Here is a 115,343-nt window from a genome sequence, read left to right as displayed (position 1 = left end):
ATCCGGAACGGAAATTTATCTTGCTGGGTGATGATTCACAGGAAGATCCGGCTATCTATGCGTCGGTAATTGCCCATTATCCGAATCAGATCCGGTCTGTGTATCTGCGGCAGATTAATGAGAAGAATCAGGAGCGTACGAAGCAGTTAATTGGCCAGATGGAACAGGCAGGGGTGTCGGTATGCTATTTCCGGCACAGCGCTAAAGCGATTGAGCATTCACAGCGCATCGGTCTGCTACCCTAACAAGCTGTTGACGGCCTGTACCGGCAGCAGTTCTCCGGCCTGCACCTGCGCTTCCGTCTCAGCGAGCCGTTCACGCATACCGGCCTGTGCATAAAACTGCTGCTCAAGCCGCTGGCGAAGGTAACTCCGGAACCAGTCGAGCTGCTGCGACTGCCGGCGTTGCCGGTGGCTGCCGTTCTGTGTCGTTAATGCCTGCTGTTCTTCAATTAAAGTCCAGATACCGGCAATACCGGCACCGGTGGTAGCCGAACACGTAACGACGGGCGGAAACCAGCCTGTACCGGTCGGCGGAAACAGATGTAGCGCATTCTGGTATTCGACACGGGCGCGTTTGGCATTGGCAACGTTATCGCCATCGGCTTTGGTGATCGCCAGTGCATCGGCCAGCTCCATAATCCCGCGCTTCATACCCTGCAATTCGTCACCGGCACCGGCCAGCATCAGGAGCAGAAAGAAATCGACCATGCCATGAACCAGCGTCTCCGACTGCCCGACCCCAACCGTTTCGATCAGAATTACGTCAAAGCCGGCGGCCTCGCACAGCAGCATTGTTTCGCGGGTACGGTGCGCGACCCCGCCCAGCGAATCGCCGGCGGGTGAAGGACGGATATACGCCAGCGGATCAACCGACAGCGTTTCCATCCGGGTTTTATCACCTAATAAACTCCCCCCCGACCGCTGACTGGTCGGATCAATCGCCAGCACGGCCAGTTTTTTACCCAGACCGGTCAGGTGTTTGCCAAATGATTCAATGAAGGTACTCTTGCCAACGCCGGGGACGCCCGTAATGCCAATCCGGACGGCCTTACCGGTATGCGGCAATACACCCGCCAATACGGTCTGTGCCAGCGCCTGATCAGACGCCAGCCGGCTTTCAGCCAGCGTAATGGCACGGCTCAGCAACAGCCGGTCACCGGCTAGTATGCCGTTGATGTACTGTTCGGGGGCCAGGCGGTTACGCATAGGCGGTTAGAAAATCCAGTTATACACCTGCTGCGAGAAGGAGGCTAACACCGGCGGATACACCGCAATCATAAAGAGGATACCAAACAACGCCCCGTAAGAGTGCGCATCGTGGTTGACATAACCAACGCCGCGGCGGGAGGCCCAGAACGAATAGCCCAGGTATAAAATGCCGAAAATAAAGGCCGGCATACACAGCGCGAAATACAGACAAATATCGCCCAGCGGGAAAAACATGATGGAGCCGAAGATAATCGCCGACACGCCACCCGATGCCCCCAACGAGTTGTAGCGGGAGTCGTTACGGTATTTGATCAGCGTCGGAATATCAGACACAACAATGGCCAGCAGATAAAACACCAGCAGGTAAACCGGTGCACTTCCGCCAAACAGGGCTGTAAAAACCTGTTCAATCTGATTGCCGAAAATGTAGAAGCTGAACATGTTAAAAAACAGGTGTCCCAGATCGGCGTGCAGAAAACCTGAGGTCAGCAGGCGGTAGTACTGCTTCTTTTTAACCGTTTTATATGGATTCAGTATCCAGTTGTCCAGCATGGATTCATCTCTCCATGCCCACAGACTGACAAGTACTGTGATGAGAATCAAAGCAAGCGTAATCGACATTAGTGAGTTGTTTTTAGCGGTCAGAAGACACCCGTACTACGTTCAGTAAACCGGTTTTAGTTCATTTCGGCCAGCACAGTCACACCACCTTTGGTTTTTTCGCCCATGCTGACGTTGATCTTAGCATCGAGCGGCACAAACACGTCAACGCGTGAACCAAACTTGATGAAGCCCATTTCGCCGGTTTGCTCAACCGCTTCGCCTTCGCGTACGTACCAGACAATCCGGCGGGCCATGGCGCCGGCGATTTGCCGGAAGAGTACATGCACTCCGTTTTTAGCCTCAATCACCACGGTAGTCCGCTCGTTTTCAGTACTCGACTTAGGGTGCCATGCCACCAGGTATTTGCCCGGGTAGTACCGAAAATAGCGTACAATACCGGAAACAGGATTACGGTTGACGTGCACGTTTATCGGCGACATGAAAATGGAAATCTGACGGCGTTTGTCGTGGAAATACTCCGTTTCTTCGGTTTCTTCAATTACGACAACCGTACCGTCGGCCGGGGCAACAATCTGCCGGTCATTGATGGTCAGCTGGCGGTTGGGAACGCGGAAGAACTGAACAACAAGCAGGAAAAGGATGAGGCTGATGCCTGCCGTAGCATAGATTGCCGTGGCATTGCCGGAGAAAAGATAGTTGTAAGACAGGAAGTTAACAGCCAGCAAAACAACGCTGGTTGTCAGAATGATGGTATTGCCTTCGCGGTGGAGACGCATGGAGAACGAAATGATTTACGATAATGTACGCAAGCGCGGTACGATTGACAACATACGAATAAAGTCAACAAAGATAGACATCGTACCTTGTAAATCGTACCGAACCTGACTTAAATCGTAAATCGATTAGTAGGCGCCGCGGAATTTGTAGGTACTCGCGACCTTATCGATGGCAACAATATACGCCGCTAAACGCATCGGCACCTGGTGCTTCTGCGATGTAGCAAACACGCGGTCAAAGGCGTCTTTCATGACCCGGTCGGCGCGGCGGTTAATCCGGTCGAGCGTCCATTTGTAGCCGATCCGGTTTTGTACCCATTCAAAGTAGGATACGGTTACCCCGCCCGCATTGGCCAGGATATCCGGCACGACCATAATGCCCTTGCTGTTGATAATCTCATCGGCGCTGGCTGATGTCGGGCCGTTCGCGCCCTCGACGATCATTTTCGCCTGAATGTACGGCGCATTTTCGTCGGTAATGACATCTTCCTTGGCAGCCGGTACCAGTACATCAACCGGGAGCGTCAGCAAATCTTCATTGGAGATTTTTTCGGCACCGGTAAAGCCTTCGAGCGTACCGCGGTTATTGTTGCGGTAAGCAATGGCAGCATTGATGTCGATGCCTTTCGGGTTGTAATAACCACCTGAAATATCGCTGACAGCGACCACGGTGACGCCCCGCTCGTGCAGCAGTTCAGCCGCATACGACCCTACGTTACCAAAGCCCTGGATCGCAGCGGTTGCACGGTACGGGTTCAGCCGGAGCTTATCCATCGCAGCCAGTGCGGCAATGGTAACCCCGCGGCCGGTTGCTTCCGTACGGCCCAGCGACCCTCCTAGTACCAGTGGTTTACCGGTCACGACGCTGTTAACCGTCATGCCTTTCGCTTTCGAGTATTCATCGACAATCCAGGCCATTTCGCGCGGACCGGTACCCATGTCGGGAGCCGGAATATCGCGGTCGGGGCCGATTACGTCCAGCATCGCCACGGTATACTGACGGATCAGCCGTTCAATTTCACCGGCCGACATCTCACGCGGGTTGCAGGCAATACCACCTTTGGCCCCGCCATACGGAATGTCTACAACAGCACATTTCCAGGTCATCCATGCAGCCAGGGCACGGACTTCGTCGAGGTGTACGCCCGGATCAAGGCGGATACCGCCTTTTGCAGGACCAAGAATGTTTGAGTGAATAACGCGGTACCCTTCAAATACGCGGATCTCCCCGTTGTCCATCGTAACAGGTAGGCCGACAATTACCTGACGGGCAGGTACTTTAAGAATATAGTACATTTCTTCGCTGATGCCCACCATGCGGGCCGCAGCGTCGAAACGCGACATCATGGATTCGAGAGGATTCTCTTTATCTTTTATTGGAGCGGGTTCTATATATCCCATAACCAGTTAAACTATAGCCTGTTGATGAAGTATAATCAGACACTATTGATGAAGTGTGCTGCAATATTAACAAATCAAAAACGATAATGTGAAAGGAATATTTTTTCCGGGAATTATCTAATCTAAAGGCGTACAAATAATCAGTTAATACTATAAACAATAGCCAAATTGTGTTACGTTGCTTTTCCCGTTATCAAAATATTAATTGGTATTTTTTCAGGATAGCAATTCGCTAATTTTTTTAAAAATATTTGCTTTAGCCGGATTTTATTGAAAAGAACCAATGATGTGAGTAATTTTGTTGCTTATACAACCTGAGTTGTTTTGTTACATTTTAGAGAGCCCACTTGCCCATGTTTCAGGAAGAGAAAAAGCGCTATTCAGACGACGACCTCAAAGAGTTCGAAACGCTGATTAGCAAGAAGTTGGAAGACACTCGTAACGAATTGAATTACATCAAAGAAACGTTGAGTAAACGGAACGACAGTGGTACTGATAATACGGCCGGCAACTCAAAGTTGTTAGAAGACGGCGCTGATGCCAGTGAGCGTGAAAACCTCAGCCAGCTGGCGGCCCGTTTGCAAAAATTCATTCAGCAGCTGGATGCAGCCATGGTCCGGATCAAAAACAAGACCTACGGCATCTGTAAGGACACCGGAAAACTGATTCCCAAAGAGCGTCTGCGGGCTGTACCACACACCCAGCAAACGATTGAAGCCAAACTTCGTCAATCAAATTAAGATTTTCAGCCGGCAGCACGCTGAGTGAGCGTGCTGCCGGCGTTTTCAGGGCTACACGCGGTTGTACTGATGGCGGGCAAACCGCAGAAACGTCTCCGCCAGCCCTTCATGGGCTCCCTGCGGCTGAATGGCGTAAAAATCGCGCCGGATCGTCAGCCCTGCCACATCTACGACCTGCAATGTACCGGCCTTCAGTTCATCACCAAGGGCATGAATCGACAGAAAGGCAATACAGCGCGAATGCAGCAGGTAGGTTTTGATGCTCTCCGAATTGCCCAGGTACATTTCCACCGTCAGATCGCTCATCCGGACATCTACACCCCGAAGGGCATACTCAATGACTTCCAGCGTTCCGGAACCGCGCTCCCTCAACAGTATCGGGGTCGCTTTCAGCTCAGCCAGACTGATTTCGTCGCGGCCCGATAAAGGGTGATCGGCCCGCATGACCAACACAATTTCGTCCTGTACAAACGGCGTATAGCGTATATCGCTGTGTCGGGTCCGGCCTTCGACCAAGCCCAGCTCAATGTCTTTTTTCAGCAATGCCTGTTCAATCTGAAGCGTGTTGCCACTCGCCAGCGACACGGCAACATCCGCGTACTGGGCGTGAAAACGGGCCAGAATCGGCGGAAGCAGGTACTGAGCAATCGTGCTGCTGCCGCCCAGCCGCAGGTTGCCCCCTACTTTATCTTTCAGGGCATTGAGATCAAACTCCATCTGCCGGTAAGTCGCGGCAATGGTTTCGGCGTGCTGCCGGACAATCTGCCCGGCCGGTGTCAGAAAAATCTGATTGCCCTTCCGCTCAAACAGGGCCGTCCCGAACTGCGTTTCGAGTTCGTGAATATGCTTGGTTACAGCCGGTTGCGAAATGTATAACTCCGCAGCGGCCTTGGTAAAACTCAGACGGCGGGCTACTGTATAAAAAACCTGTAAACGAAAATCCAGCATAAAACGAAATCCGGCGATTCACCTGCCCGTTGGTCGGCAAAGCGTGCTATTTTTGTCGAAAGATACTAAAACACCCATGTTTTCTACGAAAAAACACCTGCTTACGCTGCTGGTCGCTGCTCTGGCCCCGGCAACAGCCATCGCACAAAGCACATCAGCAGACACCGCCTTTGTGCGGCAGAACTACACCAAGCTCGACCGCCAACTGGTCATGCGCGACGGTACGAAGCTATACACCATCATTTATGTGCCTAAGGATGCCGGAGCCACCAACAAATACCCTTTTCTGATGGAGCGGACGCCGTATTCGGTTGATCCTTACGGGGAAAACAATTATCCGCGTACGGGTCCAGGTCCCGGCCGTGATCTGTCGCAGGAAAAATACATCTTTGTTTACCAGGATGTCCGCGGTCGTTATATGAGCGAAGGTGATTTCGAAGAAATGACACCCGGACACGGTGAGCCTAACGCGCATCTGAAAACGGCAAAACCGAAAAAAAGTAAGGCAGCAACGCCGGTAAAGGGTCCTGTCGACGAAAGCACGGATACCTACGATACTATTGAGTGGCTACTGAAAAACATACCAAATAATAACGGCCGCGTTGGCATGACGGGCATTTCGTACCCGGGCTTCTATGCTTCGGCGGCCCTGCCGGATGCCCACCCTGCCCTGAAAGCCGTTTCGCCCCAGGCACCGGTAACCGATGAATTTATGGGCGACGATGCGCGGCACAACGGCGCATTTTTCCTGCTCGACAATTTTTCGTTCATGAATTACTTTGATGCACCACGGACCGGTCCGGTACAGAACTACGCCCCGCTGTTTTCGATGCAGACGAAGGATGCCTATCAGTATTTCCTGAATCTGGGTCCGGTCAAAAATGCCAATGCAGCGAATCTGTACAACAACAAGGCTAAAATCTGGAACGAATACCTGGAGCACGACACCTACGATGACTACTGGAAATCGCGGAACATCCGGACACACCTGAAAAATATCAAACCGGCAACGCTGGTGGTCGGAGGCTGGTTTGATGCCGAAGATCTGTTCGGTGCGCTGCGTACCTACGAAGCCATTGAAAAGCAAAGCAGCGGCAATCAGAACCGGCTGGTGATGGGACCGTGGACACACGGCGCCTGGTCGCGCGACAACTGGTCGGAGTTCGGCCCGCTCAATTTCGGGCAGAATACGGCTAAATATTACCGCGACAATCTGGAGAACCAGTTTTTTGCCTTTTACCTGAAAGATAAAGGCACCTTTACGGCGGGCGAGGCAACTTTGTTCAATACGGGCACCAACGAATGGAAATCGTTCGATACATGGCCACCGGCCGCTGCACAGGCCCAGAGTTTTTATTTCGGGGACAACGGCGTGCTGACTAAAACCGCTCCGGCAACACCCGATGCCTTTGACGAATACGTCAGCGATCCGAAAAAGCCGGTGCCCTACACGGACGGCATTTTCCCGCGCCGCAACAACCAATACATGATCGAAGACCAGCGGTTTGCCGCCCGTCGTCCGGATGTACTGGTGTTCCAGACCGAACCGCTGACGGAAGACCTGACCTTGAGCGGTTCGGTTATGGCGAACCTCTTTGCCTCAACAACCGGTACGGATGCTGATTTTATCGTCAAAATCATTGATGTGCTGCCCGACAATACGCCGAATCCGAGCCCGAATCCCAAAGGACTGCAAATGGCAGGCTATCAGCGGCTGGTTCGGGCCGAGGTGATGCGGGGTCGTTTCCGGAACAGTTTTGAAACGCCGGAAGCCTTCACGCCGGGTCAGGCCAGTAAGGTAAGTTTTACACTGCCGGATGTCTTGCACACGTTTCAGAAAGGCCACCGGCTGATGGTACAGGTGCAGAGCAGCTGGTTCCCGCTGGTGGATATGAACCCGCAGACGTTTGTACGGATGAAGGACGCCGAAGCCAAAGACTTTCACAAGGCAACCATCCGTCTGTATCACGACGCCGCCCACCCATCGGGCATTACAGTTAATGTGTTGAAATAAAAAAATTACCACATAGCCACATAGAAAAACAAAGAGTTAATTCTCTTATGTGCTCTATGTAGCTATGTGGTAAAAATAGCTGAAGTGGTAACGCCACTAATCACCCTCTTCACTCCGCCTGCGGAGCACGCTTGATAAGCCGGTAAATCGGGTAGCTGATGACGATAAAGCCCAGCGCATAGACACTGCCCATCGGATCGCCGATGATGGCCCCGACCAGAAACAGGCAGGAAACAATCAATAAGGTCCAGGTAGAAAACGGATAGCCCCACGCCCGGAACGGACGTTTCAGGTCCGGTTCGGTATGCCGCAGCCGGATCAGCGAGGCAAAACCCGACGCATAACACATCACAAAAAAGAAGGTGGCAATGTCAGATAGCTTGGCGTAGGTATTCGTCAGAATCATCAGGATCGACATCGAAGCGGTAAAGATCATAGCGATACCCGGCGTTCCTCCCGCATTGATGGGCGTCATCCACCGGAAAAACAAGCCATCCCGCGCAATGGCGTAAATCACCCGCGGGTTGAACATGATCTGCGCATTGATGATACCCATGATCGAAATCATCAGCAGAAACGTCACCACCCGCGAACTACCCTCCCCGTAAATCAGCTGAATGGCGTCGGCAGCCGGCAGTTTCGATTGCTTCAGCTGGTCCAGCGGCAACACATACAGCAGTGCCAGATTAACCAGCACATAAATACCAATGATCAGCAGCACACCGCTTACCATTGATTTCGGCAGGTTTTTGTCCGGATTAACGTCTTCTTCGGTAAAATAGGCCGCCGTGTGCCAGCCGTCGTAAGTATAAAATACCGCCTGTAGCGCCGCTAGAATACCGACCCACATGCCGCCTTCGGCTAATGGTTCAATAGCCCGGGCAGTGACTGGTGTTTTATCGGGCGCATAGAAAAAACAGGCCCCGACCAGAATCAATAACCCGATGGCTTTCAGAAAGCTCATGACTTCCTGCGCTTTACTGGCCAGCCGGACACCTATCCAGTGAAAGGCCACAAACGCCGCCAGAATACCGATTGCCACGGCCTTGAGCGATGTACTCAGTGACGGAACCAGTAACCCGATGTATTCGCTCATTACCGACGCCGAAAATGCCATGGCCGAAATACTCCCCAGCCAGCTGCTGATACCGATCACAAAGCCGACATAATCGCCGAAGGCCCGCCGTGCATACACGTACCATGCGCCTGCTTTAGGCAACATAGTGCCCAGTTCGATCACGGAGAGTGACCCGACCAGCGCGTAAACGCCCACAATCAGCCAGATGGCAATAATCAGCGTCGGGCTGCCGAGGTCATTGGCAATGGTGCCGGGTTTGCGCAATATACCGGTGCCGATGGTCCCGCCGATGGTAACGGCAATTCCGAATCCGACGCCCAGCAACTTCAGGAGTTGGGTACGTTTGGCCATGTAGTCTGTTCAGGTTGTTATAGGGTAAGCGATACGTAAATCAGGGCTTCAGCACGACCTTGATCAGGCCTTTTTCTTTCTGGTAAAGCCGTTTAAACCAGTCAGGGCCTTCGGTCAGCGGTACCTCGGCGCTCAGAATAGCTCCGACATTCATCCGGCCCGACGAAATCAGGGCCAGGGCGGCTTCGTATTCCCCGTTGATAGCACAGGAGCCCTGTAGCCGCAGCTGACGGGTTACAACGGCCTGCAACGGGATTTCTACGTTCGGTGCCAGATTGCCCACCAGCGTAACGGTCGCCCCTTTACGGACACACTCAATCGCCGTCCGGACGGTTGGCCCCGCTCCGACTACTTCAAAGGCCACATCGGCACCACGCCCGTAGGTATGCGCCTGCACCTGTTTCACCACCTCATCCGTTCCGGCATTCAGCGTAACGGTTGCGCCCAGCGATTTGGCGAGGGCCAGCCGGTCGTTGTCCAGGTCAATGGCAATGATGGTACCGCAACCGGCCAGTTTCAGCGCCTGAATCACAAACAGGCCGATCATGCCCGCCCCGACCACTACGGCCGAATCGTTGATCTGAACCGGCGTCAGACTCAGCGCATGCAGCGCCACCGCAACCGGTTCGACAAGGGCAGCTTGTGTGAAGGAAACATTATCGGGAATAGCATACAGGATATGCTGCGGCACAACCACATATTCGGCGAAGGCCCCGTGGCGTTTGAAATCCGGTGTAGATACCCCTACCACTTCGCGGCCATCGCTCAGGTTATACTGTCCCCGCCGGCTATACCAGTCATCGAGTGCATATACCGTTGAATCGAACGTGACACGGTCACCGGTAGCCCAGTTCCGGACACCCTCCCCGACTTCGGCAATGATACCTGAGGCTTCATGGCCCATAATAATCGGCGGAATCCGGCGGCCGCTGCTGCCATCCATCCCATGTACGTCGCTCCCGCAAATACCGACCGCCTGCACACGCACCAGTACGTCGTTCGGGCCAGGCGCAGGTTTCGGGACATCCTGCACGTCAAAATGATTGTATTCTGTTAATACGAGTGCTTTCATAAAGCTGATAAGGGTCTTTATTGCTAAAGTAGAAAGAAACAATTTATAATTACCCCGAAAGCAGGAAACATACCACGAAGACGAAAAGACCGGAAGCAGCACGAAGTTTTCTTATCGGAAGACAAGACACGTAAACCATAAGGCTGCTCTGAGATAAAACCTTCGTGCTCCTTCTTTTCTTCGTGCCTTTGTGGTATTACGGCCGCTGGTAAATGTGGCTAAATGCCTCTTTGGGAACTTCGTCAAAAGCACCGCTTACCAGATGCGGGTTGATTTCGTAGGTCACTACCTCGTCGGCTACTTCGGGATCTTCGCCGAACAGGTCGCGGGTCATGGTTGGGGTGTACTGCTTTTTGACCCAGATCAGCCGTTGTTCCGGTGCTTTACCCCACGCCTTATGATCACCAAGTATCCACTGTATTTTCCGCCAGTCGCCATAAAAATATTCCTGTAGCAGCGGGATGATGCTGTCGCGGAACACGGCACAGAGCTCTATCACCGTTTCAATGCCCATCAGATAAGCGTGGCCAATCTGGTGGTCGCGGTCATACAGGTATTCAATCCGTTCGTTGATTACCCGCAACAACGCTGTCATATCAATCCCGTCAACGGGTGACAGCAACGCGGGGTTAGGCAGCACCTCCCGAAAGCTGAACCGGCGGCGCAACGCCAGATCAAGCAGGGCAATTGACCGGTCGGCGGTATTCATGGTGCCAACCACATACAGATTACCCGGAATCCCGAAGCGTTCCTGCGAGTAGGGCAGCGTCAGCCAGACCTCATCGGGTTGCCCCAGCCGTTTAGTGGTTTCGAGCAGGGTAATGAGTTCGCCAAGGACGCTGGCAATGTTGGCGCGGTTGATTTCGTCGATGATCAGGAAGTGCGGCGGGGCTTGCGCCAGTTTACGCTGCCGGTTGCCGGCGCTGTCGTTCAGGCAATCGGCCATGGTCGGATAACCGGCTTTTTGCAGGGCGTTCTGGCAGGCGCGGTAAAACAAGCCCTTCCGGACGCGGTACAGCACCTGATTGCCCATTGTCTCCGGCCGGATGCCTTCCACAAACTCTTCGTAGCTGAACGCCGGATGAAAGGTCACAAAATCGGCGGTTTCGTTGCTGAGCTCGTGGCGGGTCGCGTAGGTTTTGCCGGTACCAGGCGGGCCGTATAAGATCAGGTTCCGGGGTTGATCGGGCTGTAACGGTACCGGTGCGGTATAGGCGCCTGCTTCTTCCTGTACCTCAGCGGTCAGCCCCCGTTCGGCCAGTGTCGGGTCGTCTGCCAGCCGCAGCAGATCGCTCAGATAGGCTTCGTCTTCGGCCGCTTTATAGACGGCAGGGTTATGCAGCGCCGTATGCGGACCCCGTTTGCTGTTTTCGGCCAGTTCGAGCAGGCAGTCTTCCCAGCATTTCCGCAACACCGGATGGGTGAGCAGGTGCACATTGGCCTGACCAAACACCGCCGATACATAGTCTGATTTTTCCGTCAGCGGAATAAACTCAGCAATATCGAGGCGGCTTAGTTTTTCCTGACAATCGCGCTTAACCGTCAGCCAGTACTCGACCTCTCCGTAGCGGGGTTTGTGGAGTCGTAACGCCTGAAAAAAATTAACATTGGCCGCAATCGCTGTTTTATCTTTCCGGACCACAAACGCCAGCCGTGGATCGCCGTTCGGCAGATTCACAATATCGATCAGCTCTTTCAGTAACCCGAAGTAGCGCCGGATGGCTTCCGGATGGTCAATGGCCCGGATACGTTCGACGAGGTGTTGTTGCGGATTGTCGGCAATCATGCGGTATTTAATCTGAGACAAAGTCGGCTAAACTACAATTTTTCGGACAGTTTTTTGAGCAGTTCTGCAAGTCTCCGGTTGTCTTTCTTTTGACAGGATTACATGATTTTCGTTTTGTCCGTTCGTAAGGCGCAGTTCTGCAAGTCTCCGGCTGTCTTTCTTTTGACAGGATTACATGATTTCCGTTTTACCTGTTCGTTAGATGCAAGTCTCCTGTTCATCCCGTAATCCTGTCGGTTTTTAATTAACTTCCGGCACTGATAACCGTTTGCCTATGAAATCCTTTTTCTCCGGTCTGTTCCTTTTGCTGCAGGTTTCCGTGCTGGCCCAATCGACTGACCAGCCGTTTTTGCTGGTGCTGGGCGTGGCGCAGGACGGCGGTTATCCGCAGGCAGGGTGTGAAAAATCCTGCTGCGCACCGGTCTGGGCAAATCCGCCACTTGAGCGATACGTGTCGTGTCTGGGGCTGGTTGAACCGGCTTCCGGCAAGCGCTGGCTGTTCGACGCTACCCCCGACTTCCGGGAGCAGTTACGGTGGCTTCAGCAAACGTCCCCCGCACCGGCTACCAAACCGCTCGACGGCATTTTCATCACCCACGGCCATATCGGCCATTATTCCGGACTGATGCATCTGGGGCGGGAGGTCATGGGCGCACAACAGGTAAAGGTATATGCCATGCCACAGATGCAGGGCTTTGTGCGGCAATTCGGGCCCTGGAACCAGTTACTGAAGCTGTCGAATATTGCCCTGCAACCGCTTAAAGCCGATAGTACCCTGCAGATCAGTCAGGGGTTGCGGGTTACCCCGCTGCTGGTGCCGCACCGCGCGGAATACACCGAAACGGTCGGCTACCGGATTGAAGGGCCTAACCGGAAAGCGGTATTTATTCCCGACATCGACAAATGGGAACAGTGGGAACGGCCGATTGAAGCGATTATCCAGGCTAACGACTATGTGCTGATCGATGCGACGTTTTTTGCCGACGGTGAAATTCCGGGGCGGCCGATGAAAGAAATTCCGCACCCGTTTGTGCAGGAAACCATGGAGCGGCTCGCCAAATTACCACTGACCGAACGCGGGAAGGTATACTTCATCCATCTCAATCACACCAATCCGGCCTTACAGAAGGGCAGTCCGGCACAGCAGCTGATCGAAAAGAACGGCTTTCATCTGGCCGAGCAGGGTCAACGGCTGGGGTTGTGATACAATATTCTTATATTTATCTACAGATAGCATTTGTATCGTTTGTCATCCCGACCGCAGGAGGGATCTTACCGCATTCTTGTGGTCAGAGATCCCTCCTGCGGTCGGGATGACAAAAAACTATAATCCTTACACCAAAGCCTCAAACAAAATCTCGGCCGGATGCTGTGCTTTGCGGCCGGTGCCGTCTTTAATCTGATGGCGGCAGCTTGTGCCGGGCGCCGCAATCAACACGTCGGCGGGCTGCTGCCGGACGGTCGGGAATAAGACCAGCTCACCGATCTGCATCGATAAGTCATAGTGCTCCTTCTCATAGCCAAACGAACCCGCCATCCCGCAACATCCCGACGGAATCAGCTGAACCGTATAGTTTTTCGGCAACGACAACGCTTTTTTCACCGGTACCAGCGACGATAGCGCTTTCTGGTGACAGTGGCCGTGCACCTTAATCATCCGCGTGTCGGTACGGAACGCCTCGGTACGAATCCGTTTGGCATCCGCTTCATGGGCAAACCATTCTTCAAACAGATAGGTGTGGCGGGCAATGTGCTGCGCAGCCGCTTTCAGCTCATCGGGCACCAGATCCGGATATTCGTCGCGGAATGTCAGAATGGCCGACGGCTCCAGCCCGACCAACGGCCGGTCTTCGCTCACGAGGTTTTTGAACAGGGTTACGTTGCGGATTGCCAGTTCACGGGCATCGTCCACCAACCCTTTCGACAGATAGGTCCGGCCGCTTTCTCCGTGTTCCGGCAGCTGCACGGCATACCCCAACCGCTCCATCAGCTGAATGGCCTTCTGACCAACCTCCACATCGTTGAAGTTCGTAAACTCATCACAGAAGAAAAGTACCGTACCATTCACCGCCGGAGCAGCCGGTCTGGTACCTTTGCTCCATGCCCGCAGGGTTTTGGCACTCAGCCTCGGCATAGTCCGTTCAGGGTGAAAGCCCACGAGCTTGTTGGCTACCCGACGCAGGGCCGGCGCGTCATAAATGGCATTGTAGGCCCACGGCGCCAGACTGGCCAGCGACATCAGCCGTGTAAAGTTACCCACCAGCCGCGCCCGCAGCGGAACCCCTTTCGCGCGGTAGTGCTGCTGCGTAAACTCGGCCTTCATGCGGCCAATGTCCACACTCGACGGACACTCCGCTTTACAGCCCTTGCACGACAGACACAGGTCCAGTACCTCTTTCACCGCTTCATAATCGTGTTCGGCGGGTGAATCTGTTTCGGTATAAAAATGCCGGAGCATGTTGGCCCGGGCGCGGGTTGTATCCCGTTCACGGCGGGTTGCCATAAAGCTCGGACACATCGTTCCGCCCGTAATTTCGGTCTTGCGGCAATCGCCCGAACCCGAGCACTTTTCAGCCAGTTCGAGCATGCCGCCATGCGCCGAAAAGTCGAACACGGTTTTAGGCTGCGGAATGGCCTTGTCGGCTTCGTAGCGCAGAAACTGGTTCATCGGCGGCGTATCGACCACCTTGTTGGGATTGAAAATGCGCGGCTCATCCCAGAGCACCTTAATCTCCTGACACAGTTTGTAATTGGCCTCGCCCAGCATAAAGGCGATGAACTCGCCCCGTAACCGGCCGTCACCGTGTTCACCGGACAGCGAGCCGCCGTATTTTTTAACCAGCGCTGCTGTATCGGCCAGCAGATCACGGAATGTCTTCTGCCCCTCCGACGATTTCAGGTTAATCAGCGGCAGCACATGCAGTTCACCGGCACCGGCGTGTGCCGAGTATTCCAGCGCCAGTCCGTGCCGCTCCATGGCCATGTGCTCCAGTTCATCGATGTAATCCGGCAAATCAACCGGATCAACGGCACAGTCTTCAATCACGTTGGCGGGTTTAGCATCGCCCGGCACGTTGTACATAATACTCAGACCGGCTTTTCGCAGGTTCCACGGCTTTTTGGTTTCTTCACCATACAGCACCGGCCAGGCATAGCCCAGTTCTTTTTCCTGTAGGGCAGCCACAAAGTTTCCGGCTTTCGCCTCCACGCCCGCCAGTGTATCGTCGAAAAACTCAACCATCAGGATCGCTTTCGGGTCGCCGCCCTGCGAGTGACTTTCCACAAAGCCCCGGTTTTTGGCCTGTTCAATATTGGTTTTCGTCAGTTGCAGGATGTAGTCGTCTACCAGTTCCGAAGCCATGCACCGGTGCGCCAGCGCTACCAGATTGGCTTCCAGCGACTGGCGTAAGGTCAGGAAATGGGCACACACCAGCGCCACTTCCTTCGGCGGCAGCGGCAGCAGATTCAGCTTCGCTTCCGTGACAAAGCACAGCGTACCTTCCGAACCGGCAATCAGGCTGGCAAAGTTGAATACAGAAGCGGATTGCAGATCCGCACGTATTTCGTTCCGGATGGCTGACACATCCGCAACAGCGGGTTCGTCAAAAAACGGCAGCAGCGCATCCACGGCGTAGCCTGTGTTCCGGCGCGAAACGGTGGGTTTCGGATAGCCCGTCCGGATTGTCTCCCGCCGTTCGGGATCTGAAAGCCAGTCGCGGAACTGCTGGTACAGCCGCTGTTCGAGCGGACTGGCCACGTGCTCACCACGGCATTTTGCGTCAAACTCCGCGCGGGTCAAGGGCCCGAACGTTACTTCGGCTCCATCGCTAAGTACCGTTTTTACTTCCAGCAAATGGTCGCGGGTGGTTCCCCAGACAATCGAATGCAGGCCGCATGAATTATTACCGATCATTCCCCCGACCATTGCACGGCTCGCCGTTGACGTTTCGGGGCCGAACAGCAACCCGTATGGTTTCAGGTGCGCATTCAGATCGTCACGGATGACGCCCGGCTGTACGCGTACCCAACGCTCCTGCTGATTTACGGCCAGAATCTGCCCGAAGTATTTGGACATATCGACCACAATTCCACTACCCACCACCTGACCGGCCAGCGATGTACCGGCGGCTCGCGGAATCAGGCCGACCCGTTGTTCGCGGGCAAACGTGACCAGTCGTTTCAGGTCCTGTACAGATTTGGGCAGAGCCACAGCAACCGGCATCTCCTGATAAACAGACGCATCGGTGGCATACAACATCCGCTGCGCTCTGTGTTCAGGCGATTGGTCGAAATACAGGTCACCCTCAAAATCAGGACGCAGTCGGGCAAAAGGCAATTGGGCAGGTACGTAAAACATGCAGTTGAGTCAGGTCTGGCGACCAGCCGGAGCCGGTCGCGTAGGTTATTTCCCGGTCTGGGAGGTAAAGGTACTTTCGAAAATCTTATCGGCATTGCCCGTCTCGAAGCCCTCACGGCGGTGCGCGCGCGTAACGGATTCCGGCGACAGGTTCCGGAACTGCGGCAATACGAGCCGCTCGGCAAATTCGACGTAGGAACCGGCAATGCGGTAGGTGTCGCCACCGGCAAAGTCCGCATCAATCATCTGCGCCACCGTCGACGACTGCCGCAAATCACCGTCCGGACTGATTTTTACCTTGCCGCCGGCCGTGTTCAGCTTAAAGCCATGCTGCTCCAGGAAGGCCACGTACTCGCCAATGGTATTGTATCCGGCCTTCAGGTTGTGCACGCTGATGGTGAAGTGATTCAGGTAATAGCGGTTATAGATTACCCACGCCGCATACTCGCTCTCGGCCAGCAGGGTCTGGTAATCAGCCAGGGTCGGGGTTTCCCAAAGGGGTTGGTGCAGGAAGGCATCGACAGCCTGCGCATCGTCGAGGTCAAGGGCATCAACAGGGTCACTCGTGACCTGATCCGTGTAGTTGCGGATGATCTGCTGCGCCGTTTCCGACAGCTCATGCACCCGCAGTTCGCTCACGAAAATGCGCGGAAAACGCGGTTCCGGCGGACTGAACCAGTACGCGGTCAGTTTCTTTTCGATAAAATTGTACTCGTCGCGCTTCTGGTAGCCATAGTGCAGAAATATTTTCTCGAACGAAGCGATGCCCAGATTCGGCACGCCCATGGTCCGGAACGCAATATGGTCGTTTTCAATATCGCCGGCCGAGGCAATGACGCCGTCAGCAATCATGGCATCGATGATTCCGTTTACATCGGGCACACGTTCCCGATAGCGGCTCATCAGGCCGTTCATGACGCCGTCGAGGGTTTCTATGTTGTTTGATGAAGTGCTCATACTCGTCAAATTGGTAAGTGATATAGGAAATTACGCGATTGTTAACAAAGTTACTACTCACGCCGGTCTATTGCCACACGCTCCGGGCGATCAGCAGCTCTTTTCCCGAATCCGCTTGTTCGATGCGGTGCTGGTAATTCAGTCCCTCTTCAAGCCGCCGGGACCCGACCAGCAGCGTATCCTGCCAGTGGCTTTCGGCCCGGTAAAACAAGTCGAGTTCCGTCAGCCGGTGCTGCCGCAGTGTATCGGCCTCCACCGACTCCAGCAGCCACTGCACATAACAGACGTTGTTGGTGTGCTGATTCTGATCAAGGTGGTAAAACCGCACCGGCTGCTCCTGCGTCACACAACCGGCCATTGGCACCGAATCGAGCTTCAGCGATAATTTCTCCTGCGGTACGATACCGGCCGGCGGGTCAACGGCGCGGATAAAGGGCGGCAGCGGCACCATCGTCCGGCGCTCCATGCCAAATGTCAGCCAGACGCTGCTGGCCACGGCCAGTACAGAGCCATCGGCCGCCAGCACCTGAAAATCGCGGTAGATGAAAAACTTTTCTACAAACGTCGGATAGGTTTTTACCGTCACGATGTCATTGTAAACAGGATATTGCTTGATCTGCAACCGGAAGCGCATCAGTACCCAGCCGAACCCCTGCCGTGCCAGATCGGCCATGCCGATGCCATAGTCGAGGGCGTTGCGGTTGGCGGACTCCTGCATCCAGTTCATGAGCGTCGGCACACTAAGCCGTCCGCTGGCATCGGTTTCGTAGCTGCGGACCTGGTACGTATCTGTCTGAATAAAGCTCATCGTGCAAAAATAGCGGTTGGTTTCCCGAAACCTGCTGATGCCGGACATGAAAAAAGCAGCTGTCGTTGCCGGCAGCTGCTTTCTGTCAAAGAAATATCTCCTGAAGCTTACACGTTCATCAGCGACTCGCGGCGACGCATTTTGCCGGCCGGAATACCGAACATCATTTTGAAACGACGGCAGAAGTACGCCGTGTCTTTATAGCCTACCTCGGCACCAATTGCGCGGATGCTTTTCTTGGTTGTCCGCAACAGGCCAACCGCCGCTTCCATGCGCTGGTACTCAATATAATCCTGCGGGTTGATACCGGTCAGCATCTTGAAATACTGCCCTACGTAATCTTCCGATACGTTAGCCACGTTGGCCAGCACTTTATTGGAAAGGTCTCCGCCCAGGTTATCCTTGATGTACGCAAAGATGTCGATCAGACGAGGATCTTTGAAATACGTACTGTTAGTCACCAGCTGCTCAACAAACAACCGGTGTTTCAGGATGTAGCGGATGACCTCAATAACGATCTCTTCCGTTTTGATTTTGATAATCCGTCCCTTACCGGCCGTATCCAGCATGTCTTCAGCCAGAATCTGGTTGATGGTACGGGCCAGCGACTCATCATGTTTGATGATAAACGGCGGAATATCCAGTGAGTTGAAAAAGTTAACCGAGTCAAACACTTTTGCCTCAAACGAAATGTAGGCAAATGAGTTTGGCAGGTTGCCAATCCGCTCAGGGTGCCGGTTCGCTTCGAAATAAAGCTCCCGATGAGTCATGAACTCCTCGTTCGTCACGGTTTTCACCGATGTGCCTTCGCCATAGGTTACCGTTAAGTGCTTCCCCCCCGGGATAAAGAGCATATCACCAACCTCAACCTTCTGTTTTTCTTCCCCAAACGATACCTCACCGTTGTACAGAATAGTCAGGGTATTTTCAACATCATAGTAGTTGACGATTGTAATCGGCTGCAAAATCCGGATGTTTCGCGATTTGATGTACTTTACACCCAGCGATTCAATTATTTTATTGTAGTCTTCCATAGCCCGAAAGTTTTGCCCCCTTAGTTTGGTGCTTCAAATTTGCACAAAACTAATAATTTGTACAAAACTAATACAAGTATAATTATTTCCGAATAATAAAAAAAAATAGCGCGTATTTAAGAAAAATACGCGCTTAGCATTAAAATAGTTTAATTTCCCGTAGAAAGCCTTTATCGAATAAGCTCCCGGGCAATCACTAATTTTTGTATTTCAGATGTACCCTCATAGATCTGCGTGATTTTTGCATCGCGCATGAGGCGCTCTACGTGGAACTCTTTTACGTATCCGTAACCGCCGTGGACCTGGACGGCCTCGGTCGTTACCCACATGGCTACCTCGGAGGCATACAGCTTGGCCATCGCCGCTGCCTGTACATAATCCTTGTGCTCATCCTTCAGCCGGGCCGCTTTGAAAACCAGCAGCCGGGCCGCCTCAATTTTCGTCGCCATTTCGGCCAGTTTGAACTGAATTGCCTGATGATCAAAAATTTGACGGCCAAAGGCTTTGCGTTCCTGTGCGTATTTCAGCGCCAGTTCGTAGGCTCCCGACGCAATGCCCAGCGCCTGCGCGGCAATACCGATCCGGCCGCCGTTGAGCGTTGACATCGCGAATTTGAAGCCGAAACCATCGTCACCGATGCGGTTTTCTTTCGGCACCTTCACATCAGAGAACATCAGGGAGTGCGTATCAGAGGACCGGATACCCATCTTATCTTCCTTTTTACCGACCGTAAAGCCCGGCGTTCCTTTCTCCACAATCAGGCAGTTGATGCCCCGGTGCTTCTTCGCAACATCGGTTTGCGCAATGACCAGACACGTGCCCGACGAGTTGCCGTTGGTGATCCAGTTCTTTGTACCGTTCAATAAATAATAATCTCCCTTGTCCTCAGCCGTGGTGTGTTGTGAGGTCGCATCCGAACCGGCTTCGGGCTCCGACAGGCAGAATGCGCCGATCCGTTCGCCGGTAGCCAGCGGAACCAGGTACTTCTGTTTCTGCTCTTCCGTACCGAACGCTTCGAGGCCCCAGCACACCAGCGAGTTGTTGACCGACATAATCACCGACGCCGACGCATCGACTTTGGAAATCTCTTCCATGGCCAGCACATACGAAACGGTATCCATGCCGCCCCCGCCGTATTCGGGCGAGACCATCATGCCCAGGAAGCCTAATTCTCCCATTTTCCGGACCTGCTCCGCCGGAAACTTCGCTTCGTTGTCCCGCTCGATCACACCCGGCAACAGTTCGGTCTGCGCAAAATCGCGGGCGGCCTCCTGCACCGCCAGATGCTCTTCGGTTAAGTTAAAGTTCAATCCCTGCAGTTCGAGTGTTCCCGATGCCATAAGCACGTCTTTTGGTTTTTAATTGATATGAAGTGTCGTAAAAATAAGAAAAAACCGTATGCATGCATACGGTTTTAATTAAAATTAACTGGCTTGTCCGCCGTTGACCCCCAGCACCTGTCCGTTGACAAACGACGCCTCGTCGGAGGCCAGAAAAAGATAGGCCCAGGCAATGTCGTTCGGCTCGCCCATGCGCTTCACCGGAATGGTCTGGATTACCCCCTGCCGCGCTTCTTCGGGCATGGCATCGGTCATGTCGGTCCGGATAAAGCCGGGCGCAACGGCATTGGCCGTGATGCCTTTCGGGCCCAGTTCCTTCGCCCACGTACGGCACATGGCAACGACACCGGCTTTGGTCGCCGAATAGTTGGTTTGCCCGAAATTGCCGTGAATCCCGACCACCGAAGAGGTACAGATAATCCGGCCATAGCCCCGCTCAACCATGTACGGCACAATGGCCTTGGTGCAGTTGAAAACGCCGGTCAGGTTCACATCAATAACCTGTTGCCACTCCAGATGCGACATTTTCAGGAGCGTACGGTCACGCGTAATACCCGCATTGTTGATCAGGATATCAATCCGGCCATACCGCTCCACCACGTCGCGGGCGGCGGCTTCGAGGGCCGGCACATCCGTAACGCTGATTTTTACAAACTCAGCCTGAAAACCAGCCTCCCGAAGCGTTCCGGCCGTTTGTTCGCCCTCGTCGAGCATATCCCAGATAATGACCGTTGCCCCTTCGCGGGTAAATACTTCGGCAGCGGCCTTGCCAATCCCACGAGCCCCGCCCGTGATAATCGCTACTTTATTTTCAAGACGCATGTTATGATTTTCGTATTCGTTATTTGCTCATAAACCACGGAGTTTCACGAAGTCCGGCACGGAGTGACACGATATAGTAGCTCCGTGTTCTCTGTGCTATTCCTCTGTGTCCTCTGTGGTAACTCATTACTCAAAAAGCAACGTAATCCACTCGGCAACGCAGGCCGGTTTATCACTCCCTTCCAGCTGAAAGGCAATGTCGGTAATCACCCGAAGACCGGTTGTGCCGGCGCCGGCGGGTTGCGGCTCCACATGCTGCAGCACCGCCGATAAGCGCAGGCGGCTGCCAACGGGCACCGCCCCCGTAAACCGTACTTTGTTGGTCCCGTAATTAATACCCATTTTTACGGACTCAACGCGGTAGATGGTCTCCATAAGTTTGGGCGCCAGCGAAAGCGTCAGAAAGCCGTGAGCGATGGTGGTCCGGTAAGGCGATTCACGGGCTGCCCGTGCCGTATCGATGTGAATCCACTGGTGATCGCCGGTAGCATCGGCAAACTGGTTGACCATCTCCTGCGTAACGGTCAGGTAGTCGGATTCGCCGAGCGGTTTGCCAACGTGGGCCGCGAAATCCGTTAGTGTTGAAAATGTTAGCATAGGCATTGGGGTTTAGTATGAATGACGTACACACATTTACCGATCAGGGCAGCCGGCTTACCTACCAGCGGTTTGGTACGGGGCCGCGGGCATTGCTGGCGTTCCACGGTATGGGACAGCGCAGCACCTGCTTTGCCCCGCTCGACCGTGTGCTGCGTGATGAATTTACGATCTACAGCTTCGATTTATTTTACCACGGCGACAGTTCGTGTTTGTCTGGCGACGAATATACGGAGGGAGAAGTCCTGACCAAAGCACGCTGGCAAGAACTGATCATGACGTTTATCAACCAGCAGGGCATCGACCGGTTTTCGGTGGCGGGGTTCAGTCTGGGCGGCCGTTTTGCGCTGACGACCACCGAACTGTTTGCCGGCCGCATTGACGAGCTGTGGCTGTTTTCGCCCGATGGCATCACCATTTCGCCCTGGTACTGGATTGCCATTCATTCGCGGGCGGGGCGGTGGCTGTTCCGGTATTTTCTGGCCCACCTGGCCAATCTGCACCGCGCCGGTCTGCTGCTGACCCGGCTTGGCCTGCTCGACCGCAGCCTGCTGCGCTTCGCCGAAAGCACCCTGGCGACGCCCATTCAGCGGCAGCGCGTCTACCGGTCGTGGCTGGGCTTCCGCGAGATGCAGGTAGGGCTGAAGCCGCTGGCGGAGCGCCTCAACAAAGCCAACATACGAGTCCGGTTTTTCATGGGCTACTTCGACCGCGTATTGCCACCCTCCGCCATGCGCCCCCTTACCCGCTATCTACAGGCCTACGATGTCCGCGTCATCAAAGCCGGGCACAACCGGCTGGTGGAGCGGATTGCGGAGAGCTGGGGGAAGTAAACTCCCCCTACTCTCGCATCACCTTTACATTTCCGATATACACGCCGACCGCCTGACTGTCGTTGGTGACGTTGTTCCAGAGCAGGTTGCTGAACGACTGCGCCGGATCGACGCCGCATAGCTTACAGGCCCCTCCGTATGTCATCTTAAAGTCTGAAGGCTTGATTACTACGCTGTTATTCACCAGCACCGACACCGCTCCGTCTTTCACCTGAACGCTGATGTGAACGCTGGTTTTCCGGTTAGTAAACGCCTTGAGCGGATATTCGGCCGTGATGCCCTTGACAAAATTCTCCTCGTTTACGTCCGGTGTGTTGCTGATCTTCACCCGTAGCAAACCGCGGTAATTACTGGCATAATCGGCCTCATTGCCCGCCTCAACCCGCACGGTGATCAATGCATCTTTCGGTAAATTGCTTTTTGTTTCCGAATTGTTGGCCGACAGCGGGCGGCTGGTGATCATCAGCTCCACGGCTCCCCCCGTCCGGCCCGAAAACCCGTTATCGGTCGCCACGTCGTATTCCAGCGTAAAGTTCTTCGGCAACGGCGCTTTCAGATACATCGGTTTAATGCTGCGGCCCACGCCCATTTTCAACCAGTTGCCGCTGGTGCCGGGCAGGTTGGCCACCGCAAACGGGGTGCTGCCCGTCCGGTAATAATACCAGTCAGCAGGTTCGCTGCCGACGGCGTCCTTACTGAACGTTTCCTGAAAATGCACGTTGGCCGGTAAGGCGGCTGATGGAGCCGGCGCACTACCGGTATAGGCATTCCGCTTGCCATAAGCCTCAAGCCGGGCGTTCAGTTCAGCTTCGTTAGCGGGGGTGTAGGCAATGCCTTTCACCTTGTCCGGGGCAAAAAAGTAATTGTAGATGTACGCATAATTCAGGTTGCGGGTCATGGCGGCATACACCTCGTACTTTTTATTGCCGTCGTTTTTGGTGTGGTACGGGAAAATAGCGGCGACCCAGACCGGTTCCGCACCCCGCATCTTCGCAATGGTCTCTGCACCAATTTTATACACCGGATAATACGATGAATTGGGGGCGTTTGTAAATACATCCCAGCTGCCGGTCGTGATCTGCCGCCAGTCGAACTGCGCGTTGGTTACTTCGGCCGGTTCGTTCAGGCGACTGCGGTATTTATCTTGCAGACTCCGGATATTGGCCCGTACCTTATCGACTTCCTCCGTTTTCAGCTTCATCACCGAAGGCACGTTTTCGGGCCGGTCGCGCCAGCTTTCGGTTTCGTCTTTCCGTATTTTTTCCAGCACGCCATCCATCGACGCCAGCGCTTGGGCCAGAAACTCGCCCTTTGTTACCGGAATCAGGGGCATTTTATTGCCGGGCGTCAGGTAAACGGCGCAGGTGTATTCGTTGTACCATGTCAGGTACCGGGACACGTTCGGATCAATGTCCGGATTACGGCCCTTCATGGCATCCTGCCTGCCGAACGGGGCAAACCCCTTGGGCTCCATGGTAAAATACCACGCATCCGGTGACGTCATAAACGTGATATCCGAAGTTCCGGCCAGCAGATTGGCCCCGACCTGGAAGCGCGGGAAGCCCGTTTCTCCGATTGGTTTAAAGCCTTTCTGCGCATTCAGGTAGTTGTAATCGACATCCCAGACACTGAACAGCACCTGATAGTTGTATTCTCTGACGTAGCGCTGGTACTCCCCCAGGCCCGCTACGGGCGTGTAGCTTTTCTTCACCCACTCCGCGAATTTGTCCACATACCCTTCCCGCTGCCTATCAACCGGCAATGTTTTCGGCTTATAATTGCGGTCGTAGTAATTTGTCGGGTCCCAGCCGATGACGGTTGTTTCCAGCCGTTGTTCACGGGTAAGCTGCGCCCGGGTAAGGGCCGGAAGCAGAAAGGCAGTAGCAAGAAATACGAGTTTTTTCATGAGGGATGTGTGCATGAAACCGGTTTTAAAAATAACGTCAGCCATTCCGGCTCAGCCGGATGATTTAGAATACGGTATTAATTTCTACTACCACGCCCCACCTCCCGAAACTTTTGCATCTTTGGCAGCAAATGGATACGACAAAGCAACCAGTAAAATCACTCCGCGCCTTTGTGGGTGCGAAAGAATATGCCGTCTCACGGGCGTTCTACCGCGATCTGGGGTTTGACGAGCATATTATCTCGGAAAAAATGTCGCTCTTCACCCTTAATGACGTTAGCTTCTACCTGCAGGACTACTACGTCAAGGAATGGGTGGAAAACACCATGATCCTGATCGAGGTCGACAATGCCGACGACTACCTGGCCTACCTCCGGCAACTCGGTCTCGAAACCAAATACGAAAATATCCACCTCGTCCCGACTCAATACAACGACTGGGATAATGAATGCCTGCTGATTGATCCGGCAGGGGTACTCTGGCACTTCGCCCAGTTTTTCCGGTAACATTTTTCGCTATACGCTGTTTTAGAAAAAACACATACATTTGTATCGTGTACGATATAATCGTAAAAGATAAAAACATGCAGACAAACCAAACCACTACAATACAGAACATCTTCCGGGTTATTCTCGGATTATTGATGCTCATGGCCGGTATCGGTCATTTAACGTTTCAACGGGCAGAGTTTCAGGCGCAGGTACCAAACTGGATACCACTCAGTAAGGACGTGGTTGTTATTTTGTCGGGTGTCGTGGAAATACTGCTTGGAGCGAGTATGGCCTTTGGGGCCAAACAACGGATAAACGCCGGTTTAGCGCTGGCCGCCTTTTATATTCTGATTTTTCCGGGGAACATTGCGCAGTACCTCAACCATACCGATGCCTTCGGCCTTGACACCGACCAGAAGCGGCTGATCCGGTTATTTTTCCAGCCGGTACTGGTCCTGTGGGCACTCTGGTCGACAGGTGCCCTGCGCTACCTCATGGTGCAGTTTAGCGGCGCGGCAACCGTGGCGAAGCATTTTTATGATTTACAGGCGGAAGACATCAAAGGCCGCACAACGCCGATGGACACCTACCGTGGCAATGTGGTGATGGTGGTCAACACAGCCAGCAAATGCGGCCTGACGCCACAGTTTGAAGGGCTGGAAGCGCTGTACAAGCAATACCGCAGCGAAGGGCTGGTAATTCTGGGTTTTCCGTGCAACCAGTTTGCCGGCCAGGAGCCAGGCTCGGCCGATGATATTCAGGAATTTTGCCAGCTGAATTACGGGGTGAGTTTTCCGATGTTTGCCAAAGTTGATGTTAATGGTGCCGGTACGCATCCGGTTTTTGCCTATCTGAAGGCTAAACTGGGCGGTGTTTTGGGCAGTGCAGTCAAATGGAATTTCACGAAATTTGTGCTCGACAAAAACGGTAATCCGGTGAAGCGCTTCGGCCCGACCACCAAACCGGAAGACATGGAAGCCACGATTAAATCGCTTTTACAGCATGACAACCGATGAAATGCTCCGTCTGGAAAACCAGCTTTGCTTTCCGCTCTACGTGGCATCGCGGCTGACGACGCGCATGTATGGCCCGCTGCTGGAGGAACTCGACATTACTTATCCGCAGTATCTGGTGCTGCTGGCGCTCTGGCAAACCGATAACCAGCCGGTCGGTGAGCTTACCAAACGGCTGTATCTGGAAACCAGCACCCTGACACCCCTGCTGAAGCGGCTGGAACAAAAGCAGTACATCAGCCGGAAGCGGTCGGTGACCGACGAACGGAGCGTCTTGATTGCGTTGACCGAAAGCGGTCAGGCCCTCAAGGAAAAGGCAGTCTGTATTCCGGAGAAAATTACTGAACTGTTTCGTAGCTCAACTATTGATATGCAGGAGCTCACCGGTTTTTACCAGACGCTGCAAAAAATAATTCAGCATGCCGGATAGCCTCAGGCATGAGGCACTTCGCCGGGTTTGTAGCGGCCAAGCACCAGCCAGAACCCGATAATCGACGCCACGAACAGGCCAATGGTTGCCAGCTGCATACCGCTGGCCTGATTCGGGTGTTCCAGCAGCTGACGCAGCTCCTGCGCCTGCAAGCCTGCCCCTACGGCGAGGATTGTCCGCGGAATCATGCCCATGAAGCCGCCCAGCAGAATATTCCGCAGCCGGGCCCCCGACAAGGCAAACACCAGGTTGGTCAGCGCAAACGGCAGTACCGGCGACAGCTTGGCGAAGAAAATAAACCAAAGCTCCCGCTGGTGAATTCGGGCCAGCACCTGACGGGCATTTTTATTGTTTTCGAGATAGGTCAGCAGTTGGGGCTGGTTCAGGAAACGCACCAGCAGATTGACCAGCGCGATGGCCGCCATGTTCAGGAAAAACACCGGAAGCAGGGCCGGCCAGCCTAAAAAATAGCCGAATACCAGCGCCAGAAACGTCGGAGGGGTCAGCGCGAAGGTCGAGGTGACACAACACACCAGCGTGGCGATCAGCCATTCGGGGCCCGTCCAGGCCGCAAACACGGTCTCACGGGTAATTACTTCATACGTGATAAATGAACTGGTCAGCACGGGCATTACCGTGAGCAGCACACCTGCCACGGCCGGTATCACCGGCTTTTTTGTTGGGGTCATTCAGCCAATAATTTGTCGATCAGCCGGTTGTATTCTCCGATGTACTGATCGTAATACTTACCCGTTCCCGGACCGGAAAAGCCCGTATGGATATGCCGCACCTTGCCTTTCTTATCGATGAAAATCGTTGTCGGAAAGGCCACTACCCGATTCAGGGCAGGTAACGCTTTAGACGCCTCAGCCTTGTCGTTTGTACCCGCCAGCAACACCGGATAGTCAACGCCGAAGCGCTCTTTCATCCGCTGTATTTTCGGGCCGGACTCCGCCAGATCGGCCGTTTTTTCAAAGGCCAGGCCAACGATTTCGACGCCACGCTTCTGATTCCGCTTGTACCACGGAGCCAGAAAACGGGTCTCGTCCATACAGTTCGGGCACCATGTACCCAGAATCTGCACAACCGTCACTTTCCCTTCAAAACGGTCATCATTCAGTGATAATTGCTTTCCGTTTGGTTCCGGAAACGAAAAAGCGAACGATTGGCCTTCTTTGATGTACGTCAGTTTGGCCGGATCAGGCAATGCCGCTTTCGGGTCGGGCTTTGCGGTCCAGATTTCATGACCGGCCACGCCCGCCCAGAAATCGCCTTTCAGGGTGCGGTCAGCGTTTTGTTTTGCTTTGAACGTGAAGAGGTGGGAGCCATCGAAGCACGACAGCAGCAGGCTGTCGCCGTACACATTGCCGGCCAGATAACGGTAGTCGCCGGTTTCGGTCAGGAACGTACCGGTCACCTGATTGCCGGTTTGTTTAAAAATGCCCACCGCCGGATACGCACCGCTGCCATCCGGTTCGCTGAACGTGACAGCCCACGTACCTCCGAAATCAGCTTTTGCCTGATCGGTTGTGGTTGGCCTGAACCTTGCCGCGGCGCCGTATTGTGCCTCAAACGGCAGCGTCTGGTATTGCTGTGCTACGCGGCGGCGCTTCCAGTACCCTTTCATGGTATTTCCGGAAACATGCGCTACGATTTCCGAATCAAACAACGCCATCGGAATCCGCAGCGTATCGCCCTGCATACTGGCCGCATCCATCGGCAGGCGTTCGGCACCATTCACGGCGTAGACGGTGTACGTGTTTGCACCCTTAGCCGGATCGGCAGCCGGCTGAACATCGAGGCCGAACGGCAGCTCGCCGCCCGCGTTTTTGATTACGGCACGCCAGGTACCGGATTTAACCGCAGCCGCCGATTGTGCAGATACCAGAACCGGCATTCCCAGAAACGCAAGCAGACAGATGGTCAGGTTTTTCTTCATACCATTAAAAAATAACGCCGGTCAGGATTGCCGTTTACTACCGCACAATCGGGCGCGATTTGCTAAGTTTGTAACTGACAAAAGTTTCGGATTGGTTCCTTGCCGGCTCGGGCTTTGTCTGAAAACAACGACCCATACGTGTCTTTATGACTGAAAATAGCACTTACCATACCCCGGTCATGCTTCAGGAGTGCCTTGACGGCCTGAATCTGACCCCGGGCGGCATTTACGTTGACGTAACCTTCGGCGGGGGCGGCCACAGCCGGGCCATCCTCCAGCGGCTGGAAGGCGGCCGGCTGATTGCATTTGATCAGGACCCCGATGCCCGGAACCAGGCACAGCACATGGGCGACCCGCGCCTGACCTTTGTTGCGGCCAATTTCCGCTACCTGCAACGGTATCTGCGGCTATATGGCATCCGGAAAATCGACGGTATCCTGGCCGATCTCGGCATTTCGTCGCACCAGATCGATACCCCCGAACGAGGGTTTTCAACGCGCTACGATGCCGCGCTCGACATGCGTATGAACCAGCAGGGCGAGCAGACTGCCGCCGACGTGGTAAACAACTACCCTGAAGACCAGCTGCACCGTATCCTCGGTATATACGGCGAAATCACCAATGCCCGCACGGCAGCCGGCGCCATTGCCGCCAGCCGGCTGAACAGCCCGATCAAAACCGTTAACGATCTGAAAGCCGCCCTGCAACGGTATGCGCCGAGGGGTAAGGAAAATAAGTATTTCGCGCAGGTTTTTCAGGCCCTCCGCATTGAAGTGAACGAAGAGCTGAAGGTGCTTGAAGAATTTTTGCTCCAGGTCCCCGACGTACTCAATCCCGGCGGTCGTTTGGTCGTTATGTCCTATCATTCGCTGGAGGACCGGCTGGTGAAGAACTTTATCAACAAAGGCAAATTTCACGGTGAAGTGGAAAAGGATCTGTTTGGTAACGACCTCAAGCCCCTTCAGTCGGTAACCCGCAAACCGGTTGAAGCCAGCGAAGAAGAAATCAGCCGTAACCCCCGCGCCCGCAGCGCCAAGTTACGCATCGCCGAAAAACCGTAGGGGCGACCCCACGTGGTCGCCCAAAAATCATCCACGTGGGCGCCCAAAACCATCCACATGGGCGACAAAAAATCATCCACGGGGCGACCACACGGGGTCGCCCATACGACAAGCAACGTATGGCAAAGAATACATACCGTACCCCAAAAGTCAAAGCCGAAATCCGCCAGAAGCGGAAGAGCCGGCTGCGTATGGTCATTGACAATGTCATTGGCTTCGACCACCTGTTTGGTGAAGGTGATAACGCATGGCCCATCCGCAATATCGAACGCATTTTGTGGATTACGTTTCTGATGACGATTTACGTCGGGCTCAACCACAACGCCGAACGGCTGGTCCGGCAGATTCAGCAGACCAAAACCAGTGTCGATGAGCTTCGGGCAAAATACACTACGCTGGAAGCTGATTTCATGAAAAGCGGCAAACAATCTGAACTCAGTAAACGGGTGGCCCCGCTGGGCTTAACGGACGGCCAGACCCCACCCCGCAAAATAATTGTTAAATCCGATGAGTGAGAAGTCATCCAATATTAAGCAGGAATTTCTGTTGCGGGCAACGCTGGCCTTCATTGCCATCGCCCTGTTTGCGGTGGCCGTTGTGGGCAAACTTGTTTATGTGCAGTTTTTTCAGGTATACGAAGGCAAACGCTGGATTGAGCGGCTCGAAGGCGTTAAAATCCGGCAGGATACCCTTCGTGCCATGCGGGGAAACATTTACGCGGCCGACGGACGCAGTCTGCTGGCTACCTCGCTCCCCTCCTACGATGTCGGCCTTGACCCCACCGTAGCCGACTCCCTGTTTTTCGCCAGAAAAAAAGATTCGCTCGGTACGGTATTGCACAACGTGTTCCGCGACCGGACGAAGCAGGAATACATCCGGTTGGCCGAAGATGCACGGGAAGAAGGCCGGCAATACGTCCCACTGCCCCGGCGAATCAGCTTTTCGGAACGGGAATACATGCGGCGATGGCCTTTTTTCCGGAAGCGTGACCGGATTGTGACGCATCCCGATAAGAGTAACCTTAAACGCACCAGAATTTACCGTGGCGGTGGCGGGGTATTCCGGGCGTATTACGAACGCTACCACCCGTTCGGCACCATGGCAGAACGGACACTCGGTATGCTGAACCCCGAAAACGGCAAAGGTCTCCGCGGGCTCGAAGAAAGCTACCAGCCGGAACTGGCCGGCAAAAATGCCGTCGGACTGATTGAGATCCTGTCGGGCGGGGTAAAAAAACCGGTTGAAGACGGACCCGATATGCGTCCGGAACCGGGTATGGACCTGTACACAACTATCGACGTTAATTATCAGGACATTGCCGAATCGTCGCTGCGGAAGTACATGGAAAAATTTCAGGCCGACAAAGGCTGTGTGCTGGTCATGGAAGTGGCTACGGGCGAAATCAAAGCCATTGCTAACCTGACCCGCTCGGGCGAACGCTATTTCGAAAACTTCAACCACGCACTGGCTGGTCGCACAGACCCCGGCTCGACCTTCAAGCTGGTCACGATGATGGCTTTGCTGGAAGAAAACGCCATTACCCCCGGCAAAAAGATCCCTACCGGCGACGGTTCAACGACCTATCGGGGTGTTAAAATCACCGACTCCAAGCGGGGCGGTTATGGCACCATAACGGCGCAGCAGGTATTTGAGAAATCATCGAATGTCGGGATTCATCTGATGATGAAAGACTATTTCTACAGCCGGCCGGACCGCTACTGCCAATACCTGCACAAGTTTAAACTGACCCAGCCGACCGGCATTCACATGAAAGGGGAAGTTAAGCCCTTTATCCGCAATCCGCAGATGAAAGGCTGGAGCCGCACCTCGCTGACATTCATGTCGTACGGCTACGAAATGCTGATAACCCCGCTCCAGATGGCGACGTTCTACAATGCTGTTGCCAACGATGGTAAGTGGGTACGCCCGATGATTGTGAAACAGGTCCGGCTCGCCGACGAAGTGATTGTTGATAACCAGCCGTATGTTGCTCCTGAGCCGTTCTGCTCGGAACGAACCATTAAGCTGGCGAAAAAAATGCTGGAGGGAGTTGTCGAACACGGCACCGCCCGCAGTATTGCGTCCCCCTACTACCGCATGGCCGGTAAAACCGGAACGGCCCAGAAAAAAATGGGGCAGGCCGGTAGTTATTACTCGTCGTTTATCGGCTATTTCCCGGCCAATAAGCCGAAGTATACGGTCCTGGCCGCTATTGATAACCCACGCTTCAGCAATAACGATTCGTTATATGGCGGTAAGGTAGCCGCACCGGTGTTTAAGGAGGTGGCCGACCGGATTCATGCCTTTGACATTCATATGCACCCGCCGCTGGTGAAGCAGGCTAGCGGGCATTTACCGGACCTGAAAGCCGGTCTGGCCGAAGACCTGCATACCATCAGTACCGAACTGGCGCTGGCCGGCGAACCGGACACCGACGGCTGGGTACTCAAAACAACGAACGGCGGCTGGAAAAGCCAGTCATCGAATACAAAGCGTGTTCCTGATGTGCGGGGACTGACACTCCGCGATGCGCTGTATGTCCTCGAAAACAGAGGGATTCGTGTCAGTATAACCGGACAAGGGCGGGTAAAAGAACAGTCTGTTGAACCCGGCACACCGACAAAAGGTGTTAAGACCATTTCGCTGGTGCTTGAGTAAACACAACCAATCTATGCAACTAAAAGACATTGCCTATAAAGTATCGCTGCTTGCTACATCCGGCAGCATGGATACAGAGATTACCAACCTGACGATGGACTCGCGCAAGGCGGGTCCGGGCAGCCTGTTCATTGCGGTACGGGGTACCGTCACCGACGGGCATAAGTTTATCGGCAAAGCCATTGAACAAGGAGCATCTGCCATTTTGTGTGAGGAGTTTCCGCAAACGCTGAACCCATCGGTAGCCTATGTGCAGGTGCAGGACTCCGCAAAAGGAATGGGGCTGATGGCGGCCAACTTCTACGAACATCCGGCGAAAAAGCTGAAGTTAGTCGGCGTAACCGGCACCAACGGCAAAACCTCAACTGCCACCCTGCTCTTCCGTTTATTCCGGAAATTGGGCTATCGCTGCGGATTACTGTCGACGGTGCAGAACCAGATCGACGATGAGGTCATTCCATCGACACACACGACCCCGGATTCGATTTCGATCAATGTGTTACTGAACGATATGCTGCGGCACGGCTGTACGCATGTATTTATGGAGGTCAGCTCACACGCAGTCGTGCAGGAGCGGATTGCCGGACTCACATTTGCCGGCGGTATTTTCACCAACATCACCCACGACCACCTCGATTTCCATAAGACGTTTGATAACTACATTAAGGCCAAAAAAGGCTTTTTCGACCAGCTGCCGGCCTCGGCCTTTGCGCTGGTGAATGTGGATGACAAACGGGGAATGGTCATGCTGCAGAACACAGCTGCCCGCAAGGAAAGCTATTCGCTCCAGACCCTGGGTACGTTCAAGGGCAGGATCATCGCCGACGGGTTGTTCGGGCTGGAAATGGACATCGAAGGCCGTCAGGTGTGGTTTAAACTGATCGGTAAATTCAATGCCTATAACCTGCTGGCTGTGTATGGGGCGGCGGTATTGCTGGGCGAAGACCGTGATGAAGTGCTGACGCAGCTGTCGGGACTGATGCCACCGCCGGGCCGCTTCGAGCAGGTGATTTCCGGCAACCAGATCGTGGGCATTGTCGATTATGCTCACACGCCGGATGCCTTGCAGAACGTGCTGGAAACTATTGCCGGTCTCCGCAACGAAAACGAGCAGGTGATTACCATTGTCGGCTGCGGCGGCAACCGCGATGCGGCCAAGCGCCCGATCATGGCCGAAATCGCCTGTAAATTCAGTAATAAGGTGATTCTGACCTCCGACAACCCGCGCAACGAAGACCCGATGGCCATTCTGGAGCAGATGCAGTCAGGCGTGCCGCCGATTGATTTCAAAAAAACAATCACCATTGAAGACCGGAGAGACGCTATTCAGAAGGCGGTGTCGATGGCACAGCCCCGCGATATTATTCTGGTAGCCGGCAAAGGGCACGAAACTTATCAGGAAATCAACGGTGTAAAATACGATTTCGACGACCGGCAAGTGCTTCGCGAGGCCTTTGCCGCTAAAAATTAATCGGAGTTTTCTTACCTTTGATTGCTAATCGAAGAGCAAAAAGCCCAAAAGCGAAAGAGTGACGGCATTCTTTCGCTTTTTCGCTCATTCATCAATTACCTCCATGCTCTATTACCTGTTTACGTACCTCGACCGGCATTTTAACTTTCCGGGAGCTGGTGTATTCCAGTACATCTCGTTCCGGGCGCTCGGCACCGTTATTACGTCCTTACTGATTGCCGCCGTTTTCGGCCGGAAAATCATCGACACGCTTCGTAATCTCCAGATCGGTGAATCAATCCGGGATCTGGGTCTGGAAGGTCAGATGCAGAAACGCGGCACACCAACGATGGGCGGGTTCATTATCCTGGCCTCGCTCCTGATCCCGGTCCTGCTGTTTGCCAAGCTATCAAACGTTTACATTGTCCTGCTCATCATCTCGGCCATCTGGACGGGCCTGATCGGCTGGCTCGACGACTATATCAAGGTTTTCAAGAAAAATAAGGAAGGGCTTCACGGCCGGTTTAAAGTTGTCGGGCAGATCGGCCTCGGCCTGATCGTCGGGCTGACGTTGTCGTTCAATGACTACGTTAAAATCCGCGTGTATGACAAACCGGTCGTCAGCACCGATCTGGGCCGTCAGTTACAGCATTATACTGACGTAAAATCGACGCTGACAACGGTTCCGTTTCTGAAAAATAACGAGTTCGATTACAGCTCGCTGCTGTTCGGCTTCCTGCCCGATGAATACACCTGGATTGTCTATACCCTCGTTTGTATTTTCATCATCACGGCGGTCTCCAACGGTGCCAATATCACTGACGGTATCGACGGTCTGGCGGCGGGAACCTCGGTGATCATCGGGTTAACGCTCGGCGTACTGGCGTATTTGTCGGGTAACGCCCGGTTCTCGGAGTATCTGAACATCATGTATTTACCAAACTCCGGCGAGCTCGTAATTTTCTGTGCGGCCTTTGTCGGGGCATGCGTCGGCTTTTTGTGGTATAACTCTTACCCGGCGCAGGTATTCATGGGTGATACGGGCAGTCTGATGCTGGGTGGTGTCATTGCCGTTCTGTCGCTCTCGATCCGGAAGGAAATGCTGATTCCGGTAATGTGCGGGATTTTCCTGGCCGAAAACCTGTCAGTCATCATTCAGGTATCCTATTTCCGGTACACCAAGCGAAAATACGGCGAGGGCCGAAGGGTCTTCCTGATGTCGCCGCTGCACCACCACTTCCAGAAAAAAGGCTATCACGAGGCCAAAATCGTGACGCGCTTCTGGATTGTGGGCATTATTCTGGCCGTTCTGACGCTGGTGACGCTCAAACTGCGCTAATCGTTGTATTACCTTACCATCTTAAATATCATCAACTCAATGAATCGTAACTGGATTCTTTACGGGCTGCTGGCGGCACCACTCGCCCTGCAGGCTCAAACCCAGGACCCGACGCCGTATGCGAAGACCATCACGGCAGCTGATCTGGAAAAACACCTCCGCGTTTTAGCGTCTGACGAAATGGAAGGCCGCGAAACCGGAACCCGTGGCCAGAAAAAAGCGGCTGATTACATCGCGAAATACTTCAAAAGCGAAAAGCTGACGCCCATTATTAAAGACGACAAAGGCAAGGAGTCCTTCCTGCAATCGTTTAACCTGTACCGCAAAACATGGGGTGATTTCTATGTGAAAGCGGGCGGGCAGACGTTTGCCTACCAGAAAGATTTCACGAGCAATGGCTTGCTGAACCTGCCTTCGGAAACCTCGTACGAAACAGTTTTCATCGGCTACGGCATCAGCGACAACGCCTACGACGATTATGCCGGTGTTGATGTAAAAGGCAAAGCCGTTGTCTTCCTCGATGGCGAGCCCAAAAAAGCCGACGGCACATCAGTAATCAGCGGGACCAAAGATGCCTCGAAATGGGGCGCAGCCGACAGCTGGCGGAATAAAACCACATTGGCCAAGGAAAAGGGTGCGGCCCAGATTTTCATCGTTTCGGCAGAAACCGGCGAAGGCTTCAAACGCGTACTGGCGCAGCGGGGTGCCCTGGCTGGCCGCTTTAACCGGTTAATGCTGAAAAGCACAACCGAGAATGTCGGTTCGGTTGGCTCTTTCCTGATTTCAGCCCCTATGGCGGCGGCGCTATTAGGCACTCAGGCCGATCAGCTGACCAAAGCCGGTGAGCAGATCGGACAGGCCGGTAAGGCAACCGCTTCGTCACTGAAAGGTCAGGTAGCAGTTAAAGCCGAACGTAAGGAAGAAATTGTAAGTACCGAAAACGTACTGGGCTTCCTGGAAGGAACTGATAAGAAAGATGAAGTACTGGTTATTTCGTCGCACTATGACCACATCGGAATCAGTCCGGACGGTCAGATCAACAACGGCGCGAACGACGACGGATCAGGTACGATGTCGGTGCTGGAAATTGCGCAGGCATTCGCCAAAGCCAAAGCCGACGGCAAAGGCCCTCGCCGGTCAATTCTGTTCCTGACCGTAACGGGTGAAGAAAAAGGCCTGTTAGGGTCGGAATACTACGCTGATTTCAGCCCGGCGATTCCGCTCGAAAAAACGGTTGCTGACCTCAATATCGACATGGTAGGCCGCGTCGATGACCTGCACCTGGGTAAGTCCGACAATTACATTTACGTAATTGGTTCAGACAAGCTTTCGTCGGAACTGCACACAATCAGCGAAGCGACCAACACGAAGTACATCAACATGGAGCTGGACTATAAATACAATGATCCGAAAGATCCGCAGCGTATTTATTACCGCTCTGACCACTATAACTTCGCGAAGAAGAAAATACCTATTATCTTCTATTTCAACGGCCTCCACCCTGACTACCACCGCCCAACCGACGACGTTGACAAAATCGACTTCAAACTGGCCGAAAAATCAGCCCGTCTGGTATTCTACACGGCCTGGGAAATCGTTAACCGCGACGGCCGTCTGGTTGTAGATAGCAATAAGCCTTAAGTAAAGAGCGAAAGAGATAAAGAGTGAAAGAGCGAAGTGGTGGCTCTTTCACTTTTTAGCCTATTTTTTTGCCAAACATATTATAGCTATAATTATGCAAAAATCACGATCTAGGTTTATTTTCTTATTATTAACTATTTCCTTATTCTCTTGTAATCAACTATTTGATCGTCTACAAAAGCTGACTTCTCCTGAAATTGAAATCGTCAAAGAATACAAACCTTACAAATTATTAGGAAATAATACAAGTTTAAAAGAATTGCTTAGTAGATCGGCTGGCGCGAAAGGTAAAATCGAATGGAGTTCCTTTTCTTCTGAAGATTACAAAGAGAAACCAAACATCAAAATTGTTCAGGTTGATATCCATACACAACACAACAAAAAAAGAAATATTCTCATACAGTATCTTGTAAATTTAGATCATCAAGGAGTTGAGTTTTATGCAGCTGAGATTGATGGGAAACCTGTAAAAGAAGATGTTTTAAACTTTACGATTCTTTTAGACGCAAGTCTATAGTTAGTGGTAACACGACTATAGCCGCGCAGAAGCCGACAATCGTGCCACCACTTTCACCCCGCTCTTTCACTCTCTCACTCTTTCACTCTTTATTTTTTGACGCCCGGCTGGGTGATTTCGAAGTTTTCTTTCTTTTTGGCGTCAGATACGATTCGGCGCACATCGGACAGGAGTTGTTTGGCGTCGTATACAATGCCGTCTTTCACGGTGTACTTCACGCCGCCGATGCGTTCTACTTCATTTTTCTCGTTGAGATGGATCGCGCCGGTACCGTACAGTGTCTTCAGGTTCGCTAACGGATTTACCTCCGTAATCACAAAATCGGCCAGTTTACCGACCTCAACCGACCCGATCTGATCGGCCATCCCGAGGGCTTCAGCCCCTTTGATGGTGGCCGCACGAATGACTTCCAGCGGGTGAAAACCGGCCTCCCGCAGTAATTCCAGCTCACGGATGTAAGCAAAGCCATACAGCTGGTAAATAAAGCCCGAATCCGAGCCCGTCGTTACCCGTCCACCGCGGTTTTTGTATTCGTTGACGAACTGCATCCACAACTGATAATTCCGCTTCCAGGCCACCTCCTGCTCCGTACCCCAGTTGTGCCAGTAAGAACCGTGCGACATCCGGCTTGGCCCATAAAACCGCCACAGGCTCGGCAAGGTGTAGTCATCGTGCCACTCCGCCCGGCGCGCGAGCATCAGCTCGCGGTTCGCTTCGTAGATGTTAAACGTCGGGTCGATGGTAAAGTCCATGGCAATGAGTTCGTCCATGACTTTATTCCATTTTTCCGTACCGGGTTTAGCCGCCTGTAACCACAGCTTACCCGCTTCTTCAAACCGGTTCTGTTCGTTATTGTAGTTGTAATCGGCCGGATAGTTCTGTACGGTTTTGTCCTCAAAAAGCGCCTCCGGCAACCCATACCAGTGCTCCATTGAGGTCAGCCCCGCCTTTGCGGTCGCCAGTACATTCATCCGGGCCACTTCCAGCTGGGCATGGTGGCAGGCCGACCGTAGCCCCAGTTTTTTGTTTTCATCAAGGGCCGCACGGAACACATCCGGTTCGGCGCCGAAAAATTTAATGCCGTCAGCACCTTTCTTCGCGTTTTCCCGTACCCAGGCCCGTGCCTGCTCCGGCGTTGTGACCGGTTCCTTAGCACCCTGTCCGAAAGAAGTGTAGGCCTTAAGTCTCGGAGCCACAATCTCGTTTTTTTCGCTGCGTGCCCGCTGATCAAGTACCCAGTCAAGGCCGTTACCCGCCGACGGATCACGAACCGTAGTGATGCCATGCCCGAGCCACAGTTTAAACACATATTCGGCACTGGTGCCCTGCGCTTTCCCACCGATATGACCGTGCATGTCGATAAACCCCGGCATCAGGTACATGCCCTCGCAGTTGAGTTCCTTATCGCCCGGACCGGCCTGAGGCCGGCTTTTGGCATCAACCGGAACGCCCGGATACCCTACCTGCCGGATCTGGGCAATGCGGTTTTTCTCGACCACAATATCAACCGGGCCAACCGGCGGTGCTCCCGTACTGTTGATCAGTGTTACGCCACGGATGATCAGCCGGTTGTGCGGCCCGTCGCCTTCGGCTGTTTTCCGGACCGGTGCCTTTTCGATTTGTGCCGCCAGCTGATGGCCGGTAAGCAGAAGCATACCCAGGGTCAGGGCATAGGTAAACAGTTTTTTCATGATAAGTACGGAAGTTGAATGCCGATGAATACCTTGAAAAATACGCAGTTTCGGTAATTTTGGCAAAAACTCAGCCGGATTCTTCTGCGATACCGGCCTTGTCGCTCCCGATGAAAAAAGATACGGTCACTAAATACTTCCTGTTGGGCATTGTGCTGCTGGCCATTGTGTTCGCCATTGCCATGAAAGCCACCATCTTCCAGAAGGAGCCGACACCGCCGCCGGCCCCCGCCGTGGCCGAAAGTCAGGCGTTCCGCGACTATTGGTTTGGCGGTAAAGCCGAAATCAACAGCTATCAGCTGCAACAGGCTCAATATGGCAGCCTGATGCCCGGCAAGGCGGTTTTGATTTTTGTAACGGAAGATTTCCGCACCGATACACAGGTGAAATCCGAAAGCGAAGCCACCCGCGACCGCTCAGCACCGACGCTGAAGAGCAATATCATCCGTAAGTTTGTGACCGGTATTTACGACTATTCGCTGTTTACCTCAGTCTTCACGCCGATTAATAATCCGGTATTTCCGCGTACGCTCAAAGTGAGTACATCCGCGCAGGAATGGTGCGGCCACAGCTACATTCAGCTTAATCTGCGTAGTACCGGCTATGCGGTGTCGGGCCGGTCTTATTTTGAAAAAGAAGTAGCTGAAGACTATACGGTGGCCAAAGTAATGCTGGAAGACGAACTCTGGAACCGCATTCGCCTGGCACCCGACAAACTCCCGACCGGTTCGGTACAACTCATTCCCGGCACACAGGCTGCCCGCCTCCGGCATCAGCGCCTTGACCCGCAAACCGCCGAAGTCGCCCTCTCGGCGTATTCGGGCACTGCCTTTAAAGGGGACTCCCTGCAAACATACGACATTGATTATAAATCAGATAAGCGGAAGTTGTCGATCATTTTCGAGAACAAGTTCCCCTATCGGATCGTTGGATGGCAAGAGACCTACGCGACCAAAAACAAGGTATTAACCTCACGGGCGGTGCTTCAGCAAACGATTCAGTCGGATTACTGGAACCGGAACCAGCCGGCCGATTCTACCCTTCGCCGGTCACTGGCAATTCCGTAAGGGTCTCTCTCGTTAATGAAACGAATCAGCATGGTCTGGTTCGCCTGTAAATGCATATTCCGATGAAGCAACTACTAATGACCGGCCTGATCGGGCTGGCAATTTTCGGGTGTTCTTCTGAGAAAGAAAAACCCGTACAGACAGAAGAGCCGACATACACGCTTATTTTTATCGATAAATCTGTCAGTGTCAATGTTAATCAGGCATTTGTCAACCAGAAATACACGCAGGAGATCAGCAACCTGATTGAAGCAAACCTGCACACAAAAGGCGATAAGGTGGAGGTTTATTTCATTCACGATAATACCTCGAAAGCCCGTGCGCTGTCACAGAGCGTCCGTTCGGAGATGGATGACGTATCGAACGCCAGCCCGACCGACCGCGAAGCTGCCCGGGCGGCATTTGATCTGTCGCTCCAGCGGGAGAAAACCATGATCCGCCAGCGCGTTTTGCAACAGCTGACCAGACAAAACGGCTCGTTATCCAATCAGCGCACCGATATCTGGGCCAGTTTGCCGGTAATTGCCAAAGCCAATGAAAGCGGGATGCTGGTAAAGGTGTATTACCTGAGCGATATGCTCGAAAGCATGAAAGGGTCCGGCCGGCGCGATCTGCACGAGTCGCCGCCCCGCGACGATGCCCAGGCTGAAGAATGGGCAAAAGCGGATGCCGGAAAGCTAAAACAATATACGATCGGCAGTCCGGAGATTACGATGGTGCTGCCTTTCGAGCCAAACGCTTCTGCTAAAGTAAACAACCCAACGGTTACGCATTACTGGCAAACGCTCTTTAACGAGCTGGGTGTCAGCAGTATTGAGGAGCAATGAATTTAAAGAGTGAAAGCGCGGAAGAGTGAAAGAGTGGTGGCAGGGCTATCGGCTTACAGGCAATAATATAGCTTGAGGCTTTAGTCGTGCCACCACTTTCACTCTCTCATTCTTTCACTCTTTAAAACAAAAAAGTGGTGGCACGACATGAACCGTGCCACCACTAAAAACTATCGTTCAACAAAGACGATTAACGGACGGCGAAAGCGCCTGAACCGATCTTGAAGCCTTCTGAGTAGAGCTCAATTGTGTATTTACCTGGTTTGTAAGGAATACCACGGGTATAGAGCAATTCTACTTTCTGTGTATTGTTGGTGTAATTTACCGTTTGTTTTGTGGTATACACCGTTTCATTACCATCTACCTGGAATGTGCCTGAGCCGTTGGCCATGTCAGAAACAATGGCACCGTCAGGATCAAGAACGCGGACAAATACCTCTTTAGCTTCTTCGCGCGTCAGCGGGTTATCCAGCAGTGTATATTCCAGTTTTATTTTGTCCAGACGTTTTGCCTTGTAGGCATCGTCTTCTTTGACTTTACCCTTATTCGATACAGCGTATACCTTCACATTCTGTGCTTTCAACGCCGCCGCACGGGTCACTTTCGCTGTCAGGTCTTCATTCTGCGCAACGAATGTCCGCACCGAATCGCGGGCTACCTGCCGTTCAGTACGCAGGCTTGTATTCTCAGTATTAAGCGTTTCGTTGGTATTTTTCAACACGCCGTTTTCACGCTGCATCTGAGCGATCAGGGTGTCTCTTTCCATCAGGAAACCTTCGTATTCTTTGATTTTGGCATCGTATTTAGCCATCATTGCCCGTGTGTTGGCAGCATTGCCTTTACGCAGGGCAGCCTTATCATTCTCCAGCTGTGCCTTTACTTTCAACAGCTCGTCAACGTTACCACCCAGTTTCTTTACTTCAGCAATTTTAGCATCCAGAGCGGTCGAGATGGAGTCAAGCTTAACACGGGTGTTTGAGAGTTCTTCAACCCGCTCAGCAATCGTTACTTCCTGATTTTCCGAGACTTGTTTCTGATTAAAATAGAGGTAGCTTGATACACCTGCTAACCCTGTCATGATAATAAGGGCAGCGAGCAGGGCTCCACTTGTACGTGGCCGTTGTTGCGGATTATTTTCCATAGCTAGTTAGAATTAGTTGGTTAAAAAGTAGTTGAGTAATTAGACAACTAATGTTTCCAGTCCAATAAATTTGTCAGGAATGTAGAGTGTTTGCTATGGAGTCTATCGGTTTAGTGTTTGAGCGTTTGTACAAATCTATAAACGTATCCGGGCAAAAAATGTTTCATTAACAACTAAAATTATTAATAAACTATGCCTGAATTACCCGAAGTAGAAACAAGAAGACAGTATCTCGAGGCCTCTTCACTGCATCAGCCTATCGATCATATTCTGGTCGAGGACTACAAATTACTGACGGTTGACTATGAAACATTGACCGGAAAACTGACCGGCCGTTCCTTCACCGGTACCCGCCGCGTTGGCAAAAATTTATTTGTTCTGACCGACGAGCCGGCCGTAATTCTGCACCTTCATTTCGGCATGACGGGCGATCTGGAATATTATCACTCGTCGGTCGGCCGCCCTAAATATGCCCGGATCGTTTTTGCCTTTGAGAACGGGTTCAACCTCGGCTTCATTTGTCCGCGCAAATTTGAGCGCGTCGGGCTGGTCGATAATATAGATACGTACCTGGCCCGGAAAAAGATTGCGCCTGACGGTCTGGACATTTCCCTTTCTGAGCTAACGGCACGTGTCCGCCGGCGGAAATCACCCATAAAACCCGTCCTGCTGGACCAATCTGTCGTGGCTGGCCTTGGCAACTGGATTGTCGATGATGTACTGTTCCAGGCCGGCATTCACCCGCTGAAGCTTGCCGGCAGTTTGTCCGACGACGACATGAGCCGCCTTCATGCGGCGATCCGGCATGTACTGACCGTTGCGATTGAGCAAGAAGCCATTTACCGGAATTTCCCGAAATCGTTTCTGATTCATGCCCGTGAGTGGGACCATAGCCCGTATGACTCGCCGGACGCACACCGCTACTGCCCGGTATGCGGGACATCGGTTGCGCGTACGGTGGTCGGCGGAAGAACAACCCTGTACTGTCCGCATTGCCAGCCGGTGTAAGCACATTTCAGCATACGGTCGATTTACCTTAATTTTTTATCATTCGTGTCCGTCAGCAGGTGCGCAACCCTTTGCTGTTTCCGGCGAAATCGCGTATTTGCCATCTAAAATTCTGACACAAAGCCACTATGTTCTCTCAACAAGACCAGGAACAAATTCAGGGCCAGGGTGCCACCCTCGACCTCATTAATGAGCAGATTCAGCACTTCGTTAATGGGTTTCCTTTTCTGAAAGCGATTAAGGCCGCCACCATCGGCGACGGCATTGTGCGGGTATCCGACGAGCAGATCCTTGCTTATCTGCACCAGTACGATGACCTGACTGGTGACTACACCCTCATGAAATTTGTACCGGCCTCAGGAGCCGCAACACGGATGTTTAAATCGCTGTTTGCCGCCCTCGACGGGAAATCCGATAAAGCCACTGACGAATTCTTTGCCCGCCTTGCTGATTTTGCCTTTTACGAAGACCTGAAAGCCGTTATGGCCGCCAAAGGTGACAACATCGCTACGGCAGACCGGCAGACCGTACTCCGCTACCTGCTTACCGCCGACGGCCTTGATTACGGCAGTCTGCCTAAAGGACTGCTGAAATTCCACAGCTATACCGACGGACCGCGCACGCCGGTGGAGGAACACCTCGTGGAAGGCGCGGCCTATGCCAATGCCAATGGCCTGGTTCGCCTGCATTTTACGGTATCGCCGGAACACCACAGCCGCTTTGAACAACTGATTATCGAAGCAAAACCGGACTACGAAGCCTGGTTAGGTGTGGCGTTTGACGTAACGTTCTCCGAGCAGAAAAAAGCAACGGATACGATTTCGGTAAACCTTGACAATACGCCGTTCCGCAACAGCGACGACTCGCTGCTGTTCCGTCCTGCCGGCCACGGTGCGCTGATTGAAAATCTGAATGATATTGACTCCGACATCGTATTTATCAAAAACATTGACAACGTTGTTCCGGATGAACTGAAAGAAACGACTATCACCTATAAAAAGGTACTGGCTGCGCTGCTGATTGATACCCAGAAACAGGTATTCCGCCTGCTGGAACTGCTCGAACATGAGGAAGTCAGCGACGGTTATATTGCCGAGGCAGAAGAGCTGCTGCGTTCGACCTTGTATACGCTGCCGCCGGTTGGCTACGAAAGCTTCAGCCGTGAGGAAAAAATCGCTTATCTCCGCCAGAAACTTGACCGGCCGATCCGGGCGTGCGGTATGGTGAAAAACGTCGGTGAGCCGGGCGGCGGTCCGTTCTGGGCGCAAAACCCGGATGGCTCGGTATCACTTCAGGTGGTAGAATCAGCTCAGTTTGACATGGACGATGCCGAGCAGAAGGCCATTTTTGACACGGCGACACACTTCAACCCGGTTGATCTGATCTGCGCCCTGAAAGACCGTCATGGCAAAAAATACAACCTGCCGGACTTCCGTGATCCGCAGACGGGCTTTATTACCCAGAAGTCTAAAGACGGCAAAGATCTGAAAGCACAGGAGCTGCCGGGGCTGTGGAACGGGGCAATGGCCAACTGGAGTACCGTCTTTGTGGAAGTGCCGCTGATTACCTTCAACCCTGTGAAAACGGTAAACGATCTGCTGCGTAAAGAGCATCAGCCGGCAACTGAATAGAAACAACAAAGGAGGGCACTGCCCTCCTTTTCTTTATAACCAGTCAACCGCAGGCCGGTTAAGCCGATAGCAGGCCGGTAGTATCAGTAGCCTCTGGCTGTGGCTCGCCGATAGCGATTTCTTTTGTTTCCAGTAAGCCTGTGTTCTGAAACGTAAGAAGACTTGTGTTTTCGTAAACGCCCAGGTTTGCATCCCGAACACGCTCCATGATCGGACGCAGTGCACACGTCACTTCATCTTCACAGTCGTCACACTTTACGTAGAAATTTATGGATACACAAGGGGTTGGCGCAATCGGTCCGTCAATAACCCGAAGCACCTGTGCGAGATTCACACGGCCCGGATCAACGCGGAGCAGATACCCGCCGCCTTTTCCTTTCTGGCTTTGCAGGATTCCATGATTACGTAATTCAAGCAGAATCGCTTCCAGGAACTTCTTGGGAATATTCTCTTTCGCAGAAATGTACGAAATCAGCACCGGACCTTTGCCGTATTCTTCAGTAAGAACTTTGAGCGCCTTTATGGCATACTTTGCTTTTTTTGAGATCATCTCGTTACGGTTTACGGTGCCCAGGAATGATTGTTGAACATGATTAAAAATTATCTACACTCACAGACCGTTACAGTTCAGCAAGTTAATGATAGCTTTATTCTCCGCCAACTTTTTCCGGAATTTAGCCCTAAAAACTGATAAGAATCACTCCCTTTTGCACAATAAACCACTTCTTATTCCGTTTCCGGCGCTATCCACGAAAGATGCGTTCTTTCCTTAGTCACGAAGTTACCTATAGGATAGGTCAAATATATGGAAAATTATCGAATCGCATAGTACAGGTAACTCCTTCAACCGAATATTTACACACAATATCTACCTTCTAAATAGTCTATACAGCAAAAATAAAACCCCTTACGGGGTTCCATTCTGCTAATCAATTCCGTTGACTGGCGCGGAAGAGCTTTTGTTTCTCTTCCTTAGTCAGGCTTTCGTAGCCCGACCGTGATATTTTATCGAGTATGGAGTCAATCTCATCCTGATCCGGCATTGACACCGACGGTGAACCGCCCGCCATTGATGAATACGCTGTTGCGTGTGTACTGGCACTGCTGCGCTGCCGGTAAGACACCTTCACTGGTGGCTTCGGGCGAAACAGGTTCTGCCATCCTTCCATGATCCAGTATACCGGACGTCCGAGGTCAGTACCGTTCTGCAGCAGTTTAATGAAAAAGAAACCCATTGCTGCACCGCCCAGATGTGCCAGTTCTCCGCCGGCATTCGGGCCGGTTGACTGCGCCATTGACAGTACAATGAAAAAGAAAACAATGTATTTAATCCGGACCGGCCCGAAAAACAGCAGGTGAAACGTATAGTTCGGCAACAGGGTTGCTGCACCTACCGCCACCGAATACGCCGCCGCCGACGCTCCCAGCATGGTTGACGCACCTACTTCTGACTGAAACAAGGGTACCAGATTGTAAATAAGGATATAGGAAACACCGCCCGCAATAGCGCCCAGTATGTATAGACCAACCAGGCGGCGGTTGCCCAGGTATTCATCGATCAACCGGCCGAACCAGTACAGGAACAGCATATTGAAGAGAATATGGAATGGTTTTTCGTGAGTAAACGAATAGGTAATGAGTGTCCACGGCTTATGCAGAAACGCCTCGACCGATGCCGGAATCGCCAGCTGCTCTGTAACCAGTGAATAATAGCCCGTCCGGTTGGCCATCCACAGTGTCAGGTTTAACACCAGCAAGGCCAGAAACACCATTGTATTTACCAGTATTAACTGCACCAACGTATTATTGGGCTTATTAAACTCTGACCTGAAATCATCAAACAACCCGCTCATGTCTCAGTAAAATTTTTTGCGTTGAGAACCCCAGTATTTAACTAATATGAATGCGAACAACATTCCGCCAATGTGCGCAAAGTGCGCTACGTTGTCAGACTGTGCCCGGTATACTCCGGTATAAATTTCGTATGCTCCGTAAAAAAGAACCAGGTATTTGGCTTTCACCGGTATAGGTGGAAACAGCAAAAGCAGTTCAGTGTTTGGAAACAATAAGCCAAAAGCCATAATTATACCAAAAACCGCTCCTGAAGCCCCGACCATCGGTTCGTTTGCCTGAGCCAGCCAGTATGAATTAACAAACCCAAGGCTTTCCTGAATATATTGCGGATTCCGGGCATTGGCTTCAAAGCTAGTCACAAACGGTTCAATCCGGTCATAGGCAGAACCAGCATGGTCTGTGATAAACATCATAAAGTTTTCCGGCGTCGGTGCACTCCGGTAGGCATTCACCGCTTCCAGTAACTGACTCATTTCGTAATAATTCACCGCCAGATACAAACCGGCAGCGCCTAATCCGGTAAACAGATAAAAAAAGGCAAACCGGCGTGAGCCCCAGACCCCCTCCAGCATAGGACCAAAGAAAAACAGCCCCAGCATATTACTGAAAATATGACCCAGTCCGCCGTGTAAAAACATGTGGGTCAATAACTGAACCGGTCTGAAGTCGTCCGATAAAACTGAATGCAGGCCAAACTGCTTGATTACGGCTTCACTTGTTACTAGAAACGCCAGAACATTCAGTATAAGTATAATTCGAACAACAGGGCTTAAACTCATCATTTTTACAATTTACGTAATATAACCCATTTACGGTTTGAAAAAGCCAGCAATTTTATCCAACGTCAACACGCTTGTAATTGCCTCACCTTTCGGCGTATAGCCGGGATTCGACGACGCAAATAACTGATCGACCAGCGCTTTGCATTCTACCGGACTAAGCCGTGTCTGGTACCGCGACGCTGTACGCCGTGCGAGCGAACGGGCCAGCGCTTCGGAGCGTTCCAGTTTCAGCTTGCCGGTATCTTCGCGGAACTGTGCCAGCAAATTGCCGAACACATCTTCTTCGCTTTCCGTTGCCTGACCCAGCGTCGGCGATAACGCCGGAACACCACGGATCACCAGCGAATTCGATCCCAGCTCATCAAACTGAAAGCCCAGACTTGTCAATTCTTCGCGCAGTTCGAGTGCCAGCTGGTAATCGACCGGCATCAGCTTAACGGTTTTCGGAAACAGCAACTGCTGCGACGCACCGCTGTGCCGTGTGAGCGCATGCTGAAACTGATCGAACAGAATCCGCTCATACGCGCGCCGCTGGTCAATTACCAAAAGTCCAGACTTAACGGTTGCCAATAAGTAACGGTTCTGTACCTGAATAATATTGTCGGCCTGCACATCTTCACCTTCGCTCAGCTGGTTGGCTTTGCTGCCCAGGGTAAGTGCCGGTTTTTCCGGCAACGGGGATTCAGTTGGTGGCAGCCAGTCACTTACCGGCGGACCAGCCGGCGGGGTTCCGCCGGGTTCCGGCTTGGCAATGCCTTCAAATAAAGCCTGCCAGTTACGGGCTGAACTCTTCTTGAGGGCTTCGGTTTCCGCCCGGTCCGACGATGCCTTGTCAAAATTATAGTTCGACGGCAGCGGGCGGGGGCGGTCGCGGGGCATGTCCGCATCATTCGCCGAAGGGCGCTCCCCCGTAATCCACGACGGCACGGCCGGCCGTGGTACCGATGCATCACTCCGGCCCCGGTCGGCCAGGCTCCCCTGCCCCGACAGAAAATTCACATTCCCGTCGAAGTCAAGTGAAGGAGCCAGATTGTACACGCCCATCGCTTTCCGGACGGCTGCCATTACGATGGCATACACCGACCGCTCGTCATCAAATTTGATTTCGGTTTTGGTCGGGTGTATGTTGATATCAATATGGGACGGGTCAATATCAATAAAAAGCACATAAAACGGGTGACTGCCTTCAGGAAGCGTTCCTTCGTAGGCACCCGTTACGGCATGGTGGAGGTAATTATGTTTGATGTACCGCAGATTCACAAAAAAGAACTGCTCATTACGGGTTTTCTTCGCTGACTCCGGCTTACCGATATACCCGCGCACTTTTACGTAGGGCGTTTCTTCTTCGCAGTATGCCAGTTGTTCGCGGTAACTTTTCCCGAACATATCAATGATGCGCCGGCTAAGCTTCCCGCCCTGCAGGTTGTATACCTCACGATCATCCTGAAACAGCGTAAAACTGACTTCCGGATGCGCCAGCGCTACCCGCTGGAATTCATCCAGAATATGCCGCATTTCCACCGAATTCGATTTCAGGAAGTTGCGGCGGGCCGGCACATTAAAAAACAGGTTTTTGATCAGCAGGTTGGTGCCGGGCAAACACAAAATAGCCTCCTGCGCTTTCAGCTCAGAGCCTTCGATACGGATGAGCGTGCCCAGTTCTTCGGCAGCACGGCGGGTCCGCATCTCTACCTGGGCAACCGCCGCAATCGACGCCAGGGCCTCGCCGCGGAACCCCATCGTACGGATACGGAACAAATCATCTGATGTGCGGATTTTTGAGGTGGCATGCCGTTCAAAACTCATCCGGGCATCGGTCTCGGTCATTCCCGACCCATCGTCAATTACCTGAATCAGCGTACGTCCCGCATCACGCACAATCAGCTGCACCGATTTAGCGCCCGCATCAACGGAGTTTTCCAGCAATTCCTTTACTACCGAAGCCGGTCGCTGCACCACTTCCCCCGCCGCAATCTGATTGGCAATCGAGTCCGGTAATAGTTGAATGATATTCACGTACGTGTTGGTTTTACGGGTTGCCAGTTATGCTACCAGGTCAGGGCAATGATACAAAATCTGCCTTGTAAAAATAAATCGAAACCCGTAAAACGTCCACCTCAGCGGTATCTATGGTCTGGCTTTCGGCGCGAAGGTCAGTGGTACAACCACCTTCACACTTACGTTTCGTCCCATATTAAATACCCCCGCACGACCCGTTGCCGGATTAAGACCAAAATACTTCAGCCGATTCTGGTGACTCTGGTAGGCCCGGTCGAACACATTCTGCACTGTCAGATAGACGGAAAACAGGGTCCGGCCGCCGGAGTTGACGATATCGCCGCCACCCCCTATGTTACATAACGTAAAACCGGGCGTAGGCGTTTCCGTTCCGTAGGCTAATAATGCCTGATTTTGGGCCTGATTGTGCTCTATTTCGATTTGCGCGTATAAATTTCGCATACGGTCTCCCCATTCCGTCTTTGTCAGCTTCAGCTGGGCAATAAACCGCGGCGGCGGCAGGAACGGCAGATAACGGGCCGAATCGTTGCGGGCCGACAAATTACGGGAACGCACCAGCGAATACGATCCCATCAGGTTAAACCAGCGGGCATTGAGCGGATTCACGGTTGCCTGTAGTTCGGCACCGTACAACACCGCATTGCCCTGCACATACCGGTAGGTCAGAATCGGACGGGCCGGATCAACGATTGAATCACGGCCGAAGCGGTCGAGTACTTTTTCCGAGAAGGTATAGTTGCTGATCTGATTCCGGAACACATTCGCGATCACATGTACGCCTTTGGTCTCCAGTTCTACGCCCAGATCGCCCTGCCACGAGGTTTCGGAGCGCAGATCAGGGCTGCCGATTTCGTAGCGGAACGTACCGGCATGCTCGCCGTTGGCCGACAGCTCCGGTACCGACGGTGCCCGGAATACGCGGGCCACGTTGGCCTTCACCGTAAACTGTGGCGTCAGATTGTAGGTAGCCCCAAAACTTCCGGTAGGGTTCGAAAACGTTTTGTTGAGACCGGCAAAGCGGGTCTGGTTCTGCGGCGCGGCGGTTTCGGTAAAGGCACCGTCAGGCGTCACATACAGCCGGTTGACATTCATCTGCCGGACATCGAAGCGAACGCCTCCGCTCATGGTCAGCCGGTCGGTTTTCTTCTGGAAGAACGCCAGAATGCCATTGTCCCAGTACCGGTATCCCGGATACAGCACGTCCAGACCGCGGTTCTGATTCCACTGGTTCATACCGTTCCAGCCAACCGTTACATCCCAGCCTTTTCCGGCGTTCAGGTAATATTTCAGGTCGTAGAAAACATTCTGAAGCATGAAAAACAAGGCCGGTTCGCCGGGTGTCAGCGTGCTGGCATACTCCAGGCGCCGGTTCTGGTTATAGCTGATCACGGCCGACAGGTTTCCTGCCCCTAGTTTTGCAAACGTATTCCAGGAAAACTTCAGGTGGTTCAGGCTCTGATAGTTTGCCGGATTAATGGCCCGCCCGCGCAGTTCGTCGTCGGACACGGTTACAGGGCCTTCTGTTTCATTGCTGAGGCGTACCAGCTTCTGAAAGCGGCCCAGATTATCCCGCTCACCGGTAACGATATTGATGTCCTGATGAAAATTCGACACGTATACCTGCGAATAGCCCCAGCTCCGGTTCACGCCTACTGTTCCGTTCAGATCCAGTTCCCGGTAAGCTGAGCCATACACCCGCCCGTCGTATTGATTCCGGTAATTGCCGGCATTCTTGTAGCTTGTCCGGAAGCGGCCGAACACGCCGCCTTTAGTGGTCCCCTCGACCATACCCGACACGCCAAACATCTGGTTATTGCTCTGGTAGTTGGTCAGTACCTGCCCGCGCATCACGCCGGGCTCCGGTGGCCGCGCCGAAATCAGGCTCATGACACCCCCAAGGCCGTCGGAACCGTACAACAGACTGCCTGCTCCCTTGATAATTTCGTAACGGTCAATCGAATATTCATCGACCTGCAGGGCGTGTTCCTCGCCCCACTGGTTGTCTTCCTGCCGCACACCGTCGTGTACGGTAATGACCCGGTTAAAGCCCAGCCCCCGGATCACCGGCTTTGACAGGCCCACGCCCGTGGTAATCTGCGACATGCCCGGCAGCTTCACCACCGCATCGACCAGGTTAGTCGAACTACTTTGCATCCACTGTAACCGGGAATAGGTCATGATCGGAATCGGGCTCTGCTTCACGGTTGCGCCCGTTGTCAGCCCAGTCACCACAACTTCCTGAAGCTGCTTTGAATCGGTTTCGAGGGCAAAATTGCTGCTGCTATCGCCGCCAACCTTAACTTTCCGGAGAATCGTCTGATAACCGACCAGCCGCACCTCAACCGGTTGTATTCCGGCGGGCAGGTTGCCCAGCTGATACCGGCCGTTTACATCGGTAACAGCTCCTTTTTTAAGTTCACGCAGATAAACGGTTGCACCGATCAGCGGTTCACGGGTATTTTTATCGGTAACAATACCCGACAGTTGTGCCAGTACCAGCCCTGGCACCAGGCATAAAACGAGAAGAAGTTTATACATGGAGCGATTGTGTCTATGAGATGAAATACCGGGGCACGGTACATCACATACGCCCGTTGAACACATACCGGAAAGCCGTGAGGACATACCTATAGCCCACAGCTATCCCATGCGAACAAAGCGTAACGCCATGTACCAGCCATTAAATCAGCCTATAGACAGGGGGGCCGCGGTGCCGGAAAGCCGTATGACGCCGGCTGATTGTGCGGAAAAGAACCGGAAAAGCAGGGGTAGCCGTGAAGACGGCCGTAAACACAGCCAGCCAGAAAAATGGCTCCGGATTGGTATAGAGTGCGTTGGTAACAGCGTCCAGCCAGAGCAACTCCTGCTGCGTGTGGTTGTTGGGCTGGATCGGGTCTTTGCCTACGGGTTTGTAGGGGTGGGCGTGGGTGATAATCGTTCCGTCTGCCAGCCGGTGGGCGTGCAGAAACAAGATTCCGTTCACCAGCATTCCTGCATAGAGCAAGAGCAGAAAGCGGGCGGTCCGGGATCGGTATCGGTTCGAATTCAACACGTTAAGCAACAATTTTTTAAAGCAAATGTAGTTAATACATTAAAAATGTGGCCTCAAACATTAAAAATTACCGCTTTTTCTTCTTGCCGGAACAATTTTTGAAGTAGAAGAAACAAACAGTTTGCTTATGTCGTTAATAAAGTGAAATTTTTCTTTCGAATATTTCTATTTTCAATTTGCTGTTTTGTTTAAAAAGATTTAACTTTGGTGTACTTATTAACCCTACCTATAAAGTAGTTTAATACGAAAACCCAAACTAACCTTATTGAGAATCCGTAACTATTATCTGAGATGAGAAGACTCCGTTTATACATGATCCTGCAATGGGTATTCTTTTTGCCCATTATCTTGCCTCTGTGTATAGCCTTTGGTGCGTTACAGGGAGCAATTCAGATGGTTGAGCGCGTAATGCACCAGCTTCTGACCGATGTAGCCCCCTCAGATAATGCTACATCTCTGGAATAAATCCTGACCGAAAGACTTTTGCTGAAGGCAACCTGTTAAGTTTACAGGTTGCCTTCAGCTGTTCTTGGGCATAAAGGTTCAAATAGTGTACCTTTGGAATCATGTTGTTAAGTCCAAGAATCACCGCCCTGCTGCTGGCGGTCCTGATTTCAGCCCTGACCACTGTTTTCCTCGCATTTGTCGAAGGTGTCACCAACAGTATGCTCTTTGTGGCGGGCATATCGTCATTCGGCGTATCGTTTTTCCTGATTCTCTACGCCATCGAAATTCTGGTATACCGGGAGGTCGATAAAATGTATAAAACCATTCATAAGCTTAAGCTCAAGGACTTTACCATTAACCGCAAAACGATTTCCAAAAACAACCATCCGTTTAAAAAACTGAATGATGAGTTCTTTTTCTACGTCGCTAAAAAGCAGAAAGAGATTGAAGAGCTCCGGCGCATTGAGCAGTTCCGGCGGGAGTTTCTGGCCGATGTCTCACATGAGTTAAAGACACCGATCTTCGCCGCTCAGGGATTTATTCATACGCTTCTGGACGGCGCGATTGACGACGAAAAAGTACGTGGTAAGTTCCTCGCAAAAGCCGCCAAAAGTCTCGATGGGCTCGATATCCTGGTCAAGGATCTTGTAGCGTTATCCCAGCTGGAAACCGGCGAGGTAAAGATGCACTTTGAGCGGATTGACCTGCACGAAGTCGTTGGCGAAATATTTGATCAGCTCGAGAAAATCGCCCATAACAAAGGGGTGTCGCTCAAAGTGAAGACCGACAAGCCGAACGGCACCTGGGTTAAAGCCGATCCGCAGCGCATTATGCAGGTGATGACCAACCTGATCGAAAACGCCATTAAATACGGCAATGAAAACGGTAAGGTGCTCGTTTCGCTGGAAGAAGATAAAAAGAACATTCAGGTTTCGGTAAAGGACGACGGTCCGGGAATTCCGCCCGAACACCTGAGCCGCATCTTCGAACGGTTCTACCGCGTTGATAAAAGCCGCTCAAAGGAGCGCGGGGGAACGGGTTTAGGCCTTGCCATTGTTAAGCATATTCTGAATGCCCACAAATCCAGAATTACGGTAATGTCGAAAATAGACAAAGGCACTACCTTCAGCTTCAAGCTGGAAAAAATGGAGTAGGCACCAGCACATACATACAGATTCATTCAGCCCGTCTGTAACCCGGTGCCGGCCGTAAAGGCTGTGACCGGACATCCGTCGGGAGTTATCCGATTTTCATGAAAATCAATTTCGAAGACCTGATCGTTTTTGAGAACGAAGACTATATTGTTATTAACAAACCGCCCTACGTAGCCTCGCTGGACGAACGTACCTCCGACCGGTCGTCGAGTATTCTGCGGCTGGCAAAAGCCTACCATGCCGACGCCCAGCTCGGCCACCGGCTGGATAAGGAAACATCGGGCGTTCTGGCTATTGCCAAACATCCGGAAGCGTACCGCCATCTGGCCATGCAGTTTGAACACCGCGAGGTGACCAAACGCTACCATGCCGTTGTCAACGGTGTACATGATTTCGACAGCATTTCGGTTTTCCTGCCCATCGCGCCGATTAAGGACGGAACCGCCGTCCGGATTGACCGGCAGAAAGGGAAGGTGGCCGAAACGATCTTTAATACCATCAAGGCGTACCGGCAAGCCACACTGGTGGAATGTATTCCGATTACGGGCCGCATGCATCAGATCCGGGTGCACCTGATGTGCCTCAAAGCGCCGATTGTCAGCGACCCGACCTATGGCGGCGAGCCGCTTTTCCTGTCGCAGCTGAAGCGCAATTTCAACCTCAAGAAAGATACCGAGGAATTTCCGCTTATCCAGCGGGTAGCCCTGCATGCCCATTCCCTCACGTTTAATCTCCTGAACGGCGACCGCATGAAAATTGAAGCCCCGTATCCTAAGGATTTTGACGTGCTGGTCAAGCAACTGGAAAAATTTTCATAAACGCCCGGTAGCCCGTCTGGGTTAGTATGGTTGCATCCGTAATGTGGAATGAATACTGTAAAATGAATAGGATTAACTGATGCATTTTCCCTTGTTCATTCTACAGTATTCATTCCGTTAAACTTCTCCCTTAAATATGTTTGTACACACAGTATTTTTCTGGCTTAACAATCCTGAAAATCAGGCAGATCACGACGCCCTGCGGGCCGGACTGGAGACCTTAAAAAGCATAGATGCTATCCATGCTGCCTACATTGGTAAGCCGGCAGAAACCCGCCGCGCGGTGATTGACCACAGCTATGACTTTTCGATCACGTTTATTTTTACGGATAAAGCGGCTCAGGATGTGTACCAGGAACACCCGACGCATAAGAAATTTGTAGCCGACTGTGCACACCTGTGGTCGCGTGTACAAGTATATGATGCGGTTGAATAAGCCGATAAACTGTTATCTTTGTCTGATTCCCACCTGTTTTGCGGGCGATCTGCAATAGAACGATTTACCCTGCCGTTTCTGGATAATAATCGTTATATACTGATATTGCTATCTTTTACAACTGCGATGAACACACGTTGCTTAACAAAATACGTACTCGGGTGTCTGGTCTTTACGCTGCCGGCCACGTCGGTGCTGGCGCAAAAAAAAGCCGGTGAAAAACCACTGAGCACGACAGCGCCGGCCGCTGCCCAATCGGATCCGGTCCGGGCACGGCTCGAAGACGAATCGCAGTTCATGGAAGGCATGAAGTTTCTAATGACTGATGAGCCTTCCAAAGCCATTGCGCAGTTCGAAAAACTGGTTCAGAAATCACCCGACAACGCAGGCGCTCAGTATGCCATGGCGTCGGCGCTGATGAAAACCGGCAAAACGGCAGAAGCTATTCCGTATGCGGCCAAAGCCCACAGCGTCGATAAAACCAATAAATTTTACTCCCTCCTGCTGGCCGAACTGTATGTGAAGCAAAAGCGCTACAGCGATGCCGAGGAGTTGTACGAAAGCCTGCTCAAACAAAGTACCGACAACATGGAATACGGTGTTGAGCTGGCCGCGATCTACCTTTTCGACGATAAACCGGATAAAGCCCTCGACGCCTACAACCGTGTTGAACGCGCGCTGGGCATCAACGAGGAAATAACCCGCCAGAAGCAGCGGATTTATCTGAAGCAGAACAAGATTGATAAGGCCGTTGAAGAAGCCGAAAAGCTCGTAGCCTCAGAGCCGGGTGAACCGGAATACCTGGTAGAAGGCGCGGAACTCCTTATTGCCAACGACCGCAATGACCAGGCCATCGGCTGGCTGGATAAAGCCATTAAGCTGGATCCGGACATGGCACAGGCCCACGTCATGCTTGCCGATATTTACCGGAAAAAAGGCGATATGGCCCGCTGCAAGCAGGAACTGGACCATGTCTTCAATAACCCGAATCTGGAACCCAACCTGAAAGCCCGGATTCTGGCGAGTTATGCCGCCCTGAACGGCGATGATAAGGCAGGGCAGCAGGATGCGCTGAAAATGGCGCAGGATCTGGTAAAAACCCACCCGAATGATGCGAAGTCGCTGATCATGATGGCAGATCTGCTGGCACAGCAAAACAAATTTGCGGAGTCGCGCGATGCCTATGTGAAAGCCGCCAGGCTCGACGAATCATCGTATCAGGTCTGGGAAGCCATTCTACAGCTCGACGGACAGCTCAATCAGGTAGACAGTCTGCTGGTGCATTCAGAAAAAGCGCTGGAGATTTTTCCGACACAGGGGCTGTTCTGGTACTCAAACGGATCGGCGAATCTCTACAAACGAAAATACCAGGCAGCAGTTGATGCGCTGGAAGAAAGCCGGAAGCTGATTTCAGTCACGCAGAACCCTGATCTGGTTAAAGCCATTAACGCACAGCTGGGCGATGCCTACAACGGTGCCGGCGACAACGCTAAATCTGACGAAGCGTATGAACTGGTCCTCAAAACGGACCCGCTGAATGAGCACGTGCTGAATAACTTTGCCTATTTCCTGTCATTACGGAAGGATAAACTGCCGCAGGCCGTGCAGATGTCGCAGAAACTCGTGGATCGTTTCCCGACGAATGCGACCTATCTCGATACGCACGCCTGGGTGCTGTATGTCATGAAGGATTACGCCAAAGCCCGTACCTATCTTGAGAAAGCGGTTACCGGTGATCCGAACGTGAGCGGTACCATTCTGGAGCATTACGGCGATGTGTTGTATCAGTTAGGTGAGCGCGACAAAGCCGTTGAACAGTGGAAAAAAGCCAAACAAAAAGGCGAAGCAAGTAGTAACATTGACAAAAAGATTGCCACCGGAAAATTATATGAATAAAACGCAGATGTATGATTTGGGATGGTTTTCACTCCGTTTCAAGCAGATTATCCGGGGAAGTACCAAATCATACAGTCTCCCGCCCGTCCAGTGGACATGGCTGCTGGCACTGGTGCTGCTGACAGGCAGTGAAGGCTGTCGCCGGCACCGGCTTGACCGCACCGGGTCTTCGGAGCAGACGGCATCCGGTTCACCGGACACAACGCGCCTGAAACCGGTTATGCCGGGCGATTCCAGTGCTGCCGTTACCTCAACATCAGCCAATACTCCCGCAATGCCTCCGGTAACCACGCCGAAAACACCCCGTCCCGGCATTGAAGAGGCACGGGCCAACGTAGCCGAAATCGATTTTGACTATCTGACCGCCAAAGCTAAGGTCTCGTTTAAAAGCAAAGATCAGGATATCGATAATGCAACGGTGAATATCCGGGTAGCCAAAGACAGTCTGGTCTGGATCGCAATTTCCAAAATCGGGGTGGAAGCCGCCCGGGTGCTCGTCACCCGTGATTCGATCACGATTCTGGATAAAATCAACAACGAGTATACGCAGTACGATTTTCCGGGACTGAGCAAACGGTTCAACTTCGACATGAACTTTGAACTGCTCCAGGCCCTGATTGTCGGTAACCTGCCCCTGCCGAAACAACCCGCGCAGAAAATTAAAAACGAACGCGATTACCTGCTCCTGCGTCAGACGGAAGGGAAGGTACTGGTTGAGAATTATATCGGCGAAGAAAACCGGAAGCTGAAGAAACTGATGGTGGTGGAACAGCCGACCAAAAATACGCTCCGGCTCGACTATGCCGATTTTACTGCGCTGAACAACTTTTTATTCCCATATACCAGCCTGATCACCCTCGATTATAAATCGGGCGCTGACGGGCAGTTTTATCAGACCTTGTTGCGGATTCGGCATAGCAAAGTCGAATTGGTAGACAAAAACCCCGGTTTCCCGTTCAGCATTCCGGCCCGCTATACGCGCCGGCCCTGACCGGAACCCTGATTTCAGCTTATGTGTACAGTAACGTGGCAAGCTCATTTCCGGTTTACGTTTTTTCTCCTGACCGGTCTCTCACTGGTGAGCGGGCTGGCCTATGCCCAGCAACCCCGTAACCGGCAGGTACTGGAGAAGGAAAAAAAGCAGAACCTTGAAAAAATCACCGAAATCCGGTCGATTCTGAAACAGACATCGACGGAGAAGCAGGCCACCATGGGCAAGCTCAAAGCCCTGAATCAGCAGATTAAATCGCAGTCCGAGCAGATCAATCTGATGACCGAAGACCTGAAACTGATGGATTCGGAAGTGGTCGATCTACGGAATGCCAGCAATAAACTTAACGAGGAGCTTGGTCAGCTGAAAAAGCAATATGCCGAGATGGTGTATTCGGCCGATAAACGACGCCAGCAGCTTAATCCGCTGGGTTTCCTGTTTTCGTCAGACAATTTCAACCAGCTCGTTGCCCGCTACCGCTACCTGAAACAATACTCCGATGCCCGGCACAGTCAGGTGAAACAAATGGAGCGGGTAAAGGGTATGTTGCAGGAAAAACGGATAGCAACGGAGCAGAAACGTAGCCAGCAAAAAACGACACTGACAGCCAAAGTATCAGAGGGTAAAAAGCTGGAAGGACTTAAAGATGAGCAGAATAAAGTTGTTAAAGAGCTGAGTCAGCGTGAGGTGCAGCTTCGCGACGAACTGGTTGAAAGCCGCCGGGCAGTGACCAACCTCGAAAACATGATTACCCGCATTATTGCGCGGGAAGCGAAAGAGCGTGCAGAACGGGAAGCCCGCGAAAAAGCCGAACGCGAAGCACGGGAACGGGCCGAACGTGAGCGATTAGCCCGTCTGGAAGCCGAACGTAAGGCAGAAGAACGCCGGCGGGCGGAGGACCAGCGTAAAGCCGACGAACAGCGCCGGGCCGAAGCCCTGGCCAATGCCAATAAACCGGCCGATAATCCGGCCGAGCCGAAACCAGCCGAGCCTAAGCCGGCCGAACCAAAACCAGCGGAGCCCAAACCAGAGCCGAAAGCCGAAGCCCCAGTGGTGGTCTCACGCCCTGCCGAAGCACGGGAGAATAACCTGAACGAGGCCGAATATGCCCTGGCCTCCTCGTTTGCCGCTTCTAAAAACCGGCTGCCGTGGCCGGTGCAGCATGGCTTTGTTTCGGATAAATTCGGGGTCAAACCCCACCCTGTCCTGAAAGGTCTGATGGTTGAGAACATGGGCATCGACATTCAGACCAATGCCGGTGAATCCGTTCAGTCGGTCTATGACGGCGTTGTACAGGACGTGGCTTACATGCCTGGCATGAACAACGTCGTGGCTATTCAGCACGGAAACTACATGACGGTCTATGCTAAACTGAAAAGCGTTTCGGTTAAAATCGGTCAGCGGGTTAAGGCACGCGACATGATTGGCAGCGTGGCGACCGGCAAGGATGGTATTACCGAAATCCAGTTCCAGATCTGGAAAAACCTTACCAAAATGAACCCCGAATCGTGGCTTCGTCCACGCTAAGCATACCCCATTAAACTGCAATACCATGTCTGTACACAATCCGGATATAAAGCGGGTAACTACGCACGTTATTCAGGAACTGAAAAATAGAGGAGAAAAAATTACCGCCCTGACCGCCTACGACTTTTCGATGGCCAAAGTGGTCGATGCGGCAGGCGTTGAAATTATTCTGGTCGGCGATTCAGCATCGAATGTGATGGCGGGCCACGAAACGACCTTACCCATCACCCTCGACCAGATGATTTACCACGCCAGTTCAGTGGTACGGGCCGTAAAAAGGGCCCTGGTGGTCGTGGATCTGCCGTTTGGCTCTTATCAGGGCAACTCGTCGGAGGCCCTGCGGTCGGCCATCCGGATCATGAAGGAGTCGGGGGCCCATGCGGTTAAGCTCGAAGGTGGTGTCGAAATTAAAGAGTCTGTCACGCGGATTCTGAGCGCCGGTGTACCGGTAATGGGTCACCTTGGCCTTACCCCGCAATCGATCTATAAATTCGGCACGTATACCGTCCGGGCCAAAGAAGAAGCGGAGGCACGGAAACTAATTGAGGATGCACAGATGTTACAGGAAATCGGATGTTTTAGTGTCGTCCTCGAAAAAATTCCGGCTGCCCTGACAAAACAAGTCTCTCAAAATCTGAATATTCCGACGATTGGTATCGGTGCAGGTCCTGATGCCGACGGTCAGATTCTTGTGTTACACGACTTACTGGGCATTACCAAAGAGTTCAAACCCCGCTTTCTGCGCCGGTACGCCGACCTGAACGGAATCATGAACGAGGCCATCGCGCATTATGTCGACGATGTAAAAACACGCAGCTTCCCGAACGAAAGCGAAGCGTATTAGTATGAAAAAAAGAAAACCTTTTCAGGTCGTCTACGAAGACAATCACCTGCTGGTTGTGAACAAAGAGCCGGGTATTCTGGTGCAGGGCGACCGCACCGGCGATATTACTCTTACCGACATCCTGAGAGATTACATTAAAGAGAAATACAACAAACCCGGCGACGTATTTCTGCATCCTGTTCACCGGCTCGACCGGCCGGTGAGTGGTCTGGTGGTGTTTGCGCGCACGTCAAAGTCGCTGGAGCGCATGACCGAACTCTTCCGGAAACGGCAGATTCAGAAAACGTACTGGGCCGTTGTCCGCCAGAAGCCGCCGCAGAAGTCGGACAAACTGGTAAACTGGCTCGTGAAGGACGAAGCCAAAAACCAGGTTACGGTATACGACTACGAAGCTCCGAATTCGCAGAAAGCCGAATTGAAATACCGGCTGCTGGGTCTGATCAACGAGCACTATCTGCTGGAGGTTGAGCCGATTACAGGCCGTCCGCACCAGATACGGTCGCAGCTGGCCCACATGGGTTGCCCGATTCGCGGCGATATTAAATACGGATATGACCGCGTGGTAGCCGACAAGAAAATATACCTGCATGCCCGCCGGTTGTATTTTACGCATCCGGTGAAAAAAGAGCCGCTGATCTGCAAAGCCGGTCTGCCGGCCGATCCGTTCTGGGAAGAATTCCTCGAACTCGACTCGGAGGACTACAAAGACAAAAACCTGGATTTCATTTATTAACAATCCGGGCCATTCCTGAAGCCGGTGCACGCTGTGTACCGGCTTTTTTTGTCAGGAAATAATAGTATATTTAGTTCATATATATCACTACAATATCGTATGACAACACTGCATCAGCTCATGAACCAATACCGCGCCTATCTAGATCGCGGACTTGGCCCTCAGGACCGCCGTTTCTGGTGGATATTTGGCAGCTCCGTGCTGGTATCCTGCGCTGGTTATTATTTCTACCGTAATTACGTAGAGCCAGCCATCCACCCGAGCCATAGCTTTAACGATCTGATTACCCTGAGTTTTAGCTTACTTCCCGCCTTTATCCTGCGCCGCCTTCAGTACTTTATTCCAATGGTTGGGCTGGCAATCTATACAGAATATTGGTGGCTTTTAATGCTGTATGCCTTTTTACTCTACGACCGGAAAGCCAACCGGCCAGCCTGAAAACTTTTTCAATCGTTCGTAGGGGTCGTCTGCTGCACGGTTGTCATAGCGCTATACAACCTGCATGTGGACTGTTCCCTGTTTTTCCGGATTCATCCAGCCAATTCATCTTTTAAACCTTTTGGGCTGAAAACATATCCAACCGACACGGAACGTTGCTCCACCAATGCAATATCACAAACAACAACACGAACGAATACAGCAGTATGAAACGCGCTATTTTCCTTACTACCTGTCTGGCCCTTCTGGCTTCTTTTTCTGCCTGTAATTTTAACTACATCGACCGCGGCCCTTACGAAGAGGTCATTCAGACGTATGCCCTGACGGGCTTCGATCAGCTGTCGATGGGCAGTGCCTTTAACATTACCGTCCGGCAGGGGTCTGCTTACCGGATTGAGGTACGCGGTAACCGCAACGATGTTAACGATCTGGATGTGTATACGCGAAACGGCAAGTTATATGCGCGCTACCGGTCAGGCAGCAATCACAGCTATACGACCTATTTCACGATCACAATGCCAACCATCAGCGGTGTTGATTTTTCAGGAGCAACCCGGTCAAGTATCAGCGGGTTCGGCGGTCTGCGGAGTTTTGAAGCAATTCTTTCGGGTTATTCCCGCTCCGACATCGACTTGGATGCCGGCAGCGTCCGCGTTGATTTATCGGGTGCGTCAGAAGCAACTTTTTTTGGATCAGGCAATGTATTGGAAGGCGATCTGTCGGGAGCCTCAAGCCTGTATGCCTTTGATTATCCGGTCAATGAGGCAATTCTGGATGTCTCAGGCGCAAGCCGTGCACGGGTAGATGTGGGTAAAAACCTCGATGTAAGTGCATCCGGTGCCAGCAACGTACGCTATCAGGGCAACCCGTCTGTCCGCCAGAACGTATCGGGCGGCAGTTCGGTACAGCGGGATTGACATGCTTTTCCGGCCATATACGACAAGGGTGATATGGTAGGCCCATATCACCCTTGTCGTATATGACCAAAGCTTGTGCCCAAACATCCGTACCTTTGCGCCATGCCGCTTCGCAAAACTATCTCCGAATACGGGTGTATCCGCAATGCCGACGACTTTCCCGGCAACGCTGATTCGGTTTCGGAGGTTTTCCTGCCGGGGCCCGCTTTCCGCCAACTGCGTGAGCTGGCCGGTCAGGACGATGCCGATGCAATCCTCCAGCTGATTTGGCAAAAAGGCCGCGAAACCCTCCGTGTCAAAAATTACGTCGGCCTGCTCGAAACACCGCATGGTGTTCAGCTGGAAATTCTGCCTAAAATAACTGGCGACCAGCCGGAAACAGCCCGCCGGTCGCTGCTCAGGATGCTGCGGCGGCTGGCCAACAGTCCGTTCAGGAGCATTTCCAACGCCCACACCCGCAGCAGTCAGCTGCCGCTGTGGGAGATTTTTATCACAGTGTTTCTGGATGAAACCGAGCGCCTTGTCAGTCAGGGAGTCCAACAAACGTATCTGACCGTTGAGGGCAATGAGCCGTTCTGGAAAGGGAAATTCCTGCCGGGGCAGCACCTGCGCCATAACCTGCACCATGCCGGGCGCGTCGCCATCCGCTACGACAAGCGAACACCTGACACCCCGCCTAACCGCATCCTGAAAACAACCCTGGACCTGCTGCGGCCACGCACCGGCACCCTCCGGAATCAGGCCCGCATCCGGCAACTCCTCCAGGCATTCGACGAGGTATCGCTGTCGGAAAACCTGACAGTCGACTGGCAGCTTGTTCAGACCAATGGCCGGCAGGAGAGCCGCTATGCCACAGCCCTGCGCTGGGCCAAAGCCTTGCTGCAACAGGAGGCCTACGGCGTTCGGGCGGGAACGGCCCTGTCGCTTGCGCTGCTGTTTCCGATGGAACGGATTTTTGAGCAGTACGTCACCCATGGCTTCCGGCACTACTGGCCATCGGGCAGCATCAGTGCCCAGGAAAGCTCGATGCACCTGGTCGACGCCCATGTGGGAACACCTAAGTTTAAACTCCGCCCCGACCTTGTGATCCGGCAGGACACGCAGACAGTCGTGCTCGATACAAAATGGAAACAGGTCAATGGCGCTGACCGGAAAGGTAATTACGGTATTGACACCGGCGACCTTTATCAGCTGTATGCCTATGGCAAAAAATACAGCGCCCGCGACCTGATCTTACTCTATCCTGCCAATGCGAGTTTTCAGGAGCCACTTGATGTCTTCGGCTATGATCCGGACACGCGCCTGCACGTGATTCCATTTGACGTTACGCAGCCCCTCGTGCAGGAAGTAGAAAAGATACATGCCCTGACTTTGTCTTTCCGGACGAAGTGAGTAATATGCAGCTGCCGAAGCAACCGGAACCGCTTCGACCTATTCCGACAACCCACGTTACACATGCCTCTTCTCTTAACCCTGCTTGGTATTTTGGCCTTAGTGGCCCTGATTGCCTTTGTGCATCTGGACACCTTTATCTCATTTGTGCTGGTTTCGCTGGCCATTGGCTTAGCCTCCGGTATGGAGGTAACGGCCGTCGGCAAGTCGATCCAGACCGGTATCGGCGGAACCCTCGGCGATCTGGTATTGATCATTGGTTTCGGCGCCATGCTCGGCCGTCTCGTGGCCGAAAGCGGCGCCGCCCGACGCATTACAGATGTTATGATCGGCTGGTTCGGGATTAAAAACATTCACTGGGGGCTGGCACTGGCTGGTTTCGTCATTGGTATCCCGTTGTTTTACAATGCCGGTTTCATCATCGTTGTCCCGCTTATTTTTACCATCGCAGCCTCATCAAGGCTGCCGTTGCTGACGGTTGCCGTACCGATGTTATCGGCCTTATCAGTGGCACACGGATACCTGCCGCCCCACCCGTCACCGGCCGCTATCGCCGGACAGCTGAACGCCGATATTGGCAAAACGCTGCTTTATGGCCTGATTGTCGCCGTACCCGCTATCATCATCGCCGGCCCGATTTTCGGTAAAACCCTGTCAAAATACAACCCGCATATCGACCGTAGCCTGTTTAATATCAAGGATGTGCCTACGACAGATTTGCCGGGCGCCGGTATCAGTTTCTTTGTCGCTCTGTTGCCCGTAGCGTTGCTGACACTGCTCGGACCACTGAAAACGTACCTTAGCCATCAGGAGCAATCGGCCGGTATGGCTGCGCTGACCAATCTGTTCAAACTCTTGTCAGAACCTTATGTTGGCATGCTGGTGTCGGTGCTGGTTGCTGTTTATTTCCTCGGGCTTCAGCGCGGGCAATCGATGAAAGCCGTGATGAAAGACCTCGAAGAGGCGATTAAGGCCGCCGCCCCGATTCTGCTGGTTATTGCCGGCGCCGGCGCACTGAAACAGGTATTTATGGACAGCGGTACCAGCAAGTACATTGGCAGCCTGCTGACCGATGCCGCCATTCCGCCGCTGTTGCTCGGCTGGGGCATGGCCGCTGTAATCCGCGTATGTGTCGGCTCGGCTACGGTAGCGGGGCTGACCACCGTAGGCATTATTTTACCGCTGTTACAGGCCCAGACCATTCAGCCGGAGCTGATGGTGCTGGCCATCGGATCGGGCAGTCTGATGTTTTCACACATCAACGACGGCGGTTTCTGGTTATTTAAAGAATATTTCAACCTGAGCATCAAAGACACGATTAAAACCTGGTCGGTCATGGAAACCATTGTCTCCATTGTGGGTCTGATCGGCGTGCTGATTCTGGATCTGATTATATAAATTTGATTTACAGGTGCGTATAGATCAGTCATTTACTGGACTATGTAAACCAAACAGGCCTCGTCGGGTTACTTGTATACTACCAATCCGATGAAGTACCTTGAAACGGTCTGTTAAAATCCTGCTTGTTGTGGCAGGGCTGCTGGTTGTGGCCCGTCTGCTGCTACCTTATATTGTCTTACGGTATGTCAATAACCTTCTGGCCGACATGGGTAGCTATACCGGCCATATCGAAGACGTTGATATTTCGCTGATTCAGGGATCATACCAGATCAAGGAACTCCGCATCCGGAAAATAAACGGCAAGCTTCAGGAGCCGTTTATTTACATCCCCAAAAGCGATCTGTCGATTGAGTGGAAATCATTGCTCAAGGGTAAGCTGGTGAGTGAAATCGAATGCTATAGCCCGCAGCTGAACTTTTCCTTCAGTACGAACGAATCTGAACGGCAGACCGGCGCCGAAGTTGACTGGACTAAGGTGGTAAAAGACCTGATGCCGATTCAGATCAACCGCGTTGCCGTAACAGACGGACAGGTTAAGCTGCTGAAGTTGTTCAGTAAGGCAAATACCGATCTGTCGCTTCAAAAGTTTCAGGGCGAAATCCGGAATATCCGCAATGTCGATGAAAAGCCAGGGCGTTTGCCGTCGCCGATATGGGCAACGGGCGATGTACCGGGCTGGGGGGGTACCATGCGCTTCGACGCCAACATGTATGTGCTGAAGCAAACGCCTGATTTCGATTATAATTTGCGCTTCAACGACCTTCAACTCACAGAGCTCAACACGCTGGCGCGCGAATATGCGAAGATCGATTTTGAGCGCGGAACCATCAGCGTCTTCAGCGAAATGGCCATGAACGACGGCAAACTGAAAGGGTATCTGAAACCGTTGACCAAAAATATGCAGGTCTTCAAGCTTAAGGAACACGACGACCGCACCATCGGCAGTTTTTTCCGCGAGCTGCTTGCCGAAGCCGGATCGGAAGTACTGGAAAACCAGCGCAAAGACCAGGTAGCCACCAAAATCCCGCTGCAGGGCGATGTCAGTGATGTTTCCGTTGATATCTGGACAACCATTTTCGGCGTTCTGCGCAATGCCTACATTGAAGCGTTCGAAAAGAAGTTCGACAACGACGTTACGTTTCAGGATGCCGTTCAGACCATAAAAGACGATTTCAAAGCCAAACGCGAAGCCCGGAAAGCCGAACGCAGGGAGAAACGAGAAGCCCGGAAAAAAGCGCGGCAGGAGAAGCGAAAGGATTGACCTGTATTCATACCTAAGCAGAAACCTGTATTTTTGTAAACGTATCAGGTTTTGTATCACTTAGCGCTATACAATAATGTCTGCCATCCGTAACTTTTATACCAAGTATAAGCCATACATTTTCGTCGATGGCTGGTACTACATTTTTATTGTGATCTTCATCATCATTTTGTTTGTTTTTTTCGACTGATCCAGCACCTATAAATCCGTTTATAGGTTACATTTGTCAGTATGAAGCAGTTTCTCACCCTCTTTCTGGGGCTCTACCTGTCTGCCGTCAGCATTTTGCCGACGTCGGTATGGGAAGAGTGTGTAAAACTGCCGCAACTCTGGGAGCATTACGAACTGCACCGTGCAGCCGCACCTGATCTGTCGCTTATTGATTTTCTGAGCCTTCATTACGGCGCAGGCAGCGCGCAGCATCAGAACCAGCACGACCACTCGCAGATTCCGTTCAAAGCCTCTCATCATTGTCTGGGCCTTACCTGGCATATTGCGTTTGCACCGGTCAACTGGCTCCGTCCGTCCCTGCTGGACCGGCTCGTGTTTATCCTGGCACAACGCCCCAATTTTCACTACCACAGCCCGCTCCTGACCGAACGGACCTTCTCCTTCTTCCATCCGCCCAAGCTGTTCGTCCGTTAGGATGTATGGCAAATGATGGCCCTGCTGACGTCACTCAACACTGTTGAGCGATGCAGTACGTCTGTGTATTTCCGGCATACGTCCTCCCCTTTCCGGATACATTATCTACCATCATTTTTTCTTCTCCATGCTCAACAGCATCATCCGTTTTTCTATTCAGAATAAACTGATTATCGGACTGTTTTCTCTGGTACTGCTCATTTGGGGCGGGTGGTCGGCCGCCCGTCTGCCCATTGATGCCGTACCCGACATTACCAATAATCAGGTGCAGGTTATTACACCAAGCCCTTCGCTGGCGGCTCCCGAAATGGAACGGCTCGTTACGTTTCCGATCGAAGTCGGGCTGGCCAACATTCCCGGTCTTATCGAAATCCGGTCATTCTCGCGCTTCGGGCTTTCGCTCGTTACTGTTGTTTTTGAAGACGGGGTCGATGTATACTGGGCACGTCAGCAGATTGCCGAGCGCCTGCAAACCATTGTAACCCAGATTCCGCCCGGCATCGGCACACCGACAATGGCGCCCGTTACAACCGGTCTAGGCGAAATTTACCAGTATACCCTTATCCCGAAAAAAGGCTACGAAAACCGCTACCCGCCCCGTGAGCTCCGGTCCGTTCAGGACTGGATTATCCGGCGGCAGTTGCTGGGAACGCCCGGCGTGGCCGACATCAGCAGCTTTGGCGGGGAACTGAAGCAGTACGAGATCGCCGTTGACCCCGACCGGCTGCGCAGCTTCAACCTGAGCATTACCGACCTGTTTACAGCTCTCGAACAAAATAACCAGAATACCGGCGGGGCCTACATCGACAAGAAGCCGAATGCGTTCTTCATCCGCGCCGACGGGCTGATCGGCAGCGTCGACGACATCGAAAATGTGCTCGTCCGGCAGAATGCCAACGGCACACCGGTTCGTATCCGCGATGTAGCCACCGTACAGATCGGTTCAGCCGTGCGTTACGGGGCCGTCACGCGCAATGGTGACGGCGAGGTTGTCGGCGCCATCGTGATGATGCTGAAAGGGGAAAACTCCTCGGCAGTTATCAAACGTGTAAAAGCGAAAATCGCCGAAATTGAAAAAACGCTGCCGGAGGGCATTCAGCTCGTCCCGTTTCTGGACCGGACAAAAATGGTGGACAGTGCCATCGGTACCGTTACAAAAAACCTGAGCGAAGGGGCGCTGATCGTTATTTTCGTACTCGTCCTGCTCCTTGGCGAATGGCGGGCGGGCGTTGTTGTGGCATCGGTTATTCCGCTGGCGCTCTTGTTTGCCATTGGTATGATGAATGTCTTCGGCGTATCGGGTAACCTCATGAGCCTGGGTGCCATTGACTTCGGCCTTATTGTCGACGGCGCCGTGATTATTGTGGAGGCAACCCTGCATCACCTGATGCTGCGCAACCGCGATAAAACGCTCACACAGGAGCAAATGGACGACGAAGTATTTCATTCGGCGGCCCGCATCCGGAATTCGGCGGCTTTCGGAGAAATCATTATCCTGATCGTATACCTGCCGATTCTGGCCCTGAGCGGTGTCGAAGGCAAAATGTTCACCCCAATGGCGCTGACCGTTGCGTTCGCCATTCTGGGGGCATTTATCCTGTCGCTGACGTATGTACCGATGATGTCGGCCCTGCTGCTCAGTAAGAAAATCGAGCACCGTGAGACCTTTTCCGATAAGCTCATCCGTGCCGTACACCGCCGCTACGAACCGCTGCTGCTGTGGTCGCTGCGCCACCGGCTTATTGTCCTCGGAACGGCTATCCTCTTTCTGGGAGCCAGCGTAGTTGCGTTTATGCAAATGGGCGGCGAATTCCTGCCGACACTGGACGAAGGCGACTTTGCCGTTGATACCCGCGTGCTGACCGGCAGCTCCCTGTCCGAAACCGTCGATGCAACGCTTAAAGCCGAGAAACTGATTCTTAAAAACTTCCCCGAGGTGGAGCAGGTCGTCGGTAAAATCGGGGCGGGCGAAATTCCGACCGATCCGATGGCTATCGAAGCCAGTGACCTCATGGTTATTTTCAAACCCGTCAGTGAATGGACCTCGGCCAGCACACGCGACGAAATGGTGGAGAAAATGGCGGCCGTTGTTTCGCAGATTCCGGGCGTGACCTTCGGTTTTCAGCAACCGGTACAGATGCGGTTCAACGAACTCATGACCGGTTCGCGTCAGGACGTTGGTATCAAAATTTACGGCGACGACCTGAGTGAATTAACGCGTCAGGCCGACAAGGTGGCCAACATCATCAAGACCGTAGACGGTGCTCAGGACCTGTATGTTGAGCAGATAGAAGGCCAGCCGCAAATCCAGATTAAGCTCGACCGTAGCCGGCTGGCTCAGTTCGGGCTTACTGTAAACGACGTAAACCGCACCATCAACACCGCCTTTGCCGGTCAGGCAGCCGGGCTGGTATTTGAGGGCGAACGCCGGTTTGATCTCGTGGTGCGGCTTGCGCCGGAGAAACGACAGAGTATTCAGGATGTAAGTAATTTATACGTTATGACCCCGAAAGGTAACCAAATTCCGCTCTCGCAAATTGCGTCTGTTCAGCTCGTTCAGGCTCCTAACCAGATCCAGCGCGACAATACCCGCCGCCGGATTACACTCGGCTTCAACGTGCGTGGCCGCGATGTGGAGAGTATTATCAAGGAACTTCAGCAGAAGGTAGATACCAAAATCAAATTCCCGCCGGGTTATTCGATTGTCTACGGCGGTCAGTTCCAGAATCTGGTGGAGGCCAAGCAACGACTTTCGATTGCGGTCCCGGCCGCGCTGGCGCTGATTTTCATGCTGTTGTTTTTCACCTTCGGGTCTGTCAAGCAGTCGATTCTGATTTTTACGGCCATTCCGATGGCGGCCATTGGCGGGGTGGCGGCTCTGCTCCTGCGCGGTATGCCGTTCAGCATTTCGGCCGGGGTTGGCTTCATCGCCCTGTTCGGGGTATCGGTGCTCAACGGCATTGTGCTCATCGCCGAATTTAACCGGCTGCGCCACGAAGACGGCCTGACCGACCTGACCGAAATCATCCGCAAAGGCACCGATGTCCGGCTGCGTCCGGTGGTCATGACGGCCCTGGTGGCCTCACTGGGTTTCCTGCCCATGGCGCTTTCCACGTCCGGTGGTGCCGAAGTTCAGAAGCCGTTAGCCACCGTCGTCATTGGCGGGCTTATTACCGCTACCCTGCTGACACTGATTGTTTTACCGGTATTGTACACCTTTTTTGAAGGCGGTCCCGGAAAACTGGCCGGCAAGCAGGTTAAAACCTTGAGTCTGTTCTTAGGCGGACTTCTGTTCACCGGCCTGGTGCAGGCACAGTCACCGGTTCGTACGGTGACGCTCGACCAGGCACTACAGGAGGCTAATGCGCGGAACGGGCAGCTCAAAGTTGCTCAATATCAGGTTAATGCTCAGCAAGCCCTGCGGCGGTCGGCCTATGACATCGGTAAGCTGAATGTCAATGCCATGCTCGGCCAGTACAACAGCCGGAAGTTCGACAATAACATCACGGCGACGCAAACGCTGCCGAACCCAAGGCTCATCCGTGAATCTGTAGCGCTGAACGACGCCACAACGGCACAGCGGCAGCGGCAGGTCAGCGTTACGCAGCACGACCTGCGGTATCAGGTGAAATCGGCCTATTACGAAGTATGGTTCCAGCACGAACGGGAACGGCTGTTCCGCCAGCAGGACTCACTGCTGACCGAATTTGTGCAGGCCGCCGCCGTCCGGTTCCGCACGGGCGAAACCGGCTCGCTGGAAAAGGCCACCGCCGAAAGCCAGCTGGCCGAACAACGCGTGCGACTGGCTCAGACGGAGGCCGCGCTGACTACCGCCCGGACATCGCTCCAGAACCTGCTGTACAGCGCCGAACCGGTTGACGTGCCCGCCCAACGCCTGACCCGGCGTACCCTTACTCTGCCAACCGACACCGCCTCGGTCAATAATCACCCTGTGCTGGCGCTGCTGAAACAACAGATTGAGGTAAATCAGCGGACACGGCAGGTCGAGCAGGCACGGCTGCTGCCCGAATTTCAGCTGGGTATTTTCTCCCAGACGCTGATCGGTACCCAGAATTTCAACGGCAACGAGTTCGTGTATAATGCCGGCCACCGGTTCTTCGGTGGCCAGGTGGGTATTCTGTTCCCGCTGATCAGCCGGCCGCAGAAAGCCCGTGTTGAGTCGGCCCGCATTACCGAGCAGATCGCGCAGACCGAGCTGGAAATACAGCAACGTACTATCCGGAACCAGTATACGCAGGCCGTCCAGCAATACGACCGCTACCAGACCGCCGTGCAGTATTATGAACAAAGCGGTTTGCCCCAGGCCCGGCTCATTGCCGACAATGCCCGCAAAGCCTTCCGCAGCGGCGACATCGGCTACGTTGAATTCTCACTGGCCCTCCAGCAGGCACTCACCATCCGCCAGAATTATCTGGATGTACTTAACCAACTAAACCAGGCTGTCCTGTACCTCGAATTCCTGTCAGGGCTTGACTAATCGCTCCCATGAACCGAATCATTCCCGGTCTTTTACTGACCATGTTCCTATATCAGGCCTGCAACAGCCCGAAAAATGCCGGTGAAGATACACCGGCTAAAACCGACAGTACGGCTACCGCCGAAGCAGGCAACGACGGCTCTGTTGAGGTCACCTTTACGCAGGCTCAATACAACATAGCCGCGATAGAGCTCGGCCAGCCGGAGCGCCGCGACATCAGCAGCACGCTCAAGGTCAACGGCACCATTGATGTACCACCCAATCAGCGGGTAACGGTATCGGTACCCTACGGCGGCTACGTCCGTAACCTGAACCATGATCTGTTGCCGGGCCAGCGTGTCCGGAAGGGGCAGGTACTGGCCGTTCTGGAAAATCCGGAGTTTATCCAGCTCCAGCAGGATTACCTGGAAACCAAAGCCCGACTCGATTATACCGATCAGGAATACCAGCGCCAGCAGGAACTGAGCCGCGAAAATGTCAGCGCCCTCAAAGTATTTCAGCAAACGGCCTCTGAACGGCAGCGGCTCCAGGCACAGCTGGCCGGTCAGGCACAGCGGCTGACGATGCTGCGGATTAATCCGGCCTCGCTGCGGGCAGACAAACTGACGCGTACCATTCCGGTTCCGTCGCCGGTCGACGGCTACATTACGATGGTTAACATCAATCTGGGCAAATTCGTAAATCCGGCCGATGTGCTGGCCGAAATCACTGACATTAGTCATATCCATCTGGCCTTATCTGTTTTTGAGCGTAATATTGACCAGATTCGTGTTGGTCAGCGGCTCCGGTATGCGGTTGGTCAGGAAGGCCGCCCGGTACATCCGGCAACGGTCATTCTGATCGGGAAAGAAATCTCGCCGCAACGTACGATTGAGGTACACGCCCACCCGCAAACGGCGACCCCGTCAATCATCCCGGGAGCCTACGTATCGGCCGAGCTGGACGTTACCAGCCAGTCGGTGTCAGCGCTGCCGGAATCAGCCGTGGTTTCTTTCGGCGGGAAATCGTATGTTTATGTACTGATCAGTAAAGAAAAAGGCCAGTATCAGTTCCGGCAGGTTACGGTTCAGCCCGGTATCGCCGAGAATGGTTACGTAGCGGTCACCCTGCCGGCCGACATTGATCCGCAGAAAACGCCTGTTGTTGTTAAAGGCGCCTACAGCTTACTGTCAAAACTGAATAACCAGGAAGAATAACAGATCATGAGCAGCCATCCGGATACCCATTTACACCACGAAGAGCACCTGCAAAGCTCGGATTTTATCACTGACGTTGTTATCGGCATGTCTGATGGCCTGACCGTGCCGTTTGCCCTGGCAGCCGGCCTGAGCGGGGCCGTTTCGTCGTCTGATCTGGTCGTAACGGCAGGCATCGCCGAGATTGTGGCCGGGTCTATTGCAATGGGATTAGGCGGGTATCTGGCTGGCCGCACCGAAGCCGACCATTACCGGTCAGAGCTGAAACGGGAGTACGATGAAGTAGAGCGCGTACCCGAACGAGAAAAACAGGAAGTCCGTGACGTTTTCGCCGAATACGGCCTGAGTCCGGCATTACAGAACGCGATTGCCGACGAACTGGCAAAAGACAAGAAAAAGTGGGTCGATTTTATGATGCGCTTTGAGCTTGACCTGAGCGAACCGGACCCCAACCGTGCCACAAAAAGCGCACTGACCATCGGCTTGTCGTACGTAGCCGGTGGTTTACTGCCCCTGCTGCCTTACTTTTTTGTCGCAAGCCCGATCGACGGCCTGATGTGGTCGAGTGTGGTGACCCTGATCTGTCTGTTTGTCTTCGGTTATTTCAAGAGCAAAATCACCGGTCAGCCGCCGGTTTCCGGGGCGTTCAAAGTGATGCTGATCGGCGCGGCAGCGGCGGCGGCGGCCTTTAGCATTGCGAAATATACCGTTTAGTAAAAAGTTTATAATCAGGGGCTTGCAATTTCATTTACAGTAACATAGCTTGGCCTAAAATAACCGCCCAAGCCATGAAGCCTCAGTGCAATACACCACCACCTCTGAGCGACCGGGAAAAGCATTTCCTGCGGTTGGCCTGTAGTGACCTGACCTACTCTGAAATTGCTGACCGCATGTGTGTCAGCCCACGTACCGTTGATGGATACCGGGAAAGTTTATTTGGTAAGTTTGCTGTAAAAAGCAGGGTAACGATGGCCTTAACTGCCGTCCGGATGGGGTTTGTGACGCTCTGATCCGGCGGGGTACCGGCTACGGTTGCCCCGTGCGTTTCATCCATCTCTAAACCACTTGACCCTGTGATTAATTACCGGCAGGAGCAGGATATAGCTATCGTCGCATGGCACATGACCTCCGCTCCGATGAACGTCTTAAATGACGAATCAATACCGCAATTTGAAGCTGCTCTTGAGCGGGCTATCGCCGACCCGGCCGTTAAAGGGATCATTGTTACATCGGATAAACCCGAATTTGTTGTCGGGGCCGATCTGAAAATGATCCTGCGCGCCAACGGCAAAGACCCCGCTGAGATGCTTAAGGTCTCGACAGAACTAAACCGGGTTTTCCGCCGGATCGAAACATGTGGCAAAGCCGTCGTTGCCGCCATCAACGGCACCGCCCTGGGCGGAGGCTATGAAATCTGCCTGGCCTGCCACCACCGCATCGCTCTAAATCTACCTAAAACAGTGCTGGGACTCGTTGAGGTAACGATCGGTCTTCTGCCCGGAGCCGGCGGTACCCAACGATTACCCCGCATGATCGGTATGCAGGCGGCGCTGCAACTGATGCTGGAAGGCAAAAAGGCGGGTGTCCCGGAAGCCAAAGCCCTTGGTCTGATCGACGACATAGCACAGTCGCGGGAAGAGCTCCTCCAGAAAGCCAAAGACTGGATAAACGCCAACCCGGCACCCGTTAAACCCTGGGACACCATTGACCGGAAAACGGGTAAAATCATCGGCAAAGACAATTTTGCTGTTCCGGGCGGCAATGTCCAGAGCCCGGCCGGTGTCCAGGTGTTCAGCGCCGGTACGGCCATGATTATGGACAAAACGAAGGGCAACTACCCCGCCCCACTGGCTATTCTGTCGTGCGTCTATGAAGGTCTTCAGGTAAATATCGACCGCGCCTTACTGATCGAAGGCCGGTATTTTGTGCAGGTGGCAACCTCCGCCGTGGCCAAAAGCCTCATTCAAACCATGTTTCTGGGGATGAATGAAGCCAACAAAGGTGCCGGCCGCCCGAAAGACATTCCGAAAACAGACGTAAAAAAACTAGGCATTTTAGGGGCCGGACTCATGGGTGCCGGCATCGCCTATGTATCGGCGCAGGCCGGTATTGAGGTAGTTCTGAAAGATGTATCCGTCGAACAGGCCGAAAAAGGGAAAGACTACTCCCGTACCTTGCTGCAAAAAAGCGTTGAACGCGGTAAGCTGACGCCTGTCAAAGCGGAGGAGACGCTCCGGCTCATTACACCAACCGATCAGCCAGCGGACCTTGCGGGCTGCGACCTGATCATTGAAGCCGTTTTTGAGAACCGCGACCTGAAAGCACAGGTCACCGCCGAAGCCGAGCCGATGCTGGCCCCCGACGGCCTCCGCGTCTTCGGCTCCAACACCTCTACCCTGCCCATAACCGGACTGGCCGCCGCCTCGGCCCGGCCCGAAAACTTCATCGGCATTCACTTCTTTTCGCCGGTCGACAAAATGGCGCTGGTCGAGCTGATTGTCGGGCAGCAAACGTCGGATTATGCCCTGGCCGTAGCGATGGACTTTACCCGCAAAATCCGGAAAACCCCGATTGTTGTCAATGACGCCCGCGGGTTCTATACCTCGCGTTGTTTCGGGACCTATGCTTCCGAGGGCATGGAATTGCTCAGAGACGGCGTTTCGCCCATCCTGATCGAACATGCGGGCAAGGACGCCGGTATGCCGGTCGGGCCATTGGCCGTTACGGATGAAGTAGCGATTGATCTGGTGTATAAAATTGCCGCGCAGGGCATTCAGGATGGGGCACTCGATGAGTCAGACACCAGCTATCAGGTCGGCAGGCAGTTTGTTGCGCTCGGCCGGTCAGGGAAAAAAGCAAAAGCCGGCTTTTATGATTACCCTGCCGATAGCCCGAAAGTGCTTTGGCCAGGCCTGAGCGACCTATTCCCGGCAGCGGCTCAGCAACCGGTTATCGACGAAGTGAAAAAGCGGCTGCTTTACCGGCAGGCCATCGAAGCCGTACGTTGTCACGAAGAAGGGATCATCCGTACAAAACTTGATGCTGACCTTGGCTCGGTTCTGGGCTGGGGCTTTCCGGCCTATACCGGCGGTGCCTTGTCGTTTGTTGATTTTGTTGGTCCGGAAACGTTTGTGCGCGAATGTGACCGGCTGGCTGATACCTACGGCGAACGCTTCAGACCAACAGACGGATTACGAAGCCGGGTACGCTGAGTTTTATGCAGGCTGATGCGCTTTACTGCTCCACATACATCGATTCTACCGGATTAACCGGTATACAACGCAAAAGCGCGGCAATTGCCGCGCTTTTGCGTTATCAAACAAGTCTTTCTAGTAGCGGCCACCACCGATGTCGAAGCCAAGTTTCACACCGACATAACCATTAGAACTTTTAGCTGTCTGCCCCGTTGTCAAACTGATTTTAGTTGACGGAACATAGTTATATTCAACGCCCATGTTAAAATGACCGGCTTTGAAACCGGCACGGCCCATCAGACCAAGCTTACGTGCCCCCTCTACGGTATAATCGGTAGGCGTCGTTGCCATGTTATCTTTGTATTCAAAACTTGTTCCACCAACTGCATATAAGCCGGCGCCAATCCCGACATACGGGCGGAAGTTTGTTGTAGTCAGCAGATACGTTCCGGTCAGTACATACGATCCTGCTGCTTTTATTTGGCCGCTGGTTACATCGCCGTTGACCATAACAGCTTTTGCCATTAAGGCAATTTCAGCACGCAGGCCAATATCAATCTGGTCGTTCAGACCATACTTTGGTTCTGTCGATACCAGCAGCCCCCCACCGGCTCCGGCTCCCGTCGGCCGGGCATACCCTACTGACAGGTTCCACTTAAACGGTTTAAAATCCTGTGCCGATGCGGATGAAATGGCAGCACAAGTCAGCAATAAAGCAAATAGCTTTTTCATAGTAATGTTAATCGTTGTGTGTAGTTCAGTGCGCAAGTTAGACGATCCCGTTCACATAAAACACCCCTACCCTGGCGGTATTTTATCTACTTTTTCTTCTATTTAATATAGTATCTGTACTTCAGAGCATTATCATCATCCTGTAAACAGACAATTTTCGGTTACCTGTACCGCACCGTTGCAGAAGCTCAGGAAAAGACGGCTGCGCGCTGCACCGGTTAAATCGTTTATCTTTGCCGGCATCATGGGGAGCATTGCCATTATTCCTGCCCGCGGCGGCAGTAAGCGTATTCCGCGTAAAAACATCCGGCCTTTTCTGGGCAAACCAATCATTACCTACGTCATTGAGGCCGCCGTTCAGTCGGGGCTTTTTGAGGAGGTAATGGTATCAACAGACGATGCGGAGATTGCCGCCATTGCCGGCCAATACGGGGCTGTTGTTCCGTTTTTCCGGTCAGCAGAAAATGCGGATGACCATGCCTCAACCGTTGACGTGTTGCTGGAGGTGCTGGATCGCTACGCAGCGCATGGCCGCCGCTTCGACCACCTTTGCTGCCTTTATCCGACCGCTCCTTTTGTGACAGTTAATTTACTCAAACACGCTTTCCAGACGCTGACCGACAAACAGACCGATATTATGTATCCCCTGCAGCGGTTTGATTTCCCGATTCAGCGTGCGTTTTTTCTCCGCGACGGCCTGATTCAGTGGGCTGATCCGGATAATTACCCCAAACGCTCTCAGGACCTTGAGCCCGCTTACCATGATGCCGGGCAGTTTTACTGGTTTGATGCACAAGCGTTGATGACTCACCGTAGCCTGCAAAAGCTCCGGGCGGGCGGCATCGAAATTACCCAGATGCAGGCCCACGACATTGATACGGAAGACGACTGGCAAATGGCAGAGCTTAAGTACCAGCTGTTCCATAAACGCACTGGCAACCCTCTATGAGTGCTCCGAAAACGATTTTCTTCCGCATGGACGGCGGCCCGCAGATTGGCCTCGGGCACATCATGCGGTGTCTGGCACTGGCCGAGATGCTGATGCCGGGATTCACCTGTACCTTCTGCATCCATCAGCCAGCCGACGCGATTATCAGGTTGCTGACCCAAAAAGGGGTTTCGGTACTACCGCTTGCGACACAGGACGTCGCTGAGTTTCTGGTCCTGTTACCGGCCAACAGCCTGATTGTGCTCGACGGCTATCACTTCGGCGAAACCTGTCAGCGCCGGATCAAAGCGGCGGGGCATACGCTGGTGTTTATTGATGATCTGATGACCGGCCACCAGGTTGCCGATGTCATTATTAACCACACGCCCGGTATCACCGCCGACCGGTATCAGGCCGAATCCTATACCCGTTTCTGCTTCGGAACAGCCTACGCACTAGTAAACCCTGTGTTTCAGCCCCAACCGCTGCAACCCGACAGCCCGTATGTGCTTCTGAATCTGGGTGGTGCCGATCCGCAGAACATGTCCAGGCAGCTGGCTGAGTGGCTGTTGCAGCTCCCCAACCAGCTGGTGATCCGTGTGGTGCTTGGCAGCGCCAACGTTCACGTCCCCACATTTGCCGGTCTGCCGGCCGACAGGATGCTTATCCTCCAGAACCTGTCCGTTGAGGACATGGCCCGCGAAATGGAAGCGTGTCGTTATGCTATTCTGTCATGCAGCACCGTTTCTTATGAGCTGGCGACCATCGGCCGGCCGTTTATCGGTATGCAGACCGCCGGTAACCAGCACTATCTGGCCGACTTTTTTGCCAAAGAGAAACTGGCGGTACATATCTTTACAGAACTACCGGATGCGGCCTGCTTCCGGGAGGTACTGGCCACTATCCGGCCCGATCAGGGGGTAGCAGCCCAGCGCCGTTTTCTCGACGGCCGGTCTGCCGAACGGTTCAGGGCCTTATTTGATCACTTAACGGCTAACTAATACGCATGGACATAACACTGACCCCTCTCCAACACGACGATATTGACCTGGTGCGCACCTGGCGGAACTCACCCGACGTCAGCCAGTACATGTACACCGAGGCTGAGATCACTGCTGAACAGCAGGAAAACTGGTATCAGAAAATCAAGGATGATCCGTCGTCAAGATACTGGATCATTGAGTACAACGACCGGAAAATCGGGCTGGCCTCGCTGACCGGCATCAGTCAGACATTCAGCAGTTGTTACTGGGCATTTTATCTCGGCGATACGGCCATTCGCGGGGGTGGTATCGGCTCAAAAATTGAATACAATGTGCTGGAGTATGTCTTTCAGGAGCTCAAACTGAATAAGCTGCGGTGTGAGGTTTTTGTCTTCAACGATAAGGTCATCTCACTGCACGAAAAATTCGGATTCCGCCGGGAAGCTTACTACCGCCAGCACGTCCGGAAACAGGGCCGCTGGCAGGATGTCGTGGGGCTGGCCATGCTCCGCGACGAATGGGCAATTTACCGGGAGGCGATGCGGAAGAAGATTTACGGGGATTAGTCAGCTAATTATCAGGACTATTAAAACCTCATTAAAGGTCATTTTACCACATAGCCAGATAGAAAAACAAAGCTTTTTTAGTCTCTTTTGTGCCCTATGTGGCTATGTGGTATATTCATTTGAACACCGGTCAGCTTAAACGGCTATTTCCGGATTCACTCTCCAAATTTATTTACTTTAGCTGAAACACTTAAAAGCTTAGGTAAAGCCCGTGTGCTGACAGCAAACTAGTACATCTTCGCCAAACTTCGTAATTTTGCAGGCCGGACGGAACCCGGCGTTATGCTTTTTTGATTCTGAAAGGCACACGGTGCCTTTTTAGTTTTTTACGCTATGAATCAACCCATTCAGGTTGCCAATTATACCATCAGCTCCTCGGACCGGCCGTTTATTATCGCCGAGATGTCGGGCAATCACAACCAGTCGCTGGAACGTGCGCTGGCCATCGTCGATGCGGCGGCCGACGCCGGCGCCCATGCCATCAAACTCCAGACGTATACCCCTGATACCATCACCTTCAACGGACAGTCGGAGGAGTTTTATATCCGGGACAATCAATCGCTGTGGGCCGACAAAAACCTGTACAAACTCTATCAGGAAGCCTATACGCGCTGGGAATGGCACGCGCCGATTTTCGAACACGCCAAAAAGCGCGGCCTGATCGCCTTCAGCTCCCCGTTCGACACAACAGCCGTTGACTTTCTGGAATCGCTGGATGTACCGCTGTACAAAATCGCGTCGTTTGAGAACACCGACCACCTGTTGCTTAAAAAAGTAGCACAGACCGGTAAACCCGTCATCATGAGCACCGGCGTTGCTACGCTCGCGGACCTCTACGAATCGGTGAAGGTCCTGCGCGACAATGGCTGCAAGGACCTGATTCTGCTCAAGTGCACGAGTACCTATCCGGCCACGCCCGAAAGCACCAACTTGCTGACGATTCCGCACATGCGCGACCTGTTCAGCGTATACACCGGTTTGTCGGACCATACAATGGGCATTGGCGCGGCGGTAGCGGCCGTGGCGCTGGGCGCGGTCGTCATCGAAAAACACTTTACGCTCAGCCGCGCGGATGGCGGTGTCGACTCGGCTTTCTCCCTCGAACCTCACGAGCTGCAAAGTCTGGTGACGGAAACCGAACGGGCGTTTCTGGCCATGGGTCAGATTAACTATACCCCGACTCCGAAAGAACAGAAAAGCCTTCAGTTCAAACGGTCGCTGTATGTGGTCAAAGACATTAGGACCGGGGAGCCGTTTACGGCCGAAAACGTCCGGAGCATCCGGCCGGCCAACGGGCTGCACACCCGCTACTACGATCAGGTTCTTAACTCCGTCGCCACACAGGACATCCCCGCCGGCACCGCCCTGCGGTGGGACCTGCTTAATTAGTGATTGAGTAATTGAGTGATTGAGTGAATTTGGGACGTTCACTCAATCACTCAATTACTCAATCACCCACTTTCCATGGGTATCATCATTCGTCAGACGATCTGGAGTTCGGTTTTTGCGTATGCGGGGATTGCGGTTGGTTTTGTTACGACCGGCATCATCATTCCTAAGGTACTTGAAACCGATCAGGTTGGTCTTCTCGGCTTATTGCCGTCCATTGCCGTTGTATTGGCGCAGTTTGTGAACCTTGGCCTCAACGGGGCCGGTACGCGGTATTTCCCGTACTTCCGCGATGCCGAACGGCAGCACAACGGCTATCTGCTCATTGTATGCCTCTCGACCCTGATCGGTTTTGCGCTCTGTGCCCTCGGCCTTTTTCTGGCCCGCGACTGGGTCATTGAGCGCTATAGCAAAGAGTCGAAGCTGTTTGTGGATTACTACTATCTGCTGATTCCGCTGACGCTGCTGACTGTCTTTTTCAGCATTTTCGACAACTACGCGCGGCTGTTGTACGACTCCGTCTCCGGCACGTTTCTGCAACAGTTTTTTCAGCGGTTGCTGGTGCTGGGCGCCATTGGTCTCTACTACTTCGGAGTTGTCGGTTTCGTCGGTTTCATGTGGGTCTGGCTGGGGGCCTATTTTGTGCAGACAGCGCTGATGATCACCCGCGTGGTGCAACATCACGGGCTGGCGCTCAATCCGGCCTATGTGTCGGTTAACCCCGCCATGCGCAAAGAGCTGATCCGGTATGCCGGCCTGACGCTCATGACCGCCCTGTCATCAAGCATTATTCTGGCAATTGATAAAGTGATGGTCAACGACGGGGAGGGCCTTGCCGACACAGGTATCTACAGCACGATGTCCTACTTCGGGGTTGCCATTGCCTTGCCGGCCACCGCCCTGTCAAAGGTTGCCTATACGATCATTGCCGAAGCCTGGAAGCGCAACGACCTCGACCACATTGCCGATGTCTACAAGCGCAGCTGCCTCAACCAGCTGATAATCGGGTGTCTGGTCTACATGGGTGTGGTTGCCAACATGCCGAACCTGGTCCAGTTTATGAAACCAGGCTACGAAGCAGGCTTCTACGTCGTGGTCTGGATTGGGCTGGGCAAACTGGTCGATATGGCAACGGGCGTCAACGGCATCATCACCGCCACTTCCCGCTACTACGCTGTTGACTCTGTCCTGTTTCTGTTGCTGATCGGCGTAACCATTGGCCTGAACCTGATCCTGATGCCTTTGTATGGTATCAACGGCGTGGCCATTGCAGCTGCCCTGGCCACTACCCTCTGGAATCTGGCCCGGACAGTGTTTGTCTGGGCGAAATTCGGGATGCAGCCGTTTACCTGGCATAACCTGGCGGTGCTGGTTGTTGCCGGCGGCGTTTTTGCGCTGGCAGTGTGGTATCCCTACGGTACCGGTACAACCTACATCATTGCCGATATCCTTGTTCGTTCTTCCTTCATTACCATCCTGTTTGGTGGCCTGGTCTACGGGCTGCGGCTGTCGTCCGATGTAAATCAGATGGTACACGGGCTGTTGAAAAAGATTAACTTTGGCCGATTCCGCTGAGCCTGCTCTGCGGCTTTCTGCCTTACCAGATACATTATGTGGCTGATCCGATTTCTGTTTAAAGATTTATACCGCTCGCTGATTCATCCCGACGGACGCCGGTTTATGTGGCTGTTGTTCCGGTACGGGAGCTATCCGCGCAACCGCCCGACCACGATTTCCTTCCGGAATTACCGCTTCGATGTACCCGATGCATTTTCGTTTGTCTGGCAGATCAAGGAAATTTTTGCCGACGAGTTTTACGGCTTCAAGGCAACGACCCCGCAGCCGGTCATTCTGGATTGCGGGGCGAATATCGGCACAAGCATTACCTACTTCAAGCAGCTATATCCCGACGCCCGCATCATCGCGTTTGAGGCCGATGCCCATATCGGGCAGGTACTGGCCCAAAACCTGCGGCAGAATAATCTTCGCGGCGTTGAGATTGTGAATAAAGCGGTCTGGACGCATAACAACGGGGTTTCGTTTGGCAGCGGCGATGCAGATGCAGCCTCGATTTTCTCCGAAAGCGATAAAACGCTGGTGCCGTCGGTACGGCTGCGCGACTACCTGTTGCGGGAATCACGGATTGACATGCTGAAAATGGACATCGAAGGAGCCGAAACCGATGTCATCGCCGATTGTCATGATGCACTGGCTAATGTCCATAATGTCTTCATTGAATATCATTCGTACGTAGATCATCCGCAGGGGCTCGCTTCTATTATTAATACACTGGAAAAAAACGGTTTCCGTTACTACATCGATTCGAGCCAGAGCCGGACGCGCCCGCTGGTGAATCATCGGTATTCGTCAGGCAACAATATGGATTTACAACTGAATATATTTGGCTTTAATCCTAAACTTACGTCATGATTGAGAGCGTATTACGACATAGCGAGTTAGTAAACCAACCACCCGTCCTGATCGACATTGGTGCATCCGGAAAACTCCACGGCCGCTGGCGGTTGCTGGCTAAACATTCCATCTGCATTGCGTTTGACGCCGATGACCGTGATTTTGGCTATGTTGAGCAGGAGTCGAAAACGTTCAAAAAACTCTACACGTTCAATAATATCGTTACGGATACGGATGTTAAGGAAGCCGATTTTTACCTGACCGCTTCGCCGCACTGTTCCAGCCTCCTGCGCCCACGCCCGGACCTGATCACCGAGCACGCCTTTGCGCCGAAATTTGAGATTGAAAAAGTCGTTAAGCTGAAAACACGCAGCCTTAAATCAGTCCTGAACGAACTATCTGTCAATCAGGTCGACTGGATTAAGATCGACTCACAAGGGACCGACTGGCGTTTGTTCAACAACCTCGGCCCCGAGATTCAGCCCAATGTGCTGGCCGCCGAATTTGAGCCGGGCATTACGTCTGTGTACGACGGAGAAGACAAGCTCTATACCCTGATGCACGAGATGGAAAAATGCGGCTGCTTCTGGCTGGCCGAATTACTGCCTAAAGGCTCTCCCCGCATTACACCGGCGCTCATGGACAGCTTTTCGACCCATCCGTTCCTGAAGAAATTTGTCCTGTTCTCACTGAAAGACAACGCGATGTGGGCAGAGATGACCTACCTCAACACCTTTCAGTCGGGGGCTACCCAAAGTAAGCGCAACCTGCTGCTGGGCTGGGTAATTGCTACGATTCTGAAACAACACGGCTTTGCGCTGATTCTGGCCGAGAAAGGAAAAACCGCCTATAACGATCCGGTTTTCGGGGAAATGATCAGCCATTCACGGCGGCAAATCTGGAAACGTGTGCTCACAATCCGGTTCTGGCCCGAGATTGTCAAAAAGGTAAACCTGCTGTTCGGGAAATAATGTCCTGATTTATCTATGCGCGTTACATTACTCAATACGTTTCACCGCAGTGGCGGAGCAGCGGTAGCGGCTAACCGGCTTCATCAGGCTTTTTTGCAGCACGGCCTCGACAGCACACTGCTGACGGGTGCGCCAACGCAGCAGGAAAAGCGGCTCGAAGCCCCCGCCGTTGTTTCCCTGGCCGATTCGTTTTGGGGTGATCAGCTGGCTTTTGCCCGGTTTGTGGGTGAACGGCTGTATTTTCTGCCGTATGAGAAAAGCAAAGCCGTACGGTTTCATTTTTCACCGGCAACGTTCGGGGCAGACCTGGCCCGTCATCCGGCGGTTCAGCAGGCCGATGTGCTGCACCTGCACTGGATCAATTTCGGTTTTTTGTCGCTAAACGGCCTCGACGATCTTCTGCGGCTCGGTAAACCCGTCGTCTGGACCCTGCACGACACCTGGCCGTTTACCGGCGGATGCCATTATCCGCGTGGCTGCGAGCACTTTAAAACGCATTGCCACCAGTGCCCTTACCTCCGCAAACCCGGCGAACGCGATCTGGCATACCGTATTTTCCGGCGCAAAACAGCGTTGCTGAAAGGTGCCCGGATTCATTTTACGCCACCAAGCCGCTGGATGCAGAACGAGGCACAATCGGGGGCTCTGCTGCGTGATTTCCCGTTTACGGTCATCCCGAATCCGGTTGATCAGAGCGTGTTTGTACCACAGGCGCGTGAGGAGGTTACCAGGCAGCTGAATCTCGCAGCTGACCGGCCGAGGTTGTTATTTGGTAGCTTTAACACAACCGATCCACGCAAAGGATTCGCTTTTTTTGTGGAAGCCCTACGAATTTTAAAGCAGCACTATCAGGGTAAAGAGCCGGAAATTATACTATTTGGTAAAAGCAATCCCGCCGACCTCGAAGCGGTACCCTATCCGGTCCGTTCCTTGGGGGTCCTCCGTACCGAAGAAGCGGTAGCTATGGCCTATAATGCGGCCGATGCGCTCGTTGTCCCGTCACTGGAAGACAACCTGCCGAATACCGTTGCCGAAGCACTTTCGTGCGGTACGCCGGTCATCGGGTTCAAAACAGGCGGCATTCCGGAAATGATTGACCATCAGCAGAACGGATATCTGGCAACAGCCGGATCGGCGGCGGCGCTGGCCCAGGGACTGGCCTGGCTGCTGAACCATACCGACCGCACCAAACTGCGGCAGGAAGCCCGGTTATCGGCTGAACGCCGCTACTCGGGCGCCGTTATTACCCGGCAGTTCAACGAGTTATATCATTCACTTTTATAACCATGTACGGGCGACCCCACGTGGTCGCCCATATCAGCCCCCACGTGGTCGCCAATTTCAAACCTCAGGGGTCGCCCATATCAATCTTGTTTACTATATGCAACCAACGCTGACGATCATTAACCGCCACTACCCCCCGAATCCCGGCATTACGGGCGAAACGGCCTGGGATCTGGCCAAATACCTGATCGAGCAGCATGGCATTGACGTGCAGATTGTGCATATCGACCGTACTTACGACGGTGGCGGCGCCATCCGGCAGCCGGTTGGCCGGACGTTTGCCGTTCAGCCCGTCTACAAGGGTAACAACGGCCTGCTGAAACTGGTGACCGGCCTGATCGACGGCCTGCTGCTGATCAGGAAAGGCTTTCAGGTACGCAAAGGCCCGCTATTGGTCATGACCAGTCCGCCGCTGCTGCCTTTCTGGGCTTCCCGCCTGCTGACACGCCGGGGCATTCCGTACTGGCTCTGGTCGATGGATTTATTTCCCGAAGGCTTTGCCGCAGAGGGTAAAATCAGCGCCCGGAATCCCCTGTACCGGTGGGTGATGCGGCAAACTTACCGCAACCCGCCTGACCTGTTGGTTGCTCTCGGCCCGGGCCAGGCAGAGCACCTGCGGCAGCAATACCGGCAGCCAGCCCTGAAAACAGTCGTACTGCCCTGCGGTGTACTAATGCATCAGGAGCGGGACACCACCCCGCCCGCCTGGCGGCAAAACGATGGCAAACTGTATATCGGGTATGCCGGTAACGTAGCCCAGCCCCATTCGGCTGCTTTTCTGAAAAGCATTATCCGGCATATTGATCCGGAACGGCAGCAGCTGGTCCTTGCACTTTATGGCCGGAAAGCGCCGGAGCTCATCGAACTGGCAACCGGCCGGCCGGGCATTACGCTGTTACCGAATATCCCGAGAAGTCAACTTCACTTTCTTGATCTGCAACTGGTTACCCTGCTACCGGAGTGGACGCATATTGCGGTTCCGTCGAAAGCCGTCAGCGGGGTCTGTTCCGGTTCGCCCATTTTGTTCTGCGGCCGGGCTGACAGTGACAGTTACGGGCTTTTGCAGGAGGCTGCTTTTTTTCTGGAAGATGCCTCCGGTCTTGACGAACGGGTTGCACAATTTTTACAGGATCTGACACCTGAACAACTGATTGAGCGAAAAAATAAAGCCAGTCAGGTGGCAGACAACCTGCAAACCATGGTAAAGACCGCGTACGACGCGATTGCAGCAGCTGTCTATGTTTTCAAATCGTGAAGTTTGACGCCTTAACGGTATTTTTTTTTCGTTTTTTATAAGATAACCATTATCTCATTGTTAAAACAGCATGAATTAGAGGGGATAATTTCGACTTTTTTACTTTTTGTAATATAATGCCGGTAAATTTGTCCGCCTATTCCTAAATCTTGTTGGTTGATTGTTCTTTTTCCGTTAAAAAATAGACTTGACCTATGAAACGAATCGCTGTTTTTACGTCCGGTGGAGATGCCCCTGGTATGAATGCTTGTATCCGGGCCGTTGTCCGGGGAGCTGTTTACCACGGCATCGAAGTGTTCGGGATCCGTCGGGGGTATAGCGGTATGATAAACGGGGATATTTTTCAGATGACATCCCATTCCGTCAGTAACATTGTACAGCGTGGGGGTACCGTTCTGAAGTCAGCCCGTAGCAAGGAGTTTATGACTCCGGAAGGCCGAAAAAAAGCATATGACCAGCTCCAGAAGTTTGGCATTGAAGGCCTGGTTGCCATTGGTGGTAACGGTACGTTTACCGGTGCCACAATCTTTTACGACGAATATGGTATTCCGACCGTAGGGGCACCGGGTACAATTGATAATGACCTGTATGGTACCGACCATACCATCGGGTATGATACCGCAGTCAATACGGCCCTGGAGGCGATTGACAAAATCCGCGATACGGCCGACTCGCACGACCGGGTATTCTTTATCGAAGTAATGGGCCGTGATTCCGGCTATATCGCTATTCAGTCGGGTATTGCCGGCGGCGCCGAGGTGGTAATGGTACCTGAGGTACTGACACCGATTTCGGAAGTTGTTGAAGTGTTGAAGCAAGGCTGGCACCGTCAGAAATCATCGTCAATCATTGTCGTTGCCGAAGGGGATGAAGAAGGTAATGCCGCCGAAGTAGCCGAAAAAATCAAGGAGCAGATTGATATTAATCTTGATATCCGGGTAACTACGCTCGGACACATCCAGCGGGGTGGTATTCCGACGGCCTATGACCGTATCCTGGCCAGCCGCCTGGGGCTTGGTGCGCTGGAAGGACTAATGGACGGGCAGAAAAACGTCATGGCCGGTGTCATTAACAATGAGTTGGTGTATACACCATTCAAAGATACCATCCGTCTGCCGAAGCCGATTAACGAAGATCTGCTGCGCATGGTTAAAATTCTGTCCATCTAGTTTTTTCTTCATCGCCCTGGCGTATCCGGGGCGATGAGGAAAAAACCGGATTACAGGTACCCTACCACCCAATACGTCAGGTACCCCACGACTTCGCGGAGTACCCAAAAGGTATCATTAAACGATTTTTCGTTGGGAAGCAGGTAATTACCCAGCGAATGGGATGTTTTTTCGGCTAGGAACCCGGTCGGGAAAGGTGTTACAATCATGCCCTCTTTCGCAAAACAAGCCATAGCACGGCGCATGTGCCATGCCGAGGTAATCAGTACGCAGCGGTTGGTGTTAAACTGCCGCGCCAGTATCGGTTGGGAAAACGCCGCATTCTCACGCGTATTTTTTGAGTTTCGTTCCAGCACAATGTCGCTGGCCGGTACGCCTGCCGTCTGCAGAAATGCAGCGACCATCTGCCCTTCATCGTTAATGGCCGGCGTCTGAAACAGCAGATTCCCCTGCCCACCGCTGATCAGAATTTTCTGAATATAGCCATTTTTATAGAGCCAGAGCGCCTGCCCGACGCGGTCAGCTTCGTGGCCCAGCACCGGCCTGACGGGTTTCACGTCTGCCAGCCCGTTAATCATACCTCCGGTCAGCACCACACCAACCCGTATTCCGTCTGTCTTTTGCGGCACCGGCTGCGGACCGATTTCCCAACCTTTCAGCAACTCATTGGTGAGAAAACCGTTTCCTGCCAGCCAGAACAGCATGAGCGATATACCCGTGAACCGACGGCGCAGGCGGGCATCTTTCAGAAAGTAAGCCGCTAACAATGTGCAGAATAGCCAGCCGGCCGGCGTTATAAAGTAATAGATTGTTTTCGAAAAGAAATAAAACATAGGCTATGCACCAAATACGTCGGGTGTGCGTTAGTATCAAAACTATTGTTGAGCCATTTTACCGGATGAATGATAAATCGGTTAAAGCGATACGCTATCCGCCGGCGATCCACCTTTTCCACAGTAAAATTCCGCTAAACTCGTAAATTTGTAGAAACTGTACTGAATCAGATACGCACGATCTGTATGAAAAAAATCGTTTGCACTGTTTTTTTAGCGCTTGCCGTAACTGCATCGCTGTTGGCCCAAACCACGCCTAAGCCCACTGAACGGTTCCGGATTTCGGGGCAGATTAAAGGCCTGAAAGATTCTACCTGTGTGTTGGCCCACTGGTATGGCCCTACCCAATACATTCCTAAAGATACGGCTAAGGTAGACCCGCAGGGCCGCCTCGTTTTCGAAGGTGATAAGCTCCCGCAGGGCCTCTACCTGGTACTGACTCCTAAACAGCGCTACTTCGAACTCATTATCACCGACGAGCAATCATTCTCTTTTGAAACCGATACAACCAACTTTGTTGGTAACATGAAAATCAAAGGCACAAAAGAAAATGAGGCGTTCTATGGTTACCAGCAACAAATGGGTAAATTCTATGAAGAATCCCAGGCGATTGACACTCAGCGAAAACTGCGTAACGATGCTGTATCAAATGCCATGTTCAACAAAAAGAAAGACGAACTGGCAAAACAGGCACAAGACTATCGTACCAATTTTCTAAAAGAAAAAGCCGGCCTGTTTACCGTAAAGCTGCTTTCGGCCTCCGCAGAACCCGAAGTGCCTAATCCGCCAAAAGCGGCTAATGGCCGGCCGGATTCACTGTGGCAGTTTAATTACTACAAACAACATTATTGGGATGGGCTGGACCTTACAGACGAACGCTTTTTACGCACCCCCCTCTTCCAGCGTAAACTGGAACGGTATGTAAAAGAGCTAACCGTACAGACTGCTGACTCACTGATCAAAGAAGGCGAACACCTTATCAGTAAGTCAAAAGCCAATAAGGATGTAATGCTTTACATCATTTATTACTTCACCAGCCAGTATGAGCAACCGAAAATTCTGGGCACCGACGAAGTATTCCTGCACATGGCCGAAAAATATTATCTGACCGGTATCATGCCGCTGTCGGATGAGGCGGCCAGAGACAAGGTACGGGAGCGCGTTAATATTCTGAAACCGCTGATGAATGGCCGGGTCCTGCCGGCGCCGACGGTCAGTGATACGCTGAAGCGGCCAATTGATTTTATGAATGTCAAGTCAGAATACCTTGTTGTATTCCTCTATGACCCGGAGTGTGGCCATTGCCGCGAATCAACGCCGAAGCTGAAGAAGTTTGCCGATGCGCACAAAAAAGACACTAAAATTTTGGCCATCGCTGTCGATAAATCACCGGAAGACTGGAAAAAATTCATCAGGGAGTTTGGCATCGGCGATTGGGTAAATGGCTATGACTTTACCTTCCGGACCAACTACCGGCAACAGTATGATGTCTATTCTACCCCGGTTGTGTATGTACTCGACAAGGATAAGAAGATTCTGGCGCGCCGGATGCCGGTCGAACAGCTCGACGACTACTTCCAGTTTTTAGCCCGCCAGAAACAGGAACTTGCCAAAAAAGACCCTGCCGCGGCTAAAGCAACCGCCCCGAAAGGGAAGTAAGGGTGTAGCGTATTAGATCACCAGTGGTGGCACGACCGCCAGGCGGCCCTGTTTGACGGGGCTGGCCATCCAGTCGTGCCACCACTTTTTTATAGCCAGCAACCGGAAGAAAACCGGTTATTTCATTTTTCCCCGTTTAACGAGGTATGAGGTCAGGATCTGATCGAAACCACGGGCGATATCCGCTTCAATAAAATCGATTTTGTACTGACCACACCGCATCTTCAGTTCCTGGAAATACGAACGTACGGCCTGCTGGTACTCACCACGGATCTGACCGGGCTGTAGTTTCACGCGGTCGCCGGTTTCGAGGTCAATAAACTCGTACGGCCGCTCATCGAACGCAAAGTCCTCTTCCGTTTTTTTATCGGTTACGTGAAACAGCAACACTTCATGCAGGTTGTGGCGCAGGTGTTGCAGGGCCGAAAACAGGGCCTCCGACTTCTCCACGTTTTCGAACATATCACTGAAAATAACTACCAGCGACCGTTTATTGATTTTTTCGGCGACCTGGTGAATCACGTCAGCAGCCGAGGTTTTGCGTTGCGGCGGGGCCTGATGCAGCAACTGCTCCAGGTGGTTAAATACCTTGTGGACGTGCGACGGCGTTGATTTCACCTGCGTCTGCAAGTCAATGGTGTCTGCAAACGTTGTCAGGCTGACTGCATCTTTCTGCCGTTGCAGCAGATACGCCAGACAGGCCGCCGCCATGATGCTGAACGTTATTTTGCCCTGATCCTTCTCCGGATAATACATCGACGACGATGTATCGACCAGCAAATGGCAACGCAGGTTGGTTTCTTCCTCGTACCGCTTCACAAACAGCCGTTCCGATTTGGCAAAGACCTTCCAGTCAATGTGACGGGTAGTTTCGCCGGTATTATACAGACGATGTTCGGCAAACTCCACCGAAAAGCCGTGAAAAGGCGATTTGTGCAGACCCGTAATAAACCCTTCGACTAACTGACGCGCCAGAAATTCGACATTCCCGTATTCTCTGACCTGCGACAGGCTAAGTTGCTTTTTCATAATCCGTTCTTCTCTTTCCGATAGCGGGTGTTTATACCGGTAACAACAGGCCCGCCTTGCCAGTGCTGTATCTACTAGTTACAACATTAACGGCTAAATAATATATTTAGGATGGAATATTTTACGGGTCCTCCTTTTTTATTCCATAACCATCTGCCAATCCTACAAAAGGACCGCATTTTTTATACATTTGTTTCTCCTTTGTACGTTTTTACGTTAGTTTTTTTTAAACCTACTTATGATGAATAGACGAGACGCCCTCATGCGAGTGGCTGCGTTTATGGGAGCAACTATGTCGTTCCCGGCGCTGGCTGATACGCTCGAAGCCTCAGTCGCCAGCCGCGCAGCTACCGGTGCTCCGGTATTTCTGACGGCCGACCAGGATGTGATGGTAGCAGAACTGGCCGAGGTTATTATCCCGGCCACCAATACGCCTGGTGCAAAGGCGGCAAAAGTAAACGAAATCATTGATGTGGTCCTGAAAGACTGTTATAAGCCAGCCGATCAGCAGCGGTTTAAGGAGGGTCTGGATCGTACAAATCAGATTGCCAAAGGCAGCTTCAACAAGTCATTCGTTGAATGCGACAACAACCAGCGGATTGAGGTTGTAAAAATGCTGGAGCAGGAGGCAAAAAAACAGCGCAAGGATATGGCAGGTGCTCCGGCAAATCAACGCTTTACGCCGTTCTTCGCCATGCTGAAAGACCTGACGCTGATGGGTTACTTCACGTCTGAAATCGGCTGTACACAGGCTCTGGAATACGTGGCTGTCCCTGGCCGCTACGACGGCTGTATTACGCTCAAACCCGGTCAGAAAGCCTGGGCAATCTAATTTTAATGACCATGAGCGGCCAAAAGCGCCGGAGTGTGTTGCTCCTGCGTTTCACCGTTCATTATCCATTGACAGATCATGTACCTAAACATTGATTCCATAAAAGATATTACCTACGACGCAATTGTCGTAGGTTCAGGCATTTCAGGCGGCTGGGCAGCGAAAGAACTGACCCAGAAAGGCCTGAAAGTGTTAATGCTGGAGCGTGGCCGCGACATCAAGCACATCGAAGGCTACACAACGGCGACCAACAACCCGTGGGATTTCCCGCACCGTGGCCGGATTACAACCCAGGCAGCTGAAGAATACTGGGCCAACATGCGTACCGGCTACACGGCCAACGAAGAATGGCGCCACCATTTCGAGAACGACAAGGAAAACCCGTACCAGGAAACCCGCCCGTTCGACTGGATCCGCGGCTATCACGTCGGCGGCCGCTCACTGATGTGGGGGCGCCAGAGCTACCGCTGGAACGAAGAAGACTTCATGGCCAACCTGAAAGACGGTATTTCCGTCGACTGGCCGGTTCGTTATAAAGACGTTGCTCCCTGGTATGACTACGTTGAGCGGTTTATCGGCGTTAGTGGCAGCAAAGACGGTTTGTCGGTACTGCCGGACGGCCAGTTCCTGCCGGCCATGGACATGAACTGCGTTGAACGCGAAGTAAAGGCGCGGATTGAAAAGCAGTTTGGCGGCCGTAAAGTAACCATGGGCCGCACCGCCCACCTGACAGCACCGCAGCCACAACACTATGCGCTGGGCCGCGCTGCCTGCCAGTTCCGGAACCAGTGTATGCGCGGTTGCCCGTATGGTGGTTATTTCAGTACCCAGTCATCGACCTTGCCGGCGGCAGTAAAAACCGGCCGCCTGACCCTGCGCCCTGACTCAATCGTGTCGGAGGTGATTTACGACGAAAAACTGGGTAAAGCCAAAGGCGTACGGGTAATCGACCAGAACACGAAAGAGGTTCGGGAATACTATGCCCGGATCATCTTTATGAATGCATCGGCCATTGCCAGTGCGTCGATTATGATGAACTCAAAATCAAGCCGCTTCCCGAACGGTCTGGGCAATGATTCTGACCAGCTGGGCCGCAACATCATGGATCACCACCTGGCTGTCGGTGCCTCGGGTATCTACGAAGGCTTTGAGGATAAATACTACTATGGCCGCCGCGCCAATGGGGTTTACGTCCCTCGTTACCGCAACTGGAACGGCGACAAACGTGATTACCTGCGCGGTTTCGGTTATCAGGGCGGTGCCGGTCGTGAAGGCTGGGGCCGTGGCAATGGCATGGAAGGATTCGGGGCAGAATTCAAGGAAAAACTCACGCAGCCAGGCGTCTGGACGATGGGTCTGGGTGGCTTCGGTGAAGTGTTGCCAAACGAGAAAAACCGCTTTACCCTTTCGCCGACCCAGAAAGACAAGTGGGGCTTACCGGTTGTGGTATTCGATGCTGCTTACGGTGAGAACGAAATCAAAATGCGTAAGGACATGATGAACGACGCAGCCGAAATGCTCGAAGCAGCGGGTGTGAAGAACGTCAATCCATACAATGATATGTCGAAAAACATGGGTATCGGTATCCACGAGATGGGTACTGCCCGTATGGGTCATGACCCGAAAACGTCCGTTCTGAACAAGTGGAATCAGGTACATGCCTGCAAAAACGTGTTTATGACCGACGGCGCATTCATGACTTCGGCATCCTGCGTCAACCCGTCACTGACCTATATGGCGTTTACGGCACGGGCGGCAAACTATGCCGTTCAGGAAATGAAAAAGAAAAATCTCTAACATTTTTTGACACAAAAAGGCATAAGATTAACGTCTTATGCCTTTTTTGTGCCATCTTCGATTTAAGTTATGCCTGGTCGGATGCATGGTACAATGTGGAAACTATACCTTTTTTTCAGCTTCGTTTGTTTACTATCGCATACAAGTGACGGGCAGGCCTTTTCGCCAGCAGTGCCCCGAACCGGAGAATCCGCACGCAACCCTGTACAATGTGATCAATATGTTGCGCAGATACTCAGCAAAGCGGAAACGCTTCAGCATCATGCGCGGTATCAGGAAGCCTATCAAATCTATTTGCAGGCGCTCGAAACCGTCAGAAGCTGTCAATCTCCCCGTCATCAGCTCCCGATCCTAATCAGTCTGGCAAAATTTGTAAAAAGCAGAGGCAATAAAGCGGCCGGCCTCGCCTATCTGAAGCAACACTTACAGATTACGACTGCCCTCAAAAGTCATTCCGATAGTATTGTTAATTACTACCGTCAGGCAGATATTTATACCGCATTCGGTGATTTTCCACGATCGCTGGAAGTGTTGTTAAAAGCCCAGTCCATGGCAGAAAAGCCGCCCGTTTCACCCTTATTAACTGAAATAATGACGGATTTAGGGATGCTTTACAGCCTGGTCGGTGATTATGAACAAGCCTTTGACTATCAGAAGCGGGCGCTGAAGCGACTGAAGCCAGGCGAAGTCTCGAAAGAAAGTGCACTCATTCTGGCGCGTATCGGAGAAGCCCATCTGGTCCAGAACCAATACCGGGAAGCCATTCCTTATTTCAGGCAGGCACTCCGGCAAACGCAACAACTGAAGCTGGACACGTTTTCGGCGACCCTGACCGGTAACCTTGCCCGCACCTATGTAAATCTTGGTGATTACGAACAGACTTTTGCCTACGCACGGCCGATTATAAAGGCCTTTAAAAAGGTCAATAATCAGGGATTTTTAACCTGGACGTACATAACGCTTGCCCGCGCCTATCTGAATACACAAAAGCCAGACAGCGCCCTCGTACTGGCCCTGCCTGCCTACCAGAATTCAATTTTGCTGGGCAGCAAGGAAAACGCACGGGATGCCGCCAGTGTACTGGCCGATATCTATGCCCGGCAGAACGACTACGCCAGGGCATTTCAGTTTCAGAAAGCCTACAACGCATATAAGGACAGTCTGAACAGTGAACTTACCTCGCGGCGTGTTGCCTTTCTGGAATACAACCAGAAACTGCTGCAGAAACAAAGTCAGATCGCACAGCTCCAGGAAGAAAAAGTACTCAGTAACCGAGTCCTCAGCCAGCAGCGGCTGGTGGTACTGATGCTGCTTTTAGGACTGGGGGCGGGGGCCTTTCTTGTACGGCGGCTGATCATGACCAATCGCCGGTTAAAGGACAGCAATCAGCAACTGGCCATGCAGAAAGCCGAAATAGACGGACAGGCCAGCCGGCTAAAAACCCAGAATGAAGAAATCGACCAGCAGCGCCACCAGCTTCAGAACACCATTACTGAACTCCGGAATACCCAGAATCAGCTGGTTCTGAAAGAAAAAATGGCCTCACTCGGGGAGCTGGCCACCGGAATTGCCCACGAAATCCAAAATCCGCTCAATTTTGTCAACAATTTTGCCATTGTTTCTACTACTTTAGTCTCCGAAATTAAAAATCACCTTAACGGAACAACAGATAACAAACCACTGGAGGTCGCCGACACCCTTACCGTAAACCTGGACCGGATTATTCACCACGGCCAACGGGCAGAGTCAATCATTAAAGGGATGCTTCAGCACAGCCATCTGGGAACGGGCGACCGGCAGCCTGTCGATCTGAATGCGCTTGCCGGCGACTACTTACAGCAAACCCACAAAAGTGTATGTCAAAAGAATAAACGACTCAGCGATGTCCGGCTGTACCTGGATCTGCAACCTTGTCCGGATAAAGTAATGGCAGTGCCGCAGGACCTCGGCAGGGTCTTTGTGAACCTGTACACAAATGCTTTTTATACGCTCGGCGAGAAGATGTTACAGTCCGCCGATGACTACCAGCCCTGCATCTGGCTAAGTAGTACCTGTGTGGACAATCGGGTTATTTTACGCGTTAAAGACAACGGCATGGGCATTCCCGCAAACATTGTACACAAAATTTTTCAGCCATTTTTTACGACCAAACCAACAGGTCAGGGAGCGGGTCTCGGCTTATCATTAAGCTACGATATTATTACGAAAGGCTACGGAGGGCAGTTGATTGTTGATACCCGGTGGGGAAAATTCACTGAGTTTTCGATCAGTATTCCTGTCTGATTACAGCACACACCACATTTAGTCAGTTTAACCTATGACCGCCAGAATTCTGGTTGTTGACGATGAACCTGATGTCGAACTTCTGCTGAAACAGGTGTTCCGCCATTTTATCGAAGAACAACACTACCACTTTTCATTTGTAAACAGCGGGCTCGAAGCCCTGGGCATTCTTAAGGCAGACAACCAGCTCATAGATGTATTGATGCTCGACATTAACATGCCGGACATTGACGGGCTCACCCTGCTGGATTACCTCGCCGGCTCCTCTTTTGACGGCATTACGATTATTGTATCGGCTTATGGCGACATGGACAATATCCGTACGGCCATGAACCGGGGGGCCTTTGATTTTATCCTGAAACCGATTCAGCTGACAGACCTGCAGGCAACACTCGACAAAGCCATTATTCAGGTCAGGGCCCAGCGGGAGTCGAAACGGATCAAAGTCCTCGAAGAACTGAAAACACGGTTCTTCTCGAACATTACCCATGAATTCCGGACGCCGCTGACCCTTATCATGACGCTGGCAAAAGACCTGTTAGACCGGCAGGATCTTACTAAATCGGTTCATCAGGATCTGATGTCGATACTCCGCAACAGCAACCATCTGCTGCGGCTGATTAATCAGCTGCTGGATCTGGCCAAGCTGGAAGCCAATAAAATGGGGATTTCGCTCCAGCAAAGCGATCTGCTTCAGTTTCTGGAACAGCTCATCAACGGGTTCCGGGCACAGGCAAAACAACAATCCATGCTGCTGATAACGGATCTGCAGGTTAAAGGTATCTGGCTGTTCGACGCCGATAAGCTGGAAAAAATCATCTTAAATCTGTTATCGAATGCGTTAAAATTTACGGCTGAAGGCGGTACCGTAACCATTACGGCCACACCCTTCACCTCCGGCAGTTCACTCGAGTCGCTGCCCAGCGTCGGCGTTGGCCCCAGCCAGCGGCAAGGCCTGCAACTGACCGTATCGGATACCGGCGTCGGGCTGACACAGGATCAGCAGATCCACCTGTTCGACCGGTTCTACCAGGCAGACCCGTCCATGACCCGCGCCTATGAAGGCACCGGTATTGGTCTGGCGCTGGTTAAAGAGCTTTGTGATTTGTTAGGAGGCGAGATTACCGTAACCAGTAAGCCCGGGCAAGGAAGTGCGTTTTCGGTATGGCTGCCCATGGAGCCGCTGAACGAAGAACTAACCCCGATTCAGACGTCCGATGTGCTGTGGCCGCTGGCCGGTAACGCTCCCGCAGAAATACATCAGCCGGCGCCGGTAATTCAGGTACAGGATCTGCCGGGCGAAAGTGAGGAAAGCCCGCTTATTCTGATCGTTGAAGACAATCAGGATCTGCGCATGTTTCTGGCCCGGGCCTTGGGAAAACTGTACCGCGTTCTGACAGCCACCAACGGCAGGGAAGCCTGGGAGATTATCACCCATGAATTACCGGAGCTAATCATTTCGGATGTGATGATGCCGTTTATGAATGGCTTTGAACTGTGTCAGCGGGTCAAACAAACGCCGGAAACAAGCCACATCGCCGTCATGCTCCTCACGGCTAAAGCCGGGCAGGACAGCCGGATTGACGGGCTCAATGCGGGCGCCAATGATTACCTCCCCAAACCGTTTCATACCGACGAACTGCGCCTGCGGGTCCGGAACCTGCTGACGTATCAGCAACAACTCCGGACGTTTTACCAGCAACTGTTCCGGCAGCCGGATTCGTCGCTGAACCAGTCACTGGGTACCGACGACTTTATGCAGCAGTTATACGCTGCCATTGATAACAACCTCGACAATGCCGAGCTGACCGTTGAAGTACTGGCCACGGCCGTATCGGTAAGCCAGCGGACCCTGCACCGGAAGCTCCAGGCACTGATCGGTATGAACGCCAGTGACCTTATCCGGTCATACCGGTTAAAGCGTGCGGCTCAGATGCTGCGGGAAGGACAAAGCATTACGTCGGCCGCCTATGCCACCGGATTTGAAAATCTGGCTTATTTTTCAACGCGGTTCAAAGAATTGTATACAATGACCCCAACTGAGTATATTAAAAGCCGGTAATCTTTGGCCAAAAAACAAAAGCAATTGTCCAAAAAACAAAAGCTGTATCCGTCAAAATATGCGATAATTGTAGCAGATTATGAGATGAACTTCGACGTGCGTTTAGGGAAGACCGGGCCAGACAGGTGTGTTTAACAGGTGACATTCTAACCAGAAGACTCTCATGATATAGAATGAAAGCTGATTCTACAATCAAAGCTTTCCAGCGAATAGCTTTCTAACTATATCCATTCTGCCATACATCGTAAAGGAAGTTGCAAAAAGGGCTTTGATGAAGCCCTTTTTACTTTATGGTGCAATGAGTAGTTTACCCATAACCTTGCGCGCCTGCATCTCCGTCAGGGCCTGTGCCGCCTGTTCCAGCGGATAAACTGCCTGAATGTGCGGTTTGATTTTACCGGTTTGCAGAAACTGAATGATTTCGGCCAGATTACGGGCGTTGTCTTTCGGCTGCCGCTCAGCAAACGCCCCCCAGAATACACCCACTACCGAGCAGCCTTTCAGTAAAGGCAGGTTCATCGGCAAGTCCGGTATTTTTCCCGCCGCGAATCCAACGACCAGATACCGCCCGTTCCAGTTCATAGACCGCAGCGCCGGATCGGCCAGCGCACCGCCGACAGGATCATACACCACATCGACGCCTTTGCCGCCGGTCAGTTCTTTCAGCCGGTTCCGCAGGTCGTCTTCGCTGTAGTTAATGGTTTCATCGGCACCATATTCACGGCAAAGGGCCAGCTTTCCGGCGGTCGATGCAGCAGCGATGACTGTTGCTCCCATCAGTTTGCCAAGCATAACAGCCGCCAGTCCGACCCCGCCGGCCGCACCAAGCACCAGCAGGGTTTCGCCGGGTTGCAGCTGCGCACGGTCTTTCAGGGCATGATACGATGTTCCGAACGTATACAGCATTGACGCCGCCGTCTGAAAATCCAGCCCCGGCGGAATCGGAAACACCCGGCGGCTGTCAATTACCACGCCTTCGGCAAAACCGCCCCAGCCGGTCAGCGCCAGTACGGCATCGCCCGGCTTCAGATGGGTGACGCCCTCCCCTACTGCCCTGATAACGCCCGCCACCTCACCGCCCGGCGAAAACGGGAACGGTGGTTTAAACTGGTATTTCCCGTCAATAATCAGCGTATCCGGAAAGTTGACACCGCAGGCTTTTACGGTGATCAGGACCTCATTCGCCGCCGGTACCGGCCAGTCAATATCGTCAATCTGCAAGGTCTCCGGTCCGCCAAAGGACCGGCATAAAACAGCTTTCATATAGTATCGGGTTTAAGGCTTTCGTAAAACTATTTCTTAAATCAACACAAAAATATTTTAATTGTATGCTTGCATACTATTAACGATCTTATTTTATTTGTGACATAATTAGTATGCAAGCATAACAAACAATAAACCATGATTGCGACGGACAACAAAGCGTCTATCAAAGGCGGAGAATTTCTGATCAAAGAGACCGACGCTGCTCAGGTATTCATCCCGGAAGAGTTTACGGAAGAGCAGCAGATGATTGCGGCTACGTGCCGGGAGTTCCTGGAACGTGAGATCTGGCCGCGTCTGGAAGATATTGATAAAGCTAAATCACCGGAGCTGATTTCATCGCTGATGGATAAAGCCGGTGAACTGGGCCTGTTAGGCACCTCGGTGCCGGAAGAGTACGGCGGATTCGGCATGAGCTTCAACACCTCCATGCTGGTAGCCGAAGTAACAGGTGCCGGCCATTCGTTCTCGGTTGCCTTATCGGCACATACCGGTATCGGCACCCTGCCGATTGTGTATTATGGCAATGAAGAACAGAAAGCAAAATACCTGCCTAAACTGGCTTCCGGCGAATGGAAAGCAGCTTACTGCCTGACCGAACCGGATTCAGGTTCAGATGCCAATTCGGGTAAAACAAAAGCGGTTCTGTCGGAAGACGGGCAGCACTATATCCTCAACGGGCAGAAAATGTGGATCACCAACGGTGGTTTCGCTGATGTCTACATCGTATTTGCCAAGATTGAGGAAAACGGACAGACCGACAAGAACCTGTCGGCGTTTATCGTAGAGCGCTCTTTCGAGGGTATTACGATGAATGAACCTGAGCATAAAATGGGTATCAAGGGCTCAGACACCCGGCAGATTTTCTTCAACGACCTGAAAGTGCCGGCCGAGAACCTGTTGTCGGAGCGCGGCAATGGCTTTAAGATTGCGGTTAATATCCTGAATATCGGCCGTATCAAACTCGGTGTTGCTGCTGTCGGCGGATCGAAAGAAGTCATTAACAACGCTATTCGGTATTCAAACGAGCGGAAACAGTTTAAAACGCCGATCTCGCAGTTTGGTGCCATCAAGCACAAGCTAGCCGAAATGGCGGTTAAAGTATACGCATCCGAATCAGCATCGTACCGCGCCGGTCAGAATATCGACGACCTGATCGAAGCCCTGAAGGCACAAGGTATGGCCGACGGCCCGGCGAAGCTGAAAGCGCTGGAACAGTTCGCCATTGAGTGTGCGATCATGAAGGTGCACGGTTCAGAAGCCCTTGATTACGTAGTTGATGAAGGTGTTCAGGTATATGGCGGTATGGGTTACTCAGCCGACGCGCCGATGGACCGCGCTTACCGCGACGCCCGTATCAACCGGATTTTCGAAGGTACCAACGAAATCAACCGCATGCTGGTAGTCGATATGATGCTGAAGCGTGCGATGAAGGGCGAACTGGACCTGATGACACCGGCCATGGCTGTGTCAAAGGAAATCATGTCGATCCCGGACTTCGGCGCTGATGAAGAAGAAGGCTTGTTCATTGCCGAGAAGAAAGTGCTGCGGAACCTGAAAAAAGCAGCACTGATGGTGTCAGGAGCTGCCGTGCAGAAGTTTATGATGAAGCTCTCTGACGAACAGGAGATTCTGATGAACGTAGCCGATATGGCCATTGAAATTTACGCGGCCGAGTCGGTACTCCTGCGTGTTGAAAAAACAATCGGCCTGAAAGGTGAAGCCGCCATGAGTCTGCAGAAAGAACTGGCATTGGTTTACCTGCAGGAGGCCGTTGAAAAGGTCAATAATGCCGGCCGTGCAGCCATCACCTCTTTTGCCGAAGGCGACGAACTGCGTGTGATGCTGATGGGCCTGAAACGATTTACGAAAATTGAACCAATGAACCTGAAGGAGGCCCGTCGCCGGATCGCCGATGCGATGATTGCCGAAAACAAGTACATTTTCTAGGCAATACAATCCAACAATACACAACCAACATAACTAAAAGCCTAAAGCCGGTCCGAATTTCGGGCCGGCTTTTTTGTTTTCCGCAAACCCTGCTGACATAGGGCTGTCACTGCCTGATGTTATTTTTGTTATAGTCATTTATTAAACAACAAATACTAATGACATCTCAGATTTCCATCCCGTCAAATGCGCTCCGGATTCAGGAGAACGCTCCCGTTACTGCCCTCTGCTGCCGGACAATGGCGACCTTAAGCACATTGCACGATCAAACCGTTCCGCTCACCGAAAGGCTGTATGCGGAAGCCCATCGGCTTAACCTGACCATTGCAGGCCCTGTTAACTGGCTTTATACCGACGCAAACAATGACCCTAACCATGAATTTCAGCTTACCATTGCCCTTCCGATTCAGCAGCCGGGTCGTTTATCAGATCAGTTCACATACGAAACCATCCGCTCCTTTCGCAGCGCGTCCTACCGCTTCAAGGGGCCTTGGGGGTGTCTTCCCGAGGTATACGATCTATTATTCGGGCAGTTTTATCAGCAGGGGTATACGTATGACGGGCGGGTGCGTGAGATTTACAGTTATGTTGATTTTGAGCATCCTGAGAAGTGTGTCACCGATATTCAGATTGGGATAGCCGATTAACGCGCTGACGCGCCTGTCCCTCATTTTTTTAAGAGCCTTTTTATACGGGGATGCCCTGTATAAAGAGGCTCTTATATTTGTCATGATTCGTACATTTACAGTCACGACAATCCTTTTCCCGCATGACAACATCTTCTTCCTTTTCCCGGCGTAATTTTCTGGCAGGTCTGGGGGCTTCGGCCTTAGCGCTGCCCGCCACGGGTTTCGCCAATTCCTTTGACAATGATCAGTATCTGGCTCAGCTGGCTGCTCAGAAACGCGAACTGTTCGGGCAGGACCGTAAGCTGGGTGTAGCGCTGGTAGGGCTGGGTAGTTATGCCACTAATCAGCTGGCGCCCGGCCTGCAACAGACCCAATATTGCCGGCTGGCGGGCATCGTCACCGGCACACCGGCAAAGGCCGAGCAATGGATGCAGAAATACAACATTCCGAAGCAGAACGTCTACGATTACAAAACCTTTGACCGCATTGCCGACAACCGCGATATTGACGTGGTGTATGTGGTGCTGCCAAACTCCATGCACGCCGAATACGTGATCCGCGCGGCGCAGGCAGGTAAACACGTCATCTGTGAAAAACCGCTGGCCATTATGCCTAAGGAGTGTCAGGATATGATCGATGCCTGTAAAAAAGCAAACCGCCAGCTGGCCGTCGGCTACCGGCTGCATTATGAACCCTTTACGCGGGAAGTGATGCGGCTCGGGCAGGAAAAGGTTTTCGGTAAGGTTAAGTTTGTGGAAGCCAGTGACGGGTTCCGCATCGGCGACCCGACGCAGTGGCGACTGAAAAAAGCCCTGGCAGGCGGTGGTCCGCTGATGGACGTAGGTATTTACGCCATCCAGGGCGCGCGGTATGTGACCGGTCTTGAACCCATTTCGGTAACGGCGCAGTTCGGCCCCAAAACCGACCTCCAGAAGTTCAAAGAGGTGGAAGAGACCCTCTTCTGGCAGTTTCAGTTCCCGGGGGGTGTGGTCAGTAACTCGACCACAAGCTATGCGGCCGGCGTCGAACGGCTGTATGCTTCCTGCGAAAACGGCTGGTTTGAGTTGTCGCCGGCTTTCGGATACGGTCCGCTGAAAGGCCGCACCAGCAAAGGGCCGATTGAGCAGCCGGTCGTTCACCACCAGGCCAACCACATGGACAACATCTGTAAGGTGTTGCTGAACAATGAAACCTTGCCCGATCACATTACGGGTCAGGAAGGCTTGCGCGATGTGCGGCTGATGCAGGCCATTTACCAGGCTGCCGAAACCGGACGCCGGATTGATCTGAAAGCCTAATGAAATGATAATCTGGCGGAAAGGAAATTTTTAATTTTCAAACAATTGTACCTTTCGACTAAACAATTAGTACCTTTGCCCCTGATTTGTTATCAATTTAATAATTAAATAATCCGAATCATGTCTGCATTGCTTGAAACCGCCAGTCTGTTAGCCGACCGGATCAACGCGTTAGAAGAATCTTCAACGCTGGCGATGACTAAAAAAGCACGCGAGCTGGCCGCACAGGGCCACAAAGTAATCAGTCTCAGCGTTGGCGAGCCTGATTTCAAAACACCCGCTCACATCTGTGAAGCAGCCAAGAAAGCCATCGACGACGGCTTCCACGGTTACTCTCCGGTAGCTGGTTACCCTGATCTCCGTAAAGCAATTGCAGACAAGTTTAAACGGGATAATAATATCGACTGGAAACCGGAAAATATCGTTGTGTCAACGGGTGCCAAGCACTCCCTGGCCAATGTGATTCAGGTGCTGGTTAACCCCGGCGACGAGGTGATCATTTTCTCACCATACTGGGTAAGCTACTCGGAAATGGTAAAACTGGCTGAAGGTAAATCAGTTGTGGTAGATGGCACCTTTGAAAACGACTTCAAGGTAACGCCGGAGCAATTCGAAGCCGCCATTACGGACCGGACGAAAGTGGTGATGTTTGCCTCGCCGAACAACCCGACCGGTTCGGTCTATTCAGAAGCAGAACTGCGTGCGATCGGCGAGGTAGTTGCCCGCCATGAGAACGTGTTTGTGCTGGCCGACGAAATCTACGAATACATCAACTTTACACCGGAAGGCCACTTCAGCATTGGTTCGATTCCGGCCATTGCCGACCGCGTAATCACCGTAAATGGTGTTGCCAAAGGCTTTGCCATGACCGGCTGGCGGATTGGTTTCATCGGTGCGGCGAAATGGATTGCCGACGGTGTGGAAAAATTACAGGGCCAGGTAACGTCAGGCACCAACTCGATTGCCCAGAAAGCAACCGTTGCAGCCCTGACCGGCGACATGCAGCCTACCTACGACATGGGCAAGGCATACGAACGTCGCCGTGATCTGGTGGTAAAACTGCTTCAGGACGTACCAGGCTTCAAGGTAAATGTACCGCAGGGTGCGTTCTACGCCTTCCCGGACGTAAGCTACTACTATGGCAAATCAGACGGCACAATAACCATCAACGATTCTGATGATTTCGCGGGCTGGCTGTTAAATTCAGTGTATGTATCGACAGTAGCCGGTTCCGGCTTCGGGGCACCTAACTGCATCCGGATCTCAACCGCCGCTGCCGACGAAGCACTGGCCGAAGCGATCCAGCGCATCAAAGACGCGGTAGCCACGCTGAAATAGTCATTATATCCGGACAGGATTACAGGATGAACAGGATGTTTTCTAGTTGACATCAATATTGTTCATCCTGTAATCCTGTTCGTTTTATACCGCACCAATCATTTTCTTCATTTTCTCAAAGCTGGTCTTCGCCACCACGGCGGCATCCTGAGCATAGTAGCCCTTGTTAAAGACCTCAAGCGACAGAACAATCGTTTTTCCGTCGGTTTTAATTTTCCGCAGAATATTCTGAATCGGAGCAACGCCGTCACCCGGATATACCCGGTCGCCATCGACAATCGTTTCACGCGGCATATTCGCCGGATAATCATTGACGTGAAAAACCTCAATAGCCGTCGGCCCAACCAGCGGCAGGCTGTCCAGGCTCGAACCACCCTTGTAGAGGTGATATACATCGAGCAGCACCCGCGCTTTCGGATGACCACTTTCGATGGCCACGTACATGACATCGCTCAGCCGGTTCAGGTTATGCGAAAAGCCCCATAATTCCAGATGCGGTACCACACCGGTCTGATCGCCCAGGTCCAGAATAGCACGGTAGCGTTCGGCGACTTTCCGCAAATCCAGTTTTTCGCCTTTAGGATCGGTTGCGCCAACCGCCGGGGCTGCTGTCCGCATACACCCTACTTCGGCCAGTTGCTCCATTTCCCGTTTCAGCTGATCAAGCCCTTTGGTCCGCGCGGCATCATCGCTGATAATCCAGGGCGCAAACCCAATCGCATTTTCTATTTTTATCCCCAGATCACCCAGTATCCGGCGGGCTTCCGCAGCGGTACCGCCGCCTTTCAGGTAATTCTGCAGGGTATCGACCCAGATTTCAACCGACCGGAAACCGGCTTTTGATACAGTTTCCAGCTCTTTCACAAACCCGAGTTTATGGCCGCGCAACGTGCTCATATTCATACAGGGTACAAAGGCGGGAGCAGCCTTCAGCAAGGCCGGCTCATGCGCTGACGTGGCAGCAGCCGTTAAGGCGGGAGCCATCGACGCACCAGACAAGGCACCTAATGCGGATAAAGCCCGGCGCCGGTTCATAGACGATTCAGACATAAAGGTTCAGGGATCTGTTTGATTGTACGAATCCGCCGGTTGGTTTCCCACAGGCCGGATGCTTTCGAAATAAAATAGTATCGGAACAAGTTCCGGAAATCCGGGTTTTAGGACATACCATGGCAAACTATACACATCTGCACGACTGGAATCTGACACCGGCGGAGGCCGTTGCGCTGCAACAGACACTACGGCACCGTGTCCGGATTGAACAGCCGGCCGGTTCGTTTACGACCATTGCAGGCTGTGACATCTCGTTCAATAAGTTTGAAGAGACGGTTTATGCCGGCATTGTGGTACTCCGCCTTGACACGCTTGAGACCATTGAAGAATCAGGCGTCGTCAGCACGGCTACGTTTCCGTATATTCCGGGTCTGCTGTCGTTCCGGGAGATTCCGGCCCTGCTCGAAGCCTGGGCGAATCTGGAGACCGACCCCGACGTGGTGATGTTCGACGGCCATGGCACCGCCCACCCGCGCCGGATCGGCATTGCCAGCCACGGTGGTCTGTGGCTCAATAAGCCGACATTCGGCTGCGGCAAGTCCGTGCTGGTCGGGAAGTTTGATCCGCCCGCCCCCGAACGGGGCAACTGGACACCCATGCGGCACTACGGCGATGTGGTCGGAGCCGCGTTACGGACAAAAAACAAGGTGACGCCTGTCTACGTATCGCCCGGCCATCTGATTGATTTACAGACCACAATTGCGCTGACGTTACAGTGCGACGGCGGTTACCGGATTCCCGAACCAACGCGCCGCGCCCATCTGCTGGTCAACAACCTGCGTAAAGCCGCTAAAGATCCGCAAACTTAACGACACCGCCCGTCCGGGTTGATTCGTAAATAGCCTGAAACAGGGCCACCACCCGGCGACCGTCTTCACCCGTAACCAGCGGCGGCCGGTTGTCGCGCACAGCTTCGCAGAAGTCGCGGAGCTGCTCGGCAAAAAAGTGCGACATCACATCGATGGTCTCAAAATGAGCGGCTTCTTCCGCCACCCATCCCGCCAGCAGCTGTTCTTCGCCCGGCACCGTCCACAGATCATTGGCGGGCGGCTCCTGAATGGTTGTCATCCCGGCCACAAACATGGAACCACCATCGGTCTGCACGCCGATTGACGCCCCGTTCTGTCCGTGGATATGCACTTTTCCATAGATGCCCGGCTTTTGCGAGTTACTGACCACAATATTACCGATGCCGCCGTTTTTAAACTTCACAATGGCCACGGCGGTGTCATCCACCTCAATATACGGGTGGTTGATATTTTTCCAGATACCGAACAGCTCGTCCGGCTCGCCCATGTACCAGAGCAGTAAATCCAGCTGATGCGGGGCCTGATTGACCAGCACGCCTCCACCCTCGCCGGCCCATGAGCCGCGCCACGGATCGCTGCGGTAATAGGCTTCATCGCGCCAGCCCAGCAAATTCACCATCCCCAGCGATGGATTCCCGATTTTTCCGGCATCGATTGCCTCCCGCACCCGTTGCGACGAGCGGTAGAAGCGCCGCTGACTAATAGTACCCAACCAACGACCGGCCTTTTTCGCCGCATTGATCATGGCATCACAGTCAGCTACTGTTGAGGCCAGTGGTTTTTCGACCAGCACGTTGGCACCTGCTTCCAGGGCAGCAACGGCCGGTTCACGGTGAGCCGGATGGGGTGTACAGACAATGCACACGTCCACTTGCTCAGTCGCGACCATTTCAGCAACATTTGTGTAGGGTCGTATGTTATATTGTTGCGCAAAGGCTGCGGCTTTGGTTGCATCACGGCCATAGACGGCCACGAGTGTACCCGCTTGCTGAGCCGCTTTTGCATGCAGGTGGCTAACTTTTCCGTAGCCAATTAACGCAATGTTCATATTCGTTCAAGAATCTCTTAACTTTCGCCTAAAATCAGTGAAGAACCAGCCGGCGAAGTAAGCAAAGGACGTAAGAAGAAAGACAGTTGCTGAACGACATTACTCATTTAACGTTATTTCTGACCGTGTTTTCTGCTTAACCGCTACCGGTTATCGTTTCTTTACCTTCCAATCATGACATTACAGGATTTCATACGAACTGCCCTGGCCGAAGATGTCGGCGACGGCGATCATACTTCCCTCGCTACCATTCCGGCCGATGCCAAACGGCGGGCGCGGCTATTAGTCAAAGAAGCCGGCGTGCTTGCCGGTGTTGATGTTGCCCTGGCGATCTTTAACGAAGTTGACCCTACGTTTGAGGTCGACGTACTGATCGAAGACGGTATCGACATTAAGCCCGGTGATATTGTACTGACGGTCAGCGGTAATTCGCAGAATATTCTGAAAGCCGAGCGGCTGGTACTGAACACCATGCAGCGGATGAGCGGCATTGCCACGCACACCCGTCAGATGGTTAAACTGCTGGAAGGCACTAAGGCTAAACTCCTCGATACGCGGAAAACGACCCCGAACTTCCGCCTTTGCGAGAAAATGGCGACGCATATCGGTGGCGCCGAAAACCACCGCTTCGGGCTGTATGACATGATCCTGATCAAGGACAATCACATCAGCTATGCGGGTGGTATCGAAGCGGCGATTACGAAAGCCAACGAATACCTGCAACGCACCGGCCGGACACTCGAAATCGAGGTGGAAGCCCGGACGCGGGAAGAAGTAGAAGAGGTAATCCGCGTCGGCAACGTCGATATCATTCTGCTCGATAACTTTACGCCGGATCAGATCAGAGAGATGGTAAAGCTGGTCGATGGCCGGTTTGTGACCGAAGCTTCCGGCGGCATCGACGAAACCAACCTGCGGGCCTATGCCGAAACAGGTGTGAATTACATCTCGTCGGGCGCGCTGACCCATCAGATCAAAAGCCTTGACCTGAGCTTGAAAGCATATTAGTTTTCGAACCACAAAGACACCAGGAAATTAAGGAACACGAAGCCAACACTTCGTGCTGCTTTTTACTTCGTGACTTTGTGGCAAAACACATAAACAGCATGGCAACATTCCCGTTAACACTCGAAGAAGAAGTCGCACAGGTTGGTTATATCAGCCGCTCGACCCCAAAAGATAAACAGGTACTGATTGACGAAATCCGGCGGATGAAAAAAGAGAAAAACGCCGTTATTCTCGCTCATTACTACGTCGACAGCGACATTCAGGACCTGGCCGACTACATCGGCGACAGCCTTGGCCTCAGCCAGCAGGCCGCTGCTACCGAAGCCGACATGATCGTGTTTTGCGGCGTGCACTTCATGGGCGAAACCGCTAAAATCCTGTCACCGGAAAAGAAAGTCGTTATTCCGGATACAAACGCCGGCTGCTCCCTGGCCGACTCGGCGCCTGCCGATCAGTTCGCGGCCTTTAAGGCGCAGTATCCCGACCACATTGTCTTGTCGTATATCAACTGCTCGGCCGACATTAAGGCGCTTTCCGACATCATCGTTACCTCGTCGAACGCGCTGAAGATCGTACAGAGCCTGCCTGCTGATCAGAAAATTATTTTTGCACCGGACGCCAACCTCGGCCGGTACATCATGAATAAAACCGGCCGCGACATGGTACTCTGGGACGGTGCCTGCATCGTTCACATCGACATTTCGCAGGAGAAGCTGAATGCCCTGCGGGTAAAATATCCGGAGGCAAAATTCATCGCTCACCCTGAGTGCCAGGAACATATTCTGACCCAGGCCGACTACATCGGTTCCACAACAGCGCTGCTGAAATACGTAGTCGATAGTCCGGACGAGGTGTTTATTGTGGGTACCGAAGCCGGTATTCTGCATAAGATGAAGCAGGCCGTTCCGAACAAGAAGATCATTCCGGCCCCGGCGAGTGAGAACAACACCTGCGCCTGCTCCGAATGCCCGTACATGAAGATGAATACGCTCGAAAAGCTCTACAACTGCCTGTACTACGAGCTCCCCGAAATCAACGTACCGGAAGACGTTCGGGTAAAAGCGGAAGCGTCGGTGCTTAGAATGCTGGAATTGAGTTAAGCCTGTCTCAGGAAGGTGACCTGTAACATTGATCGATGCTGCCAATGCCTAATCAATATGATTTCCTCGTCGTCGGCTCCGGAATTGCGGGGCTGAGTTATGCAACCAAGCTGGCTATTCATTTTGAAGAACGTCAGCAACCCGTAAGGATTGCGGTCATTACCAAAGTCTGGGCCGACGAGACCAATACCAAATACGCCCAGGGAGGTATCGCCGCCGTCTGGTCGGAAGATGACTCGTTTGAAAAACACATTGAAGACACCATGATCGCCGGAGACTTCCTGAGCGACCGGAAGATTGTGGAAATCGTGGTGCGGGAAGCGCCCGAGCGTATCCGCGAGCTCATCAGCTACGGCACCCGCTTCGATAAGGAAGAAGACGGCGAATATGACCTGGCGCGGGAAGGCGGTCACTCCGACCACCGGATTCTGCACTTTAAAGACATTACGGGTGCCGAAATCGAACGGGCGCTTCTCGAAAAGGCCCATTCGATGCCCTCGATCACCATTCTGACCCATTTCTACGCGGTAGACCTCATCACCCGCCACCACCTGGGCGAAACCGTGCATCGTTACGATACGGATAACAAGTGCTTCGGCGCTTATGTGCTTAATACCGAAACCGGTTCGGTTGAGCGGTTTCTGGCGAAAACAACCCTGCTGGCCACAGGCGGTATCGGTAATATCTATCAGAACACGACCAACCCGACCATTGCTACCGGCGACGGCATTGCGATGGCCTACCGCGCCAAAGCCATCTGCAAGGACATGGAGTTTATTCAGTTTCACCCGACGGCCTTGTATGAGCCAGGCAAGAAACCAAACTTCCTGATTTCGGAGGCGGTCCGCGGTTTCGGCGGGATTCTGCGCAACATGAAAGGCGAAACCTTCATGGAGCATTACGACCCCCGGCTGTCACTCGCTCCGCGCGACATTGTGGCCCGCGCGATTGACTCCGAGATGAAAAAATACGGTGATCCGCACGTCTATCTGGATGTGACGCACTGCAATTACGACGAGTTTATTGAACATTTCCCGAACATCACGGCTTATTGCCGCGATCACCTCGGCATTGATGTGCGCAAGGATTTTATTCCGGTCGTACCGGCACAGCACTACATGTGCGGGGGTATTAAGGTTAACGAGCACGGGCAGACGAACCTTAATTTCCTGTATGCGGCCGGTGAGTGTTCCTGCACAGGCCTTCACGGCGCTAACCGGCTGGCGTCCAACTCCTTGCTGGAAGCCGTTGTATTCGGACACAGAGCCTACCTGAAAACCATTGAAGAATACGAAGAAGCGGCCATTCCGGACAACATTCCGGATTGGGACGACCGTGGCACCACACACCCCGAGGAGTTGGTTCTGGTTACGGAAATGCAGCGCGAACTGGAGTCGATTATGTCGAACTATGTCGGGATTGTGCGCTCAAACCGCCGGATGAAGCGGGCGATGGACCGTCTGGGCCTGATTTATCTGGAGCACGAGGAGTTGTACCGCCAATCCAACGTATCGGCCCGCATCTGCGAGCTGCGCAACATGATTGAAGTCGCGTATCTGGTCATCAAAGCCGCCATGTCGCGCCGCGATAACCGGGGACTGCATTATAATATTGACCTGGTGAAACAGGAAAACTGAAGCGGTCTATCTGCACAGCCTGCATAAGCTGTGCAGATAAACCATTTTAACTAATATGGACACGGTGAAATGCCTTAAATGTGGATCAACCGAGATGATGTTTCCGGTTGAAACCCATACTACTTATGATACTATCGGTGGCTTACAATTAAAACTGAAAGAGCCCAAAGACCCTCAGGTCTGGATGCAGTTGCGCGATCAGCTTCTAATGCCGGTTAAAGCCCGCGTTTGCGGTAGTTGCGGCTTTGTTGAACTCTACGCTGAAAATCCGGCTACCTTGCAGAAATACTGGCAACGCGGATACCGGTAATCGGCATAAAAGTTTACAGGGCCTGAGCCCGGGGCAATATCCGGTTCAGGTACGCATAACAACCGTAACATACAGCCGCGCAGGCAGCCAGCAGACCAACATACAGCCCGTCGTTGCCAACCCAATCACGGGTCATGTTTACATCCATATCCAGAGGTTCATCAAACAACAGCGGCAGCGAGCTGAGGCTGTTGTTCACAAAATGCAGAAACATGCACAACCAGAGTGACCGGGTGCGATAGTACAGCCAGCCGAACGCAAGGCCGAGAAAACAGGCGTTAAGGGCCTGCGCCGGAATCATGTGGATGACCCCGAAAATAACCGCCGACCAGATAATAGATCTCGCCGGACTGTATTGCTTCAGAAAACCATCCTGAATGATGCCCCGGAACAGCACCTCTTCCAGCACCGGTGCGGCAATTACGGCCGTGATAATCATATCCTTGTTAAACAGTTCCCGCAGCAACTCATTCAGTTTGTCGGGCATGGGAATAGCACTCACCAGTGGCTCCGCCAGCAGCCCCAGGGCAATCATGCCCACCGCCGCAACCGGATAGGCAATGGCCGGCACGGTGGCAAACGACAACGTACGGCTCCCCCGCTTCCGGAATGCATACCAGATCGTCAGCCCGAACGCCAATACATAGGCCAGCGTCTGACCAATCATATCCAGCACCGGTATTGCCAGCTTTTCAGCCGCTATTTTCAAGCCGATTGAGGGAATGGAGGCCGGTACCTGCATCAGCATCAGCACGACCATCAGCCACCAGGCCTGTTTAATCGTCGGGTACCAGGCTGTTGTTTCCTGCGCCTCGTGGCTCTCAGGCAATTGATTGGTCATCATGTTTAGCTTTGTTTAGGTTGAATGGCATTATAGGTCATTGGCTTTGATGCGGTTTCTTTTTCCGCTTCCGCCATAAAATCCAGTAAACAACAAATAAGGGAATGCCGCTGGTCAGGCGCGGGCGGGTGAAAGGCTCTCCGTTGTACCAGTCAAAGGTATATTCAACGGCGTAGTTGGCAAGAACAATAAGCAGGCAACCGAGCAAAAACCGGCCGGCCTCGTACCAGAAGGTGGGTTTGATCATGACAGTACGGGATAAAAGAAAACAGGTTGTTAAAATATGCATTTCGCGGCATATATCAACAACCTGATGTACCCAATACCAAAACCATTCGTCAGACTTTTGACCGCTGCCGCCGGTAATATTGTACCAGCACCATCAGGCCTCCGCCAACCGCCGCGCTCCGCATCCCGGCATCTTCGCCGGACTGCCATGCCTGAAAACAAAAGCCAAGTAAGACCACAAACACCAGCGCTGCCACCACAAACACCAGACGGGACTCATAAACTGAGAGGAAACGTTTCAATAGGTTCATAGACAAGTATCGGCCACACCATAACAACACGTGTGCACAATCAAAGATACAGCAAACAAAATAAAGCCTATAGTAAATATAGAATAAAATTTGGTTTACTACTTTTTAGTAGCTTTGGTAGCGTTACCTCAATCGGATATGCTACTGTTTTTTATCGCGCTGTATTTACTTTCCAATATTGCCGTGGGGGCCTGGGCAGCCCGGCGGGTTACCTCAACGCAGGACTTTGTGCTGGCCGGCCGCAGTTTACCACTTGTGCTGGCCGCCTCAGCCACGTTTGCTACCTGGTTCGGCTCCGAAACCATCATGGGTGCTCCGGCCACGTTTGTCGAGGGCGGCGTGCTGGCGATCATCGAAGAACCATTCGGCTCGGCGCTCTGCCTTTTTCTGGTCGGCGCCTTTTATGCCAGACCGCTGTACCGCTTACAGATTACTACCTTCTCCGATTACTTCCGCCTGCGGTTCGGCCGGTCGGCAGAGTTGCTGTCGGCCCTGATCCTGATTCCGTCGTATTTCAGCTGGATTGCGGCTCAGTTTATCGCCATCGGGATTGTACTGGAAGTGGTAACGGGGGTGCCGCGCGAAATCGGTATTGTGGTCAGCGCCATCATCGTCGCCATTTATACGCTGCTGGGCGGCATGTGGTCTATTTCCGTAACCGACTTCTTCCACAATATCATCATCGTCATCGCGCTGATCATTATTGTCGTGATGCTGTGGGAGCCGGTTGGCGGTATCAGTACGGTGGCCGACAAAATGCCTGACGGTTTTTTCCGGTTTCTGCCGCACTGGAACGCCAAAGGCATTATTGAATACATGGCCGCCTGGATGACTATCGGCCTGGGCTCCATCCCACAACAGGATGTTTTCCAGCGTGTTATGTCGGCAAAATCTGAACGTACCACGGTACAGGCATCCTATCTGGCCTCTTTCTTTTACATTACTATTGCGATTTTACCCCTGTTTATCGGCCTGAGTGCGCGGTTGCTGCACCCCGATTTACCGCCTGACAACCAGATGCTGATTCCGAACATGGTGCTCCGCCACGGTAATCTGTTTCTGCAGATCCTGTTTTTCGGCGCCCTGACCTCGGCCATCCTGAGCGTATCGAGCGGCGCCATTCTGGCCCCGTCGACGGTTTTCGGTGAAAATATCGTGAAGTTTTTCCGGCCCGACTTAAGCGACAAAACCCTGCTGCTGACCATCCGCGTAGCCGTGGTGGTCATTACGTTTGCGGTCGTGCTGATGTGTATGACGCGCGATACCAGCATTTTCGAGCTGGTGGGTGAGTCGTCGGCATTCAGTCTGGTGTCTCTGTTTGTACCGCTGACAGCCGGCATTTACTGGCCGCGGGCCAATGCGACCGGCTGTCTAAGCGCAATGATGGCAGGCTTGCTGGTCTGGTTCGGCGCACTGGCGATTGAAACCGAATTTCCGCCGATGCTGTGGGGCCTGGCGACCAGTATTATGGGGATGCTTATCGGCTCTCTGGTAACCGGCAAGCCCCATTCACCCCTGGTTACCGACACAGTTGAGGCTTAAAAAAATGCCTGGTCAATCGTACCGACGTAGCCTAACGGGCTTTGTTTCAGTATAAGATCCTGAATGTATTGCCCGACGTTGGGGTACATATTCAGGCTGTCCAGCTCACGGACGGGTTTCCAGACAACGGCCAGGGCGGTTGTATGCTCCGGATTCAGCACCGGAAAACCGGCAATGATATCGGCCGCAAAGACCACATGCAACACTACTTTATGTGCCTGTGTCGGGTCGCTTTCGGGGCGGATCACCTCACCGGCCAGGATCATCGGGCCGACCTCGACGGTAATGCCGAGTTCTTCTTCCAGCTCCCGTTCGGTGACCTGCGGCAGGGTTTCGCCACGGTCGGGGTTGCCGCCGGGTAAGGCATATACATCGACATCGCCGTAGCGATAATGCATCAGCAGGGCGTGGTTATTCTGTATAATCAGTGCACTCGGGCGTACTTTCATACTATGATTTGTATGATTACAGGATTACTGTGATTGCAGGATTACTGTGATTGCAGGATTACTATGATTGATTAATTGCTGTTCCGGATTTAAAATCCGCCATTAAAGATGGCAACAAAATCCTGTTCATCATTCCATCATACGAATCCTGTCAGAAACGGGCGATTACCTTCTCCGACACCGTCAACCCGATCGACAGCGATGACGTGGCGGCCGGCGACGGCGCGTTGCAGACATTGATGGCCCGATCGGTTTCAAAAATGGCAAAGTCATCGAGCAGACCGCCGGTACGGTCACAGGCCTGCGCCCGTACCCCCGACCCGCCATCCATCAGGTCTTCTTCGCGGATAT

Annotated in this window: 101 protein-coding genes (2 of these 101 cut by a window edge); 64 read left to right on the top strand and 37 right to left on the bottom strand. The window is 52.8% G+C overall.

The genetic code is table 11. The features are described from left to right. Positions 1-245, top strand: partial view of an App1 family protein phosphatidate phosphatase gene (locus AC23NW_RS06730; protein ID WP_487448499.1) — the end only. 706 nt of this gene lie to the left of the window's left edge; only the last 245 of its 951 coding nucleotides appear in the window; its start codon lies beyond the left edge, outside the window; it ends in the stop codon at positions 243-245. On the opposite strand, the gene meaB is transcribed toward AC23NW_RS06730, so the two are convergent. The 4 genes from meaB to AC23NW_RS06710 form a co-directional block, all read right to left on the bottom strand. After that, positions 237-1,208 (bottom strand): methylmalonyl Co-A mutase-associated GTPase MeaB, encoded by a 972-nt coding sequence (gene meaB / locus AC23NW_RS06725; protein WP_293843315.1) that lies wholly within the window; start codon positions 1,206-1,208, stop codon positions 237-239. The two genes, AC23NW_RS06730 and meaB, sit on opposite strands and share 9 nt — an antisense overlap. Before the next feature lie 6 nt (positions 1,209-1,214). Then, entirely contained in the window at positions 1,215-1,832 is a 618-nt protein-coding gene (locus AC23NW_RS06720) for a rhomboid family intramembrane serine protease (protein ID WP_293843313.1), read from the bottom strand. Positions 1,833-1,888: 56 nt separating this feature from the next. Beyond that, a complete protein-coding gene (locus tag AC23NW_RS06715) occupies positions 1,889-2,551 on the bottom strand; it encodes a phosphatidylserine decarboxylase family protein (protein WP_487448497.1) in 663 nt (220 codons plus the stop codon). A gap of 126 nt (positions 2,552-2,677) precedes the next feature. Next, the gene (locus AC23NW_RS06710) at positions 2,678-3,952 is read right to left on the bottom strand and encodes a Glu/Leu/Phe/Val family dehydrogenase (protein WP_487448496.1); all 1,275 of its coding nucleotides are present in this window, start codon (positions 3,950-3,952) and stop codon (positions 2,678-2,680) included. Between the two features lie 353 nt (positions 3,953-4,305). Here AC23NW_RS06710 and AC23NW_RS06705 point away from each other — a divergent pair, with 353 nt between their 5' ends. Next, the gene (locus tag AC23NW_RS06705; RefSeq protein ID WP_293843307.1) at positions 4,306-4,692 is read left to right on the top strand and encodes a TraR/DksA family transcriptional regulator; all 387 of its coding nucleotides are present in this window, start codon (positions 4,306-4,308) and stop codon (positions 4,690-4,692) included. Positions 4,693-4,743: 51 nt separating this feature from the next. On the opposite strand, the gene AC23NW_RS06700 is transcribed toward AC23NW_RS06705, so the two are convergent. After that, a complete protein-coding gene (locus AC23NW_RS06700) occupies positions 4,744-5,640 on the bottom strand; it encodes a LysR family transcriptional regulator (protein ID WP_293833964.1) in 897 nt (298 codons plus the stop codon). 76 nt (positions 5,641-5,716) lie between these two features. Here AC23NW_RS06700 and AC23NW_RS06695 point away from each other — a divergent pair, with 76 nt between their 5' ends. Next, positions 5,717-7,654: a CocE/NonD family hydrolase gene (locus AC23NW_RS06695; protein ID WP_487448494.1), complete on the top strand. Its 1,938-nt coding sequence runs from the start codon at positions 5,717-5,719 to the stop codon at positions 7,652-7,654. Between the two features lie 109 nt (positions 7,655-7,763). On the opposite strand, the gene AC23NW_RS06690 is transcribed toward AC23NW_RS06695, so the two are convergent. The 3 genes from AC23NW_RS06690 to AC23NW_RS06680 form a co-directional block, all read right to left on the bottom strand. Then, a complete protein-coding gene (locus tag AC23NW_RS06690) occupies positions 7,764-9,083 on the bottom strand; it encodes an APC family permease (protein ID WP_293833960.1) in 1,320 nt (439 codons plus the stop codon). 40 nt (positions 9,084-9,123) lie between these two features. Further along, the gene (locus AC23NW_RS06685; RefSeq protein ID WP_487448492.1) at positions 9,124-10,155 is read right to left on the bottom strand and encodes a galactitol-1-phosphate 5-dehydrogenase; all 1,032 of its coding nucleotides are present in this window, start codon (positions 10,153-10,155) and stop codon (positions 9,124-9,126) included. A gap of 196 nt (positions 10,156-10,351) precedes the next feature. Then, the gene (locus tag AC23NW_RS06680; protein ID WP_487448491.1) at positions 10,352-11,962 is read right to left on the bottom strand and encodes an McrB family protein; all 1,611 of its coding nucleotides are present in this window, start codon (positions 11,960-11,962) and stop codon (positions 10,352-10,354) included. Positions 11,963-12,215: 253 nt separating this feature from the next. Between AC23NW_RS06680 and AC23NW_RS06675 the strand changes: the two genes are divergently transcribed. Next, positions 12,216-13,145 carry an MBL fold metallo-hydrolase gene (locus AC23NW_RS06675; RefSeq protein ID WP_071504455.1) on the top strand — a complete coding sequence of 310 codons (930 nt, stop codon included), beginning with the start codon at positions 12,216-12,218 and terminating at the stop codon, positions 13,143-13,145. Positions 13,146-13,274: 129 nt separating this feature from the next. On the opposite strand, the gene AC23NW_RS06670 is transcribed toward AC23NW_RS06675, so the two are convergent. The 7 genes from AC23NW_RS06670 to AC23NW_RS06640 form a co-directional block, all read right to left on the bottom strand. After that, positions 13,275-16,298: an FAD-binding and (Fe-S)-binding domain-containing protein gene (locus tag AC23NW_RS06670; protein WP_487448490.1), complete on the bottom strand. Its 3,024-nt coding sequence runs from the start codon at positions 16,296-16,298 to the stop codon at positions 13,275-13,277. Between the two features lie 45 nt (positions 16,299-16,343). Further along, a complete protein-coding gene (locus AC23NW_RS06665; protein WP_071504457.1) occupies positions 16,344-17,255 on the bottom strand; it encodes a DUF1338 domain-containing protein in 912 nt (303 codons plus the stop codon). Positions 17,256-17,322: 67 nt separating this feature from the next. Continuing rightward, positions 17,323-18,063, bottom strand: a complete 741-nt coding sequence (locus AC23NW_RS06660; RefSeq protein WP_071504577.1) for an acyl-[acyl-carrier-protein] thioesterase — start codon at positions 18,061-18,063, stop codon at positions 17,323-17,325. A 107-nt stretch (positions 18,064-18,170) separates the two neighbouring features. Next, positions 18,171-19,097, bottom strand: a complete 927-nt coding sequence (locus AC23NW_RS06655; RefSeq protein WP_071504458.1) for a helix-turn-helix domain-containing protein — start codon at positions 19,095-19,097, stop codon at positions 18,171-18,173. Positions 19,098-19,267: 170 nt separating this feature from the next. Beyond that, positions 19,268-20,407 carry an acyl-CoA dehydrogenase gene (locus tag AC23NW_RS06650; RefSeq protein ID WP_177225864.1) on the bottom strand — a complete coding sequence of 380 codons (1,140 nt, stop codon included), beginning with the start codon at positions 20,405-20,407 and terminating at the stop codon, positions 19,268-19,270. Between the two features lie 114 nt (positions 20,408-20,521). Beyond that, positions 20,522-21,259 carry a 3-oxoacyl-ACP reductase FabG gene (gene fabG, locus AC23NW_RS06645; RefSeq protein WP_293833942.1) on the bottom strand — a complete coding sequence of 246 codons (738 nt, stop codon included), beginning with the start codon at positions 21,257-21,259 and terminating at the stop codon, positions 20,522-20,524. Positions 21,260-21,385: 126 nt separating this feature from the next. Next, entirely contained in the window at positions 21,386-21,856 is a 471-nt protein-coding gene (locus tag AC23NW_RS06640; protein WP_293833928.1) for a MaoC family dehydratase, read from the bottom strand. 17 nt (positions 21,857-21,873) lie between these two features. Between AC23NW_RS06640 and AC23NW_RS06635 the strand changes: the two genes are divergently transcribed. Further along, positions 21,874-22,689, top strand: coding sequence for an alpha/beta fold hydrolase (locus AC23NW_RS06635; protein ID WP_487448487.1), 816 nt, complete (start codon positions 21,874-21,876; stop codon positions 22,687-22,689). A 7-nt stretch (positions 22,690-22,696) separates the two neighbouring features. Here the strand turns inward: AC23NW_RS06635 and AC23NW_RS06630 are convergent, their stop codons facing one another. After that, positions 22,697-24,595: a hypothetical protein gene (locus AC23NW_RS06630; RefSeq protein ID WP_487448486.1), complete on the bottom strand. Its 1,899-nt coding sequence runs from the start codon at positions 24,593-24,595 to the stop codon at positions 22,697-22,699. A gap of 131 nt (positions 24,596-24,726) precedes the next feature. Between AC23NW_RS06630 and AC23NW_RS06625 the strand changes: the two genes are divergently transcribed. The 3 genes from AC23NW_RS06625 to AC23NW_RS06615 all read left to right on the top strand — a co-directional run bounded on the left by AC23NW_RS06625 (position 24,727) and on the right by AC23NW_RS06615 (position 26,529). Next, complete coding sequence (locus AC23NW_RS06625) at positions 24,727-25,101, top strand: VOC family protein (RefSeq protein ID WP_487448485.1); 375 nt, start codon at positions 24,727-24,729, stop codon at positions 25,099-25,101. A gap of 77 nt (positions 25,102-25,178) precedes the next feature. Continuing rightward, complete coding sequence (locus AC23NW_RS06620; RefSeq protein ID WP_487448484.1) at positions 25,179-26,102, top strand: DoxX family membrane protein; 924 nt, start codon at positions 25,179-25,181, stop codon at positions 26,100-26,102. After that, the gene (locus tag AC23NW_RS06615; protein ID WP_293833924.1) at positions 26,089-26,529 is read left to right on the top strand and encodes a MarR family winged helix-turn-helix transcriptional regulator; all 441 of its coding nucleotides are present in this window, start codon (positions 26,089-26,091) and stop codon (positions 26,527-26,529) included. Before AC23NW_RS06620 ends, AC23NW_RS06615 begins: the two co-directional genes overlap by 14 nt. Before the next feature lie 2 nt (positions 26,530-26,531). On the opposite strand, the gene AC23NW_RS06610 is transcribed toward AC23NW_RS06615, so the two are convergent. Together AC23NW_RS06610 and AC23NW_RS06605 are read right to left on the bottom strand one after the other, a co-directional pair. Beyond that, positions 26,532-27,218, bottom strand: coding sequence for a TVP38/TMEM64 family protein (locus AC23NW_RS06610; protein WP_487448483.1), 687 nt, complete (start codon positions 27,216-27,218; stop codon positions 26,532-26,534). Continuing rightward, the gene (locus AC23NW_RS06605; RefSeq protein WP_487448481.1) at positions 27,215-28,468 is read right to left on the bottom strand and encodes a TlpA disulfide reductase family protein; all 1,254 of its coding nucleotides are present in this window, start codon (positions 28,466-28,468) and stop codon (positions 27,215-27,217) included. The genes AC23NW_RS06610 and AC23NW_RS06605 overlap by 4 nt, the downstream gene beginning before the upstream one ends. Before the next feature lie 146 nt (positions 28,469-28,614). Here AC23NW_RS06605 and rsmH point away from each other — a divergent pair, with 146 nt between their 5' ends. From rsmH to AC23NW_RS06570, 7 genes are all read left to right on the top strand, one after another. After that, positions 28,615-29,529, top strand: coding sequence for a 16S rRNA (cytosine(1402)-N(4))-methyltransferase RsmH (rsmH, locus tag AC23NW_RS06600; protein ID WP_487448480.1), 915 nt, complete (start codon positions 28,615-28,617; stop codon positions 29,527-29,529). 119 nt (positions 29,530-29,648) lie between these two features. After that, positions 29,649-30,044, top strand: coding sequence for an FtsL-like putative cell division protein (locus AC23NW_RS06595; RefSeq protein ID WP_293833917.1), 396 nt, complete (start codon positions 29,649-29,651; stop codon positions 30,042-30,044). Next, on the top strand, positions 30,037-32,187 hold the full coding sequence (locus tag AC23NW_RS06590; protein ID WP_487448478.1) for a penicillin-binding protein: 2,151 nt from the start codon (positions 30,037-30,039) through the stop codon (positions 32,185-32,187). The genes AC23NW_RS06595 and AC23NW_RS06590 overlap by 8 nt, the downstream gene beginning before the upstream one ends. 13 nt (positions 32,188-32,200) lie before the next feature. Next, a complete protein-coding gene (locus tag AC23NW_RS06585; protein WP_487448477.1) occupies positions 32,201-33,658 on the top strand; it encodes a UDP-N-acetylmuramoyl-L-alanyl-D-glutamate--2,6-diaminopimelate ligase in 1,458 nt (485 codons plus the stop codon). 103 nt (positions 33,659-33,761) lie between these two features. Next, entirely contained in the window at positions 33,762-34,976 is a 1,215-nt protein-coding gene (mraY, locus tag AC23NW_RS06580) for a phospho-N-acetylmuramoyl-pentapeptide-transferase (RefSeq protein WP_293833913.1), read from the top strand. Positions 34,977-35,015: 39 nt separating this feature from the next. Then, positions 35,016-36,617, top strand: a complete 1,602-nt coding sequence (locus tag AC23NW_RS06575; protein ID WP_487448475.1) for a M28 family peptidase — start codon at positions 35,016-35,018, stop codon at positions 36,615-36,617. A gap of 94 nt (positions 36,618-36,711) precedes the next feature. Next, positions 36,712-37,134 carry a hypothetical protein gene (locus tag AC23NW_RS06570; RefSeq protein ID WP_487448474.1) on the top strand — a complete coding sequence of 141 codons (423 nt, stop codon included), beginning with the start codon at positions 36,712-36,714 and terminating at the stop codon, positions 37,132-37,134. Between the two features lie 89 nt (positions 37,135-37,223). Here the strand turns inward: AC23NW_RS06570 and AC23NW_RS06565 are convergent, their stop codons facing one another. Continuing rightward, positions 37,224-38,825, bottom strand: a complete 1,602-nt coding sequence (locus AC23NW_RS06565) for an amidohydrolase family protein (RefSeq protein WP_487448472.1) — start codon at positions 38,823-38,825, stop codon at positions 37,224-37,226. A 110-nt stretch (positions 38,826-38,935) separates the two neighbouring features. Between AC23NW_RS06565 and AC23NW_RS06560 the strand changes: the two genes are divergently transcribed. Both AC23NW_RS06560 and AC23NW_RS06555 read left to right on the top strand, forming a co-directional pair. Further along, positions 38,936-39,892: a hypothetical protein gene (locus AC23NW_RS06560; RefSeq protein WP_487448470.1), complete on the top strand. Its 957-nt coding sequence runs from the start codon at positions 38,936-38,938 to the stop codon at positions 39,890-39,892. A gap of 62 nt (positions 39,893-39,954) precedes the next feature. Further along, a complete protein-coding gene (locus AC23NW_RS06555) occupies positions 39,955-40,719 on the top strand; it encodes a hypothetical protein (RefSeq protein WP_487448468.1) in 765 nt (254 codons plus the stop codon). A 190-nt stretch (positions 40,720-40,909) separates the two neighbouring features. Here AC23NW_RS06555 and AC23NW_RS06550 read toward each other — a convergent pair whose 3' ends face one another. Continuing rightward, positions 40,910-41,860, bottom strand: a complete 951-nt coding sequence (locus tag AC23NW_RS06550) for a hypothetical protein (protein ID WP_293833904.1) — start codon at positions 41,858-41,860, stop codon at positions 40,910-40,912. 192 nt (positions 41,861-42,052) lie between these two features. Between AC23NW_RS06550 and AC23NW_RS06545 the strand changes: the two genes are divergently transcribed. After that, positions 42,053-42,868: an Fpg/Nei family DNA glycosylase gene (locus tag AC23NW_RS06545; protein ID WP_487448466.1), complete on the top strand. Its 816-nt coding sequence runs from the start codon at positions 42,053-42,055 to the stop codon at positions 42,866-42,868. A gap of 128 nt (positions 42,869-42,996) precedes the next feature. Next, positions 42,997-44,499: a DUF4301 family protein gene (locus AC23NW_RS06540; protein WP_487448465.1), complete on the top strand. Its 1,503-nt coding sequence runs from the start codon at positions 42,997-42,999 to the stop codon at positions 44,497-44,499. A 58-nt stretch (positions 44,500-44,557) separates the two neighbouring features. Here the strand turns inward: AC23NW_RS06540 and AC23NW_RS06535 are convergent, their stop codons facing one another. From AC23NW_RS06535 to AC23NW_RS06510, 6 genes are all read right to left on the bottom strand, one after another. Then, positions 44,558-45,049 carry an RrF2 family transcriptional regulator gene (locus tag AC23NW_RS06535; RefSeq protein WP_293833900.1) on the bottom strand — a complete coding sequence of 164 codons (492 nt, stop codon included), beginning with the start codon at positions 45,047-45,049 and terminating at the stop codon, positions 44,558-44,560. A gap of 379 nt (positions 45,050-45,428) precedes the next feature. After that, positions 45,429-46,352, bottom strand: coding sequence for a rhomboid family intramembrane serine protease (locus AC23NW_RS06530; RefSeq protein ID WP_293833898.1), 924 nt, complete (start codon positions 46,350-46,352; stop codon positions 45,429-45,431). A gap of 3 nt (positions 46,353-46,355) precedes the next feature. Next, entirely contained in the window at positions 46,356-47,135 is a 780-nt protein-coding gene (locus tag AC23NW_RS06525) for a rhomboid family intramembrane serine protease (RefSeq protein WP_487448463.1), read from the bottom strand. A gap of 27 nt (positions 47,136-47,162) precedes the next feature. Further along, complete coding sequence (gene mutL / locus AC23NW_RS06520; protein ID WP_487448461.1) at positions 47,163-49,151, bottom strand: DNA mismatch repair endonuclease MutL; 1,989 nt, start codon at positions 49,149-49,151, stop codon at positions 47,163-47,165. Positions 49,152-49,262: 111 nt separating this feature from the next. Continuing rightward, positions 49,263-51,692 carry a TonB-dependent receptor gene (locus tag AC23NW_RS06515; RefSeq protein WP_487448459.1) on the bottom strand — a complete coding sequence of 810 codons (2,430 nt, stop codon included), beginning with the start codon at positions 51,690-51,692 and terminating at the stop codon, positions 49,263-49,265. Positions 51,693-51,834: 142 nt separating this feature from the next. Then, complete coding sequence (locus AC23NW_RS06510) at positions 51,835-52,203, bottom strand: hypothetical protein (RefSeq protein WP_293833891.1); 369 nt, start codon at positions 52,201-52,203, stop codon at positions 51,835-51,837. A gap of 294 nt (positions 52,204-52,497) precedes the next feature. On the opposite strand from AC23NW_RS06510, the gene AC23NW_RS06505 reads away from it, so the two are divergent. From AC23NW_RS06505 to AC23NW_RS06410, 20 genes are all read left to right on the top strand, one after another. Next, entirely contained in the window at positions 52,498-52,671 is a 174-nt protein-coding gene (locus AC23NW_RS06505) for a hypothetical protein (RefSeq protein WP_293833890.1), read from the top strand. A 101-nt stretch (positions 52,672-52,772) separates the two neighbouring features. Continuing rightward, positions 52,773-53,807 carry a sensor histidine kinase gene (locus tag AC23NW_RS06500; RefSeq protein ID WP_293833888.1) on the top strand — a complete coding sequence of 345 codons (1,035 nt, stop codon included), beginning with the start codon at positions 52,773-52,775 and terminating at the stop codon, positions 53,805-53,807. Between the two features lie 98 nt (positions 53,808-53,905). Beyond that, positions 53,906-54,625: an RluA family pseudouridine synthase gene (locus AC23NW_RS06495; RefSeq protein ID WP_293833887.1), complete on the top strand. Its 720-nt coding sequence runs from the start codon at positions 53,906-53,908 to the stop codon at positions 54,623-54,625. Positions 54,626-54,761: 136 nt separating this feature from the next. Beyond that, entirely contained in the window at positions 54,762-55,061 is a 300-nt protein-coding gene (locus AC23NW_RS06490) for a Dabb family protein (RefSeq protein WP_487448456.1), read from the top strand. Between the two features lie 126 nt (positions 55,062-55,187). Continuing rightward, positions 55,188-56,957, top strand: a complete 1,770-nt coding sequence (locus AC23NW_RS06485) for a tetratricopeptide repeat protein (protein WP_293833883.1) — start codon at positions 55,188-55,190, stop codon at positions 56,955-56,957. Then, entirely contained in the window at positions 56,950-57,948 is a 999-nt protein-coding gene (lolB1, locus tag AC23NW_RS06480; protein ID WP_487448453.1) for a lipoprotein insertase outer membrane protein LolB1, read from the top strand. The genes AC23NW_RS06485 and lolB1 overlap by 8 nt, the downstream gene beginning before the upstream one ends. A gap of 21 nt (positions 57,949-57,969) precedes the next feature. Beyond that, positions 57,970-59,475, top strand: a complete 1,506-nt coding sequence (locus AC23NW_RS06475; RefSeq protein ID WP_487448451.1) for a murein hydrolase activator EnvC family protein — start codon at positions 57,970-57,972, stop codon at positions 59,473-59,475. A 25-nt stretch (positions 59,476-59,500) separates the two neighbouring features. Then, positions 59,501-60,319, top strand: a complete 819-nt coding sequence (panB, locus tag AC23NW_RS06470) for a 3-methyl-2-oxobutanoate hydroxymethyltransferase (protein ID WP_293833877.1) — start codon at positions 59,501-59,503, stop codon at positions 60,317-60,319. A 1-nt stretch (position 60,320) separates the two neighbouring features. Then, on the top strand, positions 60,321-61,052 hold the full coding sequence (locus AC23NW_RS06465) for an RluA family pseudouridine synthase (protein ID WP_293833875.1): 732 nt from the start codon (positions 60,321-60,323) through the stop codon (positions 61,050-61,052). A 99-nt stretch (positions 61,053-61,151) separates the two neighbouring features. Next, a complete protein-coding gene (locus tag AC23NW_RS06460) occupies positions 61,152-61,490 on the top strand; it encodes a hypothetical protein (RefSeq protein ID WP_487448449.1) in 339 nt (112 codons plus the stop codon). Between the two features lie 206 nt (positions 61,491-61,696). Then, positions 61,697-62,407 carry a head GIN domain-containing protein gene (locus AC23NW_RS06455; RefSeq protein WP_487448448.1) on the top strand — a complete coding sequence of 237 codons (711 nt, stop codon included), beginning with the start codon at positions 61,697-61,699 and terminating at the stop codon, positions 62,405-62,407. A 102-nt stretch (positions 62,408-62,509) separates the two neighbouring features. Further along, entirely contained in the window at positions 62,510-63,799 is a 1,290-nt protein-coding gene (locus tag AC23NW_RS06450; RefSeq protein ID WP_487448447.1) for an McrC family protein, read from the top strand. A 63-nt stretch (positions 63,800-63,862) separates the two neighbouring features. Next, entirely contained in the window at positions 63,863-65,197 is a 1,335-nt protein-coding gene (locus AC23NW_RS06445; RefSeq protein WP_487448446.1) for a gluconate:H+ symporter, read from the top strand. 100 nt (positions 65,198-65,297) lie between these two features. Then, a complete protein-coding gene (locus AC23NW_RS06440; protein WP_293833863.1) occupies positions 65,298-66,461 on the top strand; it encodes a DUF748 domain-containing protein in 1,164 nt (387 codons plus the stop codon). Between the two features lie 231 nt (positions 66,462-66,692). Continuing rightward, complete coding sequence (locus tag AC23NW_RS06435; RefSeq protein ID WP_487448445.1) at positions 66,693-67,106, top strand: hypothetical protein; 414 nt, start codon at positions 66,693-66,695, stop codon at positions 67,104-67,106. A gap of 127 nt (positions 67,107-67,233) precedes the next feature. After that, positions 67,234-71,604, top strand: a complete 4,371-nt coding sequence (locus AC23NW_RS06430) for a CusA/CzcA family heavy metal efflux RND transporter (RefSeq protein ID WP_487448444.1) — start codon at positions 67,234-67,236, stop codon at positions 71,602-71,604. An 8-nt stretch (positions 71,605-71,612) separates the two neighbouring features. Next, positions 71,613-72,800, top strand: coding sequence for an efflux RND transporter periplasmic adaptor subunit (locus tag AC23NW_RS06425; RefSeq protein WP_487448442.1), 1,188 nt, complete (start codon positions 71,613-71,615; stop codon positions 72,798-72,800). A 6-nt stretch (positions 72,801-72,806) separates the two neighbouring features. Continuing rightward, positions 72,807-73,514 (top strand): VIT1/CCC1 transporter family protein, encoded by a 708-nt coding sequence (locus AC23NW_RS06420; protein ID WP_487448441.1) that lies wholly within the window; start codon positions 72,807-72,809, stop codon positions 73,512-73,514. Between the two features lie 74 nt (positions 73,515-73,588). Continuing rightward, positions 73,589-73,810, top strand: a complete 222-nt coding sequence (locus tag AC23NW_RS06415) for a response regulator transcription factor (RefSeq protein WP_293833855.1) — start codon at positions 73,589-73,591, stop codon at positions 73,808-73,810. 63 nt (positions 73,811-73,873) lie between these two features. After that, the gene (locus tag AC23NW_RS06410; protein WP_487448439.1) at positions 73,874-76,012 is read left to right on the top strand and encodes a 3-hydroxyacyl-CoA dehydrogenase NAD-binding domain-containing protein; all 2,139 of its coding nucleotides are present in this window, start codon (positions 73,874-73,876) and stop codon (positions 76,010-76,012) included. 117 nt (positions 76,013-76,129) lie between these two features. Here the strand turns inward: AC23NW_RS06410 and AC23NW_RS06405 are convergent, their stop codons facing one another. Beyond that, positions 76,130-76,726, bottom strand: a complete 597-nt coding sequence (locus AC23NW_RS06405) for an outer membrane beta-barrel protein (protein ID WP_293833852.1) — start codon at positions 76,724-76,726, stop codon at positions 76,130-76,132. 244 nt (positions 76,727-76,970) lie between these two features. On the opposite strand from AC23NW_RS06405, the gene pseF reads away from it, so the two are divergent. The 10 genes from pseF to pfkA all read left to right on the top strand — a co-directional run bounded on the left by pseF (position 76,971) and on the right by pfkA (position 87,683). After that, complete coding sequence (pseF, locus tag AC23NW_RS06400; RefSeq protein ID WP_487448918.1) at positions 76,971-77,675, top strand: pseudaminic acid cytidylyltransferase; 705 nt, start codon at positions 76,971-76,973, stop codon at positions 77,673-77,675. After that, positions 77,672-78,655, top strand: a complete 984-nt coding sequence (pseG, locus tag AC23NW_RS06395) for a UDP-2,4-diacetamido-2,4,6-trideoxy-beta-L-altropyranose hydrolase (RefSeq protein ID WP_487448436.1) — start codon at positions 77,672-77,674, stop codon at positions 78,653-78,655. Before pseF ends, pseG begins: the two co-directional genes overlap by 4 nt. A gap of 5 nt (positions 78,656-78,660) precedes the next feature. Then, positions 78,661-79,203, top strand: a complete 543-nt coding sequence (gene pseH / locus AC23NW_RS06390) for a UDP-4-amino-4,6-dideoxy-N-acetyl-beta-L-altrosamine N-acetyltransferase (protein WP_487448434.1) — start codon at positions 78,661-78,663, stop codon at positions 79,201-79,203. A gap of 333 nt (positions 79,204-79,536) precedes the next feature. After that, complete coding sequence (pseI, locus tag AC23NW_RS06385) at positions 79,537-80,592, top strand: pseudaminic acid synthase (RefSeq protein WP_293844343.1); 1,056 nt, start codon at positions 79,537-79,539, stop codon at positions 80,590-80,592. 75 nt (positions 80,593-80,667) lie between these two features. Then, positions 80,668-82,167 (top strand): lipopolysaccharide biosynthesis protein, encoded by a 1,500-nt coding sequence (locus AC23NW_RS06380; protein WP_487448432.1) that lies wholly within the window; start codon positions 80,668-80,670, stop codon positions 82,165-82,167. Positions 82,168-82,203: 36 nt separating this feature from the next. Then, positions 82,204-83,022 carry an FkbM family methyltransferase gene (locus AC23NW_RS06375; RefSeq protein WP_487448431.1) on the top strand — a complete coding sequence of 273 codons (819 nt, stop codon included), beginning with the start codon at positions 82,204-82,206 and terminating at the stop codon, positions 83,020-83,022. After that, positions 83,019-83,975 (top strand): class I SAM-dependent methyltransferase, encoded by a 957-nt coding sequence (locus AC23NW_RS06370; protein WP_487448429.1) that lies wholly within the window; start codon positions 83,019-83,021, stop codon positions 83,973-83,975. The genes AC23NW_RS06375 and AC23NW_RS06370 overlap by 4 nt, the downstream gene beginning before the upstream one ends. 15 nt (positions 83,976-83,990) lie before the next feature. Continuing rightward, positions 83,991-85,259, top strand: coding sequence for a glycosyltransferase family 4 protein (locus tag AC23NW_RS06365; protein WP_487448427.1), 1,269 nt, complete (start codon positions 83,991-83,993; stop codon positions 85,257-85,259). A 97-nt stretch (positions 85,260-85,356) separates the two neighbouring features. Then, positions 85,357-86,514 carry a glycosyltransferase gene (locus AC23NW_RS06360; protein WP_487448426.1) on the top strand — a complete coding sequence of 386 codons (1,158 nt, stop codon included), beginning with the start codon at positions 85,357-85,359 and terminating at the stop codon, positions 86,512-86,514. Positions 86,515-86,708: 194 nt separating this feature from the next. Next, positions 86,709-87,683, top strand: coding sequence for a 6-phosphofructokinase (pfkA, locus tag AC23NW_RS06355; RefSeq protein WP_487448424.1), 975 nt, complete (start codon positions 86,709-86,711; stop codon positions 87,681-87,683). A gap of 50 nt (positions 87,684-87,733) precedes the next feature. Here pfkA and AC23NW_RS06350 read toward each other — a convergent pair whose 3' ends face one another. After that, positions 87,734-88,516, bottom strand: coding sequence for a YdcF family protein (locus AC23NW_RS06350; RefSeq protein ID WP_487448423.1), 783 nt, complete (start codon positions 88,514-88,516; stop codon positions 87,734-87,736). Between the two features lie 186 nt (positions 88,517-88,702). Between AC23NW_RS06350 and AC23NW_RS06345 the strand changes: the two genes are divergently transcribed. Continuing rightward, a complete protein-coding gene (locus AC23NW_RS06345) occupies positions 88,703-90,175 on the top strand; it encodes a thioredoxin-like domain-containing protein (RefSeq protein ID WP_487448421.1) in 1,473 nt (490 codons plus the stop codon). Between the two features lie 117 nt (positions 90,176-90,292). Here the strand turns inward: AC23NW_RS06345 and AC23NW_RS06340 are convergent, their stop codons facing one another. Further along, the gene (locus AC23NW_RS06340) at positions 90,293-91,204 is read right to left on the bottom strand and encodes a DUF58 domain-containing protein (RefSeq protein WP_293840294.1); all 912 of its coding nucleotides are present in this window, start codon (positions 91,202-91,204) and stop codon (positions 90,293-90,295) included. Between the two features lie 241 nt (positions 91,205-91,445). On the opposite strand from AC23NW_RS06340, the gene AC23NW_RS06335 reads away from it, so the two are divergent. The 4 genes from AC23NW_RS06335 (at position 91,446) to AC23NW_RS06320 (ending at position 98,178) form a co-directional block, all read left to right on the top strand. Next, positions 91,446-92,036: a gluconate 2-dehydrogenase subunit 3 family protein gene (locus AC23NW_RS06335; RefSeq protein WP_293840315.1), complete on the top strand. Its 591-nt coding sequence runs from the start codon at positions 91,446-91,448 to the stop codon at positions 92,034-92,036. Positions 92,037-92,114: 78 nt separating this feature from the next. Continuing rightward, positions 92,115-93,833, top strand: a complete 1,719-nt coding sequence (locus AC23NW_RS06330) for a GMC oxidoreductase (protein ID WP_293840296.1) — start codon at positions 92,115-92,117, stop codon at positions 93,831-93,833. 171 nt (positions 93,834-94,004) lie between these two features. Continuing rightward, positions 94,005-96,116 carry a tetratricopeptide repeat protein gene (locus AC23NW_RS06325; RefSeq protein WP_487448418.1) on the top strand — a complete coding sequence of 704 codons (2,112 nt, stop codon included), beginning with the start codon at positions 94,005-94,007 and terminating at the stop codon, positions 96,114-96,116. A 34-nt stretch (positions 96,117-96,150) separates the two neighbouring features. Then, on the top strand, positions 96,151-98,178 hold the full coding sequence (locus tag AC23NW_RS06320) for a hybrid sensor histidine kinase/response regulator transcription factor (RefSeq protein WP_487448417.1): 2,028 nt from the start codon (positions 96,151-96,153) through the stop codon (positions 98,176-98,178). A gap of 288 nt (positions 98,179-98,466) precedes the next feature. Here AC23NW_RS06320 and AC23NW_RS06315 read toward each other — a convergent pair whose 3' ends face one another. Next, positions 98,467-99,441 (bottom strand): NADPH:quinone oxidoreductase family protein, encoded by a 975-nt coding sequence (locus AC23NW_RS06315; RefSeq protein ID WP_293840303.1) that lies wholly within the window; start codon positions 99,439-99,441, stop codon positions 98,467-98,469. Between the two features lie 138 nt (positions 99,442-99,579). Between AC23NW_RS06315 and AC23NW_RS06310 the strand changes: the two genes are divergently transcribed. The 4 genes from AC23NW_RS06310 to AC23NW_RS06295 all read left to right on the top strand — a co-directional run bounded on the left by AC23NW_RS06310 (position 99,580) and on the right by AC23NW_RS06295 (position 104,656). Then, positions 99,580-101,391, top strand: coding sequence for an acyl-CoA dehydrogenase family protein (locus AC23NW_RS06310; protein ID WP_487448414.1), 1,812 nt, complete (start codon positions 99,580-99,582; stop codon positions 101,389-101,391). Positions 101,392-101,549: 158 nt separating this feature from the next. Then, positions 101,550-102,038 (top strand): GyrI-like domain-containing protein, encoded by a 489-nt coding sequence (locus AC23NW_RS06305; protein WP_487448413.1) that lies wholly within the window; start codon positions 101,550-101,552, stop codon positions 102,036-102,038. Positions 102,039-102,160: 122 nt separating this feature from the next. Continuing rightward, a complete protein-coding gene (locus tag AC23NW_RS06300) occupies positions 102,161-103,318 on the top strand; it encodes a Gfo/Idh/MocA family protein (RefSeq protein WP_293840310.1) in 1,158 nt (385 codons plus the stop codon). Positions 103,319-103,438: 120 nt separating this feature from the next. Then, complete coding sequence (locus AC23NW_RS06295; RefSeq protein ID WP_487448410.1) at positions 103,439-104,656, top strand: pyridoxal phosphate-dependent aminotransferase; 1,218 nt, start codon at positions 103,439-103,441, stop codon at positions 104,654-104,656. An 84-nt stretch (positions 104,657-104,740) separates the two neighbouring features. Here AC23NW_RS06295 and AC23NW_RS06290 read toward each other — a convergent pair whose 3' ends face one another. Beyond that, a complete protein-coding gene (locus tag AC23NW_RS06290; RefSeq protein ID WP_487448408.1) occupies positions 104,741-105,706 on the bottom strand; it encodes a sugar phosphate isomerase/epimerase family protein in 966 nt (321 codons plus the stop codon). A gap of 119 nt (positions 105,707-105,825) precedes the next feature. On the opposite strand from AC23NW_RS06290, the gene nfi reads away from it, so the two are divergent. After that, entirely contained in the window at positions 105,826-106,518 is a 693-nt protein-coding gene (nfi, locus tag AC23NW_RS06285; protein WP_293835913.1) for a deoxyribonuclease V, read from the top strand. Here nfi and AC23NW_RS06280 read toward each other — a convergent pair. Next, positions 106,499-107,566 carry a Gfo/Idh/MocA family protein gene (locus tag AC23NW_RS06280; protein ID WP_487448405.1) on the bottom strand — a complete coding sequence of 356 codons (1,068 nt, stop codon included), beginning with the start codon at positions 107,564-107,566 and terminating at the stop codon, positions 106,499-106,501. The two genes, nfi and AC23NW_RS06280, sit on opposite strands and share 20 nt — an antisense overlap. Before the next feature lie 174 nt (positions 107,567-107,740). Here AC23NW_RS06280 and nadC point away from each other — a divergent pair, with 174 nt between their 5' ends. From nadC to AC23NW_RS06260, 4 genes are all read left to right on the top strand, one after another. Beyond that, positions 107,741-108,574 (top strand): carboxylating nicotinate-nucleotide diphosphorylase, encoded by an 834-nt coding sequence (gene nadC / locus AC23NW_RS06275; RefSeq protein ID WP_487448403.1) that lies wholly within the window; start codon positions 107,741-107,743, stop codon positions 108,572-108,574. 98 nt (positions 108,575-108,672) lie between these two features. Continuing rightward, positions 108,673-109,674 carry a quinolinate synthase NadA gene (gene nadA, locus AC23NW_RS06270; RefSeq protein ID WP_293835920.1) on the top strand — a complete coding sequence of 334 codons (1,002 nt, stop codon included), beginning with the start codon at positions 108,673-108,675 and terminating at the stop codon, positions 109,672-109,674. A gap of 44 nt (positions 109,675-109,718) precedes the next feature. Continuing rightward, positions 109,719-111,311 carry an L-aspartate oxidase gene (gene nadB, locus AC23NW_RS06265; RefSeq protein ID WP_487448401.1) on the top strand — a complete coding sequence of 531 codons (1,593 nt, stop codon included), beginning with the start codon at positions 109,719-109,721 and terminating at the stop codon, positions 111,309-111,311. Positions 111,312-111,366: 55 nt separating this feature from the next. After that, the gene (locus AC23NW_RS06260; RefSeq protein ID WP_487448399.1) at positions 111,367-111,621 is read left to right on the top strand and encodes a hypothetical protein; all 255 of its coding nucleotides are present in this window, start codon (positions 111,367-111,369) and stop codon (positions 111,619-111,621) included. Positions 111,622-111,634: 13 nt separating this feature from the next. Here the strand turns inward: AC23NW_RS06260 and AC23NW_RS06255 are convergent, their stop codons facing one another. The 3 genes from AC23NW_RS06255 to AC23NW_RS06245 all read right to left on the bottom strand — a co-directional run bounded on the left by AC23NW_RS06255 (position 111,635) and on the right by AC23NW_RS06245 (position 113,001). Further along, on the bottom strand, positions 111,635-112,465 hold the full coding sequence (locus tag AC23NW_RS06255) for a CPBP family intramembrane glutamic endopeptidase (protein WP_487448397.1): 831 nt from the start codon (positions 112,463-112,465) through the stop codon (positions 111,635-111,637). 34 nt (positions 112,466-112,499) lie between these two features. After that, a complete protein-coding gene (locus AC23NW_RS06250; protein ID WP_293835930.1) occupies positions 112,500-112,709 on the bottom strand; it encodes a hypothetical protein in 210 nt (69 codons plus the stop codon). 91 nt (positions 112,710-112,800) lie between these two features. Then, on the bottom strand, positions 112,801-113,001 hold the full coding sequence (locus tag AC23NW_RS06245) for a hypothetical protein (RefSeq protein WP_293835932.1): 201 nt from the start codon (positions 112,999-113,001) through the stop codon (positions 112,801-112,803). 138 nt (positions 113,002-113,139) lie between these two features. Between AC23NW_RS06245 and AC23NW_RS06240 the strand changes: the two genes are divergently transcribed. Continuing rightward, on the top strand, positions 113,140-114,543 hold the full coding sequence (locus AC23NW_RS06240; RefSeq protein WP_487448394.1) for a high affinity choline transporter 1: 1,404 nt from the start codon (positions 113,140-113,142) through the stop codon (positions 114,541-114,543). Here the strand turns inward: AC23NW_RS06240 and AC23NW_RS06235 are convergent. Both AC23NW_RS06235 and lhgO read right to left on the bottom strand, forming a co-directional pair. Continuing rightward, positions 114,540-114,992, bottom strand: a complete 453-nt coding sequence (locus AC23NW_RS06235) for an NUDIX domain-containing protein (protein ID WP_487448392.1) — start codon at positions 114,990-114,992, stop codon at positions 114,540-114,542. The two genes, AC23NW_RS06240 and AC23NW_RS06235, sit on opposite strands and share 4 nt — an antisense overlap. Before the next feature lie 151 nt (positions 114,993-115,143). Continuing rightward, positions 115,144-115,343 carry the end of an L-2-hydroxyglutarate oxidase gene (lhgO, locus tag AC23NW_RS06230; RefSeq protein WP_487448390.1) on the bottom strand. 997 nt of this gene lie beyond the right edge of the window, so 200 of the gene's 1,197 nt are visible here — the last part of the coding sequence; the start codon falls outside the window, past its right edge; it ends in the stop codon at positions 115,144-115,146.

The sequence above is a fragment of the Arsenicibacter sp. R0_47 genome, assembly GCF_057652235.1.
The sequence above is the reverse complement of the archived record's forward strand: the minus strand, read 5'-3'. Positions and strand labels throughout refer to the sequence as shown.

Bases quoted from the DNA above. Each gene is read 5' to 3' on its own strand.
- AC23NW_RS06360 (WP_487448426.1), top strand. From the start codon at position 85,357: ATGCAACCAACGCTGACGATCATTAACCGCCACTACCCCCCGAATCCC.
- AC23NW_RS06695 (WP_487448494.1), top strand. From the start codon at position 5,717: ATGTTTTCTACGAAAAAACACCTGCTTACGCTGCTGGTCGCTGCTCTG.
- AC23NW_RS06345 (WP_487448421.1), top strand. From the start codon at position 88,703: ATGAAAAAAATCGTTTGCACTGTTTTTTTAGCGCTTGCCGTAACTGCA.
- AC23NW_RS06535 (WP_293833900.1), bottom strand. From the start codon at position 45,049: ATGATCTCAAAAAAAGCAAAGTATGCCATAAAGGCGCTCAAAGTTCTT.
- AC23NW_RS06425 (WP_487448442.1), top strand. From the start codon at position 71,613: ATGAACCGAATCATTCCCGGTCTTTTACTGACCATGTTCCTATATCAG.
- AC23NW_RS06570 (WP_487448474.1), top strand. From the start codon at position 36,712: ATGCAAAAATCACGATCTAGGTTTATTTTCTTATTATTAACTATTTCC.
- AC23NW_RS06690 (WP_293833960.1), bottom strand. From the start codon at position 9,083: ATGGCCAAACGTACCCAACTCCTGAAGTTGCTGGGCGTCGGATTCGGA.
- pfkA (WP_487448424.1), top strand. From the start codon at position 86,709: ATGAAACGAATCGCTGTTTTTACGTCCGGTGGAGATGCCCCTGGTATG.
- AC23NW_RS06335 (WP_293840315.1), top strand. From the start codon at position 91,446: ATGAATAGACGAGACGCCCTCATGCGAGTGGCTGCGTTTATGGGAGCA.
- AC23NW_RS06610 (WP_487448483.1), bottom strand. From the start codon at position 27,218: ATGACCCCAACAAAAAAGCCGGTGATACCGGCCGTGGCAGGTGTGCTG.
- AC23NW_RS06640 (WP_293833928.1), bottom strand. From the start codon at position 21,856: ATGCTAACATTTTCAACACTAACGGATTTCGCGGCCCACGTTGGCAAA.
- AC23NW_RS06655 (WP_071504458.1), bottom strand. From the start codon at position 19,097: ATGGAAGACTACAATAAAATAATTGAATCGCTGGGTGTAAAGTACATC.
- AC23NW_RS06445 (WP_487448446.1), top strand. From the start codon at position 63,863: ATGCCTCTTCTCTTAACCCTGCTTGGTATTTTGGCCTTAGTGGCCCTG.
- AC23NW_RS06310 (WP_487448414.1), top strand. From the start codon at position 99,580: ATGATTGCGACGGACAACAAAGCGTCTATCAAAGGCGGAGAATTTCTG.
- AC23NW_RS06565 (WP_487448472.1), bottom strand. From the start codon at position 38,825: ATGAAAAAACTGTTTACCTATGCCCTGACCCTGGGTATGCTTCTGCTT.
- AC23NW_RS06375 (WP_487448431.1), top strand. From the start codon at position 82,204: ATGTGGCTGATCCGATTTCTGTTTAAAGATTTATACCGCTCGCTGATT.
- AC23NW_RS06350 (WP_487448423.1), bottom strand. From the start codon at position 88,516: ATGTTTTATTTCTTTTCGAAAACAATCTATTACTTTATAACGCCGGCC.
- pseF (WP_487448918.1), top strand. From the start codon at position 76,971: ATGGGGAGCATTGCCATTATTCCTGCCCGCGGCGGCAGTAAGCGTATT.
- AC23NW_RS06370 (WP_487448429.1), top strand. From the start codon at position 83,019: ATGATTGAGAGCGTATTACGACATAGCGAGTTAGTAAACCAACCACCC.
- AC23NW_RS06540 (WP_487448465.1), top strand. From the start codon at position 42,997: ATGTTCTCTCAACAAGACCAGGAACAAATTCAGGGCCAGGGTGCCACC.
- AC23NW_RS06595 (WP_293833917.1), top strand. From the start codon at position 29,649: ATGGCAAAGAATACATACCGTACCCCAAAAGTCAAAGCCGAAATCCGC.
- AC23NW_RS06490 (WP_487448456.1), top strand. From the start codon at position 54,762: ATGTTTGTACACACAGTATTTTTCTGGCTTAACAATCCTGAAAATCAG.
- AC23NW_RS06260 (WP_487448399.1), top strand. From the start codon at position 111,367: ATGGACACGGTGAAATGCCTTAAATGTGGATCAACCGAGATGATGTTT.
- AC23NW_RS06485 (WP_293833883.1), top strand. From the start codon at position 55,188: ATGAACACACGTTGCTTAACAAAATACGTACTCGGGTGTCTGGTCTTT.
- AC23NW_RS06290 (WP_487448408.1), bottom strand. From the start codon at position 105,706: ATGTCTGAATCGTCTATGAACCGGCGCCGGGCTTTATCCGCATTAGGT.
- AC23NW_RS06560 (WP_487448470.1), top strand. From the start codon at position 38,936: ATGAAAAAAGATACGGTCACTAAATACTTCCTGTTGGGCATTGTGCTG.
- AC23NW_RS06675 (WP_071504455.1), top strand. From the start codon at position 12,216: ATGAAATCCTTTTTCTCCGGTCTGTTCCTTTTGCTGCAGGTTTCCGTG.
- AC23NW_RS06670 (WP_487448490.1), bottom strand. From the start codon at position 16,298: ATGTTTTACGTACCTGCCCAATTGCCTTTTGCCCGACTGCGTCCTGAT.
- AC23NW_RS06455 (WP_487448448.1), top strand. From the start codon at position 61,697: ATGAAACGCGCTATTTTCCTTACTACCTGTCTGGCCCTTCTGGCTTCT.
- AC23NW_RS06255 (WP_487448397.1), bottom strand. From the start codon at position 112,465: ATGATGACCAATCAATTGCCTGAGAGCCACGAGGCGCAGGAAACAACA.
- AC23NW_RS06320 (WP_487448417.1), top strand. From the start codon at position 96,151: ATGACCGCCAGAATTCTGGTTGTTGACGATGAACCTGATGTCGAACTT.
- AC23NW_RS06660 (WP_071504577.1), bottom strand. From the start codon at position 18,063: ATGAGCTTTATTCAGACAGATACGTACCAGGTCCGCAGCTACGAAACC.
- AC23NW_RS06365 (WP_487448427.1), top strand. From the start codon at position 83,991: ATGCGCGTTACATTACTCAATACGTTTCACCGCAGTGGCGGAGCAGCG.
- AC23NW_RS06465 (WP_293833875.1), top strand. From the start codon at position 60,321: ATGAAAAAAAGAAAACCTTTTCAGGTCGTCTACGAAGACAATCACCTG.
- AC23NW_RS06430 (WP_487448444.1), top strand. From the start codon at position 67,234: ATGCTCAACAGCATCATCCGTTTTTCTATTCAGAATAAACTGATTATC.
- AC23NW_RS06500 (WP_293833888.1), top strand. From the start codon at position 52,773: ATGTTGTTAAGTCCAAGAATCACCGCCCTGCTGCTGGCGGTCCTGATT.
- AC23NW_RS06460 (WP_487448449.1), top strand. From the start codon at position 61,152: ATGACAACACTGCATCAGCTCATGAACCAATACCGCGCCTATCTAGAT.
- mraY (WP_293833913.1), top strand. From the start codon at position 33,762: ATGCTCTATTACCTGTTTACGTACCTCGACCGGCATTTTAACTTTCCG.
- AC23NW_RS06625 (WP_487448485.1), top strand. From the start codon at position 24,727: ATGGATACGACAAAGCAACCAGTAAAATCACTCCGCGCCTTTGTGGGT.
- AC23NW_RS06435 (WP_487448445.1), top strand. From the start codon at position 66,693: ATGAAGCAGTTTCTCACCCTCTTTCTGGGGCTCTACCTGTCTGCCGTC.
- rsmH (WP_487448480.1), top strand. From the start codon at position 28,615: ATGACTGAAAATAGCACTTACCATACCCCGGTCATGCTTCAGGAGTGC.
- nadA (WP_293835920.1), top strand. From the start codon at position 108,673: ATGGCAACATTCCCGTTAACACTCGAAGAAGAAGTCGCACAGGTTGGT.
- AC23NW_RS06280 (WP_487448405.1), bottom strand. From the start codon at position 107,566: ATGAACATTGCGTTAATTGGCTACGGAAAAGTTAGCCACCTGCATGCA.
- AC23NW_RS06515 (WP_487448459.1), bottom strand. From the start codon at position 51,692: ATGTATAAACTTCTTCTCGTTTTATGCCTGGTGCCAGGGCTGGTACTG.
- AC23NW_RS06475 (WP_487448451.1), top strand. From the start codon at position 57,970: ATGTGTACAGTAACGTGGCAAGCTCATTTCCGGTTTACGTTTTTTCTC.
- AC23NW_RS06305 (WP_487448413.1), top strand. From the start codon at position 101,550: ATGACATCTCAGATTTCCATCCCGTCAAATGCGCTCCGGATTCAGGAG.
- AC23NW_RS06705 (WP_293843307.1), top strand. From the start codon at position 4,306: ATGTTTCAGGAAGAGAAAAAGCGCTATTCAGACGACGACCTCAAAGAG.
- AC23NW_RS06665 (WP_071504457.1), bottom strand. From the start codon at position 17,255: ATGAGCACTTCATCAAACAACATAGAAACCCTCGACGGCGTCATGAAC.
- AC23NW_RS06710 (WP_487448496.1), bottom strand. From the start codon at position 3,952: ATGGGATATATAGAACCCGCTCCAATAAAAGATAAAGAGAATCCTCTC.
- AC23NW_RS06555 (WP_487448468.1), top strand. From the start codon at position 39,955: ATGAAGCAACTACTAATGACCGGCCTGATCGGGCTGGCAATTTTCGGG.
- AC23NW_RS06590 (WP_487448478.1), top strand. From the start codon at position 30,037: ATGAGTGAGAAGTCATCCAATATTAAGCAGGAATTTCTGTTGCGGGCA.
- lolB1 (WP_487448453.1), top strand. From the start codon at position 56,950: ATGAATAAAACGCAGATGTATGATTTGGGATGGTTTTCACTCCGTTTC.
- pseI (WP_293844343.1), top strand. From the start codon at position 79,537: ATGAATCAACCCATTCAGGTTGCCAATTATACCATCAGCTCCTCGGAC.
- AC23NW_RS06630 (WP_487448486.1), bottom strand. From the start codon at position 24,595: ATGAAAAAACTCGTATTTCTTGCTACTGCCTTTCTGCTTCCGGCCCTT.
- fabG (WP_293833942.1), bottom strand. From the start codon at position 21,259: ATGCGTCTTGAAAATAAAGTAGCGATTATCACGGGCGGGGCTCGTGGG.
- AC23NW_RS06700 (WP_293833964.1), bottom strand. From the start codon at position 5,640: ATGCTGGATTTTCGTTTACAGGTTTTTTATACAGTAGCCCGCCGTCTG.
- nadC (WP_487448403.1), top strand. From the start codon at position 107,741: ATGACATTACAGGATTTCATACGAACTGCCCTGGCCGAAGATGTCGGC.
- AC23NW_RS06330 (WP_293840296.1), top strand. From the start codon at position 92,115: ATGTACCTAAACATTGATTCCATAAAAGATATTACCTACGACGCAATT.
- AC23NW_RS06240 (WP_487448394.1), top strand. From the start codon at position 113,140: ATGCTACTGTTTTTTATCGCGCTGTATTTACTTTCCAATATTGCCGTG.
- AC23NW_RS06315 (WP_293840303.1), bottom strand. From the start codon at position 99,441: ATGAAAGCTGTTTTATGCCGGTCCTTTGGCGGACCGGAGACCTTGCAG.
- AC23NW_RS06720 (WP_293843313.1), bottom strand. From the start codon at position 1,832: ATGTCGATTACGCTTGCTTTGATTCTCATCACAGTACTTGTCAGTCTG.
- AC23NW_RS06575 (WP_487448475.1), top strand. From the start codon at position 35,016: ATGAATCGTAACTGGATTCTTTACGGGCTGCTGGCGGCACCACTCGCC.
- AC23NW_RS06250 (WP_293835930.1), bottom strand. From the start codon at position 112,709: ATGATCAAACCCACCTTCTGGTACGAGGCCGGCCGGTTTTTGCTCGGT.
- AC23NW_RS06415 (WP_293833855.1), top strand. From the start codon at position 73,589: ATGAAGCCTCAGTGCAATACACCACCACCTCTGAGCGACCGGGAAAAG.
- AC23NW_RS06545 (WP_487448466.1), top strand. From the start codon at position 42,053: ATGCCTGAATTACCCGAAGTAGAAACAAGAAGACAGTATCTCGAGGCC.
- AC23NW_RS06405 (WP_293833852.1), bottom strand. From the start codon at position 76,726: ATGAAAAAGCTATTTGCTTTATTGCTGACTTGTGCTGCCATTTCATCC.
- AC23NW_RS06620 (WP_487448484.1), top strand. From the start codon at position 25,179: ATGCAGACAAACCAAACCACTACAATACAGAACATCTTCCGGGTTATT.
- AC23NW_RS06420 (WP_487448441.1), top strand. From the start codon at position 72,807: ATGAGCAGCCATCCGGATACCCATTTACACCACGAAGAGCACCTGCAA.
- AC23NW_RS06295 (WP_487448410.1), top strand. From the start codon at position 103,439: ATGTCTGCATTGCTTGAAACCGCCAGTCTGTTAGCCGACCGGATCAAC.
- AC23NW_RS06715 (WP_487448497.1), bottom strand. From the start codon at position 2,551: ATGCGTCTCCACCGCGAAGGCAATACCATCATTCTGACAACCAGCGTT.
- AC23NW_RS06300 (WP_293840310.1), top strand. From the start codon at position 102,161: ATGACAACATCTTCTTCCTTTTCCCGGCGTAATTTTCTGGCAGGTCTG.
- AC23NW_RS06340 (WP_293840294.1), bottom strand. From the start codon at position 91,204: ATGAAAAAGCAACTTAGCCTGTCGCAGGTCAGAGAATACGGGAATGTC.
- AC23NW_RS06235 (WP_487448392.1), bottom strand. From the start codon at position 114,992: ATGAAAGTACGCCCGAGTGCACTGATTATACAGAATAACCACGCCCTG.
- AC23NW_RS06380 (WP_487448432.1), top strand. From the start codon at position 80,668: ATGGGTATCATCATTCGTCAGACGATCTGGAGTTCGGTTTTTGCGTAT.
- AC23NW_RS06550 (WP_293833904.1), bottom strand. From the start codon at position 41,860: ATGGAAAATAATCCGCAACAACGGCCACGTACAAGTGGAGCCCTGCTC.
- nadB (WP_487448401.1), top strand. From the start codon at position 109,719: ATGCCTAATCAATATGATTTCCTCGTCGTCGGCTCCGGAATTGCGGGG.
- AC23NW_RS06525 (WP_487448463.1), bottom strand. From the start codon at position 47,135: ATGATGAGTTTAAGCCCTGTTGTTCGAATTATACTTATACTGAATGTT.
- AC23NW_RS06685 (WP_487448492.1), bottom strand. From the start codon at position 10,155: ATGAAAGCACTCGTATTAACAGAATACAATCATTTTGACGTGCAGGAT.
- AC23NW_RS06495 (WP_293833887.1), top strand. From the start codon at position 53,906: ATGAAAATCAATTTCGAAGACCTGATCGTTTTTGAGAACGAAGACTAT.
- AC23NW_RS06505 (WP_293833890.1), top strand. From the start codon at position 52,498: ATGAGAAGACTCCGTTTATACATGATCCTGCAATGGGTATTCTTTTTG.
- pseG (WP_487448436.1), top strand. From the start codon at position 77,672: ATGAGTGCTCCGAAAACGATTTTCTTCCGCATGGACGGCGGCCCGCAG.
- AC23NW_RS06585 (WP_487448477.1), top strand. From the start codon at position 32,201: ATGCAACTAAAAGACATTGCCTATAAAGTATCGCTGCTTGCTACATCC.
- AC23NW_RS06615 (WP_293833924.1), top strand. From the start codon at position 26,089: ATGACAACCGATGAAATGCTCCGTCTGGAAAACCAGCTTTGCTTTCCG.
- AC23NW_RS06635 (WP_487448487.1), top strand. From the start codon at position 21,874: ATGAATGACGTACACACATTTACCGATCAGGGCAGCCGGCTTACCTAC.
- meaB (WP_293843315.1), bottom strand. From the start codon at position 1,208: ATGCGTAACCGCCTGGCCCCCGAACAGTACATCAACGGCATACTAGCC.
- AC23NW_RS06450 (WP_487448447.1), top strand. From the start codon at position 62,510: ATGCCGCTTCGCAAAACTATCTCCGAATACGGGTGTATCCGCAATGCC.
- panB (WP_293833877.1), top strand. From the start codon at position 59,501: ATGTCTGTACACAATCCGGATATAAAGCGGGTAACTACGCACGTTATT.
- AC23NW_RS06605 (WP_487448481.1), bottom strand. From the start codon at position 28,468: ATGAAGAAAAACCTGACCATCTGTCTGCTTGCGTTTCTGGGAATGCCG.
- nfi (WP_293835913.1), top strand. From the start codon at position 105,826: ATGGCAAACTATACACATCTGCACGACTGGAATCTGACACCGGCGGAG.
- AC23NW_RS06530 (WP_293833898.1), bottom strand. From the start codon at position 46,352: ATGAGCGGGTTGTTTGATGATTTCAGGTCAGAGTTTAATAAGCCCAAT.
- pseH (WP_487448434.1), top strand. From the start codon at position 78,661: ATGGACATAACACTGACCCCTCTCCAACACGACGATATTGACCTGGTG.
- AC23NW_RS06245 (WP_293835932.1), bottom strand. From the start codon at position 113,001: ATGAACCTATTGAAACGTTTCCTCTCAGTTTATGAGTCCCGTCTGGTG.